We start from the raw sequence: 113,960 nt of genomic DNA on the forward strand, positions 1-113,960 counted from the left end.
CACACTCCTCCTGCCTGCGCAGGTTCTAGTGTGTTGCATCGACCGGTTGAATCCACAGGCTATTGCTGACGTTTGAGACCATACGTGAAGATGGCCGCAGCCGGCCCAATTCGGACTTCCGCGTTGGTGTGGCGCACCCAAACACCATATTTCACTCAACTCTCCTGCGCCGATTTACATACTCTTAACCGCTATCTGCGTCGACGGGGGGCTCGTGGTCTATTGCCCACCGGCATGCGCTTGTCTAAATCCAGCGTCATCTCCTTGGCCTGTGGCATGTTGAACTCCAACATGCGCTCGAAGAGCGCCGACCCAGCTGCGCGCTCAGCTGTACCCATATCCTGAAGTTGCAATGCTATATCCAACAACGACTCAGTACTCAAGTACCAGGATGTCGCTATATTGCCCATCTGATCGCCTACTACGTCCAGCAATGCATGGATAATGTTACACACCCGCTCCGGTTCAGGTGCCACCAGCTTGACCAGCTTTTCAGGCAGGCGCTCGGCTCGGCCATTCTTCAAGACATCAGGAAAAGCCACGAGGGCATCCAGAAGCTCTCTCGTCTCAACGTCAGCAGTAAATCCATCATTCAGGAATATCGCAGACAACGCGGTCAGGACGCGATCATCACCGTCGCGCAGTAGCTGGAGCAGAATAGGATGAACTATTGGCCTGGTCATTGGTTCGTGCCACAAATTAGCCACACTATGCGCCACCCCCAAGGCTGCCGCCGTGGCATCATTGGCAAGCACTCCAATCAGTTCACGAGGCCAATCCTCCGCAGGGAAAAGCGCGTGTCGCAAGACAGCCAATTCTCCCGCTCCCTGTAGCCCCTCTTTGTTTCCTTTGACAATGTACATCAGCCATCGTTGTGCCGCGGTTGCGGAGGCCCAATGAAACGAATGTGCGACGAAGTTAACCCAGCTTTGTCCGCTAACGATGGATGGCATGCTGGCCACCAACTGGTCGACAAGCGCCTCTGCTCGTGAGCGATCCGCCAAATGCAGGTGCATCAGTTCGCGCTGAAGCATCGCCTCCCATACGCGAGATGATTCGACGCCCGCAATATGCCGCTCAAGAATGGAAAGCCACCGATCAAGTCGAGGGGGGGCCGAGGTCAGGCACGCTGAGGTTATGGCGCACAACACAGGATAATTCCCGTCTGGAAGGGTAGCTATCGACCCGTACCCCCACAAAACCGACGAGGTGCCGTCATTTGCATCAGCCACAATCTCACTGGATTTCTCGGCTGCACTAGGAATTAGCCAACGCTCCATCCGATCCAATAGCTCATCCGGTACGGGCGCCTCTTTGTTGACAGCGGTCGCGATTGCGTAAGCCGCTTCACGGCGAAAGTCGGGGCCGACAAAACCCTTGTCTTCCAATTCAGAAACCAACGCATAGAACGCCGGTACCGTTAGGCCGGCCGGAACAAGTGCGCGCAAGACAGAAGACACCGGAATCTCGTTGCGCCCAGGCTCAAACTCCCTAATGACCCTGAGAACTTTGGGCAGGTTACTCTTGGCCAGCTCTGCTAGTTCACGTCCAGCCTGTATCGCCCCACCTTTCATACGATGGCGCGGATGATCCCAAGCAGCGTCGTCCGTCAGTTCGTTGAAAAGATTTAGGATTTCGGCATCAGTTGCTAGATCCATCTGTTGCGCGCTTACCGGACTTCCAATCCACTGGGCACCAGAGTTGTGTACGCCGTTGCCAGCCAAGCCCGGAAACGCCCGCTGCTCTTCTTCTACCAGCCTTTGCAAGTCGGGACTACGACGGTCAGCCGGCAATGCTCGAAGCAGCCGCAGTCGATGTTGCCGCGCCCATTGCAGTCGTTTGAGGCGGGTGCTTGCTTCATCCTCCTGGGCCGTATCATCGTAGTAACGCCAATCGCGGAGCATCGCCTCCAAGCGAGCATAGGTGGGATCGTCTAGCTGCGGGCAGGCGGCCTCGATCAGCGCGATGCTCTCCTTGTGCACATCGGCATTGGGTCCGAGAACCAGCCGCCGAGGATCGCCGGATAGATAGTCGAATGCAAAGTGCGGTGAATGCGCAACCGCGCGTACTAGACCGAGGGCCAGCAATCTGTGCACTAGAAGTAGATCGGACTGCACGTTTGCGGCAACGAAATCCAGAAAACTGCCCGGATCGGAGTCCGCCCAGCGCTGAATACCCACCTGAACAGATCGCAGTAACGGGTGTTCATACCGCGTCTCCTCGTCCAGACCTTCAAACATCAATCCTCTGCTTGGACGATATCCAATCACTACGTTCGGAGGCTCAGATGCACATAGCTGTAACCCTTGCAGAACGAGCGGCCACAAAGCACCTACAAAAGCCTTGGGTGAGGCCTCAGCTATTGCGTCCAAGTCATGAAACTGTCTCGTCTCAAAAATAGATTGAGTACGCCCGGATACGCTGCTAGCAGTCTCTTCATTTTCCGTGCCAGACGTGGTTTTGGGCGCGGTAGCGGAGTCAATTTCGCGCTTGAGCCACGCCGCGACCAATCTCGGTGCTTCCTCGGGAAGTGCGGCGCTGACTACGCCAGCCAGATTTCCTATGGACCACTCGTTAATCGAACTACGTTCTGCAATAAAAATGAGAGCATCTAGCCAAGGACCGACTTGCGGTGCGACATCGCCCAGACCTAGTGCTTGCCAGCTCAATACATCTAGATCCTTGTTGGGCAGCCAATGCCGACGCACAAGGTCAACTACCGAGTTCGCACTGAAATGCAATGCTTGCCTAAGCATTGGCAGCAGTATCTGGGCTTGTTCCGCCGGTAGGGCCATCAATCCTGCCAGATGAGTCGGCAACAAAGCGGCGAACCACCCCGGGCTCCCAACGGCGGCTCCAATGAAACGGGGTCGGAACCATTCATCCGACATTGCTTGTTCCACAAGCCGGCGTTCGGCTGGCATCGGCTCGGCTTGCAATCCTAGGAATTCGATCAATAACATTTTCAGGTGTGGCCGCAGATCGGCCGACCATAGTTGGCCAATTTCGATGGCGTACGCCTCAGGACTTGCGCCTCGAAAGTATCCAAGCGCATGCCACAACTGGGGGCGAATTCGTAAGCTGCCTTGCTGTGCTAGCACGGTATCGGTGAGACTCCCGCTCTCATCCAGAAAACTGCGCGCGCGTACGAACTCATACAGAGTTTGATGCCGGAATTCCACTCGTCCTGGCCCCTGGCCTACCTGAAGCAGGCCAAACGCAGCAAGCGTCTGAATCTCCGCGTAAAACTCTTCAACTTGAGCGAGGGGTAGCCCCAGCACTTCACGGTCGGCCATCAACTTGGCCAAATGGCGCAATGTTGTGCGGCGTCTACCAGTGGTATCGCTCAATACCTGGGTTTCCCATTGTTTCTCCAATAATCCATGGAAACTCCTCAAGACCTCGGGTTCGGTAGCGTCGCCAAGGAGGGAAAGGAAGATGTCTAGGGCATGGGGGGACCGCAATACATGCTTAATTTCCTGATTCCATACCTCGGCTTGAAGGCCCCTTGTCGTCAGAATTGGCTGTACGGTCGACCACTCTGGTAGTTCCAGCTGAATAACGGTCGCATCCAGATTTCGAAGCGCGGGATCGTGCTTTTGCTCAAAAGTACGGCACGAGATCACTGTGCGAACCCCTTCGACGCCAGAGAGGTCTTGAACTAAGTCGAGTAAGACACGTAAGCGCGCAGAGTGCTGAACAACTAGGTCAGCCAAGGCATCAACCTGGTCAATTAGCAATAAAACAGGCACGCTCTTGGCAAGCTCTCGCAAAGCCGCGCTGACATCGGAACCGAGATTCAGATGCCTCGCGAGTGCTTCCCTATCCAATAGATCTGGCGACAGTCGATCAGCCTTGATGGCAAGGACACACCACCCGGCTGCCTGCATTTCTTGGGCTAGCCGAACCAAGAGGGAAGACTTGCCACTCCCCGGGTCGCCAAGCAAAAAATGGGTGCTTGACGACTTGGCCGCAAGACTCTCGATCAGTACGGCTAGTTCTGGGCGCTGGAGCCAAGTGCCATCACCCAGAGTACTCGGCCAGCTTAACAATGGCGCTGAAGCATTTCGTAACGCTGTTGGAAGGTCACTGGAGCTTGACCAAGGTGCTGGGCGGCCCCTATCCGTTGGAGGATGGCCTGCAGGTCCGTCTGGTATTCCCTTAAGAAAGTCGATCAGCGCCTTGTGGATAAATTCTTTGCGAGACTTGGGTTTGGCAATTTCAATGTGATTGCCAGCAATAGGAGTAGCCACCACTCCAGTAAGCCCTGGATCGCTACTGTTCCTGTCGACGATTAACACCCGTTTACCAAGCGAGAAGCCAAGAATTTTGCGCCCGACAAGGACTCCTTCTGACTCAAAGAAGACTCGCACGCCGAAGCTGTATTGCGTGTGAAGGGCTCGGAATTGCCCGTTCAGCAACTTCAGCCAGGCGTCGTCACTGACCATATTTGTGACCTGGGCGTTGGTTCTCAGCACCAGACGCAGATTGTGTGCGACCGTAGCGAGACTCGCCCCTTGGTGTGGAGTGCCTACAAACACAACACCGGCAATCCGCTCTAACAGCGTCAGCCGTTGTGGGTCGCCGAGCGACAGCGCTTGAGTCATGCCAGACTTAATGACAAGTCCGCCGAGACTATGCCCGACTAACACAACCCTGTGGCCTTTCAGGCCTTCTTCAACCTGTAAAGCGGCAAAAAGAGCTTCGCCGATATCAGCAAGATGCATGGCTGGATTAGTCCAGCCTGAAAGCTCCGCGCCATAACCTGCAACCCAGACATGGCATCCGACGTCTTGCCCAATCCACTCCGGCCAGAGAGTAGTATGGTCCTTTGGGTTGTGCATCCATGTAGACCGCGCATCTCCACCTAGCCCGTGAACAAAGATGACGTGCGGCGCATCCGGCGATGAGGCCTCATGTACTTGCGTCAGCGTTGCCACCCTTAGCCCTCCCGGAAGTATTTTTGTGTTCAACATTATGACAGACGACATGCTCCTTGACTGGCGGAAGCCCCACCATGATGCATGGCTTACCCATCGGTACTCGAAGTTGACTTCGGATGCGTGCATGGGACGCGGGATTTGGCTGTACCATTTACCGGGAAATGCGCGACCAAAATAGACCGCTTGCAACGGGCAGGGAGCAGGCTGCGGAACGTAGAAACGGTCATATCGGTTTTGGCTGATTTGCCGCCTGTTGCAGGAGGGTTCCGGCTCCGCCACCGGAATCGCCGACAGCTTTTATGGGATTCTACAAAGCGGCAGATCAAAATCTGCAGCTCATCCAAGAGCACGGAAGACGTCGGCCAACTTGTTCAGCGCGATTTCGATTTCCTCTTCACTGATTCCGCCGTAGCCGAACAACAGGCCTTGGCGGGGTTCTGTGTCAGCATAAAAGCTCGAAATGCCATACAGCCCAACGCCTTGTTCACGCGCGGCCGAGATGACACTGGCTTCGGTCAGCCCTTGTTTCAGCACGGCGGTGAGGTGAATGCCAGCAGCAGGAATTACAGGTACTAGCCAAGCGGCGAGCGGCCCATTCAGATGTTTCAGCAATACATCACGTCGCGCTTCGTATTGCTTGTAGATGCGTCGCAAATGTTTGGCAAAATCGCCGTCCAGTATGAAACGGGCAATGGCCGCTTGCGTAAAGGTAGAGCTGTGCCAGTCGACAATCTGTTTGGCTTTCAATAGCGCAGCAGAAAGTGATAGCGGTGGGACGATATAACCCACCCGTAACTCCGGGAACATGGTCTTGGAGAACGTGCCGACATAGGCCACGAGACCAAATCGATCCAGGCACTTGAGCGATTCCAGTGGGCGTCCATCAAAGCGGAATTCGCCATCGTAGTCGTCTTCAACAATGGCGGCACCGGTGTTCTGCGCCCATTCCAGCAAGGCAAGGCGCCGATCCAGGCTTAATGGCATCCCCAAGGGAAACTGGTGTGAGGGAGTCACGTAAACCAGCCGGGCTTCCTTGGGTAACAGATCGACGCGCAGACCCTCCGCATCGACAGGCACGCTGATGACTTTTGCACCGGCCGCAGTAAAGCAGGCACGTGCGGGTGGGTAGCCAGGCTCTTCCATGGCAACGACATCACCCGGATTCAGCGTGACGCGCGCCAACAAGTCCAGCGCCTGCTGCGCGCCATGCGTCACGATCACGTCCTGCCAATTGCTGGTGACTGCGCGGTTGAAAGCCAGATAGCGGGAAATCCCCAGCCTCAGCTCTTGCTCGCCGGCAGGGTCGTGATAAGCCGCCCGACCACGGGCCTGTTGCCTTTGGGCGTGGTTCAGGCAGCGCCGCCACGGCTCAAATGGAAAGCGCGATTTGTCGGTCACGCCACCCAGAAAATCGAGCGGCGGCGTGCTGCCATATTCAGGCATGGACAATGCGGCGGGCAAAGACTCCCAAAGAGCAGTCGGGCGAGCACGATGCACGATCGGCGAGCTGACTGGGATGCGTTGAAGACCATCTGCCACAAAAGTGCCATCGCCTGGCCGACTTTGTAGAAAGCCTTCCGACAACAATCGCTCAAACACATCCAGCGTGGTCTTGCGCGACACACTGAGCTGACTGGCTAGATCGCGGGTAGAGGGCAAACGCTCGCCCGCCGCCAGACGACCATCAACAATGCTAGCGCGAAGTTGACGGTAAATCTGGCCGGCCAGATCGGTTTTACCCTGCAGGGTGATGTGAATGTCCATGCCCTGAATCTTTCCGCAAAAGCCGGGTGCGGGTCCAGACCCAAAAGAGGAGATGTCACGTTTATCCCGCCTCAGTCGTCCTGCAAGGGGCCAAAAATATTGATGAAATTGCCCTCAGGATCCCGAATCAGCGTGGATTTGAGATGCTCCGTGGTTTTCTCTTCAGCCCAGCAAATCTCGACATCATGGGCGCGCAAAACAGCAGTGGTAGTTTTCAGGTCTTCGCTATGCAGTACCAAAGCCTTCCAACCCAGTTGCGAGAGATGAAACGGTGGCGGACTGCGGTCAACCGGCCGGAAGTTTGCGCCCGTACGTGTAATCAGTTCAATCCGCAGGCCTGCGCCTTCCAGTACGGCATAGCGGGCACCGACGATCGGAAATTCGCCTTCCGTGTCGACCTTGAACCCTAGAACGGACTGGTACCAACTCACCATTTTCGGCAAATCGGCGACGGCGAGCGCGAGATTGCTCAGGCGCAATTGGCCATCAAGTGATGGGGGTGAGATTTGCATGGCTGCTTCTCCTTGGGGATTGGTCTATCGGGCGAATCAAGCTGGCTCGTTCTGTGGAAACAGGGCGCGACGGGTTTCCTCGTCGAAATCCTGTTTCAGCGTCAGGTGATCTTTGAGGGTGCGAGCCCGCTTTGCTGCAGGGCGCTCAGACACCTCTTCGTAAAGTCGTTTCACGTTGGGGTAAGCATCCAGCCCGTTTTCACCAAGGATGTAACCGGCCACATTCACCCAGCCCCAGAACGCCATGTCGGCAACGGAATAGCTATCACCGCCCAGGTAGTGAGAGACGGCAAGTCGACGGTCCAGCACCGTGTAATGGCGCTGAACCTCTTTGAGGTAGCGGTTTTGGGCATAAGCCAGCTTTTCAGGGGAGTGATGCAGGAAATGCACAGCCTGACCCGAGAAGGGCGAAAGGCCGGTGGCGACGAACATCAGCCAGGACAAAGTGATGGCTCGTTCATTGGGGTCAACCGGCATGAACTGGCCATGTTTTTCTGCGAGGTAAAGCAGAATCGCGTGCGAATCGAATACGGTGGTGTCGCCGTCCACCAGCGCGGGTACTTTGCCGTTGGGATTTATCTGCAAATAGCCGGCTTCGTGTTGCTCGCCCTTGAAGGTATCAACGGCGATCAGTTCGTAATAGACCAGCAGTTCTTCGAGCAATAAAGCCACCTTCATCGGGTTGGGGGATGGGTGGAAATAGAATTTCAGTGTCATGGGAAGTCTCCGGTTGCCCTGACAAGGCCAGTGAGTGCTTGTCCATATACTCGACCAGAACGTGCCCGTTGCCGTACTATCGAAAGACCGATTTCGTGCGAGACTTTCGAACATGTTGCAGGCAGAAGAGCTGGCATTGCTCCAGGCCATTCGGGATACCGGCAGCCTTTCACGGGCGGCGGCAAAGCTGGGCAAAGCGCCGTCCACGGTGTCTCATGCCGCGCGCCAACTGGAGTCTCGCGTGGATGCCTTGCTGTTTGATCGACGAAATTACCGATTGCAGCTCACGCCGGCGGGTAACTTGCTGATGGACGAGTCCGCGCGGTTGCAGCAGGAGTCGGCCCGAACCATGCAGCGGGTACGCCAGGTGGCCAATGGCTGGGAAGAGCGCCTGTGGATCGTCACTGACGAGCTGATGGAGTTCGAAACCTTGTTGCCGGTCATCAGGGATTTTGATGAACTCCAGTCCGGCGTTCCTTTACGTATTACCAATGAAGTATTGGGTGGCACCTGGGAGGCGCTGCGGGACGGCCGCGCCAATCTGGTCATTGGTGCCACTAACGAACCGCAAAAGATGCCCGGCGTGAGTTGGCGAGAGTTGGGTCGACTGGAATGGGTCTTCGCTGTTTCTTCCAAACATGCATTGGCGGCCATGCCAGAGCCGTTGAGCCGTGAGGCGATCTCTGCGCACCGCGCCGTGGTGGTGGCCGATAGCTCCAGGCAAACGGAGGGTCGCGTGTATGGCGTACTCGGTGGGCAACCCGCGCTAGCGGTACCCAGCATGCGGGCCAAGATGCTGGCCCAGTGCGAAGCGCTAGGTGTGGGGTGGTTGCCTCGTCACCGTGTGGCGCACTTGTTACAAGAAGGCAAGCTCGTTGAAAAGCGCACAGCCCAACCGCGCGAGCCCAACATCTTGTACGTGGCCTGGCGTGAAGAACTAGCTGGTCGAGCCTTGAAGTGGTGGCTGGAGAAGTTGCAACAGCCGCGACTGGCCCAGCGCCTGGTCGATGGATTGACGCGTTAGCGGGTGATACGGGCACCGAAACTATGCGGCTGACTGAGCAAGAAATAGGTGCATTTGATCGGCTGTTGTAAAAGATGCAACGAAGCTACATTGTTAGTCTGGATTTGAGAGCGTGGTTGTGAAAATTATCCACAAAAACCTTCATGTAAATGAGTCGAACGGTGTTAGCATCTTTGAGTGGTTTCTGGTGCTAATTTTGACATATTAAATATTAGATAATTTGGTATGAATCACTGGCTCGAAAAATCTAAAGAAAACCTCCTTCCCCTGAGCGTTGCCTCTTCATTTGGCGAAGCGTTGAAGGAGTGGTTTTTTACCGGGGTTGTTTTTGATCGGGGTGACGAAGACATATTTTGCGAGCTTTGCGAGCATCCAGATCTTGCCAGTCATTTTGAGATTAAAAATCGGCATAAACACAATATTTTGTTGGTCGGCTCAAGTTGCATTCTAAGGTTTCAAGATATTGAAATTTTAGATAAGGCTGGTGTGGCGATTACTGATGATAATGAGCGTAAATCTGCTCTCGACAAAGCGCTACGCGATAAAATCATCGAATCTTCTTTAGAATCGTTGAGAGATCTGTGGCGTAGCGATATACAAAATAGAAGAAAAATAGCAGAGTTGGGTATTGCCGTGAAGAATGGAGAGGCACTTCATCCGGAGGATTTGTTGTTTTTGTTTGATAGAATGAACCAGCTTAATGTTGAGTATCTTGCAACGAGATACAAAATAAGCCTTCGAAGCGATAACGCTAAATATCAATTGGCAGGGATGTCGGATTCTGAAATTAAAAAAATCTGGCCGGCACTATCAAATCAACAAAAAGCTAAAGCGAGGGAAGTTAATAAACGGATAGTTTATTGACGGATCGGCTGGGCTACCCCCCCTTTGGGGCACGAATCAAGTGCCTCTGCGTAAAGATTTATTTGATGTTCAAGGGCAGAAGCTACTTTTATGCCCGATGCATATGTCATCTTTACGAAGCGGATGGGCTGCCACGGGCGTAGAAACTGTTCAATTCTTGGCCGGCGGTAAGAACCCGACCAGTGTAGCCGTCACTTGCTCTGGTTGTTCTTCGGCTACCCAATGCCCTGATCCCTTGATCTGCGCTACATGAACATCGGTGGCCACATGTTGCAGATGTGCGCCAATGATTGGTCCGAAGCTGCCGTCTCCGCCAATGCCCAGCACCGGCATGGTCAATTTGTGTTCGGCAAACTTCTGATTGGCAATCACGTCTTGCGGGAACGCCCTGTAGTACTCGAAACCGGCGCGCATGGCCCCCGGCATACTGTACTGGCGGGCGTAGACCGCTTCCACTTCATTGGTAAACGCGCGTGAGTTCACCGCTTCGTTGTTGTGGAACCAGGCCATGAATTCTTTCTCATGTCCGGCCATCAGCATCTCACCGACATCACGTTGCCCGAAGAAGGCGAAATGCCATACACGCGGGGTCTGGACGATCTCATTCCAGGGCGGGATGCCTGGCAAAGGTACATCAAGGATCGTCAGCGTTTTCACTTCGGTTGGGTGCTGGGCCGCATAGGCATAGGCCACCATCCCGCCCATGTCGTGCCCGGCAATATTAATTTCAGGGCCATAGCCTAGTTTGCTAACCAGTTCGCGGATGTCTTCTGCAATATTGGCCTTTTCATAGCCAGTGGCCGGTTTGCTGGTATCGCCCAGCCCGCGCAAATCCGGTGCGATCACGGTATATCCGCGTGCCGCCAGTTGCGGCATGACAAACCGCCACATGTATGAGGTTGAACCCCAGCCGTGCAGCAAGACCACGGGCGTACCGTGACCTTGGGCGATCAGGTAGTGGTAGCGCACGCCATTTACTTCGACTTTTCCATCAGTAATACGGGCGGTGGCGGCGGCTACAGCTGAAGGGGTAGGACTTCCAGAAGGCGCCGCGATTGTGTTGCCAGGCAAAGCCAGCATGAGTATTGCAATGACAGTGGTCAGACCGTGCGAAAGAAGAGGGTATCGATTCATGGCCTTGATTCCTTGATGCCAGATGGGTGGGAGTCACCAGTAAAAGTCTGAGGTTTGTTGCTCAGCGTGACACACCGGAAAAGCGACGGAATCGTTCGATGGTGTCGCACATGTGTTATGCGATCGACCTAAGACCTTTGACCTACGCCCAAAGCCATAACGACCTGTAAATTTTTTCACGGTAAATAAGCCTCAGCGGCCTGTGGGGGGCCGGGTATGACCAAGGGTGGATGTGGCCCGCCCGAGCCCCGCTTAAGGTTCCCTCACACCAAGTTGAGGGACGATGAACATGAATGCCTTGGGGATGTTGTTATCAGCCTTCGTGATTGCCATTTTGGGGCTGATGTTTTTCATCTGGTCTAATGGCCGCAGTCTCTTGACCGGGGGAGAAGAAGCGGCCAGCGAGATTTTTAGCGAAGGTGAAGTCGGCCTCGTTGAAGACCCGGCCGGCACAGCGACTAGCAGGGCAAGGCTGCAGTCCACCAGCACAGGCCACGCCCAGGTGGGCCTGCATGTCGATGAGGCCGACATTCTGGCTCGCATCGAATCAGATAAATCCACCTCGCTGATTGTGCTGATCATGATGACGGCGGCGGTGCTATGGCTGCTTGTTGCATCGACTTTCGGACTGATCAGTTCCATCAAGCTGCACCAGCCTGACTGGCTGACCGGTGCCATGTGGCTCGGATTTGGCGTCACCCGGACCATTCACCTCAATGCAGTGGCCTACGGCTGGGCGCCGATGGCCTGTCTTTCCAGTTGCATCTGGATACTCCCTCGCCTTTTGAAGACCCCTTTGCGCAGCGGACAGTGGGCCATTCTGGGTGGGGTGATCTGGAACTTGTCCCTGATTGCCGGCCTCGTTGCCATTGCTACGGGTTACAACAGCGGTCTGGAGTGGCTGGAAATTCCGCTGCCTATTGCCGCAGGAATGGTGGTGGGCGGTGCGATGGTCGGCATCCCGCTGCTCGATACTCTCGGGCACCGGCGTACCCGGCATCTGTATGTTTCGGTCTGGTATATGTCGGCAGCTTTGTTCTGGTTTCCGGTGCTGTTGATCGTGGCCAAGATGCCGGTGCACGTCGGGATCGAACAAGCTACCGCAAACTGGTGGTTTGGCCACAACGTGCTGGGGCTGTTCTATACGCCCTTGTCTCTGGCGACCATTTACTACCTGCTCCCCAAGATCATTGGTCGCCCCATTGAGAACTACAACCTGTCTTTGCTGGGCTTCTGGACGCTGGCTTTTTTCTATGGCCAGGTAGGCGGGCACCACCTGGAGGGCAGTCCTGCGCCAGCGTGGTTGATCACGCTATCCATCGTGCAGAGCATGATGATGATCATCCCGGTCGCTGCGTTCACCATCAACCAGCACATGACCATGCGCGGTCATTTCCGCATGTGGGTGCATTCGCCCACGCTGCGCTTCATTCTGATCGGCGGAATGATGTACACACTGAGCTCCTTGCAGGGCTCGTTTGAGGCGCTGCGCTCCATCAACACAGTCACGCACTTCACGCACTTTACCGTGGCACACGCCCACCTCGGGCTGTACGGCTTCGTGACCATGGTCATGTTTGGCGCGTTTTATTTCATCCTGCCCCGGGTGCGCGGGTGGGAATGGCCGTACCCGTGGGCGATCCAGCTGCATTTCTGGTTGGTGGTACTTGGCTTTGGGCTGTATTTCACGGCGCTCACCATCGGAGGTGTGTTGCAGGGCTTAGCCATGCTGGATGCCAGCAAGCCATTTATTGACTCCGTGATCGTGACCCGCCCCTGGCTGATCGGCCGCTCCATCGGCGGCGGCATGATGACGTTAGGGCACGTGGTGTTTGCGGTGCATGTGCTGGCCATGGTGTTCAAGTTAGGCCCCAAGCGGCATACCCAAGCTCTATTCTGGCGCGATGCGATGCCGCCGGGTCTGGCACCGAATCTGGCTGTGCAGCCGCTCCAACAAGAAGGGGCCGCATCATGAACCTGATGAACAGTGAAGATTTGCTGGTCGGGGCCTCTTTCATGATGGGGCTGACCATCACGGTACTGATCGTGATTCCGTATACGGAAGTCAGTGACCTGCGCCCGCCAGACAAACTCAAACCGTACTCGGAACAAGCCCAACGTGGGCGTGAAATTTATCTGCAAAACGAGTGCATGGCTTGCCATTCTCAACAGCCGCGCAGCCTTAGTCAGGCGCCTGACTTCAAGCGTGGCTGGGGTAGGGCGCCGATTGCCGCGGACTATTACTACGATCGCCCGGTGTTACTGGGCACGATGCGCACCGGGCCGGACCTCTTCAATATTGCTGCGCGGCAACCCAGCGTGGACTGGCATCTTGGGCACCTGTATCAGCCTCGGGCTTATGTCAAAGACAGCATCATGCCCAGCTATCGCTTCCTGTTTGTGATCAAGTCCAAAGCCGCGCCGGGCGACAAGGTTGTTCAGTTGCCACCCGCATGGCGGCCGGCTTCGGGTGTGGTGGTGGCGACACCCAAAGCGCTCGACCTGGTGGCCTACTTGTTGTCGCTGGATCACACCTATCCCATCGATAACGCGCCCGTGTTGCCGCCGGTAGCCTCTGCGCCGGCAACGGCAGGGCAGTCATAAATCAGGGAGTGTTCCGATGAGTCAGCAAGAAAGCGATGCCGTGCAGCAGCGGCGCGAAAACCCCGATCCCAACGAGCAGGTCAAGCCATTGCCGTTTGCCATCATGCTGGTGATTGCGGCCCTGTTTACCTTTGGCGTCGTTTATATCGCCGAAACACCGCTAAATCTGCCTGGTACATGGGGAGATCAGCGGGTCCTGGCGGATATGGCCGCGCCGGCAAAAAGCGCGACAGCGGATGGGGCTGCGTTGTTTGCGGCCAATTGCGTTGCATGTCACCAGGCCACGGGTTTGGGTGTGCCCGGTGCATTTCCGCCGTTGGCGGGGTCCGAATATCTCAACGGCAAGCCGGATGTCACCGTTCAAATTCTGCTGCATGGCATAAAGGGCAGCATTACGGTCAAGGGCAACACATTCAACGGCGAGATGCCCAACTTTGGCGCCAAGTTTTCTGATGCCGAAATTGCCGCCGTGGCCACCCACGTGAGAAGTCAGTGGGGCAATAAAGGTGTGGCGATAGACACGGCTGCAGTCGCGAAAGGCCGTGATCTAACCAAGGCTCAAACCACACCATGGAATGGTGGGCAAGATCTTGAAAAATATCGCTGACGGGATCAATGGCAGCCTCGGGCCTACGATCACGTTGACCTGCTGCCTGTTGTTATTTGCATTGGTCACAACCGCTCTACTGACGCGCGGCTTTGAAGGCTGGACGACGGAGATGTTGCGCCGGCAGGCCATCATGGACCATCCCTTGCCACTACCTTCACTGCAGATCATGGATGAAACAGGCAAGCGGCAGCGGCTTGATCAGTATGTGCGTCTGGATGGACGTGTGGTACTGATCGACTTTATCTATACCCGCTGCAATAGCATTTGTACCGTGCTTGGGGAGCAATTTCAGCAGGCGCAAACCCACATCGAGCAACATGGACTGCAGCAAAAAGTCAGGCTGTTAAGCATTAGCTTTGACGCGCAGCACGATACCCCAGCCGTTCTGGCGAGTTATGCCAGCCGTATGCATGCCGATCCAGCGGTTTGGCATTTTGCGACGGTGACTGACCGCGCCAGCCTGGATCTTTTGCTCAGGCAGTTCGGCATCGTGGTCATTCCCGATGGCTACGGCGGGTTTATCCACAATGCAGCCATTCATGTGGTCGACCGCAATGCCCGGCTTGAACATATCTACGACCTCGATGATTTTGATATGGCGCTGGCCCATGCACTGGACCTGTACACATGAAGGTCTATGATCTGCGGCGTGCAATCCGGCGTTATCGCGTGGCACTGTTGATTGGTGCACTGATTGGTGCGCTTTGGGGTAGCCGGCACACGGTTGAATCCCGAATGTGGCTACATATGCTCGGGCAGTTCCCTGTGCTGGTATTGGGTGGAGTTTGGCTGGGCGCCAGGTTGCCACTTCCCTGGCAGCGCAAGGCGGCTCTTGTTAACCGATTTGGCTTAAGCGGACTTGTTTTTGCATCGCTCGTGACAGCGTTCTGGATGATCCCGGCGGCGCTGGATCAGGCCGTAGCCCAAATGGAAGTCGATACCCTGAAAATGCTGGCGCTGGTGGCCGCCGGGCTTGCACTACAGCAGTCCTGGCATGTCAGCGGACGTGCTTTGCAGGCATACTTTCTGATCACCTGGAGCATGATGACGGTGACCATTGGACTGATCTTTCAGGACCCCTCTGCGCGGCTGTGTAATTACTATCGGCTTGATGACCAACAGATAGCGGGATATGGCCTTGTTTTTGTGGGGGCGATGATCGTTGCCATCTGGTTTTGGCAGGTGGTTGCAGATACAGCCCGCGCCAAAGACAACGGGCTTGATCAGGTGATCGGCAAATAAAAGCACCGCAAAGAGCCGCTGGGGAATGACCTGGCAGCAGTCCGATGTTTTCTCACCTCGACCCAAATTTCGGCTCGGATACCCCGCCCGGGCACGATTGGCCCGGCGGGGCATTCCCGTACTGTTACAGTTGGCTCATCCCACCATCAACGATGATTTCAGTGCCAACAATGAATGCCGATTCCGGGGCACTCAAGTGCAGAACGGTGGAGGCCAGCTCTTCCGGCGTACCAAAGCGCCCCAGCGGAATCTGACCGCGGATGCTCTCGGCCACGGCGGTGAGCGTATCGGAGTCCATGCCCAGTTTGCCGTACAGCGGGGTGGCAACCGGGCCCGGGCTTACCACGTTGACACGCACACCTTGTGGGAGCAATTCAGCACTTAAGGTTTTAGCCAGCGACACCAGTGCGGCTTTGCTTGCGGCATAGATGGCAGTGTTGGGCATGCCAATATGCGCGTTGATCGAACCATTCAGTACGATGGCTGCGCCACGGTTAAGCAACGGCGCAACGGCCTGGATCTGGAAGAAGGGGCCTTTGACGTTGATGCCAAAAGCCGCATCAAAGAAGTCTTCAGTTACATCTGCCAGGCCGGCAAATTTGGCGATGCCCGCGTTGATGAATACGGCATCAAGACGGAGGTTGCGGCTCGCAAGGCTTTGGCCCAGAGCTTTGGCATCAGCCAGACTTTGCGAGTCCGCACGGATGGCAATGGCTTTGCTGCCGATTGCGGCCACAGCTGTAGCCAATGTGGCGTCGTCGCGCCCGGTAATGACAACTTGCGCGCCTTCCTTGGCGTAGGCTTGAGCGGTTGCGAGACCGATGCCGCTGCTGCCACCGGTAACCAGAACAGTTTTGCCTTCAAAACGTTGCATGATACGTCTCCAGATATAAATGTAGGTAGAAAAACAGCCAGGTCTCGTTTTGACCTTGAAGCTATTGTGCAACCCGGCCTGTTCGGTGCCGTGCCATGAATCAAATCAGGTCGTGCGAAAATTTCGAATGATTTAGGATGGGTTGTTCAGCCTGCAGCGCCTGCAGAGGCGAGAGTTGCACTGCCAAAGGGGGGCAGGAGACGGGCGTGTTTGTCTGAGTAGTTGCGTGCGGTCGAAACGAGACCACGTGCGAGCGCAATCGACGCCGCCTCGGTACGAGAGTTGGCTCGCAATTTGCCAAGGATGGCGCCAACATGGGTTTTGACGGTGCCCACGGAAATGCCTAGCGTTTCAGCAATGTCCTGGTTTCCGGCACCACGTGAAATTTGCTCAAGGACAGACATTTCGCGGGGGGTGAGCGCCTCATGCCCCAAGGTGTTCACCAGATTTTGTGAAACGGCATTGCAGACATAAATGCCCTGGTCCACCAAACGGTGGATCGCGACCCGGAGTTCGTCCGCCGTGGCGCCATACAGCATGTAACCGTGAACGCCCACGTTCATGGCCCGACGGACATCCCACTCCAGATCTCGTGAGGTCAACACCATGACGCGCGGTGCATAAGCTGGGTAGTGCGAAACCCCCTTTTGCCGCTCGACGAATTCCAGTGCGAAGTCGTAGTCCGCAACGATGACGTCACTGACGCCAGGCTCGAACTGGTTAATCGGCAAACGCGGACGGATGCGGTATTTGAATTCGGCAAACCGGGTCATGACTTCACCCAGTCCAAGGCTGATCAATTGATCGGCGTGAACAATATCAATATTGATGTTTGATCGTGTATCCATGGAACTAACCCTCCGGCATTTGAAGAAACGGACTAACCACCCAGGGGCTGAGGACCAGCCGCCTGCAGTGCAGGTGATTAAAGTCTAAGCACCGGCATCCCTGTCATCTGGATCGTAAATGCCATTCGGCTGCGGTAAGTTGGGCTGATCGTGCCATGTCGCTTTAATGACGTTCCAAGCGGCCTTTTTTATGTCAAAGTCATGATCAGAGGCGCGCAACCCATGGCATGACGTACCGAAATACTGCGATTGGTGCACGGATTTCTCTATCTAAAGTCCGGGTTGATGCCACTGGGTGATAGGGCTGCGGCTAACATGGAAGGCTAGGGTTTTAATGACTTCAGTTGTCGTTCAAATTTATGCGAATGGCATAAATTGCCATCGGCCTTGGGCAGAAAATTTCGAGAGAGATGGGTCCACATGGAAAATACCGGCCAATCAGTGAGCTCATGGTCCGCCGTTGACCTGCCTTTGGCTGATCGCTTTGATCAATATGCCGAGACCATGGCCAAGGCAATGACCCCTTTGCGGGTGGTGCATTGCCCTACGGAAGCGTTTGAACTGGATATGCGCTGGGCCGACCTGGCGGGAAATACCGTCTTTAATGTGCACGGTTGCCCGCATGCCTCGGTCCGGTCAGTCCTCGACATAGAACGCAGTGAAGAGAGGGTTTTTCATCTCTTGGTGAACCGCGTTGGCGAAATGCATTTCGACAACGTGAACCGGTTTGTGACCCGTGCCGATGACGCGCTCTTTTACGACTCCCGAACCAGAATGACGCTGGATACACCCGCGACCTTCGAGATCGTCAATCTGCGCCTGACCGAAGACTTCGTCGGCAAATGGGTCTCCGATCCTGACGTTTTGCTGGGCAGCCGTATCGATTCAAAAGCAGGCTGGGGTGCTGCCCTGTGTGCGTTTGCCGGTCAGCTCACGCCAGAATTTGTGGTGCGTCCACCGTTCTCGCAAGAGTTGATCGTTGACCAGCTTGGCGCATTACTCGCCTTGGCAGCATCTCATTTTGATGGGGCTGCCCATTACGCAGCAGCGCCGGGGCTGCGCCCGCGAATTCACGACTGCATCAGGATGCGTTGCTCAGAAGTGCGTCTGGTCGCGAGCGATGTGGCTACAGCACTCAATATTTCTCCGCGCAGTCTGCACCGTGCGCTGGCGGCGCATGGCGAGACCTTCGCGGCGGTGTTGATGGCGGCGCGTATCGCGGTCGCAAGACGGATGCTGATTTCTAGACTCTACGACAAGCTCAACGCCGGCGAGATTGGTAAACGTTCGGGCTTTGCCGACGCCTCCCATTTTGCGCGCGTCTTCAAAAAGCACATTGGGCTGAGCCCTACGGAATTGCGCGCTGCTTCGCGCAAATAAGCCAAAACAGTCCAGTTTTTGACGGAAGAAAATGATGGATACCCCTATTCGCCAGATTCAGAAGTGGGCCTCTTCCCAGATTCCCGCCCAAGAGCGCTTTGGTTGTTTTGCCGAGGTCATGGCGAAATCATTCACGCCGCTGAAAGTGGACAGCTGCATGCGGAATGAATTTGACATCACCGTGACCTGGACCGATTTCGGGACTAACTCCGCATTTCGCCTGGCCGCTTGCGAACATGTCTCGGCCAGGGGAAAGCGTGAAATCGCGCAAAGCGAAGAGCGGGTGTTTCATCTGTTTGTGAACCTGAACTCCCGCATCCATTTCACGCACCTGAACAAACTGACCGCGACGCCAGGCGATGCTCTTTTCTACGACTCCAGGATTGACATGCGGCTTGAATTGCCCGAGGTGTCGGATGTCGTGAACCTCAAGTTATCTGAAATATTCGTCAAACAATGGGTGGCCCGACCGTCTGTGCTGCTGGGGCGTCGTATCGATTCACGCTTTGGCTGGGGCAAGGCCTTGTGCGCGTTTGCCGCGCAATTGACGCCTCAGGCCATCCAGCGCTCCCCCGTGCCGCGAGACGTCATTTCTGATCAATTGGGGGCGTTGCTGGCGTTGACCGCGGGCGAGCTGGACACCACGACCGAACCCCCATCCCGACCTGAAATCAGCTTGTGCGACAAAATACGCGATTGTGTCGCCCAGCACTGCGTCAATCCGGCGCTGGTTGCCACCGAAATAGCTCAGGCTTTGAATATTTCGCCCCGAACGCTGCATCGGGCGCTAGCCGGCCGGGGAGAGACTTTCGGCAATTTATTGATGTCGTCGCGGGTGGACGTTGCCCTGCGCATGCTGACATCCCCCTCGTTCAAACGACTGACCACTGCAGAAATCGGCAGACGCGCTGGTTTCACGGACGCCTCCCATTTCGGCAGGGTGTTCCGCAAACACGTGGGGACGACACCGGCCCAGGTCCGGCAGGTGCAAGGCACACGATCCGATGCCTGATGGCACATACAAGCCATGTCTTTTGACAGGCTGGCAGGCAACGGCCATCTAGCGCCCGCGCCGGGAGATAGCATAAGCGTGGGGGACTGGCTGCTCTGACTGGCCACCTCAGGTAACTTCACAAAAACGGCAATGGTGCATCACATGGCAACGGACAATCACGAAAAACACCCCGTCATCCAGGTCTGGTCTACGAATGAAGTTCCTCGCCCGCAGCGCTTTGACTATTGGGCGAATGCCCTGAGTCTTGCGCTGACGCCTATGAGTGTCGATAGCACCAACGAGCGCGACTTTTCTGCGCAGCTGACTGCGACGTCACTCGGGCCGATTTCTGTGACCCGCTGCAAAGGCACATCTCACAATAGTCACCGGGCGCGCCGCGAGTTGAGCTATAGCCAGGAACACAGCTATCACTTGCTGGTCAGCGTGCAAAACAATTGGGGACTGGTGCATCGCGGGCATCATTTGCTGACGCCCGGAGACGTGGTATTGACCGACTCGCAAGTTGCGCACGACATCGAGATTAATACCCGCTTTGACATCGTCAATCTGAAATTGCCGGTGGATTGGGTCAATGCCTGGCTACCAGATCCCAGCCTGCTGGTGGGACGGCCCATTTCCAGGGGCGAGGGTTGGGGGCAGACCTTGTCGAGTGTGTTGAGCTGCCTGTCTCCGGAGTTTGTGGCCTCCGCCCCGGTACCGCACTCGGTGCTGGCCGATCAGATTGGTGCATTGCTGGCCATGAACTCAGGTGATGTAAATCCGCCCAAGGCGGCCGATCGGGCACTGCGTGACACGGTGCATGACTGTATTGTGCAGCGGTGTAGCGAGCCCATGCTGACCGCCAGCGACATTGCGGCGTTCCTGAGCGTCTCCGAGAGCGATCTGCATGCGGCCCTGTCCGCGTTTTCTGAGACCTTTGCAACCAGCCTGCTGGCGGCGAGGATAGACCTGGCCACCCAGTTACTGACTTCGCCTGTTTGGGCGCGGCTGACTGAAACCGAGATCGGCCGGCAAGCGGGTTTTGTGGATATGGCGCATTTTGAGCGCGCCTGCTTGCGCTGTAACGGGCGTACTCCGGCCCAAATGCGCGGGCCCCGTTCCCGGCAATAATCTCCGGAGGCCATGCTAACTGGGGCTGCCGGAGACGGGTTTTTATTGGTGCCCCCGGCATCCGGTCTATCTCGATGGTGATAGCTGCAACGCAGACTGACTGTTGATCCGGGGTTGCCCATGGCGGCGTAGTTTTCCTGTGGTGGAGCATTGATGCCAGCCTGTTTTGGCAAACAGTTCCTGCCTAAACCACAAGGAGAAACGCCATGTTAAGCACCATGTTTTACGCAAAAAATCTCCCGAACTGGGAGCGCATTCTGCGCGTGATTGCCGGCCTCGTTGTTGCAGTGCTGGCTGTTTACTACTGGCCGGGAATGATTGGCTGGATTGTCGCCATTTCTGCACTGGGAATCGTGGCCACCGGCCTGGTTGGTTTTTGTCCCATGTGTGCCATGGCAGGTCGCCGATTGGCTAAGGCTGCCGCAAAGAAGTGAGTGCTTGCGCCGTGCTAGACCAGCATGTGCAATCTTTTCGCACATGCTGGCTCATCCCGTGAAACGGCACGGCGATCTGACGGGGGCAATATCAAACCGTCAAGACTTCCACGGAAGACAAATCATGGCTCACTCTATTCAACGCTTGCTGGCACTCGTTGCGTTTGCCCTGGTTCTGGCGGGCGCGCAGGCAGCCGAACAGGTCGAACAACATACCCGTAGCGTCGAGGGTGTGCCCATCCACTATCTGCAAACAGGTTCGGGCAACGGCACGCCGGTTGTACTGCTGCACGGCTATGCCGAAGAAAGTGATATGTGGATTCCACTGATGCAGCAACTCGCGCCCCAACGAGTCGTCATCGCGCCGGATTTACCGGGCGCGGGGCAAAGTGGATTTTTGCCGGCCTACACCAAGGTGGCCATGGCCCAGTCCATCCACGCGCTGGTTCAGCAACTGGGCTACAAAAAAGTCAAAATCGTTGGGCATGACATCGGCCTGATGGTGGCCTACGCCTATGCTGCGCAGTATCCGGATGACACCGACAGCGTAGTGCTGATGGAGTCTTTCTTGCCGGGAGTAGGAGATTGGTACAAAACCTGGCAGCGGCAGGACAAATGGCATTTCCACTTTTACGGCGATACCGCAGAAAAACTCACTGCAGGCCGCGAGCGCATCTATCTTGATCATTTCTGGAATGATTTTGCTGCGGATCCACAACACGCTGTGCCAGAACATACGCGCGAGCAATGGACGGCCGTTTACGCAAAACCAGGCCGGATGCATGCGGGTTTTGAGTGGTTTCACGCATTTGAACTGGATGCGAAAGACTTTGGCGAGCTCTCAAAAACGCCGCTGACCATGCCGCTCCTGACGGTAGCCGGTGAAAAATCCGCTGGGGTGTTTCTGATCGGGCAGGGCAAATTGATCGACCCCAACGCCCAAGGCATTGTCATCCCCGGTGTGGGCCATTGGCTGATGGAAGAGGCACCACAACAAACCATGACGATATTGACCGCATTTATCAATGACCCAGCCTCGGTTCAAGGTATTGCAAACCGATAACACCAGACGTCTTATGCCAACCATTGGAGTCCTTCAAATGCCCAAAGAAACCAGAACCGCCATCGTGACCGGAGCCTCGCAAGGGATTGGCGCTGCGCTGGCCATCCGCCTTGCCACTGATGGTTTTCAGGTGGTGGTCAACTACGCGAATAGCCGCGAAGGAGCCGAAAAGGTGGTCGCGGCCATCGAGGCTGCAGGCGGTGTTGCAAAGGCCATTCAAGCAAACGTGGCAAACCCCGCCGCGGTCGTCAGCCTCTTTGATTTTGCGGAAGCCGAGTTTGGGCCGGTTGATGTGCTGGTGAACAATGCGGGCGTTGCCAAAATGGCGCCATTGGCTGAAGTGAGCGATGAGGACTTCCAGCAATTGATGGCAGTCAATGTGACGGGCACTTTCAACGGTATGCGCGAGGGGGCTCGCCGTGTGCGCGATGGCGGCCGGATTATCAATTTCTCAACCAGCCTGATCGGGAATTACGCGCCAGGTGGTGGTGTTTACGCGGCAACCAAGGCCGCAGTGGAAGCGATGACTCACACCCTTGCAAAAGAACTGGGTTCCCGCCGAGTAACGGTGAATGCCGTGGCGCCCGGCCCGGTCGCAACCGACATGTTTTTCAATAGCAGGTCTGCTGAAGCGGCCAAGAGCGCGATTACCGCCATTCCGCTGGGCAGGCTTGGGGAGCCGGAGGACATCGCGAACATCGTGTCTTTTCTGGCTGGCCCGGAAAGTGAATGGATCAATGGGCAGGTGATCAAGGCGAACGGCGGCCGCAACTAAACCCTGTGCACAGGTGGAGAGGAGGGGTCGGATCGCGCGTTTACGCCAATATCCAGCCCCTCTTGGCGCGGCACACCTCTTCAGTCGTTCACTAGCAGTCTGCCTAGCGCCATAAGTTGGTACGGCTCAGCTCCAGCACTTGCCCAGCCCGGCCGTCCAGAATGGCGCGGGCGACATACAGGCTGAACCCGCGCGCTTGGGAGAAAGTTACTTTGGGTGGCATGGCTAGCTCTTGCCGGTTGGTGACCACGTCGATCAGTGCCGGACCATCGTGGGCAAAAGCGCGCTCCAGTGCGGCATCCAGATCGGCCGGGTCTTCTACCCGTTGCCCATACAAGCCCATGGCAGTGACCACGGCCCCAAAATCCGGGTTAACCAGTTCGGTGGCCGTTTCCAGGAAGCCGGCGGCTTTCATTTCCAGCTCCACAAAGCCCAGCGCGCCGTTGTTGAACACTACAATCTTCACTGGCAGCTTTTCCTGCACGGCGGTGATCAGATCTCCCATCAACATCGTCAGGCCGCCATCTCCGCATAGCGCCACTACCTGGCGTTGTGGCGCAGCCGCTTTGGCACCCAGCGCTTGCGCCAGCGCGTTGGCCATTGAGCCGTGATTGAACGAGCCAATTAGCCGGCGCTGGCCATTCATTTTGAGATAGCGTGCCGCCCAGAGCGTGGGCGTGCCGACATCGGCAGTAAAGATGGCATCCGGCGCGGCCAGTTCGCTGACCCGCTGTGCTAGGTATTGCGGGTGAATTGGTTTGCGTCCAGCGTGGCCCACGGCCAGTTCATCCAGTTCTTTGCGGGTTTTGGTGTAATGCGCCAGCGCGCGATCCAGATGCGTACTATCACTACGCGGCGCCAATGTTGGTAATAACGCGCGGATGGTCTCGCCCACATCCCCCACAACGCCCAACGCCAGTGGATGCCGCAAGCCGAGGCGTTCGCCGGCCAGATCGACCTGGATGACTTTGGCGTCTTGCGGATAGAACTGCCGGTAGGGAAAGCTGCTGCCCAGTACCAGCAAGGTGTCGCAGCTTTCCATGGCGTAATAGCCACTGGCAAAGCCAATCAAACCCGTCATGCCCACATCGTACGGGTTGTCGTATTCGATATATTCCTTGCCCCGCAGCGCATGTACCACCGGCGCTTGCAGTGCTTGGGCCAGTTTCACGACCTCATCATGGGCGCCAGCGCAACCCGCGCCACACAAGAGGGTGATGTTTTTACCGGCGTTGAGTAACGCTGCCAGGTGTGCCAGTTCGGCCTGTGCGGGTAACACGCGCGGCCTGGCCTGGCGCGGCCAGGTTGGGTCCGGCGCATCGGTTGCCGCGCTCAGCGCCACATCGCCCGACAGCACCAGTACGGCGACGCCTTTATGCGTCAGCGCCGCCTGAATGGCCGTGCCCAGCATGCGCGGCAATTGCTCTGGCGTGGCGACGAGTTCGCAGTACACGCTGCATTCCTTGAACAGGATCTGCGGGTGGGTTTCCTGGAAATAATCGCTGCCCACTTCACCACTGGGGATGTGGGCGGCAATCGCCAGCACCGGCACGTGGTTGCGCTGGCAATCAAACAAACCATTGATCAGGTGCAGATTGCCCGGCCCGCAACTGCCGGCGCATACCGCCAGACCTTCTGTGATCACCGCCGCTGCACCCGCTGCAAATGCGGCGACCTCTTCATGCCGGGTGTGGACCCAGCGCATGTCCGGTTTACGGCGGATAGCGTCGGTAATGCCGTTGAGCGAATCCCCGGCGACGCCAAAAATCTGTGAGACACCCAGCGCTTCGAGCGTGTCGATGAGTACGTCTGCAACCAGTCTGGCCATGTAAGAGCGTCCTTGTGATGGGGAAGTACTCGATCTGCGTCGTTCAAAGGGCCGTTTCATCTGGCGGCGGGCATACTTGCCCATCCCGAGTGCTGGCCGATGCCCCTGAAACAGGCCGGAACCATCGACAGCATCAGGCGGGATCAATCATGCTGCTGACCCGGGTCTGCAGCCTTCGCCCTAGACTTGCTTGTTTTAGGTGAATGGCGTCAGTTGCGCCAGTAGTTGTTGGCCGCGGCGATCGTCGCAAACTCGGTGGCTACGATCTGACAGGTCTGCAACAGCATCCCCGCGTTCTGGCTGTAGATTTCACGCAGATCTTCGCGGATGGCCGCATCCGGCTGGGTTGCCTTGACGATTAACCGCGCCATCTTCATGGCCAGAGCGCGACCTTCTTCGGGTGTGGGGACGATCAACGAATTGCTGGGAATCAGATCAGATGACATGAGGAACTCCGTAGATGATAGGGGCGCTTCATCGCAAAGTGGATGCCTCATTATCTGGCCCGAGCCCAAGTGTCGGAACCCATCTGAAGTCGTAGTCCGGACTATGCACTGGACGTGGGTGCACTTACCAGCCAGACAGTGTTTAAAAAGCATAAAGCCCGATCAAATGATCGGGCTTTATGCTTTTGGGCCTGTTAAGACAGAGATTGGTGTGACGATTGCAAAATGCCTACATGGTGCCTACATGAGGTCATAGCAACAAAAAGAAAACCGGGCAGAAGCCCGGTTTTCCTTGCAATCAACCAACCTTTAAGTTCGGATTAGAAATCCGAACGGAAGCCGGTCAGCACGGTGAAGTCGGTTTGGCCGTTCTTGGCAACCAGCGAGCCAGAGTTGTTCTGGAACGCCAATTGATAGCCACCCTTCGCACCGCTGTTCTTCAGACCAACAGCGGAGGTGTACCAGCGGGTTTGCTTGGACAGGTAGTAAACGCTGGACAGGGAGTACTGTTGACCTGTCAGGTCGTCAACTGCCAGAACCTTGTTGGCGCGGCTGTACAGAGCTTGCAGTTCAAACTTCGGGCTGAACCAGTAGTTACCGGTAACCAGGTAGTTGTTCCAGCTCAGCGTGCCGTTGCCCAGACCAGCAATGGTAGCGTTGGTGTCGGTAGAGATGCGTTCCCAACCCAGACCCAGACCCAGACCGAAGTCGAAGTTGTAGCTGGCAGCCAGTTCGATACCGTCAGTCTTCGCACCGTCGGTCACGTTGTAGGTGGTGACAGGCGGAGTAGCGGTGTTGGTGGTGCCAGTGGTGTCAGCGGTCGGAACGCCACTCAGCTGAATGAACGAGCGGTTCTTGGCGTACTGGTAAACAGCAGCAGCGTTGAAGCCACCGTAGTTATACAGAGCGCCGATGCCGTAGATCGGAGCCGAACCAGCTGCGGTCGGGGAACCATCCAGACCAACGTTGGCGCGAACCTGGAAACCACCCCAAACTGGCGATTCGTATGCCAGGTTGTCGTTCAGACGGGTTTGCAGTTGACCCCAAGTACCCTTGTTGCCCTTGAAGTCGGTGCTGTCGAGGAAATCGTCGTACAGCGCGGACATCTTCGAAGCAGTGAAGACGTTCTTGTAGGTGCTGTCGTAGTTACCAGCGCGGAAGGTACCGAAATCAGTGCCGGTGAAACCGATGAAGGTGTTACGGCCGCCCCAGGTGCCGCCGCCGAAAGCCTTCGGCTTGGTACCGTTCTGGTCAGCAGAAGCCGGTGCAGCACCGATACCAGTTTCAACTTGCCAAATGGTCGCCCAGCCGGCGTTGTCCCACTTGTCCACGCCCTTGAAACCAATGCGGGAGGAGGAGTCAACGATACGGGTAGCACCAGCGTTCGTCGGGGAAACGCCGTAGTGGTCGCCGAAGTGATCGTATTCAACGTCAGCACGGATAGAACCGTAGATGGTCACGTCGGCCAGAGCCAACGGGGTAACGAAAGCAGCAGCCAGAGCTGCAACCATGATTTTTTTCATTTGGACTATCTCCGTTTGCGGATAACAATGCAGAAGCTTGCGCCTCTACAACTTTGAAACCGAGGCTGGCGGAACCAGCGCGAAGCCGATTTGCCTTTGCCGGATTACGACGAATGCTTCGTGAGACCCATGGTTTCGTTTTGACTGGGTTGTTCGATCATTCGAATCGAATCGTCTTCTTCTGAAACCGGCGCCAGTCTAGGACCGTATGATGACAGAAATATGACATTTATAGGCCTGCAAACGCTTTAAAAAGATAGTGATATTCCAAAAATGGTGTGTTTGCCCCCAAAATAGGTCGAATATTGGGGATAACCACTAAGAAAAGGTCTGTTTTTTTATCGTTGTTGTTGTGAAAAAACAACTACAAAAAGTAATGATGACACGATGCAACAGATCAACTGTGCCTAAAAAACCACTTTTCGGTTCCATGTAATTGGCCCTTGCCTAGCGCTAAACCCTTTTCAGCCAGATAAATACATCTTTGTACGAAAAAAATGACCCGGTTTGGCTATTTCGGGTCATGTTCTGGTTATTGCCTTGTGGCAGACGAACGTTTAAAAAAAGCTTGCCAGCGGTTGATTTTTTCTGATTGAAATTTTATGGCCAGATCTTTTTGCAGAAAAACCGGCTAAAAAACCGCGCAATTTAATTTGTTCGTTCAGGCAAAAAGTTGTGCCAATGCCACGCCGGGTTGATCGGCGCGCATAAAGGCTTCGCCAACGAGGAAGGTGTGGACGTTGTGATCACGCATGAGCTTGACGTCGTCTGCCTTGAGAATGCCACTTTCTGTCACGGCAATGCGGTTGGCGCCAATGCGTGGCAGCAGATCAAGCGTGGTCTGCAGGCTGACTTCAAAAGTACGCAGGTTGCGATTGTTGACGCCCACCAGCGGGGTGTTCAGTTCCAGCGCCAGATCCAGTTCTTCACCGTTGTGTACTTCCACCAGTACCGCCATGCCCAGCGCGTGGGCAGTGGCTTCCAGGTCTTTCATCTGCGCCAGTTCAAGTTCGGCTGCGATCAGCAAAATGCAATCGGCGCCCCAGGCACGGGCTTCAAACACCTGGTATTCATCAATCATGAAATCTTTGCGCAGCGCGGGCAGGGCACATGCGGCACGCGCGGCTTTCAGGTAATCAGCATGACCCTGGAAATACTGCACGTCGGTCAATACTGAAAGGCAGGCCGCGCCATGTTCTGCATAATTTTCGGCAATCGCCGCAGGTTGGAAATCTGCGCGGATTACGCCCTTGGATGGGCTGGCCTTTTTGACTTCCGCAATCACCCCAGCCAGACCGGCCGCGTGTTTTGCACGCAATGCGCCCACGAAATCCCGCACATCTTTGCGGGATTCGGCTTCTTCACGAATCGCCGCAAACGGAATGGCTTTTTTGGCCGCCGCCACTTCTTCAACTTTAGTGGCAATGATTTTTTTCAGAATATCGGACATGTCGGATCAACCTGGAAATTGCTTTGAAAAGCGGATCAGCTCATCAAGTTTGGCGCGGGCTGCGCCACTGGCAATGATATCGCTGGCAAGTTTAAAGCCTTCTTCCAGGCTGTTTACAACATTGGCTGCGTAAATGGCTGCGCCAGCATTCAATACAACGATATCCCGGCATGGGCCTGACTGGTTATCGAGGACGCCTTCAACTTTCGCCCGGGATTCTGCAGCATCACCGGCATGCAGCGCTTTGAGTTCACAGAAGTCAAAACCGTAATCGCGCGGATCAAGGTCGTATTCGGTGATGTTGCCGTCTTTTAATTCGGCAACGCGTGTTTTGTCGCACAAGGTGATTTCATCCAGGCCATCTTTGCCATGCACGACGAGCACATGCTTCGAACCCAGTTCCTTGAGAACACGCACCTGAATGCCAACCAGATCAGGGTGAAAGACGCCCATCAACTGGTGTTCTGCACTCGCAGGATTGGTCAGCGGACCCAGAATGTTGAAAATGGTGCGCACGCCCATTTCCTTGCGCACGGCGGCGACATGTTTCATCGAACTATGGTGGCTGGGGGCAAACATGAAACCGGCGCCCACATTGTCGATACACGCGGCGACTTGTTCTGGATTCAGGTCAAGACGCAGGCCCAGTGCTTCCAGTACATCGGCACTACCACTGCTGGACGAGACCGCGCGGTTCCCGTGCTTGGCTACACGCCCGCCGGCCGCCGCCACGACAAACATGGCCGTCGTAGAAATATTGAAGGTATGCGCCTTGTCGCCACCGGTGCCCACAATGTCGACCAGGTGTGTGCGGTCTGCCACGTGCACCGGTACGGCAAACTCTCGCATCACGGTGGCGGCTGCGGCGATTTCAGAAACGGATTCGACCTTGGTGCGCAGGCCCATCAGCAGGGCTGCAATCTGCACCGCCGGCATCTGGCCGGTCATGATCTGCCGCATCAGATACAGCATTTCGTCGTAGAACAGTTCGTTCTGGTCAATCAGCCGGTTCAGGGCTTCCTGGACAGAGATAGTCATGTTGGGCTTGCCTCAATCAACTCAATATTTATATGAAGTGTGGATGGGTGATCAGGTCGATCAAGCCCATTCCGTGAGGAAGTTTTCCAGCATCTGGTGGCCATGCTCAGTCAAGATGGATTCCGGATGGAACTGCACGCCTTCGATCGGCAAGGTCTTGTGACGCACGCCCATGATTTCGCCATCATCCGTCCACGCAGTGACTTCCAGGCAATCTGGTAGCGTAGCGCGTTCGATGACCAATGAGTGATAGCGGGTGGCGGTAAAAGGCGAGGGCAGGTCTTTGAATACACCTTTGCCGGTGTGCGTGACCAAAGAGGTCTTGCCGTGCATCAGTGTCTGGGCGTGAATGATGTTGCCGCCATACGCCTGACCAATGGACTGGTGACCCAGGCAAACACCCAGGATTGGCAACTTGCCGGCAAAGTGCTGAATGGCCGCAACTGAAATGCCGGCTTCCAACGGCGAACACGGGCCGGGAGAAACAACCAGATATTTGGGCTTGAGGGCCTCGATCTCTTCCAGCGTAATTTCATCGTTACGGTAAACGACGACATCCTGTTTGAGTTCGCCAAAGTACTGGACAAGGTTGTAGGTGAACGAATCGTAGTTGTCGATCATCAGCAGCATGGTGGGTATCTCCGTATTCTGTGCAGGGGTTTCAGGCATCAAGACCGCGTTGAACAAGCTCTGCCGCGCGCAACACGGCGCGGGCCTTGTTCAGCGTTTCCTGCCACTCGCTCTGCGGTACGGAGTCAGCGACGATACCGGCGCCGGCCTGCATGTACAGCGTTTCGTTCTTCACCACGGCGGTACGCAGTGCAATGGCCACGTCCATGTCGCCATTAAAACCCAGGTAACCCACCGCGCCGGCATAAACGCCGCGCTTGGAGGGTTCCAGTTCGTCGATGATTTCCATGGCCCGTACCTTGGGCGCGCCAGATACCGTGCCAGCCGGGAAGGTGGCCTTGAGGACGTCAATGTTCGACAGCCCCGGCTTGAGTTTGCCTTCCACACTCGAGACAATGTGCATGACGTGGGAGTATTTCTCCACCACCATGCGGTCAAGGACCTTCACGCTGCCAGTTTGCGCCACGCGACCGGTATCGTTGCGACCCAGATCCATCAGCATGACGTGTTCGGCGATTTCTTTGGGATCGGCCAGCAATTCTTCGGCCAGCGCCTGATCTTCTTCGCGTGTTTTGCCGCGTGGGCGGGTGCCGGCGATCGGGCGTACGGTGACGGTTTCACCTTCCAGTCTCACGAGAATTTCCGGGGAAGCGCCAACCACGTGCATGTCGCCAAAGTGATAGAAGAACATATATGGCGACGGGTTCAGCGAACGTAATGCGCGATAAAGGCTGAGCGGCGATTCAGAGAACGGCAATTGCATGCGCTGGGACAGCACCACTTGCATGATGTCGCCATCCAGAATGTATTCCTTGGCCTTGCCGATCGCATCCTTGAAGCCGGTTTCGCCAAATTCGGAATTCGGCGTCGTGACGTGTTCAGATGGGCCTTGCAAGGGCATCGGTGCAGGCTCACGCAACTTCATGCGCAGGGACCACAGTCGCGCTTCAGCTTTGTCATACGCTTCGGCTTGGGCCGGGTCTGCGTAGACAACGAGGTAAAGCTTGCCGGAGAGGTTGTCGACCACGGCCAGTTCTTCTGACAGCAGAAGTTGAATGTCTGGTGCACCAATCACATCCGGTTTTTTCACTGCAGCCAGTTTGCGCTCAATGAAACGGATCGTCTCATAGCCAAAATAGCCGACCAGACCACCCATAAAGCGCGGCATGTTAGGCGGGATGGCAGCCTTGTAACGGCTTTGGTAGTCGTGGATAAAATCCAGCGGATTACCGTCGTGCGTTTCAACGACACGGTCATCGTGAATGACTTCGGTATGTTCGCCATTGACCACAAGGCGAGTACGCGCAGGTAAACCAATGAAGGAATAGCGACCAAAGCGCTCGCCACCGACCACGGATTCCAGCAAATAAGAATACGGGCGATTGGCCAGCTTGAGGTAAACAGAAAGCGGCGTGTCCAGGTCGGCAAACAGTTCCAGGACAACGGGGATGCGGTTATAGCCTTGCGCAGCGAGCGCTGCGAATTGTTCACGCGTCAGCATGATTACTCCGAACGAAGGATGGTTTGAGACAATGCGAGGGGCTTGCGGCCGGAATCAGCAGCTACGCCATCGCCATTCAAGCCAGATTTCGTTGGAGTGGAATGCCATTTGAGATTGTGGTCTGCGTCAACAATGAAAGGGAATTTCGGGAATTATCTTGCCGGACTCGCTTGCATTGGTCAACCGGCAGATTTGTGACAGGTGTCGCGCAACCGTGCCCTGCAGGCTGTTCTGATCCGGCAGGCAAGAAAAAATCCGGCCAGAAGTAGCCGGATTTTTCAATGATGACAAAGGCTTGATCAGGGCGCATTGCCGGGCAGCGCTACGCCCTTGGGCCACAGGAGCCAGAGGCGCCCTTGTTGTTTTGTGCGCCCGGCCAGTTCGCCCGCCACATCGCCAGTGCCCCAATAGAGGTCGGCGCGGACCGTACCGGCAATTGCGCCGCCGGTATCTTGTGCTGCCAGTGGCCGATTCAGCGCTTGCTGGTTATCTGGCCGGGTTGACGATAGCCAGAGCATGCTGCCAAGCGGTACCGCCCGAGGGTCGATGGCCGCGCTGTATTCAGCGGTCAGTGGCACGCCCAGCGCCCCCTGCGGGCCTTCACTGGACGTTGGCAGCGTGCGGAAAAACACATAACTGGGATTGCTGGCGAGTAATTCTGGAATGCGCTGAGGATTGGCTGTGGCCCAGCTACGGATAGCCTGCATGCTCACTTCGCCTGATTTTAACTGCCCTTGTTCAATCAGCCAGCGACCAATGGGCTTATAGGGCCGCCCGTTCTGGTCGGCGTACGCAATACGCAGTTGGCTGCCGTCTGGCAAACGCACCCGCCCGGAACCCTGGATTTGCATGAACTGCAGATCCATCGGGTCTTGCAGCCAGGCCAATATCGGGGCGGTGACCCCTTTCTCGCCAATCGCGGCGGCGTCCGGGTAGGGCACCAATTTACGGCCGACCACTTTACCGCGCACGCGTTTGCCTTTGAGTTCAGGGTAGATGTCGTCCAGCGCGACGATGATGAGATCGTCCGGCACGCCATATACCGGAACGGTTGCCGTAGAAGTCTTGCTTTGGCTACCGTTGTAGATGGGTTCGTAGTAACCGGTGATCAGACCATTCTGGCTGCCATCCGGATTCTGCAGCGCCCATGGCTGCAGGCGGCTTTGCAGAAAGCTGCGGATGCTGCCTGCATCTTGCGGCACTTGTGCTGCGTCGGCGCAGACCTGGGACCAGGTCGCGTTACGACTCAGTTTCGCGCAGCCAGCACGCCAGGCGTTGAAGCCACCCAGGACATCGGTGTCACTGGTGTTGGGCAGATCACCCCATTGGGCGGCCTGGTATTTGACAACGGCAGGGGCGGAAGCGGTGGGTGTCTTGCCCGGTTGCGGTTGCTGTACGGGCGGCGTGGTACAAGCGGCCAATAGCACACCCAGGGTAAGGGTGGCCAACAACGCCGCGTTGCGGGCGGTCAAGCTTGAGAGGGTGCGGCTTGCGCCTGCAATGCACGGTTGCGTCATCCGCCGTGGCCTCCTTCGGGCATGTGGGGGTCGAGCCCCTGGCGCAGGGCGGCAAGGCCGGCTTTCTGCAATTCCAGAGTCTTTTCGGTCATCTGCAGCAGGTTGACCTGCATGGTCAGCCATTGTTCGACGGTTTTGAGTTCGGCCAGTTTGCGGTCGATCTCGTCTTCGGTCAGCGGCGGCATGAATGGATTGGGCGCACCGGTAGCTGTGTTCTTCCACATCTGTGCAAAAAAACCGAATGGATCGCCCGGGTTAAATCCGTGCTCACTCATTTTGCCTTCCTCCTGTGTGATCGCCAGCCGCAACGGGCTGCGCTTATATGGTGGTGCAAAACAAAACCGGAACCCGCCTTGTGACGGATTCCGGTTCATTGTGGCAAGCACCGCGCCCTGACGCCAGTATTGGCGTCATTCAAACGCGTGTTTATTGCGCCAGCAGGTTCAGTTCGTTCTCATGCGTTGCTGCTTCGACTGAGGCCAGTGCGGTCATGTTCACTACCCGGCGTACAGATGCCGTTGGCGTAAGGATATGCGCGGTGGCCGGAATGCCCAGCAGGATCGGGCCCACGGTCAGACCATCGCCCGCTGTCATCTTCAACAAATTGAAGGAGATATTGGCGGCATCCAGGTTTGGCATGATCAGCAGGTTGGCGTCGCCCTTGAGTGTGGAGTGCGGGAAGACACGCTGGCGGATTTCGGCAGAAATGGCGGCATCGCCATGCATTTCCCCGTCGATTTCCAGATCCGGCGCACGTTCACGCACAAGCCGCAGTGTTTCCTGCATCTTGCGGGCCGATGGGCTGTCGGACGTACCAAAGCTGGAGTGCGACAGCAACGCCACTTTGGGTGCGATGCCGAAGTTACGCACAGCCTCGGCAGCCATCAGCGTGATATCGGCCAGTTGCTCGGCAGTCGGGTCCTGATTGACGTAGGTATCCGCAATGAAAATGTTGCCGGTGGGCAGCAGCAACGCATTCATGGCGCCCGTGGTGGCACTGCCTTGCTTGGGGCAGAGCACGTTGGTTACGTAGTAGTGGTGCTGATGATAACGACCGGTCAAACCGCAAATCATGGCATCCGCTTCACCGCGCTTGACCATCAGCGCACCAATCAGCGTCGGCTTGCCACGCACTTCCAGTTGCGCCTGTTCTTCCGAGACACCCTTGCGCATCATCAGGCTGTGATAGAGCGTCCAGTATTCACGGTAACGGGGGTCGTGTTCCGGGTTGCACACTTCAAAATCCACGCCTTGCTGCAAACGCAAACCGAGTTGCTCGATGCGCTTGAGAATGATTTTGGGGCGCCCGATCAGGATCGGCACACACAATTTCATATCCACAGCTTCTTGCACGGCGTGCAGTACGCGCTGGTCTTCACCCTCGCAATACACCACACGTTCCTGCTTCTTGCGTGCGGCAGAGAATACCGGGCGCATGAAGAGGTTGGACTTGTACACAAACTGGGTCAGGTCTTCGACATACGCGTGCATGTCGGCAATCGGCCGTTCCGCCACACCGGTATCCATCGCGGCTTGCGCTACGGCTGGTGCAATCTTGATGATCAGGCGCGGATCAAAGGGTTTCGGGATCAGGTATTCCGGGCCAAATTTCAAGCTTTGGCCGCTATAGGCATCGGCCACGACGTCGGACTGCTCGGCGTGTGCCAGGTCGGCAATAGCGGTCACCGCTGCGCGCTTCATTTCTTCGTTGATGGTGGTGGCGCCGACATCCAGCGCACCGCGGAAGATAAAGGGGAAGCACAGTACGTTGTTGACTTGATTGGGGTAGTCAGAACGGCCGGTACAGACAATGGCGTCCGGGCGCACGGCTTTGGCGGCCGGCGACGAGATCTCCGGGTCCGGATTGGCCAGTGCCAGGATCAGCGGCTTGTCTGCCATGCGTTTGACCATTTCTTGCGTCACGACGCCAGGGCCCGACAAGCCCAGGAAAATGTCAGCGTCCGTGATCGCATCACTGACGGTGCGGGCGTCAGTGTCGCGCACGTAACGGGCTTTGGTCTCATCCAGACGCTCGTCGCGGCCAGCGTAGATCACGCCTTTGGAATCACAGACCAGCACGTTTTCGCGCTTCAGGCCCATGCCGACCAGCAAGTCCAGGCAGGCAATGGCCGCTGCGCCCGCGCCAGAACATACCAGTTTGACTTCTTCAATCTTCTTGCCCACATAGCGCAGGCCGTTCTTTACGGCGGCGCCGGTGATGATGGCTGTACCGTGCTGGTCATCGTGAAAAACCGGGATGTTCATGCGTTCGCGCAGTTTGCGCTCAACAATGAAGCACTCTGGGGCTTTGATGTCTTCCAGGTTAATGCCGCCGAATGTGGGCTCGAGCGAGGCAATAATGTCGACCAGTTTGTCAGGGTCGTTTTCAGCAACTTCGATATCGAAGACGTCAATCCCGGCGAACTTCTTGAACAGCACGCCTTTGCCTTCCATCACGGGCTTGCCAGCCAGCGGCCCGATATTGCCCAGGCCAAGTACGGCTGTCCCGTTGGAAATCACCGCGACCAGATTCCCGCGTGCAGTCATGTTGCGGGCTTCTGCCGGGTCTTCCACGATGGCCATACATGCAGAAGCCACGCCTGGGGAATAAGCCAATGCCAGATCACGCTGGCTGGCCAGCGCTTTGGTCGGAACCACCTGAATCTTGCCGGGGCGGGGAAAACGATGATAATCCAGCGCCTTATTCTTCAGTTCATCATCCATGTAGAACTCCGATACCTTTGACTTTGTAGTGATTGAGTTTTGTTGATTTGTGCAAGCGCAATATTTTTACCGGTTCCCTGTGATGCTCCGCGCCTCTTCTCCTGAAAACAAGTCAGGGTTTTGCCGAATAGGGAAAGCGTGCTGGTGCATTGTGGCGGAACCTGTTCCGTGCCTTTTTTCAGGTGGCAAAAACAAACAAGGGGCCGCTGGCCCCTTGTTTAAAACACGCTTAATGCTGTGCGGCAAAGCGGATCGAGACCGCATCATCGCCCAACCAGTTTTTCAGGCTGCCGACCAGATCGTCATGCAGCGTTACGCGCCAGGCGTAGCCCAGCGCCATTTTGCAACTGGCGTTGTCATTGTGATATTCGATCTCCACCTGGCAGGCCCCGCCTGACCAGTTATCGAGTGTCTGCTTCAGCCTGGCTGCGTCCGCGTTACCGTTGAACTTGAGGGTGAGCGCCTGGGCAAACTGGCTACGCGCTTCGGCGATATCCATGACCCCATCGGCAATGACCCGCAGGCCGCCAGAGAACCGGTCTTCACTGATCTTGCCGGGAATAACCAGCAGGGCGTCTTCTGTCAGTTTGGTGCGGTTGGCCTCAAACACTTCTGAATACACCGTAATGTCTTGCTTGGCCCAGCCATCATCGAGCGTAACAAACGCCATCCGCCCACGCTCACCGTTCTTGACGCGCACGCCAATTACAATGCCCGCGACATACTGAATGTCTTTGCGTGGCTGCAGTCGGTCCAGACGCGTCTTGATAAAGGCTTTGACGTCTTTGGCATGGGCATCAAACGGGTGGCCTGAAAGATAAAAACCAATTGCCGGTTTTTCTTCGGCAAGACGTGTTTTGTCATCCCAGGCTGGAACGATAATCCGCTCCACCGTCGGCGCCGCTGCGGGTTCAAAGACATCAAACAGGCTGCCCTGGTTGGCATTTGCCGCGGCGTGTTCAGCCACACTCATGGCTTGCTCAACGTTGGCCAGTAACTGAGCGCGATTGGTGTCGATGGCGTCAAACGCGCCGCCACGAATCAGCGCCTCGAGCACCCGTTTGTTGACTTCCTTCTTGTCGGTGCGCATGCAGAAGTCATAAAGATCGATGTACGGGCCGTTGGCTTCGCGCTCATTCACGATCATGTTGACCGCGCCTTCACCCACGCCCTTGATGGCGCCCAGGGCGTAGCGGATCTGCTTTTTGCCAACCGGGACAAACCGGTACATGCTGGCGTTGACATCCGGTGGCAGGATTTCCAGTTTGTTCTTCTCGACGCAATCGTCGTAGAACACCTTGAGCTGATCGGTGTTATCCAGTTCAGAACTCATGGTCGCAGCCATGAATGCGGCGGTGTGATGCGCCTTCAGCCAGGCTGTGTGGTAAGACACCACCGCATAGGCTGCCGTGTGCGACTTGTTAAAGCCGTACTCGGCGAACTTGGTCATCAAGTCAAACAGGTGCTCGGCCAGTGCCGGGTCATAGCCTTTCTGAGCCGCGCCCTCCGCAATGGTCACGCGGTGCTTGGCCATTTCTTCGGGTTTCTTTTTACCCATGGCCCGGCGCAGCATATCCGCACCACCCAGCGTGTAGCCGCCGATGATCTGCGAAATCTGCATCACCTGTTCTTGATACACGATCACGCCGTAAGTCGGCTCCAGACACTTTTCCAGATCGGGGTGGAAGTAATCCGGGGTTTCCAGGCCTTTTTTACGGTTAATAAACGTATCCACCATGCCAGAGCCCAGCGGGCCCGGCCGGTAAAGTGCCAGCACAGCGATAATGTCTTCAAAACGGTCAGGTGCCAGTTTTTCCAGCAGTCGCTTCATCCCGTCGGATTCAACCTGGAACACCGCGGTAGTGTTGGCATCACGGAAAACCTGATAAGCCGCCTGGTCACCAAAGCCCAGACTCATCAAATCGATGTACTCGCCGGTTTGTTCTTTGATGTACTGCAGCGCGAGTTCGATAATGGTCAGGTTTCGCAAACCCAAAAAGTCGAACTTCACAAGTCCGACCTGTTCTACGTCATCCTTGTCGAGCATGGATACAGGAGAAGCATCAACCCCGCTGGACTGATAAACAGGGCAAAAATCGGTAATCTGGCCAGGTGCAATCAACACGCCGCCGGCGTGCATGCCGATGTTACGAGTCAAGCCTTCCAGCTTCTTGGCCAGCTCCCACAGTTCGATCACTTCTTCTTCGTTTTTGACGCGTTCAGCCAGCTCCGGAACCATCTCGGTGGCATCATCCAGGCTATATTGCTTGCCTGGCGCGGCGGGGATGAGCTTGGAGAGGCCATCCACAAACATGTACGACAGATCCAGTACGCGACCCACGTCGCGCACTACCGCCTTGGCGGCCATGGTGCCGAAGGTGGCGATCTGGCTAACGGCCTCGGCGCCGTATTTGCCGCGCACGTACTCGATCACCCGCCAGCGGTTGTCCTGACAAAAGTCGATATCGAAGTCGGGCATGGATACCCGTTCCGGGTTCAGGAAGCGCTCGAACAGCAGGGCGTATTCGGTCGGGTCAATATCGGTAATGCCCAACGAGTACGCCACCAGTGAACCCGCGCCCGAACCCCGGCCCGGGCCGACCGGGCAGCCGTTGTGCTTGGCCCAGACAATAAAGTCCGCCACGATCAGGAAGTAGCCAGGAAAGCCCATCTGAATGATGGTGTCGGTCTCGAACTTCAGCCGATCTTCATAGCGTGGGCGTTCGGCATCGCGCCTGGCCTGGTCCGGATACAACTGCGCGAGGCGCATTTCCAGGCCTTCTTTGGCCTGATGCACCAGGAAGTCATCCAGCGTCATGCCATCCGGCGTCGGGAACAGCGGAAGGAAGTTCTTGCCCAGCACAATATTGACGTTACAGCGTTGGGCCAGCGTGACAGTGTTGGCCAAGGCCTCGGGCACATCCGCAAACAAAGCCTGCATTTCATCAGGCGTCTTGAAATATTGTTCTTCAGTGAAATTGCGTGGACGGCGCTTGTCCGCCATCACGTAACCTTCAGAAATACACGTGCGGGCTTCGTGCGCTTTGAAGTCGTCCGGGTCCATAAACTGGATCGGGTGTGTGGCGACGACGGGCAGATCCAGTTCAGAAGCAATGTCCAGATGACCCTGCACAGAGGATTCGCACTCTGGGCGACCACTGCGTTGGAGTTCCAGGTAAAACGCACCGGGGAAGTGCGCATGCCACCACTGTGCCAGCTCGATGGCCCCCCCCATATTGCCATTCAGAATGGCTTGACCAATTTCGCCCTGGTGCGCACCGGACAGGCAGAGCAGGCCGCTGTTGTCGCCGCTATCCAGCCATTCTTTTTTCAGTTCGGCACGGCCCCGGTACTGGTTTTCCAGATAGGCCCGGGTGAGTAGTTCGCACAAGCGGCCATAGCCGTCCCGGTTACGGGCGACAAACAGAACACGGGTTGGCTTGTCCCGGTCATCGTGGTTCTCTATCCAGCAATCCAGCGCGACGATGGGTTTTAAACCCGTATTGCGGCAAGCCTTGTATAGCTTGACCATGCCAAACAGGTTCATCAGATCCGAAACGGCTAGCGCGGGCATGCCCAGCTTTTTGGCCTGACTGACCGCATCATCAATGCGGACAATGCCGTCGGTCACGGAGAATTCGGAATGAAGGCGGAGATGGATAAAGGCAGGGGTGTTCATCCGCAAATTCTATCACCGCTAACAAGTGCAAAGGCAGGTGAGCGTAGAACAGTGTGGGCTCACTAACTTGCACTTGTAATAAATTCCAGGTTAAGGTGTTGATTCCTATAGCGGAGTCTTAAGCCTTATGGATGCAAGTGCAGTCAGCAATCAAAGCAGCGCGGTGAGCCAGAGCATGAATCAGCTCAATGCCACGGTGTTGCAGCCAGCCGCTAACGCCAATGCGGTCAACGTCGCCGTCATGAAAAAAGCGAACGACGCGCAAGCTTCTGCGGCTCTCAGTCTTTTGCAGGCGCTGCCGCCTGTGCCGCAATACAACAACCCGTCCAATCTGGGTAATGGCGTGGATGTGAAAGCCTGACGCTCACAAGTCAAACAACTGTTTGATATTGCGTGTAAAAAAACGACCAACGGGTCGTTTTTTTACGTCCTGGCTTTTTCTGGTGCATTGCACAAAATAAGGTTGACATATGAGTTCATTCTGCCAGAATGGCCCTCAAATGTTGCATTGCACAACTACTTAGGAAAAATCATGACGCTTGGTACCAACCGTTTCGCCGAAGAGTTTTCCCGCGCTCAACAAGTCGGGATCGAACAGTCTCTGGGTTTTGCCCGCACCGTCCTGACTGGTACGGAGCGTCTCTGGGCAGTGCAACTGGGTTTTGCCCGTGCGTTATTGTCTGATAACGAACACGCCGCCAAGTCTTTGGCTGGTGCCAAGGATGCCAACGAAGCGCTGGCGGTGCAGCGTGAACTGGTTGAGCCCGTTGCCGAAAAAACCACCGCTGCCTGGCGTGAAGCGGTAGGCATTGCTCATGCAACCCAGAAAGAATTGGGTGAACTGGTGGAAAAGCATCTCAAGCAGACCAGTGAAGAAGTGCTGGCCGGTCTGGATAAGCTGGCTGAACAGTTTCCGGCTGGGGCCGTTGGCGTGAAGAGCCTGCGTCAAGGCGTGGCAACCACGTTTGACGCCTACGACTCTGCAGTCGCCGCGACCCGCAAACAAAGTGAAGAGTGGCTGGCCGCTACGGTGCAGAACATCAACAAGGCCAGCGCTACCGTCGCAGCCAATCGCCGCAAGGCTACCGCCGCCTGACCTGGTTTCTAGCGCATATCTGCCGATTGCGTTAACGGCCCCTCATGGAGGGGCCGTTTTTTATTTGGTTACGGAAAAATCAGGGTTTGGAATTGCCGGCTTGCGCAGCCAGAAACCAGTTGGCTAACTGGCGGGCAGGAGATTCACTGGTGAGCGGATTGAGTAGTAGCGCGCGCTGATCGGCAAACCACGGTTCGAAAGGCTCGGTGTCGATGGCAAGATACTTGCGCGCGTCTTCCTGGAGATGGGTCACGCTGTGGTCAATCAATGCTTGCCAGGATTGCAGATCAAATGAACTGGCGGAGGGTTGTTGCAATGCGTGCAATAGCCACTGCCAAACAGATTCGGATTGAGCCAGCCAGCCGCTGGCAATGCCACTCAGGAAGGCGCCCGCGCCATGACCACCCGCGTGCAGCCAGGCTTTGGGGAGCGGGGGAGCCAGTGCGTCAAGTACCGGTGTAGCAAGGGTAAAATCATCGTGATTGCCGCCCGCAGCAACCATCCATCCCATGGTTTTACCAAACGGATTTTGCAGATTGACGGCCAGATCCACGAGGCGCCAGCCACTCTGACTGGCCGCAGTCAGGTGTTGTTGATAACTGGCCATGCTGCCCGGGTTGATCAACACGAGTGTGCTGTCTGGCGTGGGGGCCTGCGGAAGTGCCATCGGCACTTCTGCAGGGAAAACGGGCAAACCCAGCCCGACCCGTCCCAGACGTTCAAGTACGGCAGAGGCTTGCGCGGCTGGGGTAATCAGGCAGAGCTGGGCGATCATGTTTGCAAAATTAGTTGCTCTGGCAATTGTTCATCAACTGCTTCAGGCCTTCAATGTCTTTAAGTTCAATCAAACGATTCTGAACTCGCAGTAAACCCTGATCCTGAAAGCGTGACAAGGTGCGGCTGACGGTTTCCAGTTTCAGGCCCAGATAGCTACCGATTTCTTCGCGCGTCATGCGTAGATGGAAACTGTGCTGCGAGTAGCCGCGCAATGCAAAGCGCTGCGACAGATTGAGCAGGAATGCAGCAATACGTTCCTCTGCTTTCATGTTGCCCAACAAGAGCATGACGCCATGGTCGCGTACAATTTCGCGACTCATCAAACGGTACATGTGGCGCTGCAAGGACGGAATGCGGCGCGACATGTTTTCCATTTCATTGAATGGCAACTCACACACTTCGCTGTCTTCCAGTGCCACCGCATCGCACGTATGGTGCTCGGTGCTGATCGCATCCATGCCAATCAGTTCGCCATTCATGTGAAAGCCCGTGACCTGCTCGCGTCCATCTTCCGAAACGACGCTGGTCTTGAAAAAGCCCAGGCGCACAGCATAAAGCGAATGAAACGGCTCGCCGGCCCGGTACAGCGCTTCGCCTCGTTTGATAGGGCGACCCTGACTCACAAGCTGGTCGACCTGGCGCATTTCATCAGGAGATAGTCCGACAGGCAGGCACAACTCGCGCAAGCTACAACTGGAGCAGGCATGTCGCAATTGCTTAAGACCGGTTTCACGTAACTGGATAGGTGAGAGCATGGTTGGTTTTTCCACTTGGACTTCAGATAATTGCCTGCAGGCCAGAGCCAAAGTCACGGTTGGGGCTGGTCTGTCAGAAACGGTCGGTCGCTGAGGGCATCTATTAATTACATGTGCGAAGTAGATGCGAGCATCATGCGATTTGCTTTGATCTGTATCAAGTAAATATCTCCAGGGCGGGGGCAAACTGTTTAACCTGAAATTTCAGGGTAGGACAAATGCATACAGCCGCCTTTATCCAGCAAGTCGAGTTCGATCGCCCCCTCGTCGAGCGTTACGATGGCCAGGGGCCTCGCTACACTTCTTATCCCACCGCTGACCGCTTCGGGCCGCTGGGCGCCGCCGCGTACACTGCGACACTGCGGCAGTCACGCGTGGGGGAAATGGATCGGCCGGCTTCGTTGTATTTTCACCTGCCATTTTGCAATACCGTTTGCTACTACTGTGCCTGTAACAAGATCATCACTAAAAATGAAAGCAGGGCAGTTGAATATGTCGAATATCTGAAAAAAGAGATTCGTCTGTTGGCAAATATATTGCCATATACATTGAAGGTTGGCCAGATTCATTTTGGCGGGGGTACACCCACTTTTTTGCCGGAAGAGCAGCTTGCTGATTTGATTTATGAAATCAATAGGAATTTCCATATTTTGCCGAATGGTGAATATTCTATTGAAATTGATCCGCGCAAATTACAGCCGAGCAAAATCAGCTTGCTGGCCGAGGCAGGTTTTAACCGGATGAGTGTCGGGGTGCAGGATTTTGACGAGCGCGTGCAACGCGCCGTCAACCGCGTGCAGAGTGAGGCACAGACCCGATTGGTGATCGACACCGCGCGCAGCCTGGGTTTTCGCTCGGTTAGTATTGATCTGATCTACGGCTTGCCGCTTCAGTCGGCGGAAAGTGTCCTGCGAACAATTGATCGTGTGTTGGCGATCAGGCCGGATCGGCTTGCGCTTTATAATTATGCGCATTTACCTGAAAGATTCAAAACACAGCGTCAAATTGATGCAAGCGCGCTGCCTTCGGCCTCAGAAAAGCTTGATATTCTTCAGTCTTCAATTGAAAGGCTTACTGAGGCTGGATATATCTATATTGGCATGGATCATTTCGCATTGCCTGATGATGATCTGGCGGTAGCGCAACGGCGCGGTACATTGCAGCGAAATTTCCAGGGTTATTCAACCTGGGCGGAATCTGATTTGTTGGCATTTGGTGTGTCTGGCATTGGCAAAGTGGGTGCTGGTTATTTCCAGAATGCCAAGGATATCGACCAGTATTACGCCATGCTCGATCAGGATGAGTTGCCGATCGTCCGCGGCTACGCGTTGAATCGGGATGATCTGCTGCGGCGTTCCGTTATCCAGGGGTTGATGTGCCGGTTCAACCTGGATTTTGCTCAAGTCGAAACGGCCTGGCTGGTAGATTTCAAAAGCTATTTTGCGCCTGAACTTGCCGTGCTGGATGCCATGATGCGAGATGACTTGTTGATCATTTCTGCCGAGGGGATAGAGGTGACGCCCAAAGGGCGCATGCTGATCCGCTCCATTGCCATGGTGTTTGATCGCCACTTGCGTGAGAAAACCACGGCTGCACGTTACTCCCGTCTTGTCTGACCCCTTGAGTCGCCAGGTTTTGCGGTAAGCTGGCCGCTTTGTCGTGCCGCCGCAAGGGTGGCACGGTCTGGCGTGCTTTTCCTGGCGGGATCATCCCTTTGCACGACTTCGACGTTCTTGCATTTTTGTTGGCAGGCTTTCTGGGGGGCGGGCATTGCTTCGGCATGTGCGGCGGTGTGGTGGCCGCATTCAGCCTGCAGCTCCCGCCCGGGCCACGCCTGCGCTACCACCTCGGGTTTAACCTCGGCCGCGTGGCAGGCTACACCCTGATTGGGGCGATGGCTGGCGGACTGGGTGCTTTGCCTCTACTGGTCTCCCTGCAATTTGCCAAGCTGGTGCTGTATGTACTCGCCAATCTCTTGTTGATTGGGGTTGGTTTATATCTGGCTGGCTGGGTTTCCTGGATCGTTCATATCGAGACCGTTGGTCGGCCCGTGTGGCGATTTTTGCAACCCGTTCTTCGTCGTCGCTTACCTGTCCGGCGCTGGCAGGACACGCTGATCGTGGGGGCACTCTGGGGTTGGCTGCCCTGCGGTCTGGTTTATACGGCCAGCTTGTCAGCTTTATCCTCTGGTGGTATTGGGCAAGGGGCCTTGATAATGCTGGCCTTCGGGCTAGGGACCCTGCCCAACCTGCTCCTGATGGGGCAGGCTGCGGGCCAAATTACGCAGTGGTTGAGAAAGCGATTTGTCAGATTATTGGCAGGGTCTGCCTTTATTGCATTTGGCATATATCGCCTGCTTTCAGTGCTGCTATTTAGTCATATGGTGCTTTGAGAGACTATTCAGGGCGGGATAACTCCACTAAAATCTGTCAGCTTAGGCCTTTTGCCTTGTTGAATAGCCCGGAATGCCGCATGCCCACGCCGATACTTGTCGTCGACGATTCATCCATAGCACGCAAGATGCTCATCAAAGCTTTACCCCCCGCTTGGGACGTGGAAATCACGCAGGCCAGCAATGGCAACGAAGCGGTGGCCGCTTATCGCGCGGGCAAGGCCGACGTGATGTTTCTGGATCTGACCATGCCGGATATGGATGGTTATGCCGTTCTGGAAACCCTGCAAAAAGAAGGTTTGAATTCCTTTGTGGTTGTTGTGACTGCAGATGTGCAAACGTTAGCGCGCGAGCGCGTACGTGCCCTGGGTGCCGCAGCCTTCGTTAAAAAGCCGGTTGATCCGGCCAGTATTGAAGCTGTGTTGCGCGAGTACGGAATCAAGCTATGACTGTTATTGCCTTGACGGAAGATCAGCGCGACGCGCTGCAAGAGATCACCAATATTGCAATGGGCCGCGCCGGCGCGCTTCTGGCGCAGTTGATGGGTAGTTTTGTACACCTGTCGGTGCCCGGTATTTCGCTGGCCGATGCCAGCAATATTTCTGGCACCATCGCCCAGACCGTTGGGCGTGAGCTGGCTGTGACTGCCGTACGTCAGTCGTTCTCTGGCACGCTGCGTGGCGAAGCCATGGTGATTTATGACGAGCGTGGCTGCCGTAACCTTGCTGACCTGATGGGTTACGAGGACGAGGTGGGCCAGGCCACCGAGCGTGAACTTTTGCTGGATGTCGGCAACGTGCTGGTAGGCGCCTGTCTGAACGGGATTGCTGATCTGCTGGTGTCGCCGCTGTCCTATTCGCCACCGACCATCATTGCCGAAAACGCAGAGGTTGATCGGCTGATTAATCCGGATCAACTGACCTGGGATTACGCCTTGCTGATCCAGGTGAGATTTACGCTGGAAATCCGCGACTTTACCTGCCACCTGCTTACCTTGATGCCGGAAGAATCGATCTCGCAATTGAAGAAGGCGCTTGATGCGTTCATGGAAAGCATCTGATGCTGGAGACATTGCGCAATTTCATTGTCAGTGAGATCGGCGTAGGTATCTTTGCACTCGATCGGGAATACAACTTGTTGCTGTGGAATCGCTTTATGGCGGATCACAGCGGTATCAGTGCTGAACAGGCGATTGGCCGCAATCTGTTCGAACTGTTTCCCGACCTGCCGCAAAAATGGTTGAGCAAAAAGGTAGACAGCGTATTCATGCTGCACAATTTTGCGTTCACCTCCTGGGAACAGCGCCCGTGGCTATTCCCGTTTCGTCATAACCGTCCGATCACTGGTGGCATTGATTTCATGCAGCAAAACTGCACCTTCATGCCCGTCCGTGAAGCCGATGGCGAAGTGAGTGCGGTCGCCGTCACGGTCAATGACGTGACCGACGTTGCGGTCTACCAGAGCATGCTCAAGCAGGCCATGGCCAAGCTGGAAGAAAGCTCCAGTCGCGATGGGTTGACTGGCGTATATAACCGCCGCTTTACCGAAACCCGTTTGCTGGAAGAAATTGGCAGGGTAGAGCGTTACCAGGCCGAGACCTTCAGCGTCATCCTGCTTGATCTGGATCATTTCAAGCAGATCAACGACACCCATGGCCACCTGGGCGGTGATGAGGTGTTGTGTGAGGTGGTCGCACGGGTGCGCGATGTACTGCGGGATACCGACGTGTTCGGTCGGTACGGGGGTGAAGAATTTCTGCTGATGCTGCCGCAGACTGGCCGTGAAGGTGCGGTCGCTGCGGCTGAGCGCATCCGCAAGGCCATTGCTGCGGCGCCGATCCTGTACAACGAAGTACCGATCCACGCGACCGGCAGCCTGGGCGTGGCGACTTACGAAGTGGGCGCCCCCAAAGTCGAACGCGTCAAGGCACAGGCTGATCTGGCGCTTTATGCCTCCAAGCGTGCCGGCCGCAACCGCGTGACTTTCTATAGCGCGCAAATGGTTGATAAGGAACTGGGCGCGGGCTAAGCCGCGCCGGGTTTCTTCTGGCCCGTTCCTCCTCTTCTTTCCGATGGTTTGAAGCAGACACTGGTGGTGCCCGGTGTTTCGTTGTCTGCAAACGGGACTGTTGCATTTGACCCACGCCGCGGCGCAAAAAATTTTTTGCAAGCGCATGTAACCGGATTCCCGCGCGCATTTTCCTGTCAGATCAAGCAGTTCCGCCATTAGCCATGGACGTGGACGATCAGTTTAGTAATTGAGATAACGTTCATATCGAGAAACGGCCCTCACCTCTGAGCGGGCTCGTCTATAACAGTAAGCGAGAGGGCGCGATGCCTTCCCGTTGTCCAGCGCCGCCCCTTGCTGTTTTGAATTTCCTCAGTCAAACCCCACCTGGCGACGCGTGGCAGCCGTATCCCATCCAACGAAGCTGGAGATGCGTCATGGACGTGTTCAATCACTATGCCTCGAGATACGAGCGCACCCGCGAAGAAGAACTCACCCTGAAGGAATACCTGGAGCTGTGTCGGCAAGACCCTTCAGTCTATGCCACCGCGCCGGAACGCATGCTGATGGCTATCGGCGAACCAGAGATGGTCGATACCCGTCTGGATTCGCGCATGTCGCGCATTTTCCAGAACAAGGTCATGCGGCTTTACCCGGCATTTCGCGAGTTTTACGGCATGGAAGAAGTCATCGAACAGGTGGTGGCTTATTTTCGGCATGCAGCGCAGGGGCTGGAAGAAAAGAAGCAGATTCTTTACCTGCTGGGGCCGGTGGGCGGCGGCAAGTCATCCATCGCCGAAAAACTCAAAGAGTTGATGGAACGCGTACCGTTCTATTGCATCAAGGGCTCCCCGGTGAACGAGTCCCCGCTGGGGCTTTTCAATGCCGAGGAAGATGGCGAAATCCTCAAGGAACAATACGGGATTCCCGAGCGCTATCTCAAGACGATCCCCAGCCCATGGGCGGTCAAGCGCTTGCATGAGTACAACGGCGACATTAACCAGTTCCGCGTCGTGAAGCGTTACCCATCCGTGTTGCGGCAGATTGGCATCGCCAAGACGGAGCCGGGTGATGAGAACAACCAGGATATCTCGTCGCTGGTGGGCAAGGTAGATATTCGCAAGCTGGAAAAATACGCACAGGACGATCCGGATGCGTACAGTTATTCCGGCGGCCTGTGCCTGGCCAATCAGGGTTTGCTTGAGTTCGTGGAAATGTTCAAGGCGCCCATCAAGGTGCTGCACCCGTTGCTGACGGCGACCCAGGAAGGCAACTTCAAGGGAACAGAAGGTTTCGGCGCCATTCCGTTCGAAGGGATCATCCTGGCGCACTCCAACGAATCCGAGTGGAAACAGTTCCGCAACAACAAGAACAATGAGGCGTTCCTTGACCGGATTTACATCGTCAAGGTGCCGTATTGCCTGCGTGTGTCTGAGGAAACACGTATCTACGACAAGCTGCTGCGCAATTCGTCACTCTCCGCCGCGCCATGCGCTCCGGGCACGCTGAAGATGATGGCGCAGTTTGCCGTGCTCTCGCGATTGAAAGAACCCGAGAACTCCAGTCTTTTTTCCAAGATGCTGGTTTACGACGGAGACAACCTCAAAGACGTTGATCCAAAAGCCAAATCCATGCAGGAGTACCGGGACTTTGCCGGGGTAGACGAGGGAATGAACGGCTTGTCGACGCGTTTTGCCTTCAAGATTCTCTCGCGCGTCTTCAACTTCGATCACCAGGAAGTGGCCGCCAACCCTGTTCACTTGTTGTACGTGCTGGAGCAACAGGTTGAGCGGGAGCAATTCCCGCAGGAGCAGGAACAACATTACATCGCGTACATCAAAGAATATCTGGCGCCCAAGTACGTCGAGTTTATCGGTAAAGAAATCCAGACCGCATACCTGGAGAGCTATTCGGAATACGGTCAGAACATTTTTGATCGCTATGTAACCTTTGCCGACTACTGGATCCAGGATCAGGAATACCGCGATCCGGATACCGGTGAGAGCTTCGATCGCAACTCACTCAACAATGAACTGGAAAAGATCGAGAAACCAGCCGGGATTTCCAATCCCAAGGACTTCCGCAACGAGATCGTCAACTTTGTACTGCGGGCGCGTGCCAGCAATAACGGCAAGAACCCGGCGTGGAGCAGTTACGAAAAGCTGCGCACGGTGATTGAAAAGAAGATGTTCTCCAACACGGAAGAATTGTTGCCGGTGATCTCGTTCAACGCCAAAGCGAGCACGGAAGACCAGAAAAAGCATGAGGACTTTGTGAACCGGATGGTGACCAAGGGCTATACGCCCAAACAAGTCCGTTTGTTGTGCGAATGGTATCTGCGCGTGCGCAAATCGTCTTGATGACGGGAGGGTGACTGAGGCGTAGTGCAGGCGCCGCAGTCACCCGGAAGTGCAACCCGCTCGGGGGACTTATATGCATCATCTGATAGACCGGCGTTTGAACGGCAAGAACAAATCCGCAGTCAACAGAGAGCGTTTTCTCAAGCGTTTCAAGAGCCAGATTCGCGAGGCAGTTGCGCGCTCGGTCAAGGATCGCTCGATTACCGATATTGAACGAGGGGAAAAGGTTTCGATTCCGGTTCGCGATATCAACGAACCGACCTTGGGTCACGCCCATGGTGGCGTATGGGAACGTGTTTTTCCAGGTAACAAGGAATACCTGCGCGGTGATGAGATCGATCGCCCCGAACAAGGCGGTGGGGGCGGAGGCAGTGGTGGCTCTGGTCAGGGCGGTGGTGGAGAAGACGAATTTGTCTTTGACCTCTCGCGCGAGGAGTTCCTCAATTTCTTTTTCGATGATCTGGAGTTGCCCAACCTGATCAAGCGGCAACTGCAGCAAACCATTACCTTCAAATCCATCCGGGCTGGATTTACCAGCGACGGCACCCCGACCAACATCCATGTTGTGCGTAGTTTGCGCAGCGCGCTGGGCCGGCGGATTGCGTTGTCGGCTGAGCCGATGCGGGAGCTGAACGAAGCCCAGGAAGACCTCGATAAGCTACTGGAAACGCGCAGCGAGCATGATCCACTGGTCAAAGCGGTGCTAGCGCAGATTCACGCGCTGAAAACGCGTGTGGCCAATATCCCGTTTATTGATCCGTTTGACCTCAAGTATTCCAACCGCACCAAAATTCCGCTCCCGACTACGCAAGCGGTGATGTTTTGCGTGATGGATGTCTCGGGTTCAATGGATGAGAACAAAAAGGATATCGCCAAGCGTTTCTTCATCCTCTTGTATCTGTTTCTGACACGCATCTACGACAAGATCGAGGTCGTTTTCATCCGCCATCACACCCAGGCGTATGAAGTGAACGAAGACGAGTTTTTCCACGCCCGTGATACGGGTGGCACGGTGGTCTCCAGTGCGCTCAAGCTCACGCGTCAGATTATTGAGGCGCGTTACCCGTCGTCGGACTGGAATATCTACGTCGCCCAGGCCTCGGATGGTGATAACTGGGATTCAGATTCGCCGCAATGCCGGGAAATTCTGGAAAACAACTTGCTGCCGCTGCTGCAGTACTACGCCTACGTCGAAATCACCGAAGGGGAACCGCAAAACCTCTGGTATGAATATGAAATGGTAGCCCAGACGCACAAAGAATTTGCCATGCGTCGCATCAGGGACGCGTCTGAGATCTGGCCTGTGTTCAGAGATCTCTTTCGCAAGCATCCGGAAAAAGCGGTCGCCTGAACAGGCACCGCGCTGCAGGATTGAGCGCCATGACTACGACCCGCACCCGCAAGAGCAAAGGCGACGAGCCGGAACACAAACCGTTGCGTCGCAAACCGTTGTCGCTTGGCTCGGAATGGACGTTCGAGCTGATCGAAACGTATTACAAAGAGATCTCCCGCATCGCCAAAGATTTCGGGCTGGATACATACCCGAATCAACTGGAGATCATTTCTGCCGAGCAAATGATGGATGCCTACGCCTCGGTAGGCATGCCGGTGATGTACAACCACTGGAGCTTCGGCAAGCAGTTTCTTTCAACCCACAAGCATTACCAGCGCGGCATGATGGGGCTGGCGTACGAGATCGTCATCAACTCCAATCCGTGCATTGCGTACTTGATGGAAGAGAACACCATGACCATGCAGGCGCTGGTCATTGCGCATGCCAGTTTTGGTCATAACTCTTTCTTCAAGGGCAATTACCTGTTCCGCACCTGGACTGAGGCCGATGCGATCATCGACTACCTGGTGTTTGCCAAGCGTTACATTGCCGAGTGCGAGGCGCGACACGGGGAAGAAAAGGTCGAAGAGCTGCTGGATTCATGCCACGCGCTGATGAATTACGGGGTGGATCGTTACAAGCGTCCGCAAAAGCTGTCGCTGGAAAAAGAACTTGCACGCCTGGCCGAGCGCGAGCAATACCAGCAATCGCAGGTCAATGAAATCTGGCGCACCTTGCCCCGCCGGTTTGAGGAAGAACAAGCCGTTGCCCCACGGCGTTTTCCGGAAGAGCCGCAAGAAAACCTTTTGTATTTCATAGAGAAATTCGCACCGTTGCTGGAACCCTGGCAGCGTGAGATCGTGCGCATTATCCGCAAGATTGCCCAGTACTTTTACCCGCAGCGGCAAACCCAGGTCATGAACGAGGGCTGGGCCACGTTCTGGCACTACACGCTGATGAACCAGTTGTACGAAGAAGGGTTGATTACTGACTCGGCGATGTTCGAGTTCTTGCACAGCCATACCAATGTGGTGATGCAGCCTGGCGTCGATAGCCCGTACTTTAACGGCATCAACCCTTACGCACTGGGCTTTGCCATGTACCGGGACATCCAGCGAATCTGCCAGAACCCGACGGAAGAGGACAAACGCTGGTTCCCGGATATGGCGGGTACGGACTGGCGCAAGACGCTGGACTTTGCCATGCGCAACTTCAAGGATGAGAGTTTTGTTGCGCAGTATCTTTCACCCAAGTTGATCCGGGACTTCCGTTTTTTCAGCATTCTGGATGACGACGAAAACGCGACGCTCAAGGTTTCTGCCATTCACGACGATGCGGGCTACGCGGAGATTCGTACTCAACTCGCGTCGCAATACAATCTGGCATACCGTGAACCCAACATTCAGGTGTATGACGTGAACACCCGGGGCGATCGCTCGCTGACTTTACGGCATTACCAGTACCAACGCCGGCCGTTGGCCAATAGCGTGCACGAGGTCCTCAAGCACATCGCGCGGTTGTGGGGGTTTTCGGTCAAACTGGAAAGTGTGGACGAAGACGGGCAGGTGATCTTGAGTTACGACTGCAAGCTGGAAAAACGCGGTAGTCCATTCTGAGGGGCGATGAGGCTGGCCTCTGCATATCATGACGGGTCAGATGGGCGACGATCGAAACCCGGCGGTACACAAACAAATGTGCCGGTTGCGCTACTCGGTCCTCGCACCGTACCGCAATACGGCGGTTGTCGACCCGAACCCGGAGCTTGCTCCGGGTTTTTTGTCGCTTTTTTTGCCCGGCTGGCCATTTGTGCTCCCGAATGCCAGCTGATTGCGTCAGGATATCCGCCACTTTCCCCGTTTCCTGTGGACTTCTGCATGCTGACCCCGATTTTGTCCGTTCTGCGCCGGTTGCTGCTGGCTCTGACCGCAATGTTGCCCTGCCTTGCGGCACATGCCGCAACCAGCCAGGGCACGCCTTATGCCATTGCCGGTAGTTGCGAAGGTCTGCCCCGCGTGGCGCTGAATACCGTATCGGGCTTTTGCGTGGGTCTGGCCGCCAGCAACCTTGGCATGCCGCGCGGCGTGCTGCCTCTGGCCGATGGCTCCGCGTTGGTGACCGATATGGGCGGGTGGGGCAAGAACAAGGGGCGACTACTCCGACTGGTGCGCCATCAAGGTGGGTTTGATAGCGTCACGTTGCTCAGCGGGCTGGATCGCCCGCATGGTTTGCAGTTGGGGCCCGATGGTCAGGTTTATCTCGGCGAGGCAGGGCGTATCAGTCGGTTTAATCCCACTGATGCGCAGCCCATATTGGTGACCGTGATCGATAAATTACCTGACGATGGACGCCACCCGATCAAGGTTTTTGTCTTTGGCAAGGATGGGGCGCTTTACGTGAACTTCGGTTCGGCTACAGATAACTGTGAAGGACACATCGACACTAGCCAGTCTCCGCTGCAGCAATGCACAGATATGCAGACCAACCCACAACGCGCTTCAATCTGGCGCTACACCGAGGAAGATGGTCAGTGGCAAGGCAAGCAATTTGCCGGTGGGCTACGCAACTCCATGGCACTGGCCATTCACCCTGCGACTGGCGCGCTGTGGCAAGCCGAAAACAGCCGTGACTATATCAACCGCAAAATGCCTGGCCTGAAGAGCGATGAGAACCTGCCGCACGAAGAACTCAACCTGATTCACGAGGGGAGTAACTATGGCTGGCCGTATTGTTACGACAACAACCAGGCTGCGCCAGAGTTTCCGCAGGCCGATTGCGGTCTTTTTGCCCGTCCGGTCATGTTGTTGCCAGGTCATGCCGCACCATTGGGTATGGCTTTTTATGACCAGCCCGGCGGCCTTGCCGCCTGGCGTGGCAGCCTGATCATGGGCTGGCACGGCTACCGTAATAATGGCCACCGTCTGGTGGCTATCCGTTTTGACAGTAGCGGCATGCCCCAGGGCCAACCGCAAGAGCTGATCAGCGACTGGGGTGACGTGCCCGGTAAACACCCCATGGGCGCGCCGACTGACATCAAGATCGACAAGCAAGGTGCGATCTGGATGACGGAAGATCGCAACGGTGATTTGTTGATTATGGCGCCCATCCGGGTGCATTGAGGATTCGCGCATCACATGCCCCAGAACATCTATGACAACCCGACCTTCTTTAAAGGTTACAAAGCGCTGCGCCAACGCGATACCGGCCTCAATGGCGCGGTAGAGATGCCCGCATTGCAATCGCTGCTGCCGGTGCTGGTTGGTTTGCAGGTGCTGGATCTGGGTTGTGGTTTCGGTGACTTTGCGCGATTTGCGCGTCTGCATGGCGCTGCTAGCGTGGTAGGCGTGGATATCTCGGCGAACATGCTGGAGGAGGCGCGTCATCTGACTGCCGATCGCGCCATCACTTATCAGCACAGCAGCATAGAGCGCTTCCAGCCCGCGCCGGGGGTGACCTTTGATCTTGTGGTGTCATCCCTGGCGCTGCATTACGTGGAGGATTACGCGGCGGCGGTACGAGCGGTCTGGCAAGTGCTCAAGCCAGGCGGACTCTTCGTATTTTCAGTGGAGCATCCGCTGTGTACCGCCAACCCGGTTGGCTGGATCAAGGATGAAACCGACAACAAGGTGCACTGGCCGCTGGATCATTATCAGTCTGAAGGTCAGCGCGATACACGCTGGTTTGTGGATGGCGTGATCAAATATCACCGTACCACGCAGACCTGGATCAACACCTTGCTCGACAACGGCTTTGTGCTGGAACGTATGTCGGAACCCGGCCCGATTGCTGAGGCTGTGCAGGCTCGCCCGGCGTTGGCTGATGAAAACAGACGGCCGCCGTTTCTATTGTTGCGGGCCCGGCGCCAGGCCTGATCGGCCTCAGGCGTTGCGGATAACTTTGACCATGGCTGCCAGGCCGCTGGCGCGGGAACTGGATAAAAATCGCTGCAAGCCTAGCGTCTGTAGTAACTCGCCAAAATCGAAGGTGGCGATCTCTTCTTTGTTGCGCTGGGCGTAGGCCGCGCATACCAGGGCCAGCAAACCTTTGACGATGCGGGAGTCGCTATCCGCCCACAACTGCAAGTGGTTGCCCTGCCAGCGTGTCAGCAGCCATACCTGGGCCTCGCAACCTGCAACACGGTGCTCACCTGTTTTGAGTTCGTCCGGCATGGGAGGGAGCTCCCGCGCCAGTTGGACCAGCAACCGGTTCTTGGCTTCCCAGCCGTGCGCAGCTTCTAGGCGCGTCGAGAGCGTGGGTAGCGATAGCGACTCGGGCAAATCCGGCCAGGTGCTCATTGCAGCAACTCCAGCGTATCTTGCAGCGCAGCCAGCAGACGATCGATATCGCTCTGTGTGTTGTAAAGCGCCAGTGAAACGCGCAGCGTGCCCTGACTAAGCCCAAGCGATTGCATCAGCGGGCCTGCGCAATGGCTGCCGACGCGCACGGCAATGTCGCGCTCATCCAGAAACTGCGCAACGTCGTACGGGTGTGCGCGGCCAAAGACCAAAGAGGCAATCGGCCCCTTCTCTGGCGCTGTGCCCACAATGCGCACGCCATCCAGATAGCGGATACCTTCTGCCAATTGCTGGTAGAGCGCGGTTTCATGCTGAGCGATGGCGATACGATCTTGTGCGGCCAGCCAGTCCAGCGCGGCAGCCAGACCGACAGTTTGTGCGAACGCGGGCGTGCCCGCTTCAAAGCGGCGCGGTGCCGGTGCGAAGGTGGTGCCATCAAAAGACACACGCTCGATCATCTCGCCACCACCTTGCCAGGGCGGCATGGCATCCAGAATTTCTGTGCGCCCCCACAGCACGCCAATGCCGGTCGGGCCGAAGACTTTGTGACCGGAAAATACATAAAAATCAGCCCCCAATGCGCTGACATCCACGCTTTGATGCGCAACGCCCTGGGCGCCATCCACCAACACCAACGCATTCACGCTCCTGGCGGCGGCAATCAACTGCGCCAATGGTGGGCATACGCCCAGTGCATTGGACATCTGGCTGACTGCGACCATCCGGGTCCGCGGGCCGAGTAGTGTGCAGAAGGCGGTCATGTCGATCTGACCGTCTTCTTGCAACGGAATGGGTTTGATCACAGCGCCGGTACGTTGCGCAACCAATTGCCAGGGCACAATGTTGGCGTGATGCTCCAGGGTGGAAAGGAGAACCTCGTCGCCAGCCTTCAACTGGCTGCCACCCCAACTGTAGGCCACCAGGTTGATGGCCTCCGTTGCGCCGCGGGTAAACACAATCTCTTCAGGGCGGGCATTGATGAACCGGGCCACTGTCTTGCGCGCGGCTTCATAGGCCTCTGTAGCCGCATGGCCCAGGCGGTGGCCGCCACGATGTACATTGGCATTGCTTTCTTCATAGAAACGCCGCTCGGCATCCAGCACCACACGCGGTTTTTGCGTGGTGGCCGCGTTATCCAGCCATACCAGTTCAGGGTTGGTGGCCAGTAGCGGAAAAGAGGCCCGATCGGGCAACGGCAAATGGTCCATGAATGAATGCGCAGAAGAAGTGAAGCGATAGATGCCCATTGTATAATGCCGCGATGGCTTACAAACAACCGATCTCCGTCCTCGTCGTCATCCACACGCCTGATCTGAAAATCCTGCTGCTGGAACGCAAGGGCTACCAGGATGGCTGGCAATCCGTGACCGGTAGTCGCGAGGGCGAAGAACTGTTGCCCGATACGGCGCATCGCGAAGTCTTTGAGGAAACCGGACTGGATACCAATCGGTATGAACTGGTCGACTGGCATTACAACTCAGAGTACGAAATCTATCCCGTCTGGCGTCATCGGTATGCGCCGGGCGTGACCACCAATACCGAGCATGTGTTTAACCTGGAAGTGCCATTTGAGCTGGATATCACGCTGGCGCCTGATGAACACACGCGTTACCGCTGGGTAGAGTGGCAAGTCGCGGCGGAGATGGTGTTTTCGCCCTCCAATGCCGAGGCGATTCGTACCCTGGCCCAGCGTAGTTGACCTGCATCCGGAATCGTCCGATGCGGTTTTTCTTCCTGAAACCATCATCCAGGGTCGCATGGTGGCTCTGGTTTGTGGCGAGTCTTTTTCTCCTGCCGCTGGCCGCCTTCAATTTGTTGGCTTTTACGTCGCTTGGTGCCTATATCGTGTGGGTTGGTGTTGGGCTCTTTTTGCTCATGCCGCTGGTGCTTTTTTATCTGATCATGGTGACCAGTTTGCCTCTGAAGTACAGGATTCTGGTTGCCATTCTGGTTGCATTGACCAGCGTTGTTTGCCTTTTTCCAAGGGCGACTTGTGCTTCGGAGCAGCAAACAGAAGATGGAGGCTGCAACTGACCTTTGACCGGCCGGAAGGCCGACATCGAAAAATCCTGGCAGCACTTACAATTACCATAATCAGGAAGGGAAATTTTTTCGTAAAAGCGGTCTAAACAGTAATCAGATTGATTTGCTAGCCTTGCCGCATGTGCGGACTCTAACCAGAAATTGAATGTAATTCATTGAATAATATGGAAAGAAGAATCAAGGTTGCCTCTTACAATATCCACAAAGGCCTCTCGCCGCTCAATCGCCGGCTGGTGGTGCATGACGTGCGCCACGCGTTGCACAACCTGGCGCCGGATGTGGTGTTCCTGCAAGAAGTGCAGGGTGAGCACAGTACACGTGCACGCAAGTTCAATTACTGGCCAACGACGCCGCAGCACGAGTATCTGGCGGGCGATGACCTTTCCTTTGCTTATGGCCGCAACGCGATCCATCGTCTTGGCCACCATGGTAATGCAGTGTTGTCGCGTTTTCCGATCAGTCGCTGGGGCAATCACGACATCACGCTCAACCGCTTTGAAAAACGTGGATTACTGCATTGTGTGCTCGAGATTCCCAGCTGGAATGTGCCCTTGCATGCGTTTTGTGTGCATTTGAACCTGCTGGCGCGGGACCGACGCAAGCAACTGGCGGCGATGGTTGAGCAAATCCAGCATGAAGTACCAAAGAACGCGCCGCTGGTGATCGCGGGTGACTTCAATGACTGGCGTCGCGAGGCGACGCGCATTCTGGGGTCAGAGCTTCATGTGATCGAAGCGTTTGAAACCATGCATGGTTCGCCTGCGCGCAGTTTTCCGGTGCGTTTGCCGGTGCTCTCGCTCGATCGCATTTATGTCAGAGGGTTCGGCATCGAGGTTGCAGATGTCCTTGGTGGCCAGCCCTGGTCGCATTTGTCGGATCACGCCCCGCTGTACACCGTGCTGCGGCGGGGTTGAGTATGGACGGCTACCTGCCTGGTAACCGCATCAAACTTCTCAAAAACGGCGCTGAATATTTTCCTGAATTGTTGGGTGCCATTGCGCGTGCCGAGCGCGAAATTTTCCTGGAAAGCTACCTGTTTGAGCTCGATGTCATTGGCGAGGCGGTGTGTGAGGCGCTAATGAAGGCAGTGGCCCGTGGGGTTGAAGTCAAAGTCCAACTGGATGGCTTTGGCGCACGCAAATTTCCCGACGCCTGGAAGGTGCGCTTGGCCGACGCCGGAGTCTGGCTGCTGTTTTTCCGGCCGGAGGTTAAAGCGTTGTCATTTAATCGCCAACGCTTGCGAAGGTTGCACCGCAAACTGGTGGTCGTGGATGGCATGCTGGCGTTCGCGGGCGGTATCAATGTTTTGTCTGATTACACGGGCCAACCCGGCCCTGAGCCTCGTTACGACTACATGGTGGAAGTGCGCGGGCCCGTGGTGGCCACCATGCATGAGGCCGCAGACCGGCTCTGGCGTCATACCGCCTGGGTGCAAGTCGAGCCGGACTGGGCCAGAACCAGTCGTGACAAACCTGCATATGAAGAAGCGGGTGGGGCGCTGGCGCGGTTTGATATTCGTGACAACCTGCGCAACCGGCACAGCATTGAACATGAGTACCTGGAAGCCATAGAGCGCGCGACCGATGAGATCCTGATCGCGTGCGCATATTTTTTGCCGGGCTATCGCTTTCGGCATGCGTTGATTGATGCGGCGAAGCGCGGTGTAAAAGTGGTGTTGCTACTGCAAGGCACCCTTGATCATGCGTTGTTGCAGTACGCCAGTCGTGCATTTTTCCGTCAATTTATTGAGGCGGGAATCGAGATCCACGAGTATGTCAGCGGATATATGCATGCCAAAGTAGCGGTCATTGACCGAGCCTGGGCGACGGTGGGGTCGTCCAATATTGATCCATTTAGTCTATTGCTGGCTCGGGAAGGAAACGTCTTTGTGCGCGATGAGGCTTTTGCTGACGCCCTTGCACAGGATGTCCGCAATACGATGGAAAACTCAGCGCGGCGAGTGATATTGCCTGCGCTTTTGCGCGGTCCTGCGGGTTGGCGTATCAAGCCCTGGATCAGTTATGGAATTGTGCGATTCTTGATGGCAGTTTCGGGTTATGGGGGCGAACGTTACCTGAAATAACAATTGGATGCATTGATTGTGAGGGATCTCACTTCTGGATATTGAATACGGCCGTTTGTCGGCCGTTTTTTATGCGCGCTTCTCCAATTGTATCGAAAGGTTATGGTCGATTGACGCCGCAAATCGGGCTGCGTAGATTGCCAAAAAAACACAACCGCACATAAAAAATGTCGCCGCAATAACTACCCGTTTGCGCGGTCTACAAACAGTCAATCAGGAGTCCTGATCATGAACAAAATGATGCGAGTTGTTGCTGCCATTCTCTCTGCCGGTGTTATTTTTGCTCCGCTTTCCGCCCGTGCTGACACCCCGGGGCCTCACCCGTATTACCTGCATGCCTTGAGTGATCTGCGTGATGCACGTGGTTATCTGGATCGCATTGATTCGACTCAAGTGCAGAAAGATGAAGTAAAAGCGCTGGAAGAAATTGATGCGGCCATTGGCGAAATGAAGCATGCCGCTATTGATGACGGCAAAGATATTCACGACCATATGCCGGTGGATGCCAATCTCAAACACACCGATCGTTTTCATAAAGCGCTGGAATTGCTGAATCGCGCGGAAAAAGATGTTTCGCACGAAGAAAGTGATCCGGCAGCAATTGAATTGCAAGCACGGGTTTTGCACCATATTCATGAAGCGCATCATGCCGTTGATCGCGCGGTGAGTGCCGCGTTGGAATAATCCAGGTTTATGACTGGTTAATGTTAATAAGAACAGAAAACAAAAAAGGCCGCTATTGCGGCCTTTTTTGTTCAATGAATCAAGGTTGAAGTGATTATGCTTATTCGGATTCTGGCTGGCTTTTCTGATCTTGCGATGGCGGTGTCACACGTTCAAATTCGACCGCCGCCCGCAATACCCCACGCAGCATATCCACTTCTTCCTGATCCAGTTGCGCACGCTGCACAATGCGTCGTACGCGTGGCATCAAGCGCTTGGGGTTTTTGGTGCGCAAGAAGCCGATCGTGATCAGCGTACGTTCCAGGTGCTCATAGAAAAGCTCCATGTATTCATGGCTGGGCAGCGTGCGCCTTTCTTCCAGATGGCTCACGTCATCCAGTAATGCTGCACGCAATTCATAACACAGCACCTGCACGGCTTGAGCCAGATTCAGGCTGGAGTACACCGGATTGGTCGGAATGGTCACGAGGCGATTGCACTGGCGTACTTCATCAATACTCATGCCGTTGGTTTCGTTGCCGAAAACAAGGGCAATGGTGCCGCCGCCTGCGGCCTCTTGCAATAACTCTGGTACCAGTTGTCGCGGCGTGTGCAAGGGTTGCACGAGTTCACGCCGGCGAGCCGTCATGGCCACTTGCATGGTCGTGCCGACAAGCGCTTCTTCCAGGGTGTTCACGACAATCGCGTTGTCGAGTACATCATCTGCACTACTGGCCAGCGACCGGGCGGTGTCGGAAGGAAACTCTTTGGGGTTCACCAGATAAAGATGTGCTAACCCCATGGTTTTCATGGCCCGGGCGGTAGAGCCGATGTTGCCTGGGTGCGAGGTATTACACAGCACGACGCGAAAGGCGGCGAGCGTCTGGTTGGCGATAAGGCCGGCTTCTGGAAGATCAGTCAATTCAGTCATTCAGGGCGTATCAATGCGTTTTTTTGGCCGGCGCTGACAAAAGGGCCGGAAATTCAGTACAATAGCGGCTATATTTGTTTTCGATCTTTACAGGCTGATCCGCGACGCATCGTGCGCCGCCCTGGGTCAGTGACAATCTACATCGTCATGCATGGGCCGCTGGCCGCATTGCCATTGTGTAATGGCTTTGCTGGTTGCGCGTTTCAATCAGCCTGTTTCAATCTGCCAGGGGTAAGTTCATGCATCCGATGCTCAATACGGCCGTTCGCGCCGCTCGCCGTGCCGCTTCCGTCATCCAGCGCGCATCCAATAATCTCGATCTGATCACGCCGGAAAAGAAAGGCCACAACGATTTTGTGTCCGAAGTGGATCGTGCTGCTGAACGGGCCATCATCGAAACCATTCTGGAAGCCTACCCCAAGCACGCCATTCTAGCAGAGGAGTCCGGCCAGTCCGGTAATTCCGAGTTCGAATGGATCATCGACCCGCTTGATGGTACCACCAACTTCCTGCACGGCTTCCCGCAATACGCGGTATCCATCGCGCTGGCCCACAAGGGCGTGGTGACGCAGGCCGTGGTGTACGACCCCAATCGCAATGACATGTTCACCGCCACGCGCGGCGTGGGTGCATTCCTGAATGATCGCCGTATTCGCGTCTCCAAGGTGCGTGAATTGTCTGATGCGCTGATCGGCACCGGCTTTCCGTATACCGACTTCAAGCATCTGGATACCTATCTCAGCATCTTCCGCGAAATGGCACAGAAAGCCGCTGGCGTGCGTCGCCCAGGCGCGGCGGCGCTGGATCTGGCCTATGTGGCTTGCGGTCAGTTCGATGGTTTCTTTGAGTTTGGCCTGAAGACCGTGGATATCGCCGCTGGCTCGTTGTTGGTGCAAGAGGCCGGTGGCCTGATCACTGACGTTGAGGGTGGCGAAAACTACTTGCAGAGCGGCGATGTCATTTGCGGCACCCCACGCGTGTTCGGTCAGATGCTGCAACTGATCAAGCCACACCTGAAGTAAGACCTGCAACAAACCGGTATCAGGCCATGATTGTGCCGGATTCCGACCCCCGCCTGGCGGCGCTCCATGCCGCCTATGTGGCTACCCGCTATGTCGCCCCCGAATCAGGGCTGACATTGCGGGTCGGCCAGACCTCTCCTGAACTGGACACCCTGTTGCGGCAGCGCGGCATGCACAACTGGATGTTCATCTCCGCCTGCAATCCGTATTCCCAGGCCGTGCTGTGCCAGCACGAGAACCTGGCGCGTCACCAGAACCTGCTTGATGCCTTAAAGAGCGCTGGATTGGTCCTCTATGAGGGATATGGTGAGGGCAATGATGGCCAATGGCCTGCAGAACCATCTGCTCTGGTTTTGGGGGTCAATGAGTCCGCCGCCATTCACTGGGGCCGACGGTACGAACAGAATGCAGTGCTATTCGGTGAGTGCGGGCACGCTGCGCGTTTGCTTTGGTGCTTGCCGAACGCGATCTGAGAGGGTCAGGTTATCTTCGTAAAACCGCAAAAAACCGCATTAATTTGCATGTTTTTGCAAATGCGAACTAGAATGTCCGCATGTTTACTGAAGAACGCCATCAAACCATTCTCGATTACCTGACCGAAAAGGGTCGGGTGACGGTGCTTGAACTCGCCCAGCGCTTGCAGGTGTCAGACGACACGGTGCGTCGTGATTTGCGCGTGCTGGATGAACTTGGGTTTTTGCAAAAAACCCACGGCGGCGCGGTGTCGCTGGAAGTCCCACGGATGGCAAGGGCGCAGCGTGCCCAAGTGCTGCCACAAGTCAAACAGCAACTGGCGCAAGCTGTGATCGAACAGATCGAGCCCGGCCAAACCCTGATGCTGGATGCGGGCCAGAGCCTGCTGGCTGTGGCGCAAGCATTGCCCGATATCCCGTTGACGGTCATTACACACGCGCTGGATATCGCCAACGCGTTGAGTCAACGCCCTCAGGTGCGGCTGATCCTGGCCGGAGGATTGTGGGATGCTCGCCAGCGACTGTTTACTGGCGCACAGACCGTAGCGCAGGTTCAGTCCCTGCGGGCCGACTGGGCCATTATGGGCGCCTGCGCAGTTCACGAAAAACTTGGTCTGACGGCCAGTGACGCAGCCGATGCTGAGGTCAAGCGTGCCATGTTGGCGGTCAGCGCCCAGGCCATGCTTGTTGCCGATCACAGCAAGACTGGCCGCAGCGAACCCTTCTTTGTCTGTCCCATGCAGCAGTTTTCTCATTGGTTTACGGATCGCACGCCCGATTGGGTGAGCGCGCCGGTGGGTTTGCGTGTGATTGGGGCAGGGCTTGTTTCTGCAAATACGGAGAAAACCGCATGAATCGACTCAAAGTCGCACTGGTAGGCTACGGCTACGCTGGTAAAACCTTTCACGCCCCGCTGATCGTCGCATCACCCGATCTGCTGCTGGCCACCGTGGTGTCCAGTGATGCGGGCAAAGTGCATGCAGATTACCCGGACGTACGCGTGGTGGCGCATGCCAAAGAGGCGCTTGCCGATCCGCAGATCGATCTGGTGGTGATTGCCGCACCGAATGATCAGCATTTTCCGCTGGCACAGGCAGCATTGGCCGCTGGCAAGCATGTGGTGGTAGATAAACCCTTCACCACGACACTGGCTGAGGCGCGCAGCCTGATTGCGCAGGCCAAAGAAGTTGGCAAGGTGCTGTCGGTGTTCCAGAACCGCCGTTGGGATGCTGACTTTTTGACCGTCAAGAAACTGCTGGCTGATGATGATCTGGGTCGTGTGGTGCATTTTGAGTCGCACTTTGACCGGTTCCGTCCGGTGGTACGTCAGCGCTGGCGCGAAGCCGCAGGTCTGGGCAACGGCTTGTGGTTTGACCTTGGTCCGCACCTGGTGGATCAGGCCTTGCAGCTGTTCGGTCACCCGGAAGCTGTCTACGCCGATATGGCCATCATGCGTGATGAAGCAGTGGCAACAGATTACTTCCACGTTATCCTGCGCTATGAAGGTTTGCGCGTCATTTTGCATGGCAGCACACTGGTGGCGGGCGGCCCGCGCTTTGTCATTCACGGTGATAAACGCAGTTTTATCAAGCAAGGGCTCGACACCCAGGAAGGCCAACTCAAAGCCGGCGGCAAGCCGGGCGATGCTGACTGGGGTAAAGATTCGCTGGATGGCGTGCTGATCACCAGCGTGAATGATGTAGAAGAAAACGAAGCTGTAGTGACTCGTGTGGGTGACTATCGGGCGTATTACAACGGCGTGGCTGCGGCAATTTCCGGTAATGAGCCTAACCCGGTTTCGGGTGAAGAAGCGTTGGCGGTCATGGCGGTGATTGAACTGGCACACACCAGTGCCAGCATGCAGCGCGAACTGCCGTTTGCAGTTTGACCTGGCTTGTTATTGATTCCAGAGGGGAAGTGCATGACCGATTTTGCAAAGGACCTGGCCACCATCACGCGCCAGGAAGAATTGCTGCAATTTGATCGTTTTGATGCGGATGAAGCCTGGAAGTTGGGCTGCCGCTTGCGCGACATGGCGGTAGCACGCAAGGCGCCCATCACTATTGAAATCACGCTAAGTGGTCAGCGTCTGTTTTACGCATCCATGCCCGGCACGACACCGGTGAATGATGATTGGGTACGTCGCAAGCGCAATGTGGTGGAGTTATATCACCGCAGCACGTATTTCATTGGTCAGGGCAACCGCCAGCAAGGCATTTCCCTCAGCGAAAAAATTGGCGTGTCGCTTGCCGATTACGCCACCAATGGTGGCGCGTTTCCGTTGCTGATCAAGGGGGCGGGATGCGTCGGCAGTATCATCGTTTCTGGCCTGGCGCAGCGTGATGACCACGGTTTTGTGGTGGAAGCGCTGGCGGCACATCTGGGCGTGCCGCTGGATGGCTTGATGCTGGATTGAGGTGGTTGGCAGTGGATTAAAAAAGCCCGCAGATGCGGGCTTTTGTTTTACCTGGGTAGTCAGGCATTGAGGTTGTGCGCGCAGGGAGCGCCAGGCTCGCAGGGTGGCCCAATGTGGGCGGGATATTTTCGCGCGGGGTCTCGCCGGAGCTGGGTGGGTTGCGCACCCTGATTGAGCCTACTCTTGATGTTGTAGCGTCTCGAACGCAGTTCGGTTCTGAAGGGTGAAGTAGAGTACGTCTGACCACGCCAGTCCTACTGGATGTTCGGTTGCGCCGTTGCGGGTACTGTCACAGTGATCATCAAAGCGCAGACCAAAGAAGGCATCAAGCGGTGCGTCCATTTTTTGCCTGGAAGCTTGTTGTAACAAAAGTGCTGCTGCGGTCGGGTCTGATGGCAAGGCGTCAACGGCTACACCGGCCTGAAGGCAGCGCGCAACCTCTTGGGTAACGAGTTCGCGCAATTCGGCCTCGTCTTCGGTGCTCATGCAATCGAGTTCGATGGTTTCCAATAGAAGGTGGGTGTTGCGGTGGGCCGCAAGGAAGCTGGATGTCTCATCAAGCAGCGACAGGAAATTTAATATGCCCGGTGCCTCAGTTACTGGCTCGGCGGCACGTCCTTGCTTGTTCTGTCCCAAAGCATTTCTGACCCAGGCCATAAGGCCTGACGTCTGAGGGGCAGAAAGGGCCGGAGGTGGGCTCGGGGGCATTGTTGCCAGAATGCGCATGATCCCGATGAGGCGATTGACGCGCTGAAACCCGGAGTCAAAGGTGCTGCTGATCGCATGGAGTGCTGTCTTATGACTTGGGTCTTCGTCCATGAATCCATCAGATATTAGTGATGCGCAGAGTTTGGGATCGCCTGACATCAATACTCGATAGATGAAGGGAACGTCGTAAGCCCATTCCGACAAGCCTGTGATTGTATCCGGGCGATCAGCATAGGAGGTCGGGCAATTGTCGAGGCTGTATAGGTAGGCGCGATTGGCCACTTTCATTTCCTTCTGACTAGAGAGGATTTATCTCATGTTCGCTTTGGGGGAGTGCCAGGCTAGCCGGTCAGCGCCAACGCCTGCCGCGCCGATTCCTCATCCGTCACCAGCCCGGACAGCCACCGTCCGCGCAGGGCGGCGTTCAATGCGCTGTGTTTGCTGGCGCCGCCGGCAAAGGCAATGACTGGTCGGTCGGCGGCAGTGGGGAGTTGCAGGCTGGTCACCCGATCCGTGATCGGAGATGAAAGCGGGTGGCCTTCGTGATTCACCGCGTGGCCAATGATTTCACCAGCAGCGCCTTCAGATACCAGTTGGCCGATTTCCTCTTTGCTCAGAAATCCATCTTCTTCCAGCGGACACCCCGGCCCGACCGAGCCAATGCCGATAAAGGTGACGTCGGCATGCGCAGACAACTCGCTGACCACGCGATACACGCGGTGGCTGCACCACTGGCGGCAGTCTTCTGCGCTATCGGCAATCAATGGTGCGGGCAGCATGAAGTATTTGCTGCCGGTTTTCTCGGCTGTGCGCAACGCCACGTCGTAGCGGTTGGATGCACCGTCAGTCGCAATCGCGCCGACCATAGACACAATCCGGTGTTGCGGGCGATCAATCTCTGCCAGTTCGTCGATCACTGCCTTGAGGGTCCGGCCAGAACCCAGGTTAACCACGATGGGCGCCTCTGACTGCAAAAACTGCGTCATGACTTCGGCGCCAGCGACCGCCAGCATACGGCGCAGGCCTTCAGACTCGCCGCCGGCGGGTACCACGCGGCACAGGCTTAACCCAAAGCGGGCCTTCATCTGCTCGGCCAGGGCCAGGCAGTCAGTGATTTCGTGCTGCACGCTGACGCGCACCAGGCCTTGTTCCACGGCGTAGGCCACCAGGCGCTGTGCCATCTGGCGCGAGATACCAAGGTGGTCGGCGATTTCGTGTTGCGTGTTGTTGGCAACGTAATACATCCACGCGGCCCGCGCGGCCTGATCCAGTTTTTCTTGCTGTTTAGACATCGATTACTCCGTGATGCAGGTCTGGCGCTGGCTGGCGGCAGACGGCGCTTGCCGATTGTAGCGACTTCGGTGGTCTTGCGGCAGTTGCTGCGCGGCCAGGTGTGGTGCGCAGGACAAGTGCATAAAAGTGGCATTTGCTCTAAATGTGGGCAAAAGCTTGACATTGCGCAAGTGATGTTTGATTATTTGCTCGTGTAGTGATTAATTGCTCACTACGCGATGGTGATCAAATGGGTCTGCCAGGATGAATGCTCGATCCTGGTTGGTGTTTCTGACAGGCGCGGATGCTCTCAAGAAGACGAAAATGGAGCTAAAGCGTATTTATTTTCAGTAAACGCGGCGCCTATTGCCGTCATCATCATTCGAATGACACGACGAAGCGCAATGCCGGTTTGGCAGTGGGCTGCGACACACAACGTCGGATATGCGGTACCCAGCAAGCAGGAGCGGGTCGATGGATGCACCATATTGGTGTCTTCGGGCTACAAAAAATGTAGTCGGCGCCATGATTCATCGCCCAACGTACAAACGTTTGGAGAGACAAAGCATGAAACGCAATGCCATGATTTGCGCCGTGAGCGCGGCCACCTTTGCCGCGGCCGGCTTTGCCAGCGCCGCCACCGTGACCATCGCCACCATCAACAACCCGGACATGATTGAACTGCAAAAGCTCTCAAAGCAGTTCGAATCGGCCAATCCGGATATCCAGCTCAAGTGGGTAACGCTGGAAGAAAACGTACTGCGTCAACGCGTGACGACCGACATTGCCACTGGCTCTGGCCAGTTTGATCTGATGACCATCGGGGCGTATGAAACACCGATCTGGGCGAAGAAGGGCTGGCTCACGCCGTTGAATCTGCCAGCCAGCTATGACGTGAACGACGTTATCAAACCCGTGCGTGATGGTCTGTCGCTGAACGGCAAGCTCTATGCTGTGCCGTTCTACTCTGAAAGCTCCATGACCTACTACCGCAAAGACTTGTTCGATGCCAAGGGTCTGAAGATGCCGGACCAACCCACCTGGAATGACATCAACGGCTTTGCAGAGAAGCTCAATGACAAAGCCAATGGTGTGTACGGTATTTGCCTGCGCGGCCAGGCAGGCTGGGGTGAAAACATGGCGCTGGTCGGCACCATGGTCAACACCTTTGGTGGCCGCTGGTTTGACCAGCAATGGAAGCCCACCATTGATACGCCGGAATGGAAAAAAGCCGTCACTACCTATGTAGATATCCTGGGCAAATATGGCCCTCCGGGTGCCAGCGCCAATGGCTTCAATGAAAACCTGGTGCTGTTTGGTAGCGGCAAGTGTGCCATGTGGATCGACGCCACCGTCGCCGCCGGCATGTTGTACAACGGCAAGGAATCCAAGGTGGCCGACAAGGTGGCATTTGCCCAGGCGCCAATTGGCACCAGCCCGAAGGGTGCGCACTGGCAGTGGATGTGGTCGCTGGCTGTACCCAAGTCTTCCAAGAACCAGGAAGCGGCGCAAAAGTTTGCCGCCTGGGCCACCAGCAAGGAATACATCCAGCTGGTTGCCAAAGACCTGGGCTGGGCGTCGGTTCCGTCCGGCACGCGTGAATCCACCTACGCCAATCCGGAATACCAGAAAGCCGCGCCGTTTGCCGGTTTTGTGCTGAACGCCATCAAAACCGCCAGCCCGACGGATGCCACTGTGCAGAAAGTACCGTATATCGGCATCCAGTTCGCCACCATTCCAGAGTTCCAGTCCATTGGCACTGTGGTTGGCCAGCAAGTTGCGGGGGCACTGACGGGCAAGAGTACGGTCGATGCGGCCCTCAAGGCATCGCAAGCTTCAACTGAGCGCGCAATGCGTCAGGCTGGTTATCTGAAGTAAACCATGTGAGGCGTGAAGGGGAGGCGTGAGTGGGGGCATCAGCAAATGCAGCTGCTTTCGCCCCTCACATCTCACCTTCACACCCCACTGCGGAGTTCTCCCCATGACTCAACATGTTCTTGATGCCCTGCCAGCGGGCACCTCGGCTACGCCCGCGCCAGCGCGCCGCGCCGGTAATCCGCTGGCGAAGCTGCTGTTAACGCCTTCGGTCGCGGTCTTGTTCTTGTGGATGATCGTGCCACTGGCCATGACGTTGTATTTCTCGTTCATTCGCTACAACCTCTTGAACCCGGATCAGACCGGTTTTGTGGGGCTGGATAACTACAAGTACCTGCTGGAAGACCCGACTTTCTGGCCCTCGATTGGCCATACGCTGGTGCTGATTGGCTCGGTGCTGGCGATCTCGGTCATTGGTGGCACGCTGGTTGCCGTTTTGTTTGACCAACCCTTTGCAGGCCGCGGTATTGCTCGACTCCTCGTTATCGCGCCTTTTTTTGTGATGCCCACGGTCAGTGCGCTGATCTGGAAAAACATGGTGTTGCACCCGGTCTACGGCCTGTGGGCCGGGATATTCCGTCATTTGGGCTTGCAGCCCATCGACTGGCTGGCGGATTACCCTATGTGGTCAGTGATTGTGATGGTGGCGTGGCAGTGGCTGCCGTTTGCCTTCCTCATTTTGCTGACGTCCCTGCAATCGCTCGATACCGAACAAAAAGAAGCGGCACAACTTGATGGCGCCGGCCCGGTGCGCATTTTTGTCTACATCACGCTGCCGCACCTGTCTCGCGCCATTGCGGTGGTCATCATGATCGAGACCATCTTCTTGCTGTCGATCTTTGCCGAGATTTTTACTTCCACAGCAGGTGGTCCGGGTACGGAAACCACAACGCTAACCTGGCTGATTTACTCGATTGGCCTGCAACAATTTGATATCGGGATTGCCTCTGCCGGTGGTGTGATCGCGGTGGTGCTGGCCAATATCGTGTCGATCTTCCTGGTGCGCATGCTCGCCAAAAACCTCAAGGGGGAGTACGACAAATGAATGATCCAATGAAAGCCCCGATCTGGGTCGGCGTGCTGGGTTGGGCGGTGGCGCTGGTGATCTTCATGCCCATCTTCATCATCGCCATCACGGCCTTCAAGACCGAACAAGATGCGTACACGCTGAGTCTGTTTTTTACGCCCACGCTGCAAAGCTTCCATGAAGTGTTCGAGCGCAGTCACTATCTGGCGTTTGTCACGAACTCCGTGATCGTGTCATTTGGCTCGACCTTCCTTTCGCTGGCCATTGCGATTCCGGCCGCGTATTCGCTGGCGTTCTTTCCGGGCCCGCGTGCACAGAAAACACTGCTCTGGATGCTCTCGACCAAGATGATGCCGGCGGTGGGTGTGCTGATCCCGATCTACCTGCTGGCCAAGAGTGCGGGCCTGCTCGATAGCGTGACGGGCCTCCTGATCATCTACACGCTGATCAATCTGCCGATCGCGGTGTGGATGGCGTTCACCTACTTCAATGAAGTGCCCAAAGAAATTCTGGAAGCAGCGCGTATCGATGGCGCCAGTGCGTGGCAGGAAATGTTGCACCTGCTGCTGCCGACCTCTTTGCCTGGTCTGGCCTCTACCGCACTCTTGCTGGTGATCCTGTCGTGGAATGAAGCGTTCTGGAGTCTGAATCTCTCGAGTTCCAACGCAGCGCCACTCACGGTATTCATTGCTTCGTATTCCAATCCGGAAGGTTTGTTCTGGGCCAAGCTCTCGGCGGCATCGTTGCTGGCGGTGGCGCCCATCCTGTGTCTGGGCTGGATTGCACAAAAGCAATTGGTGCGCGGCATGACTTTCGGGGCGGTGAAATGACCCTGAAATACCTGATCTGCGATTGCGATGGCGTGCTGCTTGATAGCGAGAGTGTGGCGTTGGCAGCCATTCTGGATGGTCTTGCCAGCCGCATGGCCCGGCCGGAACTGGACCGCTTTTTGAGACCGCGCCTGGGCATGACCATGCATCACATCGCAGATGACATGGCGCGCGAACTGGGCCTTGCACTCACCCCGCAAGAAACGTTGCACCTGGAAATGCAGGTGGAAGACCGCTGCATTGCCGAGGCGCAGGCCATCAATGGCGTGCAGGCTGCGTTGCAAAGCGTGCAGTTGCCCATGGCAGTGGCCAGCAACAGCAGTCAGCCGCGAGTCGAAGCCGGTTTACGCAATGCCGGTTTATGGAGTTTGTTTGCGGGCCGCGTGTATACGCCCGGTCGCGGATTGCGCCCCAAGCCTGCGCCGGATCTATACCGCGCTGCCTGCCAGGGTTTGCTGGCGGATCCCGCCTCAACGTTGGTACTTGAAGACAGCGTGGCGGGTGTGACTGCCGCACGTGCCGCCGGGCTGACTGTGCTCGGTTTTGTCGGCGCCCGCCATGGCGAGCCTGCTGCGGCACAGCGCCTGCGTGATGCGGGCGCAACCGATGTATTCGATGACATGACCACATTGCCAGCGCGCCTTGCGGCCTGGCACTAACAGACACCCAGGGCCCGCGCCAACGCGCTGGCCGGCAATGATGAAGGAGCCTGATATGGCCAGCATGACCTTGCGAGACGTTCAGAAAAGTTATGACACCGTGGAAGTCCTGCGCGATATCAATCTGGATATCGCGGATGGCGAGTTCGTGGTGTTTGTCGGCCCGTCTGGCTGCGGCAAATCAACGCTTTTGCGCATGATTGCCGGCCTGGAAGAAATCACCGGTGGTGAGCTGAGAATTGGCGATGCGCGCATGAATGATGTCCCCGCCAGCAAGCGCGGCATCGCCATGGTCTTTCAGAGCTATGCGCTGTATCCGCACATGACGCTCTACAACAACATGGCATTTGGCTTGAAGATCGCCGGCAAATCCAAAGAAGAGATCGACGTCGCCGTCAAGCGAGCCGCCAAAATTTTGCACATTGACCACTTGCTGGATCGCAAACCCAAAGCGCTTTCTGGCGGTCAGCGCCAGCGGGTCGCCATTGGCCGGGCCATTACCCGTGAACCGTCGGTATTCCTGTTTGATGAGCCGCTCTCCAACCTGGACGCTGCGCTGCGCGTGAAGATGCGGCTGGAGTTCGCCAAGCTGCATGATGATCTCAAGACCACCATGATTTATGTGACTCACGATCAGGTAGAAGCCATGACGCTGGCCGACAAAATCGTCGTGCTGTCGGCAGGCCGCATTGAACAGGTGGGTTCGCCGCATACGCTTTATCACCATCCGGCCAACCGCTTTGTTGCGGGGTTTATCGGGTCGCCCAAGATGAACTTCATTGAGGGCGAAGTGGCCAGCATCGGCGCAGATCACGTCAAGGTACAACTGGCCGGAGGAACGCAACTGGTCGCCGTTGACGGCAGCAATCTCAAAGTGGGTGACAAGGTCACCATCGGCATCCGGCCGGAACATCTGGCCATTGATGCGTCAGGCCAGATTCACGCCACGGTGACGGCGCAGGAGTCCCTGGGCGATCACGCCTTTGTGTACACCACTTACGCGGGGGCGCCGGATGGATTGATCTTGCGTGTGCCTGATGAAGACGAATATGTGCACGGCCGCGTCATCCAGCTCTATGCCGATCCCAATCGCTGCCATTTGTTCTCTGCTGACGGCAATGCCTGCCCGCGCGTGAAATTGCAGGCCGCAGCGTAAAGCGACTACCCGAATGATTGCCGCACGTGAAAAGCCGGGCCCAAGGCACCGGGCAGGATACGTGCGGCCGCAAGACAGCCTCAAAACACAGGAGATTCAACCATGAACACACATGCCAACGGTCCATCTACCTGGCTGCACCTGGGCGCCGGGTCTTTTCATCGTGCACACCAGGCCTGGTATCTGCATCGTCTGCGTGAGACCGGCGACCAGACCTGGACGCTGGCATTGGGTAACATCCGCGAAGACATGTCCCCCTTGCTGGCAGCACTGGAACGCCAGAAGGGCGAGTACACACTGGAAACCATCACCCCGGAAGGCGTGCATCAGTATGAAACGGTGCGCTCCATCAGCAAGATTGTGCCTTGGGATGCACAACTGGCCGCGGTAGTGGAAGCGGGCGCTGCTGCGCAAACACGCGTGATCTCGTTTACTGTGACCGAAGCCGGTTATTACCTGGATCAGCACTTCAAACTGGATGTGGCCAACGCTGATCTGGCTGCCGACCTGAAGGGTGAAAAGCGCACGATCTATGGCGCACTCCACGCCATCCTCAGTGCTCGCCGCGCCGCTGGTCATGGCCCGGTGACACTGCTGAACTGCGATAATTTGCGCCACAACGGCGAGCGGTTCCGTGACGGCATGCTGCAGTTTCTGGCCCTGTGTGGCGAGACGGAACTGGCCGCGTGGGTTACGGTGAATACCGCCAGCCCGAACTGCATGGTCGATCGTATTACTCCGCGTCCGGTGCCAGCAGTACGTGAGCGGGTCAAGGCCGCGACCGGCATTGATGATGAAGTGCCGGTCATGGGGGAGAGCTTTATCCAGTGGGTGGTGGAAGATCGTTTCATCGCAGGTCGCCCTGCGTTGGAAAACGTGGGCGTGGAGATGGTCGAATCCGTTTTGCCTTATGAAGAGGCCAAGATTCGCATTCTGAATGCCAGCCACAGTTGTATCGCGTGGGCCGGCACATTGATTGGCCTGACGTATATCCATGAAGGCACGCACGTTCCGTCGATCCGGCAGATGGCTTATGCCTATGTCACCGAAGACGTGATCCCGTCGCTGTCACCGAGCCCGATTGATCTTGGCAAATACCGTGACGTGGTGCTGGACCGCTTTGGCAATCCAGCCATTCGCGATAGCAATCAGCGCGTGGCGGCAGACGGGTTTTCCAAAATCCCCGGGTTCATTGCCCCGACGCTGAACGAGTGCTTCAAACGTGGTGCCGTGCCTGTTGCAACCGCCATGTTGCCCGCCTTGTTCTATGTGTTCCTGCAGCGCTGGGCTGACCGCAAGTTGCCATACGAATATCAAGACGGCATTCTGGACGCCAACGCCACGCGTGCCATGCTTGCTGACGCAGATCCGGTTGCCCGCTTCTGTGCTGATCCCATGCTGTGGGGTGCGATCGCCGGCAAGCCGGAGTTTGTGGTGCTGATGCGCGAATCGGTTGAGCGTGTAAATGGCTGGCTGGCCGCGCAATAACATTCTGAGCGCCCTCGCAGGCAAATCTGGCAGCACACGGGAGAAAGCATGTATCTGGGCATTGATCTGGGCACCTCGGAAGTCAAAGTCGTGCTGCTTGATGGCCGCAACAACATTATTGCCACGGCGGGCGCCGCTTTGACGGTGAGTCGTCCGCACCCGCGCTGGTCAGAGCAAGACCCGGCCGCGTGGTGGGATGCCACAGTGGAGGCCGTCGACAAACTGCGCGCAGGTCACCCGGCACAGTTTGCCGAGGTACGCGCGATTGGTTTGTCGGGCCAGATGCATGGGGCGGTGGTGCTGGATGCCGCAGACAAAGTCTTGCGCCCGGCCATTTTGTGGAACGACATGCGGGCCGCAGATGAATGTCGGGTGCTGACTGAACTGGCGCCCGATCTGCATCAGATTGCCGGCAACCTGGCCATGCCAGGTTTTACCGCGCCCAAACTCTTGTGGTTGCGCCGGCACGAGCCCGATGTCTATGCCAGAACGGCCACCGTCTTGCTGCCTAAAGACTGGCTGCGCCTCAAGCTCACTGGCGAGAAAGCATCCGACCCCTCCGATGCGGCCGGTACGTTATGGCTGGATGTTGCCAAACGTGATTGGTCGGACACACTGCTGGCTGCAACCGGCCTGACCCGCGCGCACATGCCCAAACTGGTAGAAGGGGACGCGGTTTCTGGCTTTTTGCGCCCGGAACTGGCCGCGCGCTGGGGGTTGTCTACGGGCGTGATGGTGGCCGGTGGCGGTGGTGACAACGCCGCCAGTGCGGTCGGCATTGGCGCGACGGTGCCGGGTGACGGGTTTATCTCGCTGGGTACATCTGGCGTCATGTTTGTGGTGAATGACCGTTTTCGGCCGAACCCGGCCTCAGCGGTGCATGCCTTCTGCCATGCTTTGCCTGATCGATGGCACCAGATGAGTGTGGTGTTGTCCGCAGCAAGTTGTCTGCGCTGGCTGTGCCGGCTGACGAGCACAGATGAGGCAACCTTGTTGCCGGAGGTGGCCGCGCTTTCAGCAGATATGCTGGATCAATCTCCCGTGTTCTTGCCATACCTCTCGGGCGAACGTACGCCGCATAACGACCCGTTTGCCCAGGGGGTGTTTCATGGCATGACCCATGCGACTGATCGCGCCATGCTGGGTTACTCCGTACTGGAAGGTGTGACGTTTGCGCTGAAAGACGGGCTGGACGCCTTGAGCGAGGCAGGCACGCATGTCGATACGCTTTCACTCATGGGTGGTGGCGCCCGCAGCCCGTACTGGGCGCAACTGATTGCCGATGTGTTGAATCTGCGCATCGTCACCCATCATGGCGGCGAAGCGGGCGGGGCGCTCGGCGCTGCGCGCCTGGGTTGGCTGTGTGCTGGCGGCAACGAAGCGGATATTTGCCAGAAGCCGCCCGTACGCGCGGAATATCTGCCACAAACGCAGCGCGTGGACGTGCTGGCGCATCGACTGGCGTTCTATCGCGACGTTTATTTGCAGCGCCCGGCCGCGCATCTGGTGCGCGGCTGACGGTTTTTCAGGTTTGCTGCCTGAGAGATCTATATTTACCCGGATAATATTTGACCTGTTTATTTTATCCGGGTAAATTTCGCTTTCACATTATGTGGAAGCGGTCATCATGAACAAAACGAAAACCAACGGCATAGAACTCGCCTGGGATCACTTTGGCGATGAATCTGCCGAGCCGATTTTGCTGATCGCCGGTCTTGGCACCCAAATGATCCGCTGGACGCCGGCTTTCTGTACGACACTGGCTGAGCGCGGTTTCCGGGTGATCCGCTTTGATCATCGCGACGTCGGTCAATCTACCCATTTTGATCAGTACCCGGCGCCAGATCTGAATGCCTTGATTGCGACACTGCAAAGCGGGCAACGACCAAATCTGACCTACACCCTGGAAGACATGGCTGCAGACGCGATGGGATTGCTCGATGTGCTGGGCATCAAACAGGCGCATGTGGTGGGGCGGTCTATGGGCGGGATGATTGCGCAATTGCTCGCCAGCGCATGGCCGGAACGCGTCTTGTCGCTGACCTCCATCATGTCTAGTTCCGGTAACCCGGCTTTACCGGCGGCTGCGCCGGATGTGATGCAGTTGATGACACGGCCAGCGCCAGACCCAGAGCGCGATCCGGCCGGGTTTGCGGCGCAAGGTCTCGCTTTTGCGCGGCGCATTGCCGGTAAGGGGTATCTGTTCGACACGGAACAACAGCTGGCGCTTTTGCATGAAGAGCTGCGGCGTGGCCGTAGCGCGGGCGGTTTTGCCCGTCAGATTGCCGCCATTGCTGTTTCGGGTGATCGTCGTTCACAGCTCGCTGCGATTGTTGCGCCCACCCTGGTGATCCACGGTGCGGATGATCCTTTGTTTTCGCCTGAATGTGGCGCGGATACCGCCCGGGCAATCCCCGGAGCCCATTTCATGCTGCTTGAAGGAATGGGTCATGATTTGCCGGCGCCTTTGTATGCCACGGTGGCCGAAGCCATCACGCAAAATTGCCGTAGACCGCAGTTGGCCAGGGTAAATCCGACTTGAGAGTAAGTCTGCAGCTCTGGTCTAATCAGCGAATGCCGATCATTGCGCACCATGGCCACAAGCTGACGGTGCAAGAAAATGGATTACCCACCCATGCAAAAAACTGCGTTTGCCAGCGACAACACTTCCGGCATCTGCCCGGAAGCGCTTGAATCGTTTATTGCCGCCAACACCAGCAATGTTGCCTCTTACGGTAACGACGAGTGGACCCGCCGCGCGTGCGATGCGATTCGCGACTTGTTCCAGACCGACTGCGATGTGTTCTTTGTCTTCAACGGCACCGCCGCCAACTCACTGGCCCTGGCCTCCCTGGTGCAGAGCTATCACAGCATTGTCTGCCACAAGCTCTCCCATGTTGAAACCGACGAATGTGGTGGCCCGGAATTTTTCTCCAATGGCACCAAGTTATTGCTGGCTGAAGGCGAGGACGGCAAGCTGGATGTCGACGGCATTGCTCGTCTGGTTGCGGCACGTACTGACATCCATTACCCCAAGCCCCGCGCAGTCACCATTACGCAATCGACCGAAGTGGGTACGGTGTATGCACTCGAAGAAGTCAAAGCCATCGGTGCTGCCTGCCGCGAGATGGGTCTCGCGTTCCACATGGATGGCGCGCGGTTTGCCAACGCCGTTGCACATCTGGGAGTGAGCCCGGCCGAGCTGACCTGGAAAGCAGGCGTAGATGTGCTGAGCTTTGGTGGTACCAAGATGGGCATGCCCGTCGGTGAAGCGGTGGTGTTCTTCAATCACCAGTTGGCGCAGGATTTTGCCTATCGCTGCAAACAAGCCGGGCAGCTGGCCTCCAAAATGCGTTTTCTCGCCGCCCCGTGGGTGGGCATGCTGCAAAACAACGCATGGCTCACGCGTGCCGGTCACGCCAACGCTATGGCGACGCGTTTGTCTGACGCGCTGGCTGCATTGCCGGGCGTATCGCTGATGTTCCCGACGCAGGCGAATGCGGTGTTCGTCAATCTGCCGGCCCATGTCGCGCAAGCGCTCAAAGACAAGGGCTGGGCGTTTTACAGCTTTATCGGCGCAGGTGGCGCACGGTTTGTGTGTTCATGGAGCACTACGCTGGAAGACGTTGATGCATTGGTGGCGGATGTGAAATCGGGGCTCTGAACCGCCAGCCCAACGGGTCGCACAGCCCTTTGTTGGGTGTTTGGCAAAGGTGCCGTCTATGATTTCATGATTACGCCCAGCATTTGCCTGATCTGGGGGAAAAATGAAAACCGCACCTCGGCTTTTTGTCGTCTTCCTGAGCGCCGCACTGGCTGCGTGCGGAGGGGACTTCTTCGGCAGTTCAGACGGTGGTTCGACTGTCACCCCGACCCCTGTGCCATCCGCACCGGCATCGGCGACACCTACGCCCACACCGGCGCCTGATGCGTCGAGCTATACCGTCGGCGGCGTGCTGTCGGGCTTGAGTGGTGGCACGGTCACGCTGATCAACAATAGTGACAGCCTGGCACTCAGCGCCAATGGCCCGTTCACTTTCAATACGGCCGTCAGTGCAGGGGGCGCTTATCAGGTGGTGGTGAGTACGCAGCCGTCCGGTCAGGTGTGCAAAGTCAGTGGTGGCGGCGGGTCCGGCCTGGCGAGCAACATCACAAATGTCGCGGTGCAATGCTCAGCGCCGGTTATCCAGATTGCGCCACTGTGGGCGTTCGCACAGCCTTTCGGTACTGCGGTTGATGCGCAGGGTAACGTGTATGTGGCTGATGGCGGGGCGGGTAACGTTTATAAGGTTGCACCCGGGGCGACAACGGCCACGCCCATTGTGACCGGCACACCCTTTGTGGCCCCCGTGGGGGTTGCCATTGATGCCGGGGGTACGGTGTACGTCACGGATTACAATGGTCCAGCGGTTTATCAGATCGCCCCGGGCGCGACGACCCCTTCACAAATTGCTCCAGGCTTTTTCTTCAGCCCCACCGGGATCGCCGTAGACGGTAGCGGCAATATCTATGTCGGGGATGATGTACTGAATGCCGTTTACAAGATCGCAGCCGGGACAACGACGCCCGTCCCGGTCGCGAGTGTGCCTGGGCCGCAGTACATTGCTATCGATGCGGCAGGCAATCTTTATGTGACAGCGGGCAGCGATGTTTACGAAATTGCTGCTGGCGCGTCGACGCCCAATCCGCTGATGCTCTCTCCGGGGTTGTCGCAACCTGCGGGCATTGCTGTGGATGCCACGGGCAATGTTTATGTTGTCGATGCGGCCACCAATAGCCTTTATAAAATTGCCCCGGGCGCCACTGCCCCTGTGGCGATCTCCACAGGTACCACTGCGCTGAACATGCCCTTTGGCCTGACCCTTGGTCGCGACGGCAATCTGTACATCGCTGATGTCGGCGACGCCAAGGTCTACGAGGTCGTGCTGCCCTGAGTCTGGTTCGAACGGACTTCAGCAACGTATTCAAGGCCAATGCATTGCGGGTCATCCCCGTGATTGCCTGATTACTGGCGCATCGGCAAAACCTCGTCAGTCACGCTAGAATACGCCCCATTTCCCCTCAGACAGACCCCGGCTGCCCACCCTTGGCCGCCGTACAGGAACGCACACGCAATGGCAGTAGAGCCCACCTCCAAGAGCAAGTCCGGCAAGGTAGATTCATCCACGCAACACACGCCGATGATGGCGCAATACCTGAGGCTGAAAGCGGATCATCCGGACAAGTTCGTGTTCTACCGCATGGGGGATTTCTACGAGCTGTTTTATGACGATGCGGTCAAGGCATCCAAACTGCTGGACATCACGCTGACCACGCGTGGCCAGTCTGCGGGCGAGCCAATCCGCATGGCGGGCGTGCCGTATCACGCCGTCGAACAGTACCTGGCCAAACTGGTGAAGTTTGGCGAATCCGTAGCCATTTGCGAGCAATTTGGTGATCCGGCCACTACAAAGGGGCCGGTTGAACGCCGCGTAGTGCGAGTGGTGACGCCAGGTACGCTGACTGATGCGGCGTTACTGGATGACAAGACCGAAAACCGTATCCTGGCGCTGACCCTGGAGAAGGGGGCCTTGGGCATGGCATGGCTGTCGCTGGCATCGGGTGATTTTGCGCTGATGGACACCACGGCAGAAAAACTGATGTCCGAACTGGAGCGCCTGCGCCCGGCAGAGATATTGATTGCTGATGGCGCCATGCTGGCGTTGTTTGATCAGATGAGCGCGCCGGTGCGCCGTCTGTCGCCGTGGCAGTTTGATCGCGAAAGCGCCGCGCGCAATCTCACCCGCCATTTTGCCGTGCATGATCTGGCCGGTTTTGGGGTGACGGACGAAACGCTGGCATTGGGCCCGGCGGGCGCGTTGCTGGAATACGTGCGCAGCACGCAGGGCGGCGTGGTACCGCAGCTCGCTGGTTTGCGGGTAGAAAGCCACACCCAGTTCATCGAACTGGACGCCGCTACCCGCCGCAATCTGGAGTTGACGGAGACCATTCGTGGCGAGGCTTCGCCAACGTTGTTCTCATTGCTTGATCGTTGCGCGACGGGCATGGGTTCGCGGTTGTTACGTCACTGGCTGCATCATCCGCTGCGACAGCATGGCCCGATCCTGGAACGCCAGGAGGCGATCGGCGCTTTGGTGGACAGTGGCGTTTACGTCGACATCCACCGCGTGCTGGATGATGTCGCAGATATAGAACGTATTGCCAGCCGGATTGCCCTGCGTAGCGCCCGCCCACGTGATCTGGCCAGTCTGCGTGACAGCCTGGTCTCGCTGGCGCGTTTGCCGCAAACCCTGCCGCAACAACCTTTTTTTGCGGGTCTTTCTCAGGCATTGCAACCGGACCTTGCGTTGCACAGCATGCTGGCGGCAGCGATCAAGCCTGAGCCCGGTGTTGTCCTGCGGGAAGGTGGCGTGATCGCAGATGGGTTCTCGGCAGAGCTGGACGAATTGCGCGCCATTCAGACCGGCGGCGGCGAGTTCCTGGCGCAGATGGAAGCCCGCGAGCGGGAACGTACTGGCATCGCCAATCTGCGTGTCGAGTACAACCGCGTCGCTGGCTTCTTTATTGAGGTGACCAATTCGTATCTGGATCAGGTGCCGCCAGAGTATCGGCGTCGCCAGACCATGAAAAACTGTGAGCGCTTCATCACGCCAGAACTGAAGGTGTTTGAAGACAAGGCGCTGTCCGCACAAGATCGCGCGCTGGCGCTGGAAAAACAGTTGTATGAGGCGCTGCTGGAAGACCTGCAATTTCATTTGCCGGCGCTGCGTCTGGCGGCGCATGCGGCAGCAACGGCTGATACCCTGGCATGTCTTGCTGCACGGGCAGTTGAGTGCAATTACGTTGCGCCGCAATTTGTCGACGAAACGGTATTGCACATCGACGCCGGTCGCCACCCGGTGGTTGAGTCGCAAATTGATGACTTCATCCCCAATGGTGTGGATTTTGCCGCAACACGCAAGCTGCTGTTGATTACCGGGCCGAACATGGGGGGTAAGTCGACCTACATGCGGCAGGTGGCGTTGATTGTATTGTTGGCGCACGTGGGTTCCTGGGTGCCGGCAACGGCGGCGACGATTGGTCGGGTGGATCGCATCTTTACGCGTATTGGCGCATCTGACGACCTGGCGGGTGGTCGCTCTACCTTCATGGTGGAAATGACCGAAACCGCCAACATCCTTAACAATGCCGGCGAACACTCGCTGGTACTGATGGATGAAGTAGGGCGCGGCACATCAACGTTTGACGGCCTGGCCCTTGCCTGGGCGATCGCCCGTGCGTTGATCGAGAAAAACCGTGCGTATACCTTGTTCGCGACCCACTACTTTGAACTGACCCGCCTGGCCCAGGATTACCCGCAGGTTGCCAACGTGCACCTGGATGCCGTAGAGCACAAAGACAAGATTGTGTTCCTGCACGCAGTGCAAGAAGGCCCGGCATCGCAAAGTTATGGCGTTGCGGTGGCCAGTCTTGCCGGTGTGCCGCGTGAAGTGGTGCGACAGGCTCGTCGCAAGCTGGTGGAACTGGAACAGCACAGTGTCACGAATGGTCTGCAAGGCGATTTGTTTGCAGCGCCGCTGCCGGAAGAGCCAGAAGAACCGGCGGCAGATCCCTTGCTGTTGGCCCTGGATGAAGTCAATCCGGATGAGATGTCACCGCGGGAAGCCTTGCAAGTTTTGTACCGGCTGAAAGAAATTTCAGGAAATTTGTAACGGGGTTGCTTACGAATTGTAAGGTGGTGTGATAAGGTACACGCCCCATTGGACCGTCCGTCTATTTCCCCTATCGTTTACAGGGTCGTTTGCTACGATTCTGGTCTGGTGACGCAACAGAGCTCAACCAAACCCTTTATGCATACCAATAAAAAAGCCTCGAGGAGTTGATTGTGAACATTGCAAGTGAGCCGGTGAATGTCCCGGCAAATGGCTCGGATCCACTGGATTCGGGGGTTGCGCGGTTTCTTGGGTTGACCGGAACGGACGACGGTATCAAGCTCAATGATATCCGCTCCAAAGCCGCCGGCGAACTCAAACGTTTCGGTGACGATCTGGGCCAACATCTCAAAGAAATCGATATTACCGTGCCGCCAGCCGTTCAGTTACGCAGTGCCGAGGATGGCAAGGTGGCGGTTTTTGGTGACCACTTTGGTAAGGAAAAAATTGAAACTTTCATCAACGCCGATACACGCCTGATGAAATGGTTCAAGGAAGTCGAAGTGTTGCACGAGATCCTGCGTCGCGCTGAATTGCGCGGCAGTGGTCAAACGACTGAGGGTCAGCATTTCAATCTGGGCTTGACCAGTCTGGGCAGCATTGCATTTTTCTCTGCCGACTGAGCCCTTAAACAGCACTGCAACAAGACCGCCGTCAGGCGGTCTTTGTTTTTGTGATCGTACTTACAGCGCATCTGATTAATAACCACAACTGCTGGCAGGGTTTTGTTGCCAGCTCTAAGTTATAATCGTGGATTGAATTCAGGAAAGATCGCATGAAAACCACCCGCGCCCGTCGGCCGCAGCCAGCTATCAGAGAGCAAAAAACCGGACAGAACCAAAAGGCCGCTGCTGGCGTTCGCCGCACGCGTACCAAGGATGCGTCCGACAACTGGCACAGCGGCCCGCGTGAAGAAACCGGTGCGCGTGGTGTAGTCGCCAGGACATCGGCACGTTCTGGCCCGCGCGCGGCGACGACAGCGCGCCCGGCCAATACGCGCCCGGCGACGGACGCGGCCGGTGCTGCAGCGACGACGACAGAGACGGCAGCCAAACCGCGTACCGCCAAGGTGAGCGTGAGTCGTGCCAAGAAGATGCTGGTGCGTCATGGCTCGGCCAAACAGGTGGAAACGCAAAAACAATTGCGTGCCAAGCGCCTGACCTCAGATCAAGTCGGGGAAGAGCGCCTGCAAAAAGCGCTGGCGTTCAGCGGTTGGGGTTCGCGTCGCGAAGCGGAAACCTGGATCGAGCAAGGCCGGGTTTCGGTCAACGGCAAAATTGCGGAACTCGGCGCCAAGGTCAAACAGGGCGACGACGTGCGCGTGGATGGCAAACGCGTTGCACTGCGCTGGGCCGATCGGTTGCCGCGTATTGTCATGTATCACAAACAAGAGGGCGAACTGGTCACGCGTGACGACCCGCAAGGCCGCGTCACCGTGTTTGACCGCCTGCCCAAGCTGGCTTCCAGCAAGTGGGTAGCGATTGGTCGTCTGGACTTCAACACCAGCGGCCTCTTGCTGTTCACCACCTCGGGCGATCTGGCCAACCGCATGATGCACCCCAGCTTTGCGGTCGAGCGTGAATACGCTGCGCGCATTCTGGGTGAACTCACCGGTGAACAAATGAACGAAATGACCCGTGGCATCGAGCTGGATGATGGCAAGGCCCACTTCGATCACATCTCGGACTCGGGGGGTGAAGGTGTCAATCACTGGTATCGCGTGGTGCTGCGTGAGGGCCGTAACCGCGAAGTGCGCCGGATGTTTGAGCATTACGAAATGACCGTCAGCCGTCTGATGCGGGTGCGTTACGGCATGTTCCATCTGCCGGCACGTCTCAAACGCGGCCAGTTCTATGAACTGAACGAAACCGAAGTACTGGCAGCGATGAAATGGGCCGATCTGCGCATCAACGGCCAGACCAAAGATTATTGATCTACCCGTGGGTTGATTTGACGGAAGCGCGTCATGAACAAGGCATTTACCAAAGAGAGCGATGACGACGGCGATCTGCCGCCAGAACTGCAGGTGCCGGCGGGCAGCAAGAACTACATCACGCCCGGTGGCTGGAAAAAGCTGCGTGAAGAGCTGCATCACCTCGTGAATAAAGAGCGCCCGGAACTGACGCAAGTGGTGAACTGGGCCGCCAGCAACGGCGATCGATCTGAAAATGGGGACTACCTTTATGGCAAGCGTCGCCTGCGCCAGATCGACAGCCGCATCCGCTTTCTGACCAAGCGCCTTGAAAATGCGGAAGTGGTTGACCCGGAAACCCGGGAAGCCACTGACCAGATTTTCTTTGGCGCGACCGTCACCTATGCCCGGGAAGATGGTCGCGAAGAAACCGTCAGCATTGTTGGCGTGGATGAAACCAACCCGCCGCGCAATCACATCAGCTGGACGTCGCCGGTCGCGCGCGCGTTGCTCAAAGCGCGTGAGGGCGATGCCGTCCTCTTACGGACGCCGGCTGGCATTGAAGAGCTTGAAGTTCTCACTGTGATGTATGTCGCGGTAGAGACAGAGCCCGCCGCCTGATTTCACTGTTTTTGCGGCAGGCTGGCGGCGTCTGTATGCTGTTTGCATGACAGAACAAGAATTGATCGCACCTGCCAAAGCCAGCCTGTTTCGCCGCGTACTGCGCAATATGGCCTGCCGTATTGCGCTTGCCTCCCTGGTCCTTTCCGCGCTGGGTTATTACTACAGCTACACGCGGTATCAGACCGAGGCACTGGCCAATCTGGGCAAGTACATTGAAGCACGCAGCCAGATTGAGTCCAATCTGTTCTTGCAGGCCGAGACCAATACCAAACTGCTGCGCAACGAGTTCGTCCGTCGTTATGCGCAAGTGCAAAATAGCGACCCAGCCCCCGAGTTTCACCGTTTGTTCAAACAAGACCGCGATGGCATGTGGCGCGTGCGTCCGGAACTGGATGACTTCGAGTACAAAGCCACCGTGGCCATTCTGCCGCGCGTCAAGTTGACCGATGAATTCATGCGCCAGGCGCTGCTGGCCTACGAGTTGTGTGGCCAGTTTGGCCAGGCGAACCGCAACCGATACTACGACACCTTTGTAGATCTGAATGTCTCTGATGGCAGCGTGATGTTCCTGCCAGACCTGAACTATGCCCGTAATGGTTCGGTAGCTGATTTCGCGGTTGATCTGGAAACCGAACTGGGTGCCACGCCCGAGCGCAATCCTGAACGCAAAACTTTCTGGACAGGCATCTACTTCGACAAGCAAGCCATGGAATGGATGGTCTCGGTGGTGACGCCGATTGATTATCTGGGGCGCTATATCGGCGGTTCTGGCCAGGACGTGCTGCTGGATCAACTGATCCAGCGCACCAACAGTGTCAGCATCCCGGGCACTTACAATTTTATTGTGACGCGCGGCGGCCAGTTGATTGCCCACGCTGATCGCATGACCCAAATCCATCAGGCACATGGCGAGTACGACTTGCGTACCGCTAACGACCCGGTGCTGCGGGACTTGTACTACGCCGCCATCAAAGCGACGCCGTCGCAGCCGTTTGTAGAGTCGCCGGACGGCAAATCATGGCTGGGGGTATCCGGTATTTCCGGGGCCGACTGGATGTTTGTCGTTGTTTATCCAAAGCGCCTGTTGCAAGAGAAAGCTGCCGTTGCGGCCAGCATGGTGCTGTTGTTGGGGCTGATTGCGCTACTGGTTGAACTCGGCTTGCTGGCTTGGGTGTTGAAGATGGATGTGGCAAAGCCTTTGTCACGCCTGAAATCGGCCATTCAAACGCTCGCACACGGCCAGACCTCAGACCAGCTGGATATCCACCGCGACGACGAACTCGGCGAACTGGCGCGTAATTTTGATGCGATGGCGCAGAGGGTGGCCAATCACCGGCATCATCTGGAAGAACTGGTTGCCGAGCGGACCGCTGAGCTCGCCCAAACCAATGCGGACTTGCATAGCGCCAATCAACAACTGACCCATCTGAACGACGAAAAAAACGAACTCCTGGCCATTGCCGCGCATGACTTGAAAAACCCGGTCGCCAGCATCGGTGGCATGGCGGGCCTTGTTGCCGAAAAACTGCATGAATGGCCAGCAGAGCGCATCAAATCGCGCCTGTTCGGCATGCAGCAACTGGCTGGCCGGTTGCAGCAAATTGTCAGTAACTTGCTGGACATCCACGCGCTGGAATCCGGGCAGTTTCGGGCGCAACTGGAAAGCGTAGAGCTGGACCCGTTGATGGCAGAGTTACTGCAAAGCTGGGACGCCAGGTTGCAAGACAAATTCCAGCACGCATCGTGGTTGCCCAGTGGGCTTTCGGTGAAAGCGGATCGCGAAGCACTGTGGCAGGTGCTGGACAATCTGCTGTCAAATGCCTCCAAATATTCGCCCGCTCATAGCCCGATCACGCTAACGGCACTGGTGCGCGGCAAGTCGGTAGAGATCCGTGTGGCCGATCAGGGGCCGGGCATTGCACTCCATGAAATGGACAAGTTGTTCCTCAAATTCAGCCGTCTTTCAGCTGTTCCGACAGGGGGGGAGCACGCGACCGGGCTTGGGTTGTCGATTGTTAAAAGGCTGGTAGAGAGCATGCAGGGTACCGTGCATTGCCACAGCCAGCTGGGCAACGGCGCAACCTTCCTGGTGAACCTCCCGGTGGCGGCCTGAAGCCTCAGCGGGTAAAATGCCGCTCTTCCTAAAGTGTTTGTTCGCGGAGTTTGTCTTTCATGCGCCAGTACCTTGATTTGCTGCAACATGTGCTCGACCACGGAACGCGCAAGGAAGACCGCACCGGCACTGGCACCATCAGTTATTTTGGCGCCCAAATGCGCTTTGATCTGGCAGATGGTTTCCCGCTGGTTACTACCAAGAAAACCCACCTGAAATCCATCATTTATGAATTGCTGTGGTTTCTGCGCGGCGAGACGAATGTGGGCTGGCTGAAGGAAAACGGTGTCACGATCTGGGACGAATGGGCGCGTGAAAACGGCGACCTGGGTCCGGTTTACGGCTACCAGTGGCGTAGCTGGCCGACGGCGGACGGCCGCCATATCGATCAGATCAGCCAGGTGATCCAGCAGATCAAAAACAACCCGGATTCGCGCCGGCTGATTGTTTCGGCCTGGAATGTGGGCGAAATCGAAAACATGGCTTTGCCGCCATGCCATGCTTTCTTCCAGTTCTACGTGGTCAACGGCAAGTTGTCTTGCCAGTTGTATCAGCGTTCTGCCGATCTGTTCCTGGGCGTGCCGTTCAATATCGCGTCTTACGCATTGTTGCTGATGATGGTGGCTCAGGTGTGTGATCTGGAGCCGGGGGAGTTTGTCTGGACTGGTGGTGATTGCCACATTTACCTGAACCATATGGAACAGGTGAAAACCCAGCTTTCCCGCGAACCACGCTCACGGCCGACCATGAAGATCAACCCGGCTCGTCGCAATATCTTTGACTTCGAATACGCAGACTTCGTACTTGAAGGCTATGACCCGCACCCGGCGCTGAAGGGCGCGGTAGCAGTCTGATTGACGACTTGCCGCGAACATGGCCCGCCAGTGCGCGGGCTTTTTCTTTTGTGGCAAGGTCTATCATTGGTTTTGTCTCACCCACCTTGCAATAGTCGCCGACATCGGTCGGCGTGGAGTATCCACTATGAATCGCATTGCCACTCTGGCTTGCATGCTGCCAAAGGCAGAGCTACACCTGCACATTGAAGGCACCCTCGAGCCTGAACTGGCATTTAGGCTGGCTGAACGCCATGGTGTCGCCATGCCCTGGCCCGACGTTGAAGCGCTGCGCGCCGCGTATGATTTTTCAGATCTGCAGTCGTTTCTGGATTTGTACTACGCCGGGGCGAACGTCCTGCGCACTGAGGAAGACTTTTACGATCTGACGCATGCCTATCTCGTGCATGCGCACGCCGATAATCTGCGTCATGTCGAAATCTTTTTTGATCCGCAAACACATACCGAGCGCGGTGTCGCGTTTGAAGATGTCTTGGGCGGTATTCGCCGTGCCTTGCTGGAGGCCGAGCGCGAGTGGGGTATCAGCTTTAAAGTGATCATGTCTTTCCTGCGTCATTTGTCCGAGGCCGATGCGTTGGCAACGCTGGATGAAGCACGCCCATATTTGCACCGTATTGATGGTGTTGGTCTGGATTCCAGCGAGATGGGTCATCCGCCATCCAAATTCGCACGTGTGTTTGCAGAATGCCGTGAACTCGGCTTGCCGGTGGTGGCCCATGCGGGCGAAGAAGGTCCGCCGGAGTACATTGAAGAGGCGCTTGATCTATTGCGCGTCAAACGCATTGACCATGGCGTGCGTGCGCTTGAAAGCGATGCGCTGATGGATCGCCTTGCAGCGGAGCAAATTCCGTTGACGGTTTGTCCGCTCTCCAACGTCAAACTCAAGGTCTATGACGATCTCTCCGCGCATGGTCTGCGCAAAATGTTGGCGCACGGCGTGAAAGTCACCATCAACTCGGATGACCCGGCTTACTTCGGCGGTTACGTAAACGATAACTTTGTCGCCTGTGTCGAGGCGCTCGCGTTGACGGAGGAGGAGGTCATCAAACTGGCCCGCAACAGCATAGAAGCGAGCTGGCTGGAAGCAGCACGGCGTGATGCGCTGCTGGCTGAAGTCGACGCCACCGTGGCGCAATGGCGTGCTCGATAAACTGCGATTGATGCACAAAAAAACGGCGCTCTGAAGCGCCGTTTTTTGATTGCCAGACCAGACTTATTTGATCACATTGAGTGCTTCATAGCATGCACCCATGGTGTGGTAGTCCGTCTTGCCTGCTGGTGACTTTTCATCATCCACCTTGCCGTTTTCCGGCGTCAGAATGCGGTACCAGGCGCCATACTTGTGGTCCACAAAGAATTCCCAGCTGTATGCCCAGATGCGCTCATACCATTCCCAGTATTTGGCATCGCCAGTGCGGTTGGCTAGCAGCGCAGCTGCGGCAAAAGATTCGGCCTGCACCCAAAAATATTTGTCGCCGTCGTACAGCTTGCCTTCCAGATCGTAACCGTAAACCAGGCCACCGTGTTCATGGTCCCAGCCATGCTCCATGGCGCGGTCAAACAGTTCGCGGGCACGGTCCAGATGCCATTCCGCCGGAGCATGACGATCCAGTATCAACAGCAGTTTCGCCCACTCGGTCTGGTGTCCGGTCTGAAAGCCCCAAGGACGAAATATGTTCGTGCGATCGCCCTTGTTGTATTCCAGATCTGGCGTCCAGTCGGTACGGAAATGCTCCCAAACCTGCCCGCCAGTACGGCCAGCCTGAACGATGGTGAAATTCTTGGCCAGGGTTTTGGCGCGTTCCAGATAACGCTGCTCACCGGTGGCTTCAAATGCCGCCAGCATCGCTTCGCAGGCGTGCATGTTATCGTTCTGGCCTCGATAATCATCCAGCTTCCAGTCCGCGCTGGCCTCGCTGCCATACATGCCATGCTCTGGCAGCCAGAAGTGCTTTTCCATCAGGTCGTAGGTTTCGCCCAGCCACTCAGCGGCCTGGGGAATACCGGAGCGCACGCCACAAGCATAGGCAAGCATGACAAACGCCAGGCCGTAACACATATTGGTGCTGTCGGCGACTTTGCCATCCTTCAATACCCATGCGTAACCCCCTGTTTGCGGGTTGCGATGGACATTGCGAATAAAGTCGATGCCGTGTTGTACGCGTTCTTGATATTGCGGCTGCTGAAACTGCAGCCATGCCATCGCATTGTTGAAGACAAAGCGCGTAGAAGAGACAAGGTGGCGGGTCGATTTATCGTAAATCTCGCCGTCATCTTTGTAGTAATGGTAGAAACCGCCGTGCGTGTCGACCGAACGCGGGTCGTAAAAGGACATGGTGTGACGGATGTGATCCAGCAAAAACTGGCGACTGCGGAATTCGGGGCGGTTGGTACTCATGAGGTCTCCTGCCAATAGAGGGAAGCTAAAATACGGACGGCGGAGGAAAGCGGGCGTCCATCGCAAGCCCCATGCTGCTCGCAGTGCTCGCCCACTATACTTGCGTCCTTGCAATCAACTCTTTTTTGCAGATTCTACGGATGCGTTGTGAAGAGGTCTGTACGGTATCCCCCCACGCTTGCCTCGTGTCAGCAACAGAGTTAGATTTTGATAATGTAATGATTCCATGCTGTGTGGCGCCGCCGCCGGCAACAACTGTATAGAGGCAGGAGCAACGATATGCGAAATCTGTTGGCATTGGCCGTGTTGTGCGGATGCGCTGCACTGGCACAGGCCCAGATCTACAAGTGGAAAGACGCGAACGGCAATACCCAGTATTCGGATACGCCGCCGCCGCCGACCGCGAAAGCCCAGGTTGTGAACGTCAAAACAACAAACGTGACCAGCGTACCTGCGACCAAGCAGGCCAGTGGCAGTGCTGCCGCCGCTGCCAGTGCTGCAGCCGCAGCGCCGACCAAGGTAACCACCCTGGATCCAACCGCCTGCGCCAATGCGCACAAGCGGCTTGATTTCCTGCAGAACGCTACGCGTTTGCGCGCCATTAACGACAAGGGCGAGGTGGAGATGCTGGATGCCGACAAGAAACAGGCCCAGATCAATCTGACGCAGGCGGATATCAAGAAGTATTGCGAGGAATAATCTGGTGCTGGCCCGACTGCAAGGCAGCGCAGTCACCATAAACAAAAACAGGCGCTTTCAGGCGCCTGTTTTTGTTTGGGTGCAACGCTGCCGAATCAGTTTGAAACGGCGGTAATCAGCAGTTCTACGCGACGATTCAGAGCACGACCGGCCTCTGTTGCATTGGATGCGCGGGGTTCATTCACGCCGCGCCCCTCCACTTGCAGGCGCACGGCATTGACCTGGTGTGCAGTGAGATAGTCGCTCACAGATTGCGCGCGACGTTGTGAGAGGGCCAGATTGTAATCCGCCTTACCCACATTATCGGTGTAGCCAACGATGCCAACGGTAGTTTTGCCGTATTGGTTGAGGACATGGGTGATCTTGTCCAGTGTCGGCGTGAAACCCGACTTGAGCACGGCAGAGCCGGTATCAAAGCCGGTGGTCGAGGTCATGGTCACCTTGATCTGGCTGTCGCTCAGGCGTTGCAAGGTGATGTTGCCGACCTGAATTTCCGGAGCCAGTTGTTTTTGCAGGTCTTTGGCCTGTTTGTCCATGTAGGCGCCGATAGCGCCGCCGGCCAGGCCACCACCGACCGCGCCGATCAGCGCGCCACGACCACGATGATTCTTGTCCACTGCGGCGCCAATAGCTGCACCGCCCACAGCACCAATCAAGGCGCCAGTCTCAGTGTTATTCATGCTGCGCTTGTCGCCCAGATCGTTGGCACAAGCAGAGAGCAAAAGGGCGCTGATCAGCGCTGGAATGACGATTTTACGCATGCGGTTGTTTTCCCGGGTTTGAGTGGGCTTATAAGAGATTTGGAAGCGTGAGTATGGCTGGGCTGATCGCATTTGTAGATGCAGGCAATCACACCTCAAGCGCGTGCAGATTCAGGAATGGACGATAGATAATTGGCGTTTATGCCTGGTTGTTGGCATTTGGCCAGACCAGTGCCTGAGCCACGATCACGCTGGTGCCGTTAAACGTGGCGGCGGGCGATCCGTAAAGTTGGTAACCCAGGGCGAGCGCCTCGCTGACCCGGCGGCAGAAAGCCGCATCATCCGGGCCGGTGAGCAGGCGGTAAACAGGCAGGTTATCTGGCGGCAGGGCGGACATGACGTTTGGCGGGCTGGTCAGTTTATTCTTCAGCGTTCCCGCCGCCTTTCTTCATGACCTTGCCTTCCGCTGCGCGCTGGCGTCGCACTTCCTTGGGGTCGGCAATCAGTGGGCGGTAGATCTCGACGCGATCTTTCTCGCGGAGCACCGTGTCGGGTTTGACGGCTTTGGCGAAAATGCCAAGCTTGTTCACGGCCAGATCGATTTCCGGGAATTCGGCCAGAATGCCGGAGCGACGCACGGCTTCTTCTGCGGTGGTGCCTTCTGGCACTTTCACGCTCAACAGTTTCTGTTTGTCACGCGTGGCGTAGACTACTTCAACAACGATGTCATGGCTCATGCTGGCCGCCTTTTTCAGTCGTAAAGCTTGTCGGCACGCGTAATGAATGCATCGACAAAGGTATTGGTAATCCGCGAAAACACCGGGCCGATCACGGCCTCAATCATGCGGTTGGAAAATTCATAATCCAGCGCGAATTCGATCTTGCAGGCGTCTTCGTCCAGGGCAGTGAATGTCCACTCACCATGAAGCGCCTTGAAGGGACCATCCGCAAACTGCATGTCGATGCGGGAAAAGGGCTCCCGGATGTCACGGGTCCGGAAAAAGGTTTTCACCTTGAGGAACTCAATGTGGACGGTGACATCCAGCATTTCGTCAGTGCGTTCGTGCACGTTGATTCCGCCGCACCACGGCAGGAATTTCGGGTAGTCTTCTACCCGGTCCACAAGATTGAACATGCGTTCGGCACTGTGCGGGACCAGCAGGGATTTTCGTATGCGCTGCATGTCTGGCGTAAACTAACAGGCTTTTCACAAGAATTGACGCGGCAACGCGTCAGCATCGCCGCTTCGACCGTGAATGAAATCTGTCTGGTTGCATATTTGCCAAACCGGACAAAAACAGTAAACCAGAAGAACGGCGATTTGATTTAATTACAAAATGACCGAGCATCCTACCGCCCTCGTCCCTGACACGCAACATGACAACCTGCGCTTGCCGCCGCATTCCATTGAGGCAGAGCAATCGGTGCTGGGTGGCTTGTTGCTGGACAACCCTTCGTTTGACCGTATTGCCGATATTCTGGGTGAGGCGGATTTTTACCGTGATGATCACCGGCGCATTTTTCAGCACATTGTTCGCCTGATTGAACACAACCGGCCGGCCGACGTGATTACCGTGGCCGAATCGCTGGATAACAATAACGAACTCACTTACGTTGGCGGCCTGTCGTACCTTGGCGCGCTGGCGCAAAACACGCCCTCGGCGGCCAATATCCGGCGCTACGGCGAAATCGTGCGTGAGAAGTCCGTGATGCGCCAATTGGCTAGCGTGGCGAACGAGATCGCGGATGCCGCATACAGCCCCAACGGGCGTGAAGCCACCGAACTCCTGGACGAAGCCGAATCCAAGGTGTTTCAGATCGCTGAGCAATCAGCCAAAGGACAGCAGGGCTTTATTGCCATGCCGCCGATCCTGAAAGAAATCGTCGAGAAGATCGATTATCTATATCGGCAGGACAACCCGTCGGAAATCACCGGCGTGGCCTCGGGCTTTGTTGACCTCGATAAAATGACCTCTGGCTTGCAACCAGGCGATCTTGTGATTGTGGCCGGCCGCCCATCCATGGGCAAAACCGCGTTTTCAGTGAACATTGCCGAGCACGTTGGCACTGAGCTGAAAAAACCGGTTGCGATCTTTTCCATGGAAATGGGCGCGGCGCAGCTGGGCATGCGGATGGTGGGTTCGATTGGCAAAATCGACCTGCACAAGCTCAAGACAGGGCGGTTTGAAGATGAAGACTGGACCAAACTGACCTATGCCATCAACAAGCTCTCTGAAGCCCCGATTTTTATTGAAGAAACCGGTGCACTGAGCGCTCTGGATATCCGCACGCGTTGCCGGCGTCTGGCTCGACAGCACGGCCAACTGGGCTTGATTGTGATCGACTATTTGCAGCTGATGTCGGGTCGGGCAGGGGCCAAAGACCAGAATCGTGCGACGGAACTGGGTGAAATCTCCCGTTCGCTCAAGGGGTTGGCCAAGGAACTGAAATGCCCGTTGATTGCGCTCTCGCAGTTGTCTCGTTCGGTCGAACAGCGTACCGACAAACGCCCAATGATGTCTGACTTGCGTGAATCCGGCGCCATCGAACAGGATGCGGACATCATCATGTTTATGTACCGCGATGAGTACTACAACCCGGATTCGCAGTTCAAGGGTCTGGCCGAGTGCATCGTGGGTAAGCATCGGAACGGCCCAACGGGCAAGGTGCCGCTGGTGTTTATCGGCAAGTACTCGCGCTTTGATAATGCCCTGGTGAAACCGGAAGGCTGGAGCGGGGATCTGGAGTAATCCCGTTTGCCTGCTTCAAACACACAAAGGCCGGTGCGCCACATCACCGGCCTTTGTCATGTCTGCTGGCTTAATAGGTGTAGAACATGCGCTGGATTTCTTTGGTGTCTTTGGTTTTGGTCAGGGCCAGCATGAGCAGAATGCGGGCTTTCTGCGGGTTCAGCGTGTCAGAGACGACAAAGTCAGTCTTGTCATCATCGTTCTCGCCATTGCGCAGAGTCGGGCCGTTACCAACCCGGGAAGAGCGCAGGATATAAATGCCTTTCTGGCGCAGTTCAGTCAGACGCGCGCGGACCGGCGTTGCCAGACTGCCATCGCCCGTGCCCGCATACACAATGCCCACGTCGCCAGCCGCAACAAATGCGTCAATAGCCAGTGTATTGGCGTTGGCTGAGCCATAGGCAATATCCACTGCGGGTAAATGGTCGAGTTTCGAGATATCGAATTCGGTCTCCGCCGTATGTTTTCTGGTTGTGGCGCGGTAGTACTGCGGCTTGCCGCTGACGATGTAGCCCAGGTCGCCCAGTTCTGGCGAGCGGAAGGTGTTGGCTAGCATGGTGTTGGTCTTGGTGACATCGCGCGCGCCCAGAATTTCGTCATTCATGGCAACCAGTACACCGCGATTGACTGAATCAGGGCTGCCTGCAACAGCGACGGCGTTATACAAATTAATTGGACCATCTGCACTGATGGCGGTGGAAGGGCGCATGGAACCCACAATCACCACCGGTTTTTTGCTTTTCACCGTCAAATTGAGAAAATAGGCTGTTTCTTCGATGGTGTCGGTGCCGTGCGTGATCACGATGCCGTCCACATCGCTTTGCTTGAGCAAAATGTTGACGCGCTTGGCCAGGGTGAGCCAGTTTTCGTTGGTCATGTTTTCACTGGCAATCTGGAAAACCTGTTCGCCGGTCACATTGGCGACTTGTTTAAGTTCTGGCACGGCTTCGATCAGTTTTTCCACGCCGACCTTGGCGGCGGTATAACCGACCGTAGTCGTGCTGGTTGCGCCGGTGCCAGCAATGGTGCCCCCGGTAGCGAGAATCACCACATGAGGCAGTTTGTCAGCGGCCCATACGGCCGTGGCACTGCAAGTGATGGCAATAAACAGTGCGCGTTGAAACAGCTTGGTCAGCATAAAACTCTCCAGACAATGTTTTTCAGTGGGTATGACTTGAAAACAACGAAACCTGTTTTCGTTTGGCTGGGTGGCCAGATCACGTTTCAAATGGGTGGGCCAGCCTGAAAGCAAGTTTTGTCATGGCATAAAAAGCATGATCCGTGCCCCATGCTGACAACATTGCTGAAAGCACTGTCAGGGATTTCGTTAATACCAATCGGCAAAGACTGGGCCGGTGTGTTGCTCAACGTGATGATTGATAAGGAATAATCGTGAAAGTGATCGCTTTTTCGAACCACAACCCCCAACCCGTGATTGACTTCCCTCGGCCAGAGCGACTGGTTTCTGGCAACCCGCAGCGCACCACATGGCTGCACTACGACAATGCAGCAAATGGTTTTTCGAGCGGTATATGGGCATCTGAAGTGGGGAGTTGGCGAATTGAATTCGGTCCGGCTGAAGAAGAGTTCTTCAGCATCATTGAAGGGCGTGCGCGGGTTTATGACGAGGCAGGGGCGTTTGCGGAAGTGGGTCCGGGCGAGGCATTGGTGATCCCGGCCGGGTTCAAAGGCCGTTTTGAAGTGCTGGAGCCTGTGAAGAAATACTTCGCAATCTACGAAAAGGCCGCAAGCTAAAGCGCAAAGTGCAAGACCGAATCTGTCAGCCATGAAAAAAGGCCCGCATTAGCGGGCCTTTTCTTTCATTGAGTCGTGGCAGCCAAACCGTATGAGCAGACCAGATTAGTGGTGTGCCGGCTGACGTTGCTGCTTTTCTACGACCAACGCGTTATAGGGTGCGAACAGGTAAAACGGTGCAAACAGGAATCGCCAGCCGTGCATGGCGCTTTTGACCGTAAAGTGCATTTCTTCCGCATCGGTATCAAATACCAGCGGCGGAGTTTTACCCCAATCCAGTTGGGCCTGCAGAACATGGCGACCAGGGGGAAGTGAAGCGGTAAGGCAATGACCGGGCGCCGTATGACCCAGTGGGTGTCCATCTAACAACATGCGCGGCTGACGGCCCAGTGCGCCCTGACGATGAATCTTGATCGTTGGCATTGATCCTCCATCTTGTAGTTGTAACAGTCGCTCAACCGGCTACTGGCGTAAACCAGTCCCTCCCCGGGGTGTACTGACGACCGAACAGCGCACAGCGTACACGTCGGTATGTTGGTTGGGTAGCCCCTGAAGAGCTTGCCTTGGCAAATAAAATTACGGGTTTATTGGGATAGCGGCTGATACCACTTGACCGTCCGTCAGGTGTATACGGGGCAGGGGTGAAGCTGTCACCAAGCTGAAAAGAATGCCATGTTTGGCTTTTGAAAACGAATTCAATGCCGGATTTATGTAGTCGGAAAATGATTCGCATCAAAATGGGGCCTGTAGACCCCGCGCATATCAGTCGTGAGTAGAGACCACTTGTCCCGTCATTGCGACTCTCTGGGTAATATCAAAAAAGTAAAAAGCGGGCCGAAGCCCGCTTTGTATGAGTGACTGATGCCGCTTTGGTTAGAGCGTTTCTGCGGCGTAATCGGCCAGCCGCGAACGTTCGCCCCGTTGCAGGGTGATATGTCCGGAGTGGGTCCAGGACTTGAACCGGTCCACCACGTAAGTCAAGCCGGATGACCCCTCGGTCAGGTAGGGCGTATCAATCTGGCTGATATTGCCCAGACACACCACCTTGGTGCCCGGGCCTGCGCGGGTGATCAGGGTCTTCATTTGCTTGGGCGTGAGGTTTTGCGCCTCATCAATGATCAGGAACTTGTTCAGGAAGGTGCGCCCACGCATGAAGTTGAGAGACTTCACCTTGATCCTGCTGCGGATCAGGTCACGTGTGGCGGCGCGGCCCCAGTCGCCCGCCTCGGCGTCGGTCTGGTTGAGCACATCCAGGTTGTCTTCCAGTGCGCCCATCCACGGTTGCATCTTTTCTTCTTCTGTCCCGGGCAAGAAGCCAATATCTTCACCGACCGGCACCGTGACGCGAGTCATGATGATTTCGGAGTAAATCTTGGATTCCAGTGTCTGGACCAGGCCCGCAGCCAGCGTCAGCAGCGTTTTACCTGTGCCAGCCTGGCCCAATAACGAGACAAAATCGACGTCCGGGTTCATCAGCATGTTGAGCGCAAAATTCTGCTCGCGATTGCGGGCAGTGACGCCCCAGATGGCGTTCTTCTGGTGGGAGTAGTCTTTCAGGCTCTCTATCTTGGCGGTTTTGCCTTCCAGTTCCACCACTCGCGCCGCCATAGGGCGATCGCCTTGCTGGAACAGCAACTGGTTGGGGTAGAGGTCGATCACCTCTGGGCCTTTCAGTCGCCAGTAGCTGCGGCCGCCTTCTTGCCAGCTTTCCAGATCTTTGCCGTTTTTCTCCCAGAAGGTCTGGTCGATCTCGCGCATGCCGGTGTAGAGCAGGTCGGTGTCTTCAAGGACCTTGTCGTTGAAATAGTCTTCCGCCGCCAGACCCAGTGCACGCGCCTTGATGCGCATGTTGATGTCTTTGGAAACCAGAATAACCTGGCGCTTGGGCTGCATTTGCTGCAGGTGGTGCACGACGCCGAGAATCTGGTTGTCGGCTTTGCCCATGGGCAACTGGGAAGGCAAAACGCTGGTGATGGCTTCCGTCTGCAAGAAAAGGCGGCCAGATGCTTGTCCCTTGCTGGCATCTTCCAGTGATACACCGGCATGCAGGTCTTCTTCGCGACCGGCAATCAACTCTTCGATAAAGCGGCTGGTTTGACGGGCGTTGCGGGCAACTTCCGTCATGCCTTTCTTGTTCCCGTCCAGTTCTTCCAGCGTCATCATGGGCAAGAAGAGATCGTGCTCCTCAAACCGGAAGATTGATGTGGGATCGTGCATCATGACATTGGTGTCCAGCACGAACAGCTTCGTTTCCTGGCTTTTCTTCGTTTTGCGGGTGGCCATCGGGCTCTCCTTGTAGACGGGCGGATCAATTCGCATGGGCAACACCAACAAAAAACGGCCTGCAAAGCAGACCGTTTTCCCCTTTATTTCAGGCCCTGCACGACGCTGAGCACTGCTTCAACGTGGCCGGGTACTTTCACCCCGCGCCACTCATGAACCACCTTGCCCTCCTTGTCGATGACGAAGGTGCTGCGTTCCACGCCGCGCACCTGTTTGCCGTACATGTTCTTCATTTTCATGACGCCAAAAGCATTGCACGCCGTTTCGTCCGGGTCGGAGATCAACTCGAACGGGAACGACATTTTTGCTTTGAAGTTTTCGTGGGATTTGATGCTGTCGCGGCTGATGCCGAAGACACGCGCGCCGGCGGCGGCAAAGTCCGCGTGCTTGTCGCGAAAGTCAGAGCCTTCTACCGTGCAGCCAGGTGTGCTGTCTTTGGGGTAGAAGTACAGGACAAAGGCTTCGCCCTTGAGCGAGTCCAGGTTGAAAGTCGCACCACCCGTCATGGGCAACTCAAAAGACGGGCAGGATTCATTGAGCATCTGTATTCTCCGTTGTTTTTCGGGATGCTTGCCCCTCTGATTTCATTCTGGTCAATGCAATCACAAGCGGCAAGTAAGAAGAAAGCGTTTTGCAAAAATGCCGCAGGTGCTGTCGTTGGTGGACAGCATCTCAAAATACGTCGCGTTTGCCGGTGCGCAATCATGTAGGCCACACGTGCCAGTCAGGTGCAGTTACAATAACTCCCATTTTGTGTAGATGGTGTGACAACGATGAGTATCAAGTCCGATAGATGGATCCGCCGCATGGCCGAAGAACACCAGATGATCGAGCCCTATGTGCCAGGGCAGGTCAAAATGGTGAATGGCGAGCGCATCGTGTCGTATGGCACCTCCAGCTACGGCTACGACATCCGCTGTGCCGATGAATTCAAGGTGTTCACCAACCTGAACTCCACCATTGTTGACCCGAAGAATTTCGACGAAAACAGCTTTGTCGATGTGTCCGGCAAGGGCTATTGCATTATCCCGCCGAACTCCTTTGCGCTGGCCCGCACCGTGGAATACTTCCGGATTCCGCGCAATGTCCTGACCGTTTGCCTGGGTAAATCCACTTACGCGCGCTGCGGCATCATTGTGAATGTGACGCCGTTTGAGCCGGAGTGGGAAGGTTACGTGACGCTGGAGTTTTCCAATACCACGCCGCTGCCAGCCAAGATTTACGCCAACGAGGGCGTCGCTCAGGTGCTGTTCCTTGAGGCCGACGAAGATGATGTCTGCGAAACCAGCTATCGCGATCGGGGTGGCAAGTATCAAGGGCAGGTCGGCGTGACGCTACCAAAGACCTGATGCGCAGATGCGCCTCACCCGGAAAAGACCGCCTTGCGCGGTCTTTTTTGTTTGCGTGACGCGAGCACCAAACCTGCCCGCGCAGGTTATGCCGGGCTTGCGCAGTCGCGGCCACAGTCTTGAATACAAGGAAACCGGATGGCAGGTTGTGGGTCAACCTGCCATTGTTCCTGTTTGCCCAGTCTGTGGAGTGATCTCATGTCTTACCTTGCATCAGAATCCCGTTACGATCAGATGGTGTACCGCACCTGCGGTAAAAGTGGTCTCAAGCTGCCGGCTTTGTCGCTGGGCTTGTGGCATAACTTTGGGGGCACAACGTCACTGGAAAAACAGCGGTCTTTGCTGCGGACTGCGTTTGATCTGGGGATTACCCATTTTGACCTCGCCAATAACTACGGCCCGCCGTATGGCAGCGCGGAAAGCAATTTTGGCGAATTGTTCCGTCAGGATTTCAAGCCGTATCGCGATGAGTTGATTATCTCTAGCAAAGCCGGTTGGGACATGTGGCCGGGCCCTTATGGCCAGGGTGGCGGCTCACGCAAATACGTGCTGGCCAGTCTGGATCAGAGCCTGACGCGGTTGGGCCTCGATTACGTGGACATCTTTTACTCTCACCGGTTTGACCCGGATACGCCGCTGGAAGAAACCGCAGGGGCGCTGGCCACTGCGGTGCAACAGGGCAAGGCGCTGTATGTGGGCATCTCATCCTATTCGCCCAACAAAACCCGCGAAATGGCGGCGTTGCTGCGGGAGTGGAAAATACCCCTGCTGATTCACCAACCGTCCTACAACATGCTCAATCGCTGGGTGGAGCATGGGTTGCTGGATGCGATCGCCGATGAAGGCGCTGGTTGTATTGCTTTTACGCCGCTGGCGCAGGGATTGCTGACCGATAAATACCTTAACGGGATTCCGGAGCATGCCCGGGTCAATAATCCAGGCGGTGGCTCGCTGCACAAAGATCACCTGAATGACGAGAACTTGAATCGCGTCCGTGCGCTGAATCAGATTGCGGGTCGTCGTGGCCAGAGTCTGGCGCAGATGGCCCTGGCGTGGGTATTGCGCGATAAACGCGTCACGACGGCGCTGATTGGTGCCAGTACACCAGCGCAAATCAAGGAAAACGTGGGTGCGCTGAGCAAACTGGATTTCACCGCTGAAGAACTGGCCGAAATCGACCGCCACGCAGTGGAAAGTGGCATCAATCTGTGGGAAAAACCCTCGACCGACCAGCGCCCTTGATCGCCGTCAGGGTGTCGCGCATGGCGTGCTAGAATCGCCGCCATGCGCTATCACCTCGTTATTCCTCACGGCATCTGGCCGGATGCCGAACTGCAATCACAGATTACTGCGGACCTGAAACTGCCCGCGCTTGGACAAATGCTGGGTCGGGGGCAGTCTTTGCCTGCCCGCGCCCAATCCTGGCATGACTGGCTCGCCGAGCGGTTTGAGGTGCCTGGTTTGCCCGTCGCGCCACTGACCATGGGGGTTGATTTGCCAGATGCCGAACCTGGCTACTGGCTACGCGCCGATCCCGTCCACTTGCACGTGGGCCGTGATCAATTGTCTTTGCAGGATGGCCACAGTTTTCCGATCAGCCAGGCCGATGCCGACGGCCTCGTACACAGTCTCAATCAGCTGTTCAGCGAGGATGGGTACCATTTTGTCGCAGCCACGCCCCAGCACTGGTATCTGCGCGTACCGCAAGACCCGCGCCTGATCTGTACACCGGTCGATACCGTGAATGGCCGCAATATCGACCCTTTTTTACCCAAGGGGCCGGATGCACTGCAATGGCACCGCGCTCTGAATGAAATCCAGATGCTGTTTTATACCCACCCGGTGAACGACGCCCGTGAAGCGCGTGGCGAGCCACCAATCAGCTCGGTCTGGTTCTGGGGTGGTGGACAGTGGCCACTGAGCCGCACTCCGGTGCTGCCTACAGCGCGGGTCGTGGCAGATGACCCGCTGGTACAGGCTTTGGCACGGGCCGCTCGCGTGCAGGCAGATCCATTGCCTGCGCGGATGGAAGGTCTTCCGGCGCAAGACACCATGATCGTGTTAAGTGCATTGGGAACGGAGTTGGTTGCCAATGACCCTCAAGGCTGGCGTGATGCCTGGCAAAAACTGGAGTTGACCTGGTTTGCGCCATTGCTGGAAAGCCTGAAGTCGGGCCGGATTAACAGCGTAGCGTTTTCATTGCCGGAAGCCGGGCTGGCAGTGGAAGCCGACCGCAGCCTGCGCTGGAAATTCTGGAAGGGGTCACGGTTGCCGTGGCCGAACCGATGACACCAGCGGCGAATTGACTATGTCCCGGATTCAACCCAGAACCGTACCCGCCCAGATCGAAGCCAAACTGCGTCAGGCCGGCTATTCAGCCCTTGAGGCCCGACTGTACGCCTCACGCGGCATCGGCGATGAACACGAGCTTGAATATGACCTTGCACGCCTGATTCCGTGGTCGCAACTGAAAGGCGCGGCCCAGGCGGCCGTGCGTCTGGCCGATGCAATCGAGCGCAAAGAGCGCATTTTGATCGTGGCGGATTACGATGCAGATGGGGCAACCGCTTGTGCGATCGGAATCAAGGGGTTGGGCATGCTGGGTGCCACCATCAGCTTTGTGGTGCCCAATCGGTTTGAGTACGGTTATGGTTTGACGCCAGAAATTGTCGAACTGGCTGCGCAGCAATCGCCTGATCTGATTCTGACAGTGGATAACGGCATTGCCAGTGTGGCTGGGGTGACGGCCGCAAAAGCGCGCGGTATTGATGTATTGATTACCGATCACCACTTGCCGGGTGAAAGCCTGCCCGATGCCTTGATCGTTAATCCGAATCAGCCTGGGTGTGAGTTCCCGTCTAAAAACCTCGCCGGTTGCGGTGTGATGTTTTATGTGCTGATGGCTACGCGAGCTGAAATGCGGACACGCGGGGCGTTTGCCGGTCAGCCCGAACCCAATCTGGGACAGTTGCTGGACCTTGTGGCGCTCGGCACCGTCGCCGATGTGGTCAGGCTGGATGCCAATAACCGCATCCTGGTTGAGCACGGACTGAAACGCATGCGCAGCGGCAAAGCCAGCGACGGGGTATTGGCACTGTTCAATGCGGCCGGGCGCAATCCGCATCGTGCCAGTTGTTTTGATCTTGGTTTTACGCTGGGCCCGCGCCTGAATGCAGCAGGGCGGCTGGATGACATGAGTCTGGGCATTGCATGCTTGCTGGCGGGTTCCGAGCAGTCTGCGTTGCCACTGGCCAGTGAACTGGACCAGATGAACCGTGCCCGACGCGACATTGAAGCGGGTATGCGGGACGAGGCAGAAACCATTCTGGCCAGCGTGAATGTCGCTGACAGCTGGAGCATCTGCTTGTACCGCGCAGACTGGCATCAGGGCGTGGTTGGTATTGTCGCATCGCGGGTCAAAGAGCAATTTCACCGTCCGACACTGGTATTCGCCGATGGCGGTGAAGGTGAGATCAAGGGTTCGGGGCGCTCCATTCCAGGTTTGCATTTGCGTGATGCGCTGGACCTGGTTTCCAAGCGCCATGAAGGGCTGATCCTGAAGTTTGGTGGGCACGCCATGGCCGCGGGGCTGAGTCTGCGCACTGAAGATTTTGCACGCTTTCAACAAGCGTTTGAGGCGGTGTGCCGTGAATTGATGCCGGTTACGGCCCTGGAACGCATTATCGAAACCGATGGCGCGTTGCCGGAAGAAAGCTACAACATGGATGTGGTGGCGCGACTGGATCATCAAGTTTGGGGGCAGGGGTTCCCGGCGCCTCGCTTTCATGATGAATTTCGCGTGCTGGAACAACGTGTTGTCGGTGAGCGGCACCTTAAAGTCAAACTGGCGACCCGGTTTGGCATGGTGCTCGACGGCATCCGGTTTGGCAGTCCGCAAGCTTTGCCGGATAAAATCACCGCCGTGTTCTCGATCAGTATTAACGAGTTTCGTGGCGAGCGCATTTTGCAGTTGCAACTGGAGCATTGCGAGTAAACGCAAACACGCGCGCCGGCGTCCGGCGCATTGACGGAGACATGGATTTGACCCTGCAGCGGTTGGTGTTCTTTGCTCTGTGCTCGTGCTGGCTTGCCATCGCGCACGCCACCCTGATGACGCAGCAGGAGGCTGCCAGTAGCGGTAATCGTGCGTGTAAACCGGCTGGTGGCGGCATGGTGGACTGTATTGATGTCGAAACACCGCCCGCCGCACCCGCGAATGATCCGTCCATTCAACCATTGCCTGCCATGCAGTACCCCGGTGAGTCCATTCCCGCGCCGAGTGTCGAGCCACCCATTAAACCGGCGCTGGACGACGTGCCGGCCGCCTTGCCGGGCAATCAGTTGACCCTGGGTTGGGATATCAACTTTGGTACGACTGCGCAGTACTGGGAGATTTGGGATAACGGTGAGCTGCGCGTGCGCACACAAAGCTTTACCCAGCGTACCTTGCTCACCAGCAAAGACAGCGCAGCCAAGGCTGTCTCGGTGCAAAGTGGCGTCTACACGCTCGCTGACCTGGCACCAGGCCGGCATGAAATCCAGATTCGGCTGTGCAATACCGGCACGAAAAATGAACCTGTGTGCACGTTATTGAACGCCAACACCTGGGTAGGCGGAGCTAAAGGAGATGGCAAACCTTCGGCGCCGGAAATCGAATGGTTGCCGGCGGTAACGACCGGTGAACCGGTCAAGATTACCTGGCACTTGTGGTGGGGTACGCCTGGGCATTACTGGCAGGTCGTGGACGACAAAAAAGTGCTGTTTGAATCCACCGCGTTTGGCGAGGACGAATCAAACAGCCAGATGGGTGAAACCACGCTGACGGGGCTTGCGCCAGGCAAACACAATCTGAGTGTGCGACTGTGTACCAAACTGGCCTGCACGCCTAGCGAGGTTTACGCGCTGGAGGTGGTCGGTACGCAACTGTCGGGCATCGTGCCGCAACTGGCCTTGGGAGGGAGTACCGCAGATTCGTATATCCTGGCCTGGTCCTTGCCTGTGGCTGCAGCCCCTAATGCGCCGCTACGCTGGCAGTTGTTCGATGCCGATAGCAAGATCGCGTTTGGCGATATTCAGAAGCACACGGTGCAATGCCAGCAGGGCGTCGAAGAATCCGCGCAAACCGTCAGTGCAACGCGCAGTTATTGTGGCAGGGTACGTATTCTGCGCGCTGAGGTGCCTGTGCATATGGCCGTGCAGGTGTGCTTTGATGACGATGATTGCCGTGTCAGTCAGCCGCTTGCCATCGCCGATGCCGCTACGGCACCGCAACCCACTGCGCCTGCGGCAAATCTCAGCAAGAACCCACCGCCGCCGACAGCGGAGGATATGGAGTCGCCAGCACAAACGCCCGCAGCTTCCATGCCTGCTGCAATCGATCAGAACAGCAAGCCGTTTGATCTACCTGATAACTCCACGCGTGTACCGGCCAAATGACCCAGCACAGCAATCCACCAGATGATGGTTTTGTGTTTGTTTATGGCACGCTCAAGCAAGGGTGCCGCAATCATCACTGGATGCGCGGTACACCATGCATGGGCCCGGCGCGAACAGTGGACAGTTATGCGCTTTATCTGGAACAGCGCATTCCGTTTCTGTTCAAGGGTGAATCACGCTACCCGGTGACGGGGGAGCTGTATGACGTCGATGCGGAGCAACTGGCGCATCTTGACGTGCTGGAGCGGCACCCGGAATGGTATACGCGGGAGCGGATTGCCGTGCGTGCTCCAGACGGCTCCCAAGTTGAAGCCTGGGCGTATTTCTGCCCTGCGCCGATCGGCAGGCTGTTGCCGGATGGGGTTTATCTGGAGCAACTGGACTAGATCGCCAAAGGCCTCGCAATGACAAAGCCGCCATGACTGGCGGCTTTGTCATGTGCAGCACGTTGCTGCTAGTGAGCGTGCGAATACGCGGTCGCACCCAGACCCAGCACATCAATACTGACCTCAATACTGCCGCCACCCTGCAATGCCAGTGATAGCTTGAACTGGCTACCTTCCTTCAAGGGTGCCTTCAGGCCGGTCAGCATCACGTGATAGCCCTGCGGACTAAAGATTACGGTTGCTTTGGGGGCGATATCCAGTTTGGGTACGGCGCGCATCTGCATCATGCCATTGGCCATTTTCATTTCGTGCACAGAGGCGTCATCCGCCACGCTGGTGCGGGCACCAACAATGCTGTCGGCCGCGGCACCGTTGTTCTTGATCGTGAAATACGCCGCAGCAGTAGTCGCGCCTGGTGGCGTAGCACGGGCCCACGCCTGGGTCACGCTGAGTGTGTCGGCGGCAAAACAGTGGCTTGCCAGGATGAGCGCCAGGGGTAGGGCGGTAAAGAGTGTTTTCTTGAGCATTGAGCGGGTTCCGTTTTTATCCGTGGATCGAGCGGGCGCATAAAGGTTCAAATCCACCCCTTCTCTGACCGGATGCTTGTCTCAGGCAGAAACGTGTTGCAGATTCTAGACGCCGGCTGACAGGCCCGATAGTGGGGCAAACGGTCACGCTGCATACTTGAGGCCCTTTGAATGGAGCGGATGCATGCAGGCGAAAGACTGGTTGTCGGCGCTGGTGGTGGTCTTTGTATGGGGCGTCAACTTTGTGGTGATCAAAGTTGGCCTGCATGGCGTACCGCCCATGTTGCTGGGTGCACTGCGCTTTACGCTCGTCGCATTTCCTGCTGTCTTTTTTGTGCCTCGTCCGCAAATCTCATGGCGCTTGTTGCTGGCTTATGGCGCGACGATCAGCCTCGGGCAGTTTGCCTTTCTGTTTACAGCGCTATACGTCGGCATGCCGGCAGGACTGGCTTCGTTGGTGCTGCAAGCGCAGGCTTTTTTTACCGTCTTGCTGGCAGCGTTGTTTTTTGGTGAGCCGGTGCGCTGGCATAACATGGCTGGCCTTCTGGTGGCGGCGGCAGGGCTGGCTTTGATCGGACTGCAGAGCAACGCGGGGTTTAGCGGGTTTGGCTTTGTGCTGACCTTGCTGGCGGCCTTGTCCTGGGCGTCTGGCAACCTGGTGGTCAAGCGTGCAGGGGCGGTGAACCCGCTCAGTCTGGTGATTTGGGGCGCGCTTGTTCCGCCCATTCCGTTTCTGCTGCTGTCCTTGTGGCTAGAGGGGCCGGCCCGCATCAGTGCCAGCCTGGCCAGTCCAGGCTGGAGCAGTATTCTGGCACTGCTCTACCTGGCTTATGTGGCGACATGCATGGGATATGGGCTTTGGGGGCGCTTGCTGGCGCACCATCCGGTGCGGCAGATTGCGCCCCTGACTTTGCTGGTGCCTGTGATCGGCGTGGTGACCGCTGCACTCGCCCTGGGCGAGCATTTATCTGCGCTGCAGTGGCTGGGTGGTGTGATTGTGATGCTGGGCTTGCTGATCAACGTCTTTGGTCTTTCTCTCACGGCCCGTTTTTACCGCTAAAGCCGGTAGTCTCATCCGCCCGCACGCTTGGCGGCCAGGTTGCGCTTTTTCAGTTCTGCCAGCACCAGTTCCACATGGTCGCCCTGGATTTCAATCACGCCCTCTTTGATCGTGCCGCCAGATCCGCACACCGCTTTGATCTGGCGGGCCAGGGTGGTGAGGCTGGCGGTATCCATTTGCACCCCCTTGATCAGGGTGACGCCTTTACCTTTGCGGCCTTTGGTTTCCCGCATTACCCGAATGACACCATCGGCAAACCCGACCGGTTGCGCGCGTTTGCAAACGCACTGGGCCTCTGGTTGGCGACAGTCCGGACACATGCGGCCATGTTCTGTGGAGTAAACCAGACCGCCTTGTGATGACGACTTCATGCGCTGATTGCCTGTAATTGACCAGAAGGTTGTCAAGCATAGCAGGGTCGCCAGGACCTTAACCGGCATGGTGAGCATCTTTCCAGGAAAGAGTGGCATTTGCTGGCTATGAATTGAGAGTGTTGTCGCAAGGCAGTGCGCGACTTTCCTTCAATTCATTCCCATGATTTAGCCGCCACCAGGAACTCCGTGTTCATGCAGATGCCGTCGCGCAGGACTTTGCTGCATCACTCGTACCTCGTTTTGATGGTGCTGGGCATTATCGCGGTGGCGATCACCCCGGTCGGCATCATGACCTATGTGGCAGAGAAAAGCGCACAGGCCCGCGAATACGAAGCGCTGCTCTTGTATGCGCGACGAGGTCTGGCACGTGTTGAACTGGTCTATGAAAACGCGCGCGGTGCGCTGAATGACATGAAGAATGTCAAAGGTGAAACCTGCGGTGACGCGTATCTCCAGTCAATGCGGCACGTGTCGCTGACACATCGCTACGTGCAGGACATCATCACCCTGAGGGACAGGGAATACCTGATGTGCGGGTCCATGCTGGGACGGTTGACACAGCAGACCAGGCTCAGGCCACCGTCCTGGCAAGGGCCGGGTCATCGGGTCTGGCTGAATGCCTACGACATCGAAAATACCGGCATCCCGATGCTGGTGATCGCTGACGCCCGAAATGCGGTGCTGGTTGATCCAGACTCCCTGGTTGATGTTGTCGTCGAAGACCCGGGGCTGACCCTGTCTTTGGTGGGTACAGCCACCAACGAGGTGATTGCTTCCTGGCACAATGCGCAGCCGGAGTATGTCCTCAAGGGCTACCAGAGCCCTGGTACGCGTCAGGCGGATGGCAATTACTACGTCATGGTCAAATCGAATCAGCTGCCGATTGCGGTAGTTGCCGGTGAGCCTACGGGCAATTTGATGCGGCACTGGTACGCCAGTTTGCGTATCTGGCTGCCGTTCGGGGTTGTTCTGGGTTTGGCAGCTGCTGCGGCGTTATGGGTTTTTATTCGCAACCGCAGCTCTATGGTGGGTCAACTGCGTGATGCCATTCGCCGCAAACGCCTGCTGGTGCATTATCAACCCATTGTTGATCTGACGACCCGACGCTGTATTGGCGCCGAGGCGCTGGTTCGTTGGCCGCAAGCCAAAGGGGCCATGATTCGCCCGGACATTTTTGTGCCGCTGGCGGAAGATAACGGGCTGATTCAGTCCATGACTGATCTGGTGCTTGACCTGGTGTGCGCCGAGATGGCGACGCTATTGCAGTTGCGGAGTGATCTGTATGTGTCGATCAATCTGGCCGCAATTGACCTGAGCACGGAGCGCTTTGTTGCGGTGCTGAAGCGCAAATTGCCTCAAGTGGGCGTTGAACCCGCCAGAATCGCTATTGAAGCGACAGAGCGGGGTTTTATGGATGCAGATAGCGCCAGGGACGTGATCGGCAAGCTGCGGGCCAGCGGGCACCGGGTACTGATCGATGACTTTGGTACCGGTTATTCCGGGTTGTCGTACTTGCAGACGTTTGAGGTGGATGTACTCAAGATCGACAAATCATTTATCGATACGGTGGGTACGGAAGCAGCAACCGCCAGTGTGGCGCCCCATATCGTCGAGATTGGCCATTCGCTGAATCTGAAAATGATTGCCGAGGGGGTTGAGACGGAGGCTCAGGCGCAGTGGTTGCAGGCGCATGGTGTGCAATCCGGGCAAGGATGGCTGTTTGGCAAGCCTGTGCCGGCGGCTGATTTTCTGGCGTTTCTGGCCAAAGACCGGCAAGCCCCTGAACCGTGAGTGATGTGTACACCTCAACAAAAAAGCGCCGGTGAGGGCGCTTTTTTGTTGAGGGTGGCGCTTTGTTACGGAGTCACAAAGTAGTTCAGTACGCCATCCAGTCCGACGTGGTTGATACAGTACGGGGCTTCCGCCTGGACCTTGGGTTTGGCATGACAGGCCACGCCAAAACCGGCTTCGTGCAACATGGGTAAATCATTGGCACCATCACCCATGGCAACCACTTGATCTGCACGCAGACCCAGTTCTTCGCGCATGCGGATCAACTCGCTTTTTTTGCGTTGCGCATCGACAATGTCGCCAATCACCCGGCCAGTCAGTTTGCCATCGATGATTTCCAGTTCATTGGCAATGGTGCGGGTCAGGTTCAAGCGCGTTTGCAGCTTGCTGGTAAAGAAGGTGAACCCGCCGGAAATCAACAGCGTTTTTGCGCCGGCCGCCTGGAAACCCTTCAGCATCACTTCAGCGCCAGCCATCAGCTTCAGACGCTCGTCGTATACGCGCTGCAGGGCGCTGGCATCCAGTCCAGCCAGCAACGCAACGCGCCGGGTCAGGCTCTCTTTGAAATCCAGTTCGCCCCGCATCGCGGCGGCAGTGATCTCGGCAACTTGCGGCTTGATGCCGACCATGTCGGCAATCTCGTCAATGCACTCGATGGTGATCAGGGTTGAGTCCATATCCATGACCACCAACCCAATGTCGCGCACATGAATGTCTTCGGGGATGAAGGCCCAGTCGTGCTGGATTGATTCGCAAAAATCAGAGACCGCTTCTTCGTTGGCAATGTCGGCACCAATCAGGTGGAACGCTTGCTGGCTTACCGCCTGGATTTCACCGGCGCCAGACAGGCGTGCCAGCTGTTTGAGATTCGGGGTTTCAATTTCCGGAGCCTGAATGACAAGTCGATACATGGGCGGGATCAGTAATCAGTGGGTGGATGATCTTGATGCAGCCCGGCAGTTCAGGGCCGGGCTTCGTCTTTGCAGGCGCAATCAGGCGCCGTGGCACTTCTTGTATTTTTTGCCGCTACCGCACGGGCAGGGGTCGTTGCGGCCGACTTTGGGTTCTTCGTTCTTGACGGTTTCCACCTTGCCAAAGCGTTGTTCCAGCCAGTAATACATCAGCTCTTCAATCAGCCATGGCAGTTCATCCAGCCGGTCTTCGCGCTGTTTGATGGTGATTTTCTTTTCTTCTTCATCATCCGGGTCATGACCCAGCTCCAGGGTCAGAATGCGGGCAATGGTGTTGTAGAAGTCATCGCTTTCATCCATGGCGCCTTGCCAGGCTTCTTCACGCACGGCCACGCCAGCATGGAAACCGGATGCCCAGTACTGGCCGATGGTTTCCTGCCACTTCTCGTCCATACCTTCGTCATTGAGAATCAGCGGGTAGTAAAGTGCTTGTTCGCCCGGACGTGCGCGACTCTTGGCGGAGAAGGCTTCTCGCACAGTGGTTGCGTGACGACGGATCAAATCCATGATGTCGTCGGCTTCGATCTTGTCAGAGAACTCGGGTACCTGACCATCAAACACGGCGGGCAACCATTCGTCTTCCGGGACTTCTTCCGGGCCAATATTCAGTGCGACGAGGAAACCATCCAGCATTTCCAGGTCCATGGTGGCTTCGGGCGTGCGCGGGCACATCAGGAAAGTGTCCAGGCGATCAAATTCCTGGTCGTCGAGTGGTTGCACGGTCATTGCGTTAAATCCGGTATCAGACAATCAAGCCACTATTGTACCTGTTACGCGATCCAGCCTGGCGGCCATTGCGCGGCCGTTGCCCTCGGACGCAGCTTCGCCCACAATGCCGCCTTTACTGCACTGTGTGTACCGGAGTCGCTATGAGCCAACGCCCCGAAGTCGTCCTGATTGCTGCCATGGGCAGCAATGGTGTGATCGGCATCGAAAACCGCCTGCCGTGGCGTTTGCCGGAAGATCTCAAGCGTTTCAAGGCGCGCACGTTGGGTCAGCCCATCTTGATGGGGCGTAAAACGTGGGATTCGCTGGGCCGGCCGTTGCCGGGGCGCCGCAACCTGGTGATTACCCGTCAGGCCGGCTGGCAGGCTGAAGGTGCCGAAGCCTACCCGAGTATCGAAGCCGCGCTCGCCGCATGTGACGGTCTGGCGCGCGTATTTGTGATTGGCGGGGGTGAAGTCTATCGTCAGTCACTGCCAGTGGCCGATGCACTGTATCTGACGGAGGTTGACCTAGCCCCGGCGGGTGACGCGTATTTCCCGGAATTTGACCGCAACGAATGGCAGGAAACCGCGCGTGAGTCAGCGGTGGATGAAACCAGTGGCGCGCGTTTTGCCTGGGTGGACTATCACCGCAAGGGTTGATTTGCTTGCTGAAATACAAAAAAGGCGCTTTTGGGGCGCCTTTTTTGTTGCTGTCGCATTTGCTAGTCGATGAATTCCAGCAAATCAGCAAAGTGGTGAATGACACGATCTGCGCCCATATCGTCCATCTGGCCACCATAACCGTAGCTCACGGCAATGACCGGACATTCGGCCGCCTGTGCTGCCAGCACATCGTTTTTGGAATCGCCCACCATCAAGAGTTCTGTCGGGCTGATGCCCAGTCGGGCGGCAACATGCAGCAACGGCTCTGGCGAGGGTTTTTTATGCGGCAAGGTATCGCCAGCGACAACCACCTCGAAGTGCTCGCTCACGCCCAGTTCGCGCAGTAGCGGCAAGGTGTAGCGCTCTGGCTTGTTGGTGACAATGGCAAGCGGAAAGCCGCGTTCGTGTAGTCGCGATAACGTGATCTGCACTTGTGGGTAGAACGTGGTGTCGATGGTCAGGCCCCGCTTGTAGTGCATGTCGAAGTGATTCATCGCTTCTTTTTGCAGGGCTGTACCGGTAAATTCCGCGCCATGGTCATCTGCCAGCGTACGCGCGACCAGCGAGGACGCGCCGTCGCCCACGTAACTGGCGACGCGCGCTTCGGTGAGCGGTGCCAGCCCCAGATCCGCGCGCGCGGCATTGGCTGCGCGTGCCAGATCGGCGATCGAATCAACCAGCGTGCCGTCCAGATCAAATGCAAAGGCCTTGATTTCCATGGCACGCTCACTTGGCAAGGTGGCGGTCGATTTCCTGATGCATCGCGCTGATGATGGCGCGGTAGTCCGGATGGCCGAAGATGGCGGAGCCAGCAACAAAGGTATCAACGCCAGCCGCCGCAATTTCACCAATATTGTCGACCTTCACGCCGCCGTCGATTTCCAGGTGGATGTGGCGGCCGGTCTTATCCTTGTATTTGTCCAGCCTGGCACGGGCCTGGCGGGCTTTTTCCAGCATTTCGGGGATAAACGACTGACCGCCAAAGCCCGGATTGACCGACATCAGCAATACCATGTCAACTTTGTCCAGCACGTAGTCAAGGTAGTCCAGCGAGGTGGCCGGGTTGAAAACAAGACCAGATTGGCAGCCATGATCACGGATCAAGCCCAGAGAGCGGTCAATGTGGTCCGAGGCTTCCGGGTGGAATGTGATGATATTGGCACCCGCTTTGGCAAAATCGGGAATGATGCGATCAACCGGCTTGACCATCAGATGCACATCAATGGGCAGCGTGGTATGGGGGCGAATTGCCTCGCACACCAGCGGACCGATCGTCAAGTTGGGTACATAGTGATTGTCCATCACATCAAAGTGGATCAGGCTTGCCCCTGCCTCGGTCACGTTGCGCACTTCCTCACCCAGGCGGGCAAAGTCTGCGGAAAGAATGCTGGGGGCGATGCGATATTCAGCCATGAAGAACTCCGTGAAATGGATAAGACACTCCCGCCAATTGTATCGCATAAGACATGCAGGCCGTTCGCATGCACTGCTAATATGTAAAACACCCTGGAGCAGGCATAAACCATGAGCGAAAAGCCGGAATTTATAATTGAGATCGTCCCGCACGCGAGTTACGTCCCCGATCAGTCGGACGAGGCCGAAGATCACTACGTCTTTGCCTATCGTATCGCCATCACCAATCGCAGCCCGGTGACCGTGCAGTTGATCTCCCGGCACTGGATCATTCGGGATATGGAAGGGCGTGAGCAGGAAGTGAGCGGGCTAGGGGTGATTGGTGAACAGCCGGTGCTCGAACCGGGCCAGTCGTTTGAGTACATGAGTGGCACCACGCTGGAGTGCCCGGTGGGTACCATGCGTGGCAGTTACCAGATGCGCACTACCGACGGCACGTTGTTTGATGCGCAAATCCCTGAATTTCTGCTTTCCGTACCGCGTACCCTGCACTGATACATGTCCGGTTGCGGGCATCTCTTGACAACGCCAGAGCCCGCCGCGCATGAATCGGCGGGCCTTTCGGGCTCCGGCAAGGCGGCAATACGCAACGCTCGTTCTGTCACTGCTTCGCCGTCTCCGTTCATGCGGCTAGAATACGCCGCAGTGGAGGCCGCATGCGTATATTAGTTTCCAATGATGATGGGTATTTCGCGACCGGTATCGCGGCGTTGGCCGAGGCACTGGCGGATGAGCATGAAGTCATGATTTGTGCGCCTGAGCGCGACAGAAGCGGGTCTAGCAACTCTTTGACGCTAGATCGGCCGCTGAGCGTAAAAAGGGCGCCGAACGGGTTTTTGTATGTCAATGGCACGCCGACCGATTGTGTCCACCTGGCCGCAACCGGCCTGATGGAAGATCTGCCTGACCTGGTGATTTCCGGTATCAATCACGGCGCCAATATGGGTGATGACACGATTTACTCCGGCACCGTGGCCGCCGCGACCGAAGGCTACCTGCTGGGCGTAACATCGCTGGCTTTCTCGCTGGCATCGCGAAATCCACAGCATTTTGAAACCGCAGCCCGCGTCGCGTGCGATCTGGTACGGCAACTGATCAAGCAACCTTTTGCGCAGCCAACGTTGCTGAACGTGAATGTGCCAGACCTGCCGTACGACGAAATCCGCGGCAAGCTCACAACGCGGCTTGGTCGGCGGCATCGCGCCGCGTCAGTGATCAAAAGCGAGAACCCGCGTGGGGATCCGATCTGGTGGGTCGGTCCGGTTGGTAGCGCCGCGATTTGCGGTGAAGGCACAGATTTTTATGCAGTGGCGAACGGGTTTGTCTCCGTGACGCCGCTTTCCATCGACCTCACTGCCTATACCGGACTGGAGACGGTTTCGAAATGGCTATGCGCATGAATTTCAATAACGTGCCCGGAATGGGCATGACGTCAGCCCGCACGCGCAGCCGCATGATTGAACGCCTTAAAAGCCAGGGAATCGCCCATCCAGAGGTACTGGCGGTGATGGGAGAGGTGCCACGACACGCTTTCGTGGATGAAGCGATCTCGCACAAAGCGTATGACGATATGTCATTACCGATCGGCCATGGGCAGACCATTTCGCAGCCTTATATTGTCGCCCGCATGACCGAACTGGCACTGGGGGCGGCGCAACACGACAAAGTGCTGGAGATTGGTACCGGTTGCGGCTACCAGACTACGGTCCTGGCGCAGTTCTTCAAAACCGTGTATTCCATTGAGCGTATCGGCGGATTGGCCAAACAGGCGCGGGATCGTCTCGCGTCGCTGGGTGTGCTCAATACACGTTTGCGCCATGGCGACGGGAGTCGTGGGCTGCCTGATAGTGGCCCGTTTGACGTCATCATGCTGACCGCTGCCGCACCGATTGTCCCGGAAGCCATGATTGCCCAGCTCAAACCCGGTGGCCGGATGATTTTCCCGGTGGGCGGCGAGACCCAGGAGTTGCGCATGATTGAACTCACTCCGGAAGGTCCGGTCGAGCAAAAGCTGGAACGGGTGAAGTTTGTGCCCCTGCTGCCCGGTACAGCGTGAATTTTGCTGTGGCTGCGCGCGGCTTGCCAGTGCTACATACATGCGGTTGTTACACAAACCAAGAACAATTACCCGCAATCAGCATCAGATTAAAAAAACCAAGGAGAAATTGAGTGAACTGGCAGCGTCTCATTGCCCCCGCCACCGTGTTGCTGTTGGCCGCTTGCGCCAATCAGCCAACCCAGCCGGCCCCCATTGTTGACCGTTATCAGCAGAGCACGCCTGCCGCGATCTCGACTACTCCACCCAAGACCCAGCCTGTAGTAACGCCCCTGGCCACTCCTTCTGGTGAAACATATACCGTCCAGAAGGGAGATGGTTTGTACCGGATTGCCATGGATCATGGCGTGGCCTGGCGAGACCTTGCTGCCTGGAACAATCTGGATGACGTGAATGCGATCAAGGTAGGGCAGGTTTTGCGATTGACCTCACCAGGAAGTACGACTGCCCCGGCTGGTGTTGTAGAAACGCGGCCACTGAAAGATGCCGGTGCGGCGCCTGCAGTAACGGCTGCGCCCA

At 56.6% G+C, this 113,960-nt stretch carries 108 protein-coding genes (1 of these 108 running past the window's edge); 68 read left to right on the forward strand and 40 right to left on the reverse strand.

The features are described 5' to 3' along the window. Positions 1 to 191: 191 nt before the first annotated feature. From IEX44_RS00005 to IEX44_RS00020, 4 genes are all read right to left on the reverse strand, one after another. Entirely contained in the window at positions 192 to 5,069 is a 4,878-nt protein-coding gene (locus IEX44_RS00005) for an alpha/beta fold hydrolase (RefSeq protein ID WP_505952480.1), read from the reverse strand. A gap of 210 nt (positions 5,070 to 5,279) precedes the next feature. Then, entirely contained in the window at positions 5,280 to 6,707 is a 1,428-nt protein-coding gene (pdxR, locus tag IEX44_RS00010; protein ID WP_188687528.1) for a MocR-like pyridoxine biosynthesis transcription factor PdxR, read from the reverse strand. A 71-nt stretch (positions 6,708 to 6,778) separates the two neighbouring features. Next, a complete protein-coding gene (locus IEX44_RS00015; RefSeq protein ID WP_188687529.1) occupies positions 6,779 to 7,219 on the reverse strand; it encodes a VOC family protein in 441 nt (146 codons plus the stop codon). 36 nt (positions 7,220 to 7,255) lie between these two features. Next, positions 7,256 to 7,936: a glutathione S-transferase family protein gene (locus tag IEX44_RS00020; protein ID WP_229678663.1), complete on the reverse strand. Its 681-nt coding sequence runs from the start codon at positions 7,934 to 7,936 to the stop codon at positions 7,256 to 7,258. 112 nt (positions 7,937 to 8,048) lie between these two features. Between IEX44_RS00020 and IEX44_RS00025 the strand changes: the two genes are divergently transcribed. Beyond that, on the forward strand, positions 8,049 to 8,960 hold the full coding sequence (locus IEX44_RS00025; RefSeq protein WP_188687530.1) for a LysR family transcriptional regulator: 912 nt from the start codon (positions 8,049 to 8,051) through the stop codon (positions 8,958 to 8,960). A 225-nt stretch (positions 8,961 to 9,185) separates the two neighbouring features. After that, positions 9,186 to 9,824, forward strand: a complete 639-nt coding sequence (locus IEX44_RS00030; protein ID WP_188687531.1) for a phosphomevalonate kinase ERG8 — start codon at positions 9,186 to 9,188, stop codon at positions 9,822 to 9,824. 150 nt (positions 9,825 to 9,974) lie between these two features. Here the strand turns inward: IEX44_RS00030 and IEX44_RS00035 are convergent, their stop codons facing one another. After that, positions 9,975 to 10,958: an alpha/beta fold hydrolase gene (locus IEX44_RS00035; protein ID WP_188687532.1), complete on the reverse strand. Its 984-nt coding sequence runs from the start codon at positions 10,956 to 10,958 to the stop codon at positions 9,975 to 9,977. A 283-nt stretch (positions 10,959 to 11,241) separates the two neighbouring features. Here IEX44_RS00035 and IEX44_RS00040 point away from each other — a divergent pair, with 283 nt between their 5' ends. The 5 genes from IEX44_RS00040 to IEX44_RS00060 all read left to right on the forward strand — a co-directional run bounded on the left by IEX44_RS00040 (position 11,242) and on the right by IEX44_RS00060 (position 15,414). Then, on the forward strand, positions 11,242 to 12,933 hold the full coding sequence (locus IEX44_RS00040) for a cbb3-type cytochrome c oxidase subunit I (RefSeq protein ID WP_229678664.1): 1,692 nt from the start codon (positions 11,242 to 11,244) through the stop codon (positions 12,931 to 12,933). Beyond that, positions 12,930 to 13,562 carry a cbb3-type cytochrome c oxidase subunit II gene (locus tag IEX44_RS00045; RefSeq protein WP_229678665.1) on the forward strand — a complete coding sequence of 211 codons (633 nt, stop codon included), beginning with the start codon at positions 12,930 to 12,932 and terminating at the stop codon, positions 13,560 to 13,562. The genes IEX44_RS00040 and IEX44_RS00045 overlap by 4 nt, the downstream gene beginning before the upstream one ends. 103 nt (positions 13,563 to 13,665) lie before the next feature. Further along, the gene (locus tag IEX44_RS00050; RefSeq protein ID WP_229678666.1) at positions 13,666 to 14,169 is read left to right on the forward strand and encodes a c-type cytochrome; all 504 of its coding nucleotides are present in this window, start codon (positions 13,666 to 13,668) and stop codon (positions 14,167 to 14,169) included. Continuing rightward, on the forward strand, positions 14,153 to 14,803 hold the full coding sequence (locus IEX44_RS00055; protein WP_229678667.1) for an SCO family protein: 651 nt from the start codon (positions 14,153 to 14,155) through the stop codon (positions 14,801 to 14,803). Before IEX44_RS00050 ends, IEX44_RS00055 begins: the two co-directional genes overlap by 17 nt. Next, a complete protein-coding gene (locus tag IEX44_RS00060) occupies positions 14,800 to 15,414 on the forward strand; it encodes a hypothetical protein (protein ID WP_188687536.1) in 615 nt (204 codons plus the stop codon). The genes IEX44_RS00055 and IEX44_RS00060 overlap by 4 nt, the downstream gene beginning before the upstream one ends. A gap of 124 nt (positions 15,415 to 15,538) precedes the next feature. Here IEX44_RS00060 and IEX44_RS00065 read toward each other — a convergent pair whose 3' ends face one another. Together IEX44_RS00065 and IEX44_RS00070 are read right to left on the reverse strand one after the other, a co-directional pair. After that, on the reverse strand, positions 15,539 to 16,288 hold the full coding sequence (locus IEX44_RS00065; protein WP_188687537.1) for an SDR family oxidoreductase: 750 nt from the start codon (positions 16,286 to 16,288) through the stop codon (positions 15,539 to 15,541). A 146-nt stretch (positions 16,289 to 16,434) separates the two neighbouring features. After that, a complete protein-coding gene (locus tag IEX44_RS00070; RefSeq protein ID WP_188687538.1) occupies positions 16,435 to 17,136 on the reverse strand; it encodes a response regulator transcription factor in 702 nt (233 codons plus the stop codon). A gap of 420 nt (positions 17,137 to 17,556) precedes the next feature. Here IEX44_RS00070 and IEX44_RS00075 point away from each other — a divergent pair, with 420 nt between their 5' ends. The 6 genes from IEX44_RS00075 (at position 17,557) to IEX44_RS00100 (ending at position 22,913) form a co-directional block, all read left to right on the forward strand. Then, on the forward strand, positions 17,557 to 18,516 hold the full coding sequence (locus tag IEX44_RS00075) for a helix-turn-helix transcriptional regulator (protein ID WP_188687539.1): 960 nt from the start codon (positions 17,557 to 17,559) through the stop codon (positions 18,514 to 18,516). Positions 18,517 to 18,550: 34 nt separating this feature from the next. Beyond that, the gene (locus IEX44_RS00080) at positions 18,551 to 19,528 is read left to right on the forward strand and encodes an AraC family transcriptional regulator (RefSeq protein WP_188687540.1); all 978 of its coding nucleotides are present in this window, start codon (positions 18,551 to 18,553) and stop codon (positions 19,526 to 19,528) included. Positions 19,529 to 19,672: 144 nt separating this feature from the next. After that, positions 19,673 to 20,641 carry a helix-turn-helix domain-containing protein gene (locus tag IEX44_RS00085; protein ID WP_188687541.1) on the forward strand — a complete coding sequence of 323 codons (969 nt, stop codon included), beginning with the start codon at positions 19,673 to 19,675 and terminating at the stop codon, positions 20,639 to 20,641. Between the two features lie 206 nt (positions 20,642 to 20,847). Then, the gene (locus IEX44_RS00090) at positions 20,848 to 21,075 is read left to right on the forward strand and encodes a YgaP family membrane protein (protein ID WP_229678668.1); all 228 of its coding nucleotides are present in this window, start codon (positions 20,848 to 20,850) and stop codon (positions 21,073 to 21,075) included. A gap of 124 nt (positions 21,076 to 21,199) precedes the next feature. Next, complete coding sequence (locus IEX44_RS00095; protein WP_188687542.1) at positions 21,200 to 22,138, forward strand: alpha/beta fold hydrolase; 939 nt, start codon at positions 21,200 to 21,202, stop codon at positions 22,136 to 22,138. Between the two features lie 37 nt (positions 22,139 to 22,175). After that, positions 22,176 to 22,913 (forward strand): SDR family oxidoreductase, encoded by a 738-nt coding sequence (locus IEX44_RS00100; RefSeq protein WP_188687543.1) that lies wholly within the window; start codon positions 22,176 to 22,178, stop codon positions 22,911 to 22,913. Between the two features lie 103 nt (positions 22,914 to 23,016). On the opposite strand, the gene poxB is transcribed toward IEX44_RS00100, so the two are convergent. From poxB to dnaE, 11 genes are all read right to left on the reverse strand, one after another. Continuing rightward, complete coding sequence (poxB, locus tag IEX44_RS00105; RefSeq protein ID WP_188687544.1) at positions 23,017 to 24,741, reverse strand: ubiquinone-dependent pyruvate dehydrogenase; 1,725 nt, start codon at positions 24,739 to 24,741, stop codon at positions 23,017 to 23,019. Positions 24,742 to 24,950: 209 nt separating this feature from the next. Next, on the reverse strand, positions 24,951 to 25,187 hold the full coding sequence (locus tag IEX44_RS00110; RefSeq protein ID WP_188687545.1) for a hexameric tyrosine-coordinated heme protein: 237 nt from the start codon (positions 25,185 to 25,187) through the stop codon (positions 24,951 to 24,953). Between the two features lie 320 nt (positions 25,188 to 25,507). Continuing rightward, complete coding sequence (locus IEX44_RS00115; RefSeq protein ID WP_188687546.1) at positions 25,508 to 26,710, reverse strand: porin; 1,203 nt, start codon at positions 26,708 to 26,710, stop codon at positions 25,508 to 25,510. A 661-nt stretch (positions 26,711 to 27,371) separates the two neighbouring features. After that, positions 27,372 to 28,160 (reverse strand): indole-3-glycerol phosphate synthase TrpC, encoded by a 789-nt coding sequence (trpC, locus tag IEX44_RS00120; protein WP_188687547.1) that lies wholly within the window; start codon positions 28,158 to 28,160, stop codon positions 27,372 to 27,374. 6 nt (positions 28,161 to 28,166) lie between these two features. Beyond that, on the reverse strand, positions 28,167 to 29,198 hold the full coding sequence (trpD, locus tag IEX44_RS00125) for an anthranilate phosphoribosyltransferase (protein ID WP_188687548.1): 1,032 nt from the start codon (positions 29,196 to 29,198) through the stop codon (positions 28,167 to 28,169). Positions 29,199 to 29,258: 60 nt separating this feature from the next. Continuing rightward, complete coding sequence (gene pabA, locus IEX44_RS00130) at positions 29,259 to 29,828, reverse strand: aminodeoxychorismate/anthranilate synthase component II (RefSeq protein WP_188687549.1); 570 nt, start codon at positions 29,826 to 29,828, stop codon at positions 29,259 to 29,261. 31 nt (positions 29,829 to 29,859) lie between these two features. Continuing rightward, entirely contained in the window at positions 29,860 to 31,329 is a 1,470-nt protein-coding gene (gene trpE, locus IEX44_RS00135; protein ID WP_188687550.1) for an anthranilate synthase component I, read from the reverse strand. Between the two features lie 299 nt (positions 31,330 to 31,628). Continuing rightward, positions 31,629 to 32,846, reverse strand: a complete 1,218-nt coding sequence (gene mltA, locus IEX44_RS00140; RefSeq protein ID WP_188687551.1) for a murein transglycosylase A — start codon at positions 32,844 to 32,846, stop codon at positions 31,629 to 31,631. Further along, positions 32,843 to 33,121 carry a PhaM family polyhydroxyalkanoate granule multifunctional regulatory protein gene (locus IEX44_RS00145; protein ID WP_188687552.1) on the reverse strand — a complete coding sequence of 93 codons (279 nt, stop codon included), beginning with the start codon at positions 33,119 to 33,121 and terminating at the stop codon, positions 32,843 to 32,845. Before IEX44_RS00145 ends, mltA begins: the two co-directional genes overlap by 4 nt. A gap of 151 nt (positions 33,122 to 33,272) precedes the next feature. Next, positions 33,273 to 35,570, reverse strand: a complete 2,298-nt coding sequence (locus tag IEX44_RS00150; protein ID WP_188687553.1) for an NADP-dependent malic enzyme — start codon at positions 35,568 to 35,570, stop codon at positions 33,273 to 33,275. 229 nt (positions 35,571 to 35,799) lie between these two features. Next, positions 35,800 to 39,249, reverse strand: coding sequence for a DNA polymerase III subunit alpha (gene dnaE / locus IEX44_RS00155; protein WP_188687554.1), 3,450 nt, complete (start codon positions 39,247 to 39,249; stop codon positions 35,800 to 35,802). Between the two features lie 127 nt (positions 39,250 to 39,376). Between dnaE and IEX44_RS00160 the strand changes: the two genes are divergently transcribed. Continuing rightward, positions 39,377 to 39,610, forward strand: a complete 234-nt coding sequence (locus tag IEX44_RS00160) for a putative motility protein (RefSeq protein WP_188687555.1) — start codon at positions 39,377 to 39,379, stop codon at positions 39,608 to 39,610. Positions 39,611 to 39,781: 171 nt separating this feature from the next. Further along, entirely contained in the window at positions 39,782 to 40,345 is a 564-nt protein-coding gene (locus tag IEX44_RS00165) for a phasin family protein (protein WP_188687556.1), read from the forward strand. A gap of 79 nt (positions 40,346 to 40,424) precedes the next feature. On the opposite strand, the gene IEX44_RS00170 is transcribed toward IEX44_RS00165, so the two are convergent. Together IEX44_RS00170 and fnr are read right to left on the reverse strand one after the other, a co-directional pair. Beyond that, the gene (locus tag IEX44_RS00170) at positions 40,425 to 41,120 is read right to left on the reverse strand and encodes a hypothetical protein (RefSeq protein ID WP_188687557.1); all 696 of its coding nucleotides are present in this window, start codon (positions 41,118 to 41,120) and stop codon (positions 40,425 to 40,427) included. A gap of 10 nt (positions 41,121 to 41,130) precedes the next feature. Beyond that, positions 41,131 to 41,877: a fumarate/nitrate reduction transcriptional regulator Fnr gene (gene fnr / locus IEX44_RS00175; RefSeq protein WP_188687558.1), complete on the reverse strand. Its 747-nt coding sequence runs from the start codon at positions 41,875 to 41,877 to the stop codon at positions 41,131 to 41,133. A gap of 218 nt (positions 41,878 to 42,095) precedes the next feature. Here fnr and hemN point away from each other — a divergent pair, with 218 nt between their 5' ends. The 10 genes from hemN (at position 42,096) to IEX44_RS00225 (ending at position 53,838) form a co-directional block, all read left to right on the forward strand. Then, positions 42,096 to 43,493, forward strand: a complete 1,398-nt coding sequence (hemN, locus tag IEX44_RS00180) for an oxygen-independent coproporphyrinogen III oxidase (protein ID WP_188687559.1) — start codon at positions 42,096 to 42,098, stop codon at positions 43,491 to 43,493. A gap of 98 nt (positions 43,494 to 43,591) precedes the next feature. Next, positions 43,592 to 44,269 carry a sulfite exporter TauE/SafE family protein gene (locus IEX44_RS00185; protein ID WP_188687560.1) on the forward strand — a complete coding sequence of 226 codons (678 nt, stop codon included), beginning with the start codon at positions 43,592 to 43,594 and terminating at the stop codon, positions 44,267 to 44,269. A gap of 80 nt (positions 44,270 to 44,349) precedes the next feature. Next, positions 44,350 to 44,718: a response regulator gene (locus IEX44_RS00190; RefSeq protein WP_188687561.1), complete on the forward strand. Its 369-nt coding sequence runs from the start codon at positions 44,350 to 44,352 to the stop codon at positions 44,716 to 44,718. Beyond that, positions 44,715 to 45,329: a hypothetical protein gene (locus IEX44_RS00195; protein WP_188687562.1), complete on the forward strand. Its 615-nt coding sequence runs from the start codon at positions 44,715 to 44,717 to the stop codon at positions 45,327 to 45,329. Before IEX44_RS00190 ends, IEX44_RS00195 begins: the two co-directional genes overlap by 4 nt. Further along, entirely contained in the window at positions 45,329 to 46,297 is a 969-nt protein-coding gene (locus IEX44_RS00200) for a sensor domain-containing diguanylate cyclase (protein WP_188687563.1), read from the forward strand. The genes IEX44_RS00195 and IEX44_RS00200 overlap by 1 nt, the downstream gene beginning before the upstream one ends. A gap of 416 nt (positions 46,298 to 46,713) precedes the next feature. Then, on the forward strand, positions 46,714 to 48,636 hold the full coding sequence (locus IEX44_RS00205) for a PrkA family serine protein kinase (protein ID WP_188687564.1): 1,923 nt from the start codon (positions 46,714 to 46,716) through the stop codon (positions 48,634 to 48,636). Positions 48,637 to 48,709: 73 nt separating this feature from the next. After that, complete coding sequence (locus tag IEX44_RS00210; RefSeq protein WP_188687565.1) at positions 48,710 to 49,987, forward strand: YeaH/YhbH family protein; 1,278 nt, start codon at positions 48,710 to 48,712, stop codon at positions 49,985 to 49,987. A 29-nt stretch (positions 49,988 to 50,016) separates the two neighbouring features. Further along, positions 50,017 to 51,585, forward strand: a complete 1,569-nt coding sequence (locus IEX44_RS00215; RefSeq protein ID WP_188687566.1) for a SpoVR family protein — start codon at positions 50,017 to 50,019, stop codon at positions 51,583 to 51,585. 258 nt (positions 51,586 to 51,843) lie between these two features. Beyond that, positions 51,844 to 53,085 (forward strand): PQQ-dependent sugar dehydrogenase, encoded by a 1,242-nt coding sequence (locus tag IEX44_RS00220; protein WP_188687567.1) that lies wholly within the window; start codon positions 51,844 to 51,846, stop codon positions 53,083 to 53,085. 15 nt (positions 53,086 to 53,100) lie between these two features. Further along, positions 53,101 to 53,838, forward strand: a complete 738-nt coding sequence (locus IEX44_RS00225) for a class I SAM-dependent methyltransferase (RefSeq protein ID WP_188687568.1) — start codon at positions 53,101 to 53,103, stop codon at positions 53,836 to 53,838. A 6-nt stretch (positions 53,839 to 53,844) separates the two neighbouring features. Here the strand turns inward: IEX44_RS00225 and IEX44_RS00230 are convergent, their stop codons facing one another. Together IEX44_RS00230 and IEX44_RS00235 are read right to left on the reverse strand one after the other, a co-directional pair. Next, positions 53,845 to 54,261: a SufE family protein gene (locus IEX44_RS00230; protein ID WP_188687569.1), complete on the reverse strand. Its 417-nt coding sequence runs from the start codon at positions 54,259 to 54,261 to the stop codon at positions 53,845 to 53,847. Further along, a complete protein-coding gene (locus tag IEX44_RS00235; protein ID WP_188687570.1) occupies positions 54,258 to 55,469 on the reverse strand; it encodes an aminotransferase class V-fold PLP-dependent enzyme in 1,212 nt (403 codons plus the stop codon). The genes IEX44_RS00230 and IEX44_RS00235 overlap by 4 nt, the downstream gene beginning before the upstream one ends. Before the next feature lie 53 nt (positions 55,470 to 55,522). On the opposite strand from IEX44_RS00235, the gene nudB reads away from it, so the two are divergent. The 5 genes from nudB (at position 55,523) to IEX44_RS00260 (ending at position 59,071) form a co-directional block, all read left to right on the forward strand. Then, positions 55,523 to 55,960 (forward strand): dihydroneopterin triphosphate diphosphatase, encoded by a 438-nt coding sequence (nudB, locus tag IEX44_RS00240; RefSeq protein ID WP_188687571.1) that lies wholly within the window; start codon positions 55,523 to 55,525, stop codon positions 55,958 to 55,960. 20 nt (positions 55,961 to 55,980) lie between these two features. Then, positions 55,981 to 56,295 carry a hypothetical protein gene (locus IEX44_RS00245; protein ID WP_188687572.1) on the forward strand — a complete coding sequence of 105 codons (315 nt, stop codon included), beginning with the start codon at positions 55,981 to 55,983 and terminating at the stop codon, positions 56,293 to 56,295. Positions 56,296 to 56,468: 173 nt separating this feature from the next. Continuing rightward, complete coding sequence (locus tag IEX44_RS00250) at positions 56,469 to 57,218, forward strand: endonuclease/exonuclease/phosphatase family protein (RefSeq protein ID WP_188687573.1); 750 nt, start codon at positions 56,469 to 56,471, stop codon at positions 57,216 to 57,218. Between the two features lie 2 nt (positions 57,219 to 57,220). After that, complete coding sequence (clsB, locus tag IEX44_RS00255; protein ID WP_188687574.1) at positions 57,221 to 58,387, forward strand: cardiolipin synthase ClsB; 1,167 nt, start codon at positions 57,221 to 57,223, stop codon at positions 58,385 to 58,387. 228 nt (positions 58,388 to 58,615) lie between these two features. After that, positions 58,616 to 59,071, forward strand: coding sequence for a hypothetical protein (locus IEX44_RS00260; RefSeq protein ID WP_188687575.1), 456 nt, complete (start codon positions 58,616 to 58,618; stop codon positions 59,069 to 59,071). A 100-nt stretch (positions 59,072 to 59,171) separates the two neighbouring features. On the opposite strand, the gene IEX44_RS00265 is transcribed toward IEX44_RS00260, so the two are convergent. Then, complete coding sequence (locus tag IEX44_RS00265) at positions 59,172 to 59,981, reverse strand: RNA methyltransferase (RefSeq protein ID WP_188687576.1); 810 nt, start codon at positions 59,979 to 59,981, stop codon at positions 59,172 to 59,174. Between the two features lie 239 nt (positions 59,982 to 60,220). On the opposite strand from IEX44_RS00265, the gene IEX44_RS00270 reads away from it, so the two are divergent. The 5 genes from IEX44_RS00270 to IEX44_RS00290 all read left to right on the forward strand — a co-directional run bounded on the left by IEX44_RS00270 (position 60,221) and on the right by IEX44_RS00290 (position 63,892). Beyond that, entirely contained in the window at positions 60,221 to 61,003 is a 783-nt protein-coding gene (locus IEX44_RS00270; protein ID WP_188687577.1) for an inositol monophosphatase family protein, read from the forward strand. A gap of 26 nt (positions 61,004 to 61,029) precedes the next feature. Beyond that, positions 61,030 to 61,476, forward strand: a complete 447-nt coding sequence (locus IEX44_RS00275; RefSeq protein WP_188687578.1) for a DUF3293 domain-containing protein — start codon at positions 61,030 to 61,032, stop codon at positions 61,474 to 61,476. An 80-nt stretch (positions 61,477 to 61,556) separates the two neighbouring features. Beyond that, positions 61,557 to 62,330, forward strand: a complete 774-nt coding sequence (locus IEX44_RS00280; protein WP_188687579.1) for a DeoR/GlpR family DNA-binding transcription regulator — start codon at positions 61,557 to 61,559, stop codon at positions 62,328 to 62,330. Further along, positions 62,327 to 63,364, forward strand: coding sequence for an oxidoreductase (locus IEX44_RS00285; RefSeq protein WP_188687580.1), 1,038 nt, complete (start codon positions 62,327 to 62,329; stop codon positions 63,362 to 63,364). The genes IEX44_RS00280 and IEX44_RS00285 overlap by 4 nt, the downstream gene beginning before the upstream one ends. 33 nt (positions 63,365 to 63,397) lie before the next feature. Beyond that, the gene (locus IEX44_RS00290; RefSeq protein ID WP_188687581.1) at positions 63,398 to 63,892 is read left to right on the forward strand and encodes a heme-degrading domain-containing protein; all 495 of its coding nucleotides are present in this window, start codon (positions 63,398 to 63,400) and stop codon (positions 63,890 to 63,892) included. A 177-nt stretch (positions 63,893 to 64,069) separates the two neighbouring features. Here the strand turns inward: IEX44_RS00290 and IEX44_RS00295 are convergent, their stop codons facing one another. Both IEX44_RS00295 and IEX44_RS00300 read right to left on the reverse strand, forming a co-directional pair. Continuing rightward, positions 64,070 to 64,882 carry a DUF7822 domain-containing protein gene (locus tag IEX44_RS00295; protein WP_188687582.1) on the reverse strand — a complete coding sequence of 271 codons (813 nt, stop codon included), beginning with the start codon at positions 64,880 to 64,882 and terminating at the stop codon, positions 64,070 to 64,072. Between the two features lie 59 nt (positions 64,883 to 64,941). Continuing rightward, positions 64,942 to 65,892: a sugar-binding transcriptional regulator gene (locus IEX44_RS00300; protein WP_188687583.1), complete on the reverse strand. Its 951-nt coding sequence runs from the start codon at positions 65,890 to 65,892 to the stop codon at positions 64,942 to 64,944. A 547-nt stretch (positions 65,893 to 66,439) separates the two neighbouring features. Between IEX44_RS00300 and IEX44_RS00305 the strand changes: the two genes are divergently transcribed. From IEX44_RS00305 to IEX44_RS00385, 17 genes are all read left to right on the forward strand, one after another. Then, on the forward strand, positions 66,440 to 67,750 hold the full coding sequence (locus IEX44_RS00305) for an ABC transporter substrate-binding protein (protein ID WP_188687584.1): 1,311 nt from the start codon (positions 66,440 to 66,442) through the stop codon (positions 67,748 to 67,750). 103 nt (positions 67,751 to 67,853) lie between these two features. Beyond that, positions 67,854 to 68,792, forward strand: coding sequence for a carbohydrate ABC transporter permease (locus tag IEX44_RS00310; protein WP_188687585.1), 939 nt, complete (start codon positions 67,854 to 67,856; stop codon positions 68,790 to 68,792). Further along, the gene (locus tag IEX44_RS00315) at positions 68,789 to 69,604 is read left to right on the forward strand and encodes a carbohydrate ABC transporter permease (protein WP_188687586.1); all 816 of its coding nucleotides are present in this window, start codon (positions 68,789 to 68,791) and stop codon (positions 69,602 to 69,604) included. Before IEX44_RS00310 ends, IEX44_RS00315 begins: the two co-directional genes overlap by 4 nt. Further along, positions 69,601 to 70,263, forward strand: a complete 663-nt coding sequence (locus tag IEX44_RS00320) for an HAD family hydrolase (protein WP_188687587.1) — start codon at positions 69,601 to 69,603, stop codon at positions 70,261 to 70,263. Before IEX44_RS00315 ends, IEX44_RS00320 begins: the two co-directional genes overlap by 4 nt. A gap of 55 nt (positions 70,264 to 70,318) precedes the next feature. After that, positions 70,319 to 71,419: an ABC transporter ATP-binding protein gene (locus tag IEX44_RS00325; RefSeq protein WP_188687588.1), complete on the forward strand. Its 1,101-nt coding sequence runs from the start codon at positions 70,319 to 70,321 to the stop codon at positions 71,417 to 71,419. Positions 71,420 to 71,521: 102 nt separating this feature from the next. After that, positions 71,522 to 72,907, forward strand: coding sequence for a D-arabinitol 4-dehydrogenase (gene dalD, locus IEX44_RS00330; protein WP_188687589.1), 1,386 nt, complete (start codon positions 71,522 to 71,524; stop codon positions 72,905 to 72,907). A gap of 48 nt (positions 72,908 to 72,955) precedes the next feature. Next, positions 72,956 to 74,425 (forward strand): xylulokinase, encoded by a 1,470-nt coding sequence (xylB, locus tag IEX44_RS00335; RefSeq protein ID WP_188687590.1) that lies wholly within the window; start codon positions 72,956 to 72,958, stop codon positions 74,423 to 74,425. Between the two features lie 109 nt (positions 74,426 to 74,534). Then, complete coding sequence (locus tag IEX44_RS00340; protein WP_188687591.1) at positions 74,535 to 75,449, forward strand: alpha/beta fold hydrolase; 915 nt, start codon at positions 74,535 to 74,537, stop codon at positions 75,447 to 75,449. Positions 75,450 to 75,542: 93 nt separating this feature from the next. Next, positions 75,543 to 76,571, forward strand: a complete 1,029-nt coding sequence (locus tag IEX44_RS00345; protein ID WP_188687592.1) for a threonine aldolase family protein — start codon at positions 75,543 to 75,545, stop codon at positions 76,569 to 76,571. A gap of 103 nt (positions 76,572 to 76,674) precedes the next feature. Continuing rightward, positions 76,675 to 77,841: an NHL repeat-containing protein gene (locus IEX44_RS00350; protein ID WP_188687593.1), complete on the forward strand. Its 1,167-nt coding sequence runs from the start codon at positions 76,675 to 76,677 to the stop codon at positions 77,839 to 77,841. A 180-nt stretch (positions 77,842 to 78,021) separates the two neighbouring features. Further along, positions 78,022 to 80,619: a DNA mismatch repair protein MutS gene (gene mutS / locus IEX44_RS00355; RefSeq protein WP_229678669.1), complete on the forward strand. Its 2,598-nt coding sequence runs from the start codon at positions 78,022 to 78,024 to the stop codon at positions 80,617 to 80,619. Positions 80,620 to 80,792: 173 nt separating this feature from the next. Further along, positions 80,793 to 81,242 (forward strand): hypothetical protein, encoded by a 450-nt coding sequence (locus tag IEX44_RS00360; protein ID WP_188687594.1) that lies wholly within the window; start codon positions 80,793 to 80,795, stop codon positions 81,240 to 81,242. A gap of 152 nt (positions 81,243 to 81,394) precedes the next feature. Further along, positions 81,395 to 82,552 (forward strand): 23S rRNA pseudouridine(2605) synthase RluB, encoded by a 1,158-nt coding sequence (rluB, locus tag IEX44_RS00365; protein ID WP_188687595.1) that lies wholly within the window; start codon positions 81,395 to 81,397, stop codon positions 82,550 to 82,552. Between the two features lie 33 nt (positions 82,553 to 82,585). Next, positions 82,586 to 83,152, forward strand: a complete 567-nt coding sequence (gene greB, locus IEX44_RS00370) for a transcription elongation factor GreB (protein WP_188687596.1) — start codon at positions 82,586 to 82,588, stop codon at positions 83,150 to 83,152. Positions 83,153 to 83,198: 46 nt separating this feature from the next. Continuing rightward, complete coding sequence (locus tag IEX44_RS00375) at positions 83,199 to 85,268, forward strand: ATP-binding response regulator (protein ID WP_188687597.1); 2,070 nt, start codon at positions 83,199 to 83,201, stop codon at positions 85,266 to 85,268. A gap of 59 nt (positions 85,269 to 85,327) precedes the next feature. After that, entirely contained in the window at positions 85,328 to 86,122 is a 795-nt protein-coding gene (locus IEX44_RS00380) for a thymidylate synthase (protein WP_188687598.1), read from the forward strand. 127 nt (positions 86,123 to 86,249) lie between these two features. Beyond that, positions 86,250 to 87,272, forward strand: coding sequence for an adenosine deaminase (locus IEX44_RS00385; RefSeq protein WP_188687599.1), 1,023 nt, complete (start codon positions 86,250 to 86,252; stop codon positions 87,270 to 87,272). A gap of 63 nt (positions 87,273 to 87,335) precedes the next feature. Here IEX44_RS00385 and IEX44_RS00390 read toward each other — a convergent pair whose 3' ends face one another. Further along, the gene (locus IEX44_RS00390; RefSeq protein ID WP_188687600.1) at positions 87,336 to 88,520 is read right to left on the reverse strand and encodes an AGE family epimerase/isomerase; all 1,185 of its coding nucleotides are present in this window, start codon (positions 88,518 to 88,520) and stop codon (positions 87,336 to 87,338) included. Positions 88,521 to 88,799: 279 nt separating this feature from the next. Between IEX44_RS00390 and IEX44_RS00395 the strand changes: the two genes are divergently transcribed. Next, a complete protein-coding gene (locus IEX44_RS00395; protein ID WP_188687601.1) occupies positions 88,800 to 89,219 on the forward strand; it encodes a DUF4124 domain-containing protein in 420 nt (139 codons plus the stop codon). 95 nt (positions 89,220 to 89,314) lie between these two features. On the opposite strand, the gene IEX44_RS00400 is transcribed toward IEX44_RS00395, so the two are convergent. The 4 genes from IEX44_RS00400 to IEX44_RS00415 form a co-directional block, all read right to left on the reverse strand. Then, on the reverse strand, positions 89,315 to 89,980 hold the full coding sequence (locus tag IEX44_RS00400) for a YiaD family glycine zipper/OmpA-like lipoprotein (RefSeq protein ID WP_188687602.1): 666 nt from the start codon (positions 89,978 to 89,980) through the stop codon (positions 89,315 to 89,317). Between the two features lie 139 nt (positions 89,981 to 90,119). Further along, positions 90,120 to 90,317, reverse strand: coding sequence for a DUF1737 domain-containing protein (locus IEX44_RS00405; RefSeq protein ID WP_188687603.1), 198 nt, complete (start codon positions 90,315 to 90,317; stop codon positions 90,120 to 90,122). Between the two features lie 22 nt (positions 90,318 to 90,339). Further along, positions 90,340 to 90,657, reverse strand: a complete 318-nt coding sequence (locus IEX44_RS00410) for an RnfH family protein (protein ID WP_184098584.1) — start codon at positions 90,655 to 90,657, stop codon at positions 90,340 to 90,342. 14 nt (positions 90,658 to 90,671) lie between these two features. Then, positions 90,672 to 91,103 (reverse strand): type II toxin-antitoxin system RatA family toxin, encoded by a 432-nt coding sequence (locus IEX44_RS00415; RefSeq protein ID WP_188687604.1) that lies wholly within the window; start codon positions 91,101 to 91,103, stop codon positions 90,672 to 90,674. Positions 91,104 to 91,257: 154 nt separating this feature from the next. Between IEX44_RS00415 and dnaB the strand changes: the two genes are divergently transcribed. Beyond that, positions 91,258 to 92,670: a replicative DNA helicase gene (gene dnaB, locus IEX44_RS00420; RefSeq protein ID WP_188687605.1), complete on the forward strand. Its 1,413-nt coding sequence runs from the start codon at positions 91,258 to 91,260 to the stop codon at positions 92,668 to 92,670. Positions 92,671 to 92,740: 70 nt separating this feature from the next. Here the strand turns inward: dnaB and IEX44_RS00425 are convergent, their stop codons facing one another. Then, complete coding sequence (locus IEX44_RS00425) at positions 92,741 to 93,808, reverse strand: type II asparaginase (protein ID WP_188687606.1); 1,068 nt, start codon at positions 93,806 to 93,808, stop codon at positions 92,741 to 92,743. 254 nt (positions 93,809 to 94,062) lie between these two features. Between IEX44_RS00425 and IEX44_RS00430 the strand changes: the two genes are divergently transcribed. After that, positions 94,063 to 94,425: a cupin domain-containing protein gene (locus tag IEX44_RS00430; protein ID WP_229678670.1), complete on the forward strand. Its 363-nt coding sequence runs from the start codon at positions 94,063 to 94,065 to the stop codon at positions 94,423 to 94,425. A gap of 105 nt (positions 94,426 to 94,530) precedes the next feature. Here the strand turns inward: IEX44_RS00430 and IEX44_RS00435 are convergent, their stop codons facing one another. The 3 genes from IEX44_RS00435 to IEX44_RS00445 all read right to left on the reverse strand — a co-directional run bounded on the left by IEX44_RS00435 (position 94,531) and on the right by IEX44_RS00445 (position 97,250). After that, positions 94,531 to 94,848, reverse strand: a complete 318-nt coding sequence (locus IEX44_RS00435; RefSeq protein ID WP_188687607.1) for a hypothetical protein — start codon at positions 94,846 to 94,848, stop codon at positions 94,531 to 94,533. 450 nt (positions 94,849 to 95,298) lie between these two features. Beyond that, a complete protein-coding gene (locus tag IEX44_RS00440; RefSeq protein WP_188687608.1) occupies positions 95,299 to 96,708 on the reverse strand; it encodes a PhoH family protein in 1,410 nt (469 codons plus the stop codon). A gap of 83 nt (positions 96,709 to 96,791) precedes the next feature. After that, a complete protein-coding gene (locus IEX44_RS00445; RefSeq protein WP_188687609.1) occupies positions 96,792 to 97,250 on the reverse strand; it encodes a peroxiredoxin in 459 nt (152 codons plus the stop codon). A 231-nt stretch (positions 97,251 to 97,481) separates the two neighbouring features. On the opposite strand from IEX44_RS00445, the gene dcd reads away from it, so the two are divergent. From dcd to IEX44_RS00475, 6 genes are all read left to right on the forward strand, one after another. After that, the gene (dcd, locus tag IEX44_RS00450) at positions 97,482 to 98,057 is read left to right on the forward strand and encodes a dCTP deaminase (protein WP_188687610.1); all 576 of its coding nucleotides are present in this window, start codon (positions 97,482 to 97,484) and stop codon (positions 98,055 to 98,057) included. A gap of 198 nt (positions 98,058 to 98,255) precedes the next feature. Continuing rightward, positions 98,256 to 99,299: an L-glyceraldehyde 3-phosphate reductase gene (mgrA, locus tag IEX44_RS00455; protein ID WP_188687611.1), complete on the forward strand. Its 1,044-nt coding sequence runs from the start codon at positions 98,256 to 98,258 to the stop codon at positions 99,297 to 99,299. Between the two features lie 42 nt (positions 99,300 to 99,341). Then, entirely contained in the window at positions 99,342 to 100,346 is a 1,005-nt protein-coding gene (locus IEX44_RS00460; RefSeq protein ID WP_188687612.1) for a hypothetical protein, read from the forward strand. Between the two features lie 19 nt (positions 100,347 to 100,365). After that, positions 100,366 to 102,051, forward strand: a complete 1,686-nt coding sequence (gene recJ / locus IEX44_RS00465; protein WP_188687614.1) for a single-stranded-DNA-specific exonuclease RecJ — start codon at positions 100,366 to 100,368, stop codon at positions 102,049 to 102,051. 41 nt (positions 102,052 to 102,092) lie between these two features. Further along, complete coding sequence (locus IEX44_RS00470) at positions 102,093 to 103,493, forward strand: chitinase N-terminal domain-containing protein (protein ID WP_188687616.1); 1,401 nt, start codon at positions 102,093 to 102,095, stop codon at positions 103,491 to 103,493. Beyond that, positions 103,490 to 103,879 (forward strand): gamma-glutamylcyclotransferase family protein, encoded by a 390-nt coding sequence (locus IEX44_RS00475; protein WP_188687618.1) that lies wholly within the window; start codon positions 103,490 to 103,492, stop codon positions 103,877 to 103,879. Before IEX44_RS00470 ends, IEX44_RS00475 begins: the two co-directional genes overlap by 4 nt. Positions 103,880 to 103,947: 68 nt before the next feature. Here the strand turns inward: IEX44_RS00475 and IEX44_RS00480 are convergent, their stop codons facing one another. Beyond that, positions 103,948 to 104,406, reverse strand: coding sequence for a copper chaperone PCu(A)C (locus IEX44_RS00480; protein WP_188687620.1), 459 nt, complete (start codon positions 104,404 to 104,406; stop codon positions 103,948 to 103,950). Between the two features lie 184 nt (positions 104,407 to 104,590). Here IEX44_RS00480 and IEX44_RS00485 point away from each other — a divergent pair, with 184 nt between their 5' ends. Next, the gene (locus IEX44_RS00485; protein ID WP_188687623.1) at positions 104,591 to 105,466 is read left to right on the forward strand and encodes an EamA family transporter; all 876 of its coding nucleotides are present in this window, start codon (positions 104,591 to 104,593) and stop codon (positions 105,464 to 105,466) included. 11 nt (positions 105,467 to 105,477) lie between these two features. On the opposite strand, the gene IEX44_RS00490 is transcribed toward IEX44_RS00485, so the two are convergent. Then, positions 105,478 to 105,837 carry a translation initiation factor Sui1 gene (locus IEX44_RS00490; protein WP_188687625.1) on the reverse strand — a complete coding sequence of 120 codons (360 nt, stop codon included), beginning with the start codon at positions 105,835 to 105,837 and terminating at the stop codon, positions 105,478 to 105,480. 195 nt (positions 105,838 to 106,032) lie between these two features. Here IEX44_RS00490 and IEX44_RS00495 point away from each other — a divergent pair, with 195 nt between their 5' ends. After that, the gene (locus IEX44_RS00495) at positions 106,033 to 107,631 is read left to right on the forward strand and encodes an EAL domain-containing protein (RefSeq protein WP_188687627.1); all 1,599 of its coding nucleotides are present in this window, start codon (positions 106,033 to 106,035) and stop codon (positions 107,629 to 107,631) included. Positions 107,632 to 107,696: 65 nt separating this feature from the next. On the opposite strand, the gene serB is transcribed toward IEX44_RS00495, so the two are convergent. Continuing rightward, on the reverse strand, positions 107,697 to 108,542 hold the full coding sequence (gene serB / locus IEX44_RS00500; RefSeq protein WP_188687629.1) for a phosphoserine phosphatase SerB: 846 nt from the start codon (positions 108,540 to 108,542) through the stop codon (positions 107,697 to 107,699). Between the two features lie 81 nt (positions 108,543 to 108,623). Next, positions 108,624 to 109,328, reverse strand: coding sequence for a UPF0149 family protein (locus IEX44_RS00505; RefSeq protein WP_188687631.1), 705 nt, complete (start codon positions 109,326 to 109,328; stop codon positions 108,624 to 108,626). 143 nt (positions 109,329 to 109,471) lie between these two features. Here IEX44_RS00505 and IEX44_RS00510 point away from each other — a divergent pair, with 143 nt between their 5' ends. After that, on the forward strand, positions 109,472 to 109,969 hold the full coding sequence (locus tag IEX44_RS00510; RefSeq protein ID WP_188687633.1) for a dihydrofolate reductase: 498 nt from the start codon (positions 109,472 to 109,474) through the stop codon (positions 109,967 to 109,969). Between the two features lie 62 nt (positions 109,970 to 110,031). Here IEX44_RS00510 and IEX44_RS00515 read toward each other — a convergent pair whose 3' ends face one another. Together IEX44_RS00515 and rpe are read right to left on the reverse strand one after the other, a co-directional pair. Continuing rightward, the gene (locus IEX44_RS00515; protein ID WP_188687635.1) at positions 110,032 to 110,691 is read right to left on the reverse strand and encodes a phosphoglycolate phosphatase; all 660 of its coding nucleotides are present in this window, start codon (positions 110,689 to 110,691) and stop codon (positions 110,032 to 110,034) included. A gap of 7 nt (positions 110,692 to 110,698) precedes the next feature. Then, positions 110,699 to 111,385 carry a ribulose-phosphate 3-epimerase gene (gene rpe, locus IEX44_RS00520; protein ID WP_188687636.1) on the reverse strand — a complete coding sequence of 229 codons (687 nt, stop codon included), beginning with the start codon at positions 111,383 to 111,385 and terminating at the stop codon, positions 110,699 to 110,701. 111 nt (positions 111,386 to 111,496) lie between these two features. Between rpe and apaG the strand changes: the two genes are divergently transcribed. From apaG to IEX44_RS00540, 4 genes are all read left to right on the forward strand, one after another. Next, a complete protein-coding gene (gene apaG, locus IEX44_RS00525) occupies positions 111,497 to 111,880 on the forward strand; it encodes a Co2+/Mg2+ efflux facilitator ApaG/CorD (RefSeq protein WP_188687638.1) in 384 nt (127 codons plus the stop codon). 161 nt (positions 111,881 to 112,041) lie between these two features. Beyond that, complete coding sequence (gene surE, locus IEX44_RS00530; protein WP_188687640.1) at positions 112,042 to 112,785, forward strand: 5'/3'-nucleotidase SurE; 744 nt, start codon at positions 112,042 to 112,044, stop codon at positions 112,783 to 112,785. Further along, positions 112,770 to 113,441 carry a protein-L-isoaspartate(D-aspartate) O-methyltransferase gene (locus IEX44_RS00535; protein WP_188687642.1) on the forward strand — a complete coding sequence of 224 codons (672 nt, stop codon included), beginning with the start codon at positions 112,770 to 112,772 and terminating at the stop codon, positions 113,439 to 113,441. Before surE ends, IEX44_RS00535 begins: the two co-directional genes overlap by 16 nt. A gap of 113 nt (positions 113,442 to 113,554) precedes the next feature. Then, positions 113,555 to 113,960 carry the beginning of a peptidoglycan DD-metalloendopeptidase family protein gene (locus tag IEX44_RS00540; RefSeq protein ID WP_188687644.1) on the forward strand. It continues 620 nt past the right edge of the window, so the window shows 406 of its 1,026 coding nt (coding positions 1–406); it begins with the start codon at positions 113,555 to 113,557; its stop codon lies off the right edge, out of view.

Origin of the sequence: Silvimonas amylolytica, from assembly GCF_014645555.1 — a bacterium.
GTDB classification, from domain to species: Bacteria; Pseudomonadota; Gammaproteobacteria; order Burkholderiales; family Chitinibacteraceae; genus Silvimonas; species Silvimonas amylolytica.

Excerpts from the sequence above, each read along its gene's own strand:
- IEX44_RS00515 (WP_188687635.1), bottom strand. The coding sequence starts at position 110,691 with ATGGAAATCAAGGCCTTTGCATTTGATCTGGACGGCACGCTGGTTGAT.
- IEX44_RS00225 (WP_188687568.1), top strand. The coding sequence starts at position 53,101 with ATGCCCCAGAACATCTATGACAACCCGACCTTCTTTAAAGGTTACAAA.
- IEX44_RS00030 (WP_188687531.1), top strand. The coding sequence starts at position 9,186 with ATGAATCACTGGCTCGAAAAATCTAAAGAAAACCTCCTTCCCCTGAGC.
- IEX44_RS00115 (WP_188687546.1), bottom strand. The coding sequence starts at position 26,710 with ATGAAAAAAATCATGGTTGCAGCTCTGGCTGCTGCTTTCGTTACCCCG.
- trpE (WP_188687550.1), bottom strand. The coding sequence starts at position 31,329 with ATGCTGACGCGTGAACAATTCGCAGCGCTCGCTGCGCAAGGCTATAAC.
- IEX44_RS00325 (WP_188687588.1), top strand. The coding sequence starts at position 70,319 with ATGGCCAGCATGACCTTGCGAGACGTTCAGAAAAGTTATGACACCGTG.
- dcd (WP_188687610.1), top strand. The coding sequence starts at position 97,482 with ATGAGTATCAAGTCCGATAGATGGATCCGCCGCATGGCCGAAGAACAC.
- IEX44_RS00375 (WP_188687597.1), top strand. The coding sequence starts at position 83,199 with ATGACAGAACAAGAATTGATCGCACCTGCCAAAGCCAGCCTGTTTCGC.
- IEX44_RS00045 (WP_229678665.1), top strand. The coding sequence starts at position 12,930 with ATGAACCTGATGAACAGTGAAGATTTGCTGGTCGGGGCCTCTTTCATG.
- IEX44_RS00280 (WP_188687579.1), top strand. The coding sequence starts at position 61,557 with ATGTTTACTGAAGAACGCCATCAAACCATTCTCGATTACCTGACCGAA.
- IEX44_RS00435 (WP_188687607.1), bottom strand. The coding sequence starts at position 94,848 with ATGCCAACGATCAAGATTCATCGTCAGGGCGCACTGGGCCGTCAGCCG.
- pdxR (WP_188687528.1), bottom strand. The coding sequence starts at position 6,707 with ATGGACATTCACATCACCCTGCAGGGTAAAACCGATCTGGCCGGCCAG.
- IEX44_RS00385 (WP_188687599.1), top strand. The coding sequence starts at position 86,250 with ATGAATCGCATTGCCACTCTGGCTTGCATGCTGCCAAAGGCAGAGCTA.
- surE (WP_188687640.1), top strand. The coding sequence starts at position 112,042 with ATGCGTATATTAGTTTCCAATGATGATGGGTATTTCGCGACCGGTATC.
- IEX44_RS00505 (WP_188687631.1), bottom strand. The coding sequence starts at position 109,328 with ATGACCGTGCAACCACTCGACGACCAGGAATTTGATCGCCTGGACACT.
- IEX44_RS00290 (WP_188687581.1), top strand. The coding sequence starts at position 63,398 with ATGACCGATTTTGCAAAGGACCTGGCCACCATCACGCGCCAGGAAGAA.
- IEX44_RS00345 (WP_188687592.1), top strand. The coding sequence starts at position 75,543 with ATGCAAAAAACTGCGTTTGCCAGCGACAACACTTCCGGCATCTGCCCG.
- IEX44_RS00005 (WP_505952480.1), bottom strand. The coding sequence starts at position 5,069 with ATGCACGCATCCGAAGTCAACTTCGAGTACCGATGGGTAAGCCATGCA.
- IEX44_RS00210 (WP_188687565.1), top strand. The coding sequence starts at position 48,710 with ATGCATCATCTGATAGACCGGCGTTTGAACGGCAAGAACAAATCCGCA.
- IEX44_RS00270 (WP_188687577.1), top strand. The coding sequence starts at position 60,221 with ATGCATCCGATGCTCAATACGGCCGTTCGCGCCGCTCGCCGTGCCGCT.
- IEX44_RS00260 (WP_188687575.1), top strand. The coding sequence starts at position 58,616 with ATGAACAAAATGATGCGAGTTGTTGCTGCCATTCTCTCTGCCGGTGTT.
- IEX44_RS00275 (WP_188687578.1), top strand. The coding sequence starts at position 61,030 with ATGATTGTGCCGGATTCCGACCCCCGCCTGGCGGCGCTCCATGCCGCC.
- IEX44_RS00315 (WP_188687586.1), top strand. The coding sequence starts at position 68,789 with ATGAATGATCCAATGAAAGCCCCGATCTGGGTCGGCGTGCTGGGTTGG.
- IEX44_RS00425 (WP_188687606.1), bottom strand. The coding sequence starts at position 93,808 with ATGCTGACCAAGCTGTTTCAACGCGCACTGTTTATTGCCATCACTTGC.
- IEX44_RS00390 (WP_188687600.1), bottom strand. The coding sequence starts at position 88,520 with ATGAGTACCAACCGCCCCGAATTCCGCAGTCGCCAGTTTTTGCTGGAT.
- IEX44_RS00495 (WP_188687627.1), top strand. The coding sequence starts at position 106,033 with ATGCAGATGCCGTCGCGCAGGACTTTGCTGCATCACTCGTACCTCGTT.
- IEX44_RS00340 (WP_188687591.1), top strand. The coding sequence starts at position 74,535 with ATGAACAAAACGAAAACCAACGGCATAGAACTCGCCTGGGATCACTTT.
- IEX44_RS00070 (WP_188687538.1), bottom strand. The coding sequence starts at position 17,136 with ATGGATACACGATCAAACATCAATATTGATATTGTTCACGCCGATCAA.
- rluB (WP_188687595.1), top strand. The coding sequence starts at position 81,395 with ATGAAAACCACCCGCGCCCGTCGGCCGCAGCCAGCTATCAGAGAGCAA.
- IEX44_RS00490 (WP_188687625.1), bottom strand. The coding sequence starts at position 105,837 with ATGAAGTCGTCATCACAAGGCGGTCTGGTTTACTCCACAGAACATGGC.
- mltA (WP_188687551.1), bottom strand. The coding sequence starts at position 32,846 with ATGACGCAACCGTGCATTGCAGGCGCAAGCCGCACCCTCTCAAGCTTG.
- rpe (WP_188687636.1), bottom strand. The coding sequence starts at position 111,385 with ATGGCTGAATATCGCATCGCCCCCAGCATTCTTTCCGCAGACTTTGCC.
- fnr (WP_188687558.1), bottom strand. The coding sequence starts at position 41,877 with ATGCTCTCACCTATCCAGTTACGTGAAACCGGTCTTAAGCAATTGCGA.
- IEX44_RS00110 (WP_188687545.1), bottom strand. The coding sequence starts at position 25,187 with ATGTCATCTGATCTGATTCCCAGCAATTCGTTGATCGTCCCCACACCC.
- xylB (WP_188687590.1), top strand. The coding sequence starts at position 72,956 with ATGTATCTGGGCATTGATCTGGGCACCTCGGAAGTCAAAGTCGTGCTG.
- IEX44_RS00535 (WP_188687642.1), top strand. The coding sequence starts at position 112,770 with ATGGCTATGCGCATGAATTTCAATAACGTGCCCGGAATGGGCATGACG.
- IEX44_RS00320 (WP_188687587.1), top strand. The coding sequence starts at position 69,601 with ATGACCCTGAAATACCTGATCTGCGATTGCGATGGCGTGCTGCTTGAT.
- IEX44_RS00150 (WP_188687553.1), bottom strand. The coding sequence starts at position 35,570 with ATGGATGATGAACTGAAGAATAAGGCGCTGGATTATCATCGTTTTCCC.
- IEX44_RS00265 (WP_188687576.1), bottom strand. The coding sequence starts at position 59,981 with ATGACTGAATTGACTGATCTTCCAGAAGCCGGCCTTATCGCCAACCAG.
- greB (WP_188687596.1), top strand. The coding sequence starts at position 82,586 with ATGAACAAGGCATTTACCAAAGAGAGCGATGACGACGGCGATCTGCCG.
- IEX44_RS00170 (WP_188687557.1), bottom strand. The coding sequence starts at position 41,120 with ATGATCGCCCAGCTCTGCCTGATTACCCCAGCCGCGCAAGCCTCTGCC.
- IEX44_RS00065 (WP_188687537.1), bottom strand. The coding sequence starts at position 16,288 with ATGCAACGTTTTGAAGGCAAAACTGTTCTGGTTACCGGTGGCAGCAGC.
- IEX44_RS00195 (WP_188687562.1), top strand. The coding sequence starts at position 44,715 with ATGACTGTTATTGCCTTGACGGAAGATCAGCGCGACGCGCTGCAAGAG.
- IEX44_RS00350 (WP_188687593.1), top strand. The coding sequence starts at position 76,675 with ATGAAAACCGCACCTCGGCTTTTTGTCGTCTTCCTGAGCGCCGCACTG.
- IEX44_RS00190 (WP_188687561.1), top strand. The coding sequence starts at position 44,350 with ATGCCCACGCCGATACTTGTCGTCGACGATTCATCCATAGCACGCAAG.
- IEX44_RS00250 (WP_188687573.1), top strand. The coding sequence starts at position 56,469 with ATGGAAAGAAGAATCAAGGTTGCCTCTTACAATATCCACAAAGGCCTC.
- IEX44_RS00300 (WP_188687583.1), bottom strand. The coding sequence starts at position 65,892 with ATGTCTAAACAGCAAGAAAAACTGGATCAGGCCGCGCGGGCCGCGTGG.
- serB (WP_188687629.1), bottom strand. The coding sequence starts at position 108,542 with ATGTATCGACTTGTCATTCAGGCTCCGGAAATTGAAACCCCGAATCTC.
- IEX44_RS00085 (WP_188687541.1), top strand. The coding sequence starts at position 19,673 with ATGGCAACGGACAATCACGAAAAACACCCCGTCATCCAGGTCTGGTCT.
- IEX44_RS00470 (WP_188687616.1), top strand. The coding sequence starts at position 102,093 with ATGGATTTGACCCTGCAGCGGTTGGTGTTCTTTGCTCTGTGCTCGTGC.
- IEX44_RS00235 (WP_188687570.1), bottom strand. The coding sequence starts at position 55,469 with ATGGACCATTTGCCGTTGCCCGATCGGGCCTCTTTTCCGCTACTGGCC.
- IEX44_RS00020 (WP_229678663.1), bottom strand. The coding sequence starts at position 7,936 with ATGACACTGAAATTCTATTTCCACCCATCCCCCAACCCGATGAAGGTG.
- IEX44_RS00230 (WP_188687569.1), bottom strand. The coding sequence starts at position 54,261 with ATGAGCACCTGGCCGGATTTGCCCGAGTCGCTATCGCTACCCACGCTC.
- IEX44_RS00015 (WP_188687529.1), bottom strand. The coding sequence starts at position 7,219 with ATGCAAATCTCACCCCCATCACTTGATGGCCAATTGCGCCTGAGCAAT.
- apaG (WP_188687638.1), top strand. The coding sequence starts at position 111,497 with ATGAGCGAAAAGCCGGAATTTATAATTGAGATCGTCCCGCACGCGAGT.
- IEX44_RS00145 (WP_188687552.1), bottom strand. The coding sequence starts at position 33,121 with ATGAGTGAGCACGGATTTAACCCGGGCGATCCATTCGGTTTTTTTGCA.
- IEX44_RS00395 (WP_188687601.1), top strand. The coding sequence starts at position 88,800 with ATGCGAAATCTGTTGGCATTGGCCGTGTTGTGCGGATGCGCTGCACTG.
- mgrA (WP_188687611.1), top strand. The coding sequence starts at position 98,256 with ATGTCTTACCTTGCATCAGAATCCCGTTACGATCAGATGGTGTACCGC.
- IEX44_RS00205 (WP_188687564.1), top strand. The coding sequence starts at position 46,714 with ATGGACGTGTTCAATCACTATGCCTCGAGATACGAGCGCACCCGCGAA.
- IEX44_RS00040 (WP_229678664.1), top strand. The coding sequence starts at position 11,242 with ATGAACATGAATGCCTTGGGGATGTTGTTATCAGCCTTCGTGATTGCC.
- IEX44_RS00220 (WP_188687567.1), top strand. The coding sequence starts at position 51,844 with ATGCTGACCCCGATTTTGTCCGTTCTGCGCCGGTTGCTGCTGGCTCTG.
- IEX44_RS00095 (WP_188687542.1), top strand. The coding sequence starts at position 21,200 with ATGGCTCACTCTATTCAACGCTTGCTGGCACTCGTTGCGTTTGCCCTG.
- dalD (WP_188687589.1), top strand. The coding sequence starts at position 71,522 with ATGAACACACATGCCAACGGTCCATCTACCTGGCTGCACCTGGGCGCC.
- IEX44_RS00400 (WP_188687602.1), bottom strand. The coding sequence starts at position 89,980 with ATGCGTAAAATCGTCATTCCAGCGCTGATCAGCGCCCTTTTGCTCTCT.
- IEX44_RS00200 (WP_188687563.1), top strand. The coding sequence starts at position 45,329 with ATGCTGGAGACATTGCGCAATTTCATTGTCAGTGAGATCGGCGTAGGT.
- hemN (WP_188687559.1), top strand. The coding sequence starts at position 42,096 with ATGCATACAGCCGCCTTTATCCAGCAAGTCGAGTTCGATCGCCCCCTC.
- IEX44_RS00050 (WP_229678666.1), top strand. The coding sequence starts at position 13,666 with ATGCTGGTGATTGCGGCCCTGTTTACCTTTGGCGTCGTTTATATCGCC.
- IEX44_RS00475 (WP_188687618.1), top strand. The coding sequence starts at position 103,490 with ATGACCCAGCACAGCAATCCACCAGATGATGGTTTTGTGTTTGTTTAT.
- IEX44_RS00025 (WP_188687530.1), top strand. The coding sequence starts at position 8,049 with ATGTTGCAGGCAGAAGAGCTGGCATTGCTCCAGGCCATTCGGGATACC.
- IEX44_RS00380 (WP_188687598.1), top strand. The coding sequence starts at position 85,328 with ATGCGCCAGTACCTTGATTTGCTGCAACATGTGCTCGACCACGGAACG.
- IEX44_RS00445 (WP_188687609.1), bottom strand. The coding sequence starts at position 97,250 with ATGCTCAATGAATCCTGCCCGTCTTTTGAGTTGCCCATGACGGGTGGT.
- mutS (WP_229678669.1), top strand. The coding sequence starts at position 78,022 with ATGGCAGTAGAGCCCACCTCCAAGAGCAAGTCCGGCAAGGTAGATTCA.
- IEX44_RS00415 (WP_188687604.1), bottom strand. The coding sequence starts at position 91,103 with ATGCAGCGCATACGAAAATCCCTGCTGGTCCCGCACAGTGCCGAACGC.
- IEX44_RS00060 (WP_188687536.1), top strand. The coding sequence starts at position 14,800 with ATGAAGGTCTATGATCTGCGGCGTGCAATCCGGCGTTATCGCGTGGCA.
- trpD (WP_188687548.1), bottom strand. The coding sequence starts at position 29,198 with ATGACTATCTCTGTCCAGGAAGCCCTGAACCGGCTGATTGACCAGAAC.
- IEX44_RS00305 (WP_188687584.1), top strand. The coding sequence starts at position 66,440 with ATGAAACGCAATGCCATGATTTGCGCCGTGAGCGCGGCCACCTTTGCC.
- dnaE (WP_188687554.1), bottom strand. The coding sequence starts at position 39,249 with ATGAACACCCCTGCCTTTATCCATCTCCGCCTTCATTCCGAATTCTCC.
- IEX44_RS00100 (WP_188687543.1), top strand. The coding sequence starts at position 22,176 with ATGCCCAAAGAAACCAGAACCGCCATCGTGACCGGAGCCTCGCAAGGG.
- IEX44_RS00485 (WP_188687623.1), top strand. The coding sequence starts at position 104,591 with ATGCAGGCGAAAGACTGGTTGTCGGCGCTGGTGGTGGTCTTTGTATGG.
- IEX44_RS00510 (WP_188687633.1), top strand. The coding sequence starts at position 109,472 with ATGAGCCAACGCCCCGAAGTCGTCCTGATTGCTGCCATGGGCAGCAAT.
- IEX44_RS00090 (WP_229678668.1), top strand. The coding sequence starts at position 20,848 with ATGTTAAGCACCATGTTTTACGCAAAAAATCTCCCGAACTGGGAGCGC.
- IEX44_RS00215 (WP_188687566.1), top strand. The coding sequence starts at position 50,017 with ATGACTACGACCCGCACCCGCAAGAGCAAAGGCGACGAGCCGGAACAC.
- IEX44_RS00165 (WP_188687556.1), top strand. The coding sequence starts at position 39,782 with ATGACGCTTGGTACCAACCGTTTCGCCGAAGAGTTTTCCCGCGCTCAA.
- pabA (WP_188687549.1), bottom strand. The coding sequence starts at position 29,828 with ATGCTGCTGATGATCGACAACTACGATTCGTTCACCTACAACCTTGTC.
- IEX44_RS00080 (WP_188687540.1), top strand. The coding sequence starts at position 18,551 with ATGGATACCCCTATTCGCCAGATTCAGAAGTGGGCCTCTTCCCAGATT.
- IEX44_RS00245 (WP_188687572.1), top strand. The coding sequence starts at position 55,981 with ATGCGGTTTTTCTTCCTGAAACCATCATCCAGGGTCGCATGGTGGCTC.
- IEX44_RS00075 (WP_188687539.1), top strand. The coding sequence starts at position 17,557 with ATGGAAAATACCGGCCAATCAGTGAGCTCATGGTCCGCCGTTGACCTG.
- trpC (WP_188687547.1), bottom strand. The coding sequence starts at position 28,160 with ATGTCCGATATTCTGAAAAAAATCATTGCCACTAAAGTTGAAGAAGTG.
- IEX44_RS00035 (WP_188687532.1), bottom strand. The coding sequence starts at position 10,958 with ATGAATCGATACCCTCTTCTTTCGCACGGTCTGACCACTGTCATTGCA.
- nudB (WP_188687571.1), top strand. The coding sequence starts at position 55,523 with ATGGCTTACAAACAACCGATCTCCGTCCTCGTCGTCATCCACACGCCT.
- IEX44_RS00310 (WP_188687585.1), top strand. The coding sequence starts at position 67,854 with ATGACTCAACATGTTCTTGATGCCCTGCCAGCGGGCACCTCGGCTACG.
- IEX44_RS00160 (WP_188687555.1), top strand. The coding sequence starts at position 39,377 with ATGGATGCAAGTGCAGTCAGCAATCAAAGCAGCGCGGTGAGCCAGAGC.
- IEX44_RS00285 (WP_188687580.1), top strand. The coding sequence starts at position 62,327 with ATGAATCGACTCAAAGTCGCACTGGTAGGCTACGGCTACGCTGGTAAA.
- IEX44_RS00440 (WP_188687608.1), bottom strand. The coding sequence starts at position 96,708 with ATGGCCACCCGCAAAACGAAGAAAAGCCAGGAAACGAAGCTGTTCGTG.
- IEX44_RS00410 (WP_184098584.1), bottom strand. The coding sequence starts at position 90,657 with ATGAGCCATGACATCGTTGTTGAAGTAGTCTACGCCACGCGTGACAAA.
- IEX44_RS00460 (WP_188687612.1), top strand. The coding sequence starts at position 99,342 with ATGCGCTATCACCTCGTTATTCCTCACGGCATCTGGCCGGATGCCGAA.
- dnaB (WP_188687605.1), top strand. The coding sequence starts at position 91,258 with ATGACCGAGCATCCTACCGCCCTCGTCCCTGACACGCAACATGACAAC.
- IEX44_RS00405 (WP_188687603.1), bottom strand. The coding sequence starts at position 90,317 with ATGTCCGCCCTGCCGCCAGATAACCTGCCTGTTTACCGCCTGCTCACC.
- IEX44_RS00480 (WP_188687620.1), bottom strand. The coding sequence starts at position 104,406 with ATGCTCAAGAAAACACTCTTTACCGCCCTACCCCTGGCGCTCATCCTG.
- clsB (WP_188687574.1), top strand. The coding sequence starts at position 57,221 with ATGGACGGCTACCTGCCTGGTAACCGCATCAAACTTCTCAAAAACGGC.
- poxB (WP_188687544.1), bottom strand. The coding sequence starts at position 24,741 with ATGGCCAGACTGGTTGCAGACGTACTCATCGACACGCTCGAAGCGCTG.
- recJ (WP_188687614.1), top strand. The coding sequence starts at position 100,366 with ATGTCCCGGATTCAACCCAGAACCGTACCCGCCCAGATCGAAGCCAAA.